This window comes from Rhizomicrobium electricum, from assembly GCF_011762045.1.
GTDB classification, from domain to species: Bacteria; Pseudomonadota; Alphaproteobacteria; order Micropepsales; family Micropepsaceae; genus Rhizomicrobium; species Rhizomicrobium electricum.
Window position 1 is genome coordinate 1 of record NZ_JAASQS010000011.1, and the last position, 113550, is coordinate 113550.

The 113550-nt window shown below is 62.9% G+C and carries 105 protein-coding genes and 1 tRNA gene (1 of these 106 only partly in view); 56 read left to right on the forward strand and 50 right to left on the reverse strand.

Annotation, left to right across the window (positions count from 1 at the left end; genetic code table 11):
* Both FHS84_RS19505 and FHS84_RS19510 read left to right on the forward strand, forming a co-directional pair.
* A partial coding sequence (locus tag FHS84_RS19505) for a DEAD/DEAH box helicase (RefSeq protein WP_208393982.1) occupies positions 1-1717 on the forward strand: 1717 nt, incomplete at its 5' end.
* The gene (locus FHS84_RS19510; protein ID WP_243851237.1) at positions 1714-2385 is read left to right on the forward strand and encodes a DUF2290 domain-containing protein; all 672 of its coding nucleotides are present in this window, start codon (positions 1714-1716) and stop codon (positions 2383-2385) included. The genes FHS84_RS19505 and FHS84_RS19510, both read left to right, overlap by 4 nt.
* 4 nt (positions 2386-2389) lie before the next feature.
* Here FHS84_RS19510 and FHS84_RS19515 read toward each other — a convergent pair whose 3' ends face one another.
* From FHS84_RS19515 to FHS84_RS22300, 3 genes are all read right to left on the reverse strand, one after another.
* A complete protein-coding gene (locus tag FHS84_RS19515; protein ID WP_166937222.1) occupies positions 2390-6382 on the reverse strand; it encodes a hypothetical protein in 3993 nt (1330 codons plus the stop codon).
* A 546-nt stretch (positions 6383-6928) separates the two neighbouring features.
* Positions 6929-7002 (reverse strand) — tRNA-Gly (locus FHS84_RS19520).
* Between the two features lie 189 nt (positions 7003-7191).
* The gene (locus FHS84_RS22300) at positions 7192-8415 is read right to left on the reverse strand and encodes a DUF2336 domain-containing protein (protein WP_166937223.1); all 1224 of its coding nucleotides are present in this window, start codon (positions 8413-8415) and stop codon (positions 7192-7194) included.
* A 348-nt stretch (positions 8416-8763) separates the two neighbouring features.
* On the opposite strand from FHS84_RS22300, the gene FHS84_RS19530 reads away from it, so the two are divergent.
* The 4 genes from FHS84_RS19530 to hpnJ all read left to right on the forward strand — a co-directional run bounded on the left by FHS84_RS19530 (position 8764) and on the right by hpnJ (position 13224).
* A complete protein-coding gene (locus FHS84_RS19530; protein ID WP_166937224.1) occupies positions 8764-9435 on the forward strand; it encodes a bifunctional 4-hydroxy-2-oxoglutarate aldolase/2-dehydro-3-deoxy-phosphogluconate aldolase in 672 nt (223 codons plus the stop codon).
* Positions 9436-9439: 4 nt separating this feature from the next.
* The gene (locus FHS84_RS19535) at positions 9440-10546 is read left to right on the forward strand and encodes a sugar kinase (protein WP_166937225.1); all 1107 of its coding nucleotides are present in this window, start codon (positions 9440-9442) and stop codon (positions 10544-10546) included.
* Positions 10547-10634: 88 nt separating this feature from the next.
* Entirely contained in the window at positions 10635-11774 is a 1140-nt protein-coding gene (hpnI, locus tag FHS84_RS19540; RefSeq protein WP_166937226.1) for a bacteriohopanetetrol glucosamine biosynthesis glycosyltransferase HpnI, read from the forward strand.
* Positions 11775-11796: 22 nt separating this feature from the next.
* Positions 11797-13224 carry a hopanoid biosynthesis associated radical SAM protein HpnJ gene (gene hpnJ / locus FHS84_RS19545; protein ID WP_166937227.1) on the forward strand — a complete coding sequence of 476 codons (1428 nt, stop codon included), beginning with the start codon at positions 11797-11799 and terminating at the stop codon, positions 13222-13224.
* Positions 13225-13502: 278 nt separating this feature from the next.
* Here the strand turns inward: hpnJ and FHS84_RS19550 are convergent, their stop codons facing one another.
* A complete protein-coding gene (locus FHS84_RS19550; RefSeq protein WP_166937228.1) occupies positions 13503-15464 on the reverse strand; it encodes an asparagine synthetase B family protein in 1962 nt (653 codons plus the stop codon).
* Positions 15465-15568: 104 nt separating this feature from the next.
* Here FHS84_RS19550 and FHS84_RS19555 point away from each other — a divergent pair, with 104 nt between their 5' ends.
* Together FHS84_RS19555 and hpnK are read left to right on the forward strand one after the other, a co-directional pair.
* Positions 15569-15721, forward strand: a complete 153-nt coding sequence (locus FHS84_RS19555; protein ID WP_166937229.1) for a hypothetical protein — start codon at positions 15569-15571, stop codon at positions 15719-15721.
* Between the two features lie 88 nt (positions 15722-15809).
* Positions 15810-16646 carry a hopanoid biosynthesis-associated protein HpnK gene (gene hpnK / locus FHS84_RS19560; protein ID WP_166937230.1) on the forward strand — a complete coding sequence of 279 codons (837 nt, stop codon included), beginning with the start codon at positions 15810-15812 and terminating at the stop codon, positions 16644-16646.
* A 5-nt stretch (positions 16647-16651) separates the two neighbouring features.
* Here hpnK and FHS84_RS19565 read toward each other — a convergent pair whose 3' ends face one another.
* Both FHS84_RS19565 and FHS84_RS19570 read right to left on the reverse strand, forming a co-directional pair.
* Positions 16652-17644 (reverse strand): DUF6976 family protein, encoded by a 993-nt coding sequence (locus FHS84_RS19565; protein ID WP_166937231.1) that lies wholly within the window; start codon positions 17642-17644, stop codon positions 16652-16654.
* A gap of 22 nt (positions 17645-17666) precedes the next feature.
* Positions 17667-17906, reverse strand: a complete 240-nt coding sequence (locus tag FHS84_RS19570; protein ID WP_166937232.1) for a hypothetical protein — start codon at positions 17904-17906, stop codon at positions 17667-17669.
* A gap of 262 nt (positions 17907-18168) precedes the next feature.
* On the opposite strand from FHS84_RS19570, the gene FHS84_RS19575 reads away from it, so the two are divergent.
* Together FHS84_RS19575 and FHS84_RS19580 are read left to right on the forward strand one after the other, a co-directional pair.
* On the forward strand, positions 18169-19233 hold the full coding sequence (locus FHS84_RS19575) for a pentapeptide repeat-containing protein (RefSeq protein WP_166937233.1): 1065 nt from the start codon (positions 18169-18171) through the stop codon (positions 19231-19233).
* Positions 19234-19499: 266 nt separating this feature from the next.
* Positions 19500-19679: a hypothetical protein gene (locus FHS84_RS19580; protein ID WP_166937234.1), complete on the forward strand. Its 180-nt coding sequence runs from the start codon at positions 19500-19502 to the stop codon at positions 19677-19679.
* A 45-nt stretch (positions 19680-19724) separates the two neighbouring features.
* Here the strand turns inward: FHS84_RS19580 and FHS84_RS19585 are convergent, their stop codons facing one another.
* The 3 genes from FHS84_RS19585 to FHS84_RS19595 form a co-directional block, all read right to left on the reverse strand.
* Complete coding sequence (locus tag FHS84_RS19585; protein ID WP_166937235.1) at positions 19725-20273, reverse strand: hypothetical protein; 549 nt, start codon at positions 20271-20273, stop codon at positions 19725-19727.
* Positions 20274-20455: 182 nt separating this feature from the next.
* Positions 20456-21127: a hypothetical protein gene (locus FHS84_RS19590; protein WP_166937236.1), complete on the reverse strand. Its 672-nt coding sequence runs from the start codon at positions 21125-21127 to the stop codon at positions 20456-20458.
* 257 nt (positions 21128-21384) lie between these two features.
* Positions 21385-21591, reverse strand: coding sequence for a hypothetical protein (locus FHS84_RS19595; protein ID WP_166937237.1), 207 nt, complete (start codon positions 21589-21591; stop codon positions 21385-21387).
* Between the two features lie 650 nt (positions 21592-22241).
* On the opposite strand from FHS84_RS19595, the gene FHS84_RS19600 reads away from it, so the two are divergent.
* On the forward strand, positions 22242-22472 hold the full coding sequence (locus FHS84_RS19600) for a hypothetical protein (RefSeq protein ID WP_166937238.1): 231 nt from the start codon (positions 22242-22244) through the stop codon (positions 22470-22472).
* A gap of 119 nt (positions 22473-22591) precedes the next feature.
* On the opposite strand, the gene FHS84_RS19605 is transcribed toward FHS84_RS19600, so the two are convergent.
* On the reverse strand, positions 22592-23014 hold the full coding sequence (locus FHS84_RS19605) for a hypothetical protein (protein ID WP_166937239.1): 423 nt from the start codon (positions 23012-23014) through the stop codon (positions 22592-22594).
* Between the two features lie 824 nt (positions 23015-23838).
* On the opposite strand from FHS84_RS19605, the gene FHS84_RS19610 reads away from it, so the two are divergent.
* From FHS84_RS19610 to FHS84_RS19645, 8 genes are all read left to right on the forward strand, one after another.
* Positions 23839-24726 carry a ferritin family protein gene (locus tag FHS84_RS19610; protein ID WP_208393983.1) on the forward strand — a complete coding sequence of 296 codons (888 nt, stop codon included), beginning with the start codon at positions 23839-23841 and terminating at the stop codon, positions 24724-24726.
* Between the two features lie 9 nt (positions 24727-24735).
* A complete protein-coding gene (locus FHS84_RS19615) occupies positions 24736-25716 on the forward strand; it encodes a lysylphosphatidylglycerol synthase domain-containing protein (RefSeq protein WP_166937240.1) in 981 nt (326 codons plus the stop codon).
* The gene (hpnA, locus tag FHS84_RS19620) at positions 25713-26711 is read left to right on the forward strand and encodes a hopanoid-associated sugar epimerase (protein ID WP_166937241.1); all 999 of its coding nucleotides are present in this window, start codon (positions 25713-25715) and stop codon (positions 26709-26711) included. Before FHS84_RS19615 ends, hpnA begins: the two co-directional genes overlap by 4 nt.
* Positions 26708-27829 carry a glycosyltransferase gene (locus FHS84_RS19625; RefSeq protein ID WP_166937242.1) on the forward strand — a complete coding sequence of 374 codons (1122 nt, stop codon included), beginning with the start codon at positions 26708-26710 and terminating at the stop codon, positions 27827-27829. Before hpnA ends, FHS84_RS19625 begins: the two co-directional genes overlap by 4 nt.
* The gene (gene hpnC / locus FHS84_RS19630; protein WP_166937243.1) at positions 27826-28683 is read left to right on the forward strand and encodes a squalene synthase HpnC; all 858 of its coding nucleotides are present in this window, start codon (positions 27826-27828) and stop codon (positions 28681-28683) included. Before FHS84_RS19625 ends, hpnC begins: the two co-directional genes overlap by 4 nt.
* Positions 28680-29522: a presqualene diphosphate synthase HpnD gene (hpnD, locus tag FHS84_RS19635; RefSeq protein ID WP_166937244.1), complete on the forward strand. Its 843-nt coding sequence runs from the start codon at positions 28680-28682 to the stop codon at positions 29520-29522. The genes hpnC and hpnD overlap by 4 nt, the downstream gene beginning before the upstream one ends.
* The gene (gene hpnE, locus FHS84_RS19640; protein WP_166937245.1) at positions 29519-30745 is read left to right on the forward strand and encodes a hydroxysqualene dehydroxylase HpnE; all 1227 of its coding nucleotides are present in this window, start codon (positions 29519-29521) and stop codon (positions 30743-30745) included. The genes hpnD and hpnE overlap by 4 nt, the downstream gene beginning before the upstream one ends.
* 83 nt (positions 30746-30828) lie before the next feature.
* Positions 30829-31521, forward strand: coding sequence for a phosphorylase family protein (locus tag FHS84_RS19645; protein WP_166937246.1), 693 nt, complete (start codon positions 30829-30831; stop codon positions 31519-31521).
* Here the strand turns inward: FHS84_RS19645 and hpnH are convergent.
* The gene (gene hpnH, locus FHS84_RS19650) at positions 31444-32592 is read right to left on the reverse strand and encodes an adenosyl-hopene transferase HpnH (RefSeq protein WP_166937247.1); all 1149 of its coding nucleotides are present in this window, start codon (positions 32590-32592) and stop codon (positions 31444-31446) included. The two genes, FHS84_RS19645 and hpnH, sit on opposite strands and share 78 nt — an antisense overlap.
* Positions 32593-32603: 11 nt before the next feature.
* Positions 32604-33530 carry a 4-hydroxy-3-methylbut-2-enyl diphosphate reductase gene (gene ispH, locus FHS84_RS19655; protein ID WP_166937248.1) on the reverse strand — a complete coding sequence of 309 codons (927 nt, stop codon included), beginning with the start codon at positions 33528-33530 and terminating at the stop codon, positions 32604-32606.
* A 218-nt stretch (positions 33531-33748) separates the two neighbouring features.
* On the opposite strand from ispH, the gene FHS84_RS19660 reads away from it, so the two are divergent.
* A complete protein-coding gene (locus tag FHS84_RS19660; RefSeq protein ID WP_166937249.1) occupies positions 33749-34636 on the forward strand; it encodes a polyprenyl synthetase family protein in 888 nt (295 codons plus the stop codon).
* A gap of 85 nt (positions 34637-34721) precedes the next feature.
* A complete protein-coding gene (locus tag FHS84_RS19665) occupies positions 34722-35327 on the forward strand; it encodes an ABC transporter substrate-binding protein (RefSeq protein WP_166937250.1) in 606 nt (201 codons plus the stop codon).
* A 57-nt stretch (positions 35328-35384) separates the two neighbouring features.
* Here the strand turns inward: FHS84_RS19665 and FHS84_RS19670 are convergent, their stop codons facing one another.
* Together FHS84_RS19670 and FHS84_RS19675 are read right to left on the reverse strand one after the other, a co-directional pair.
* Positions 35385-38054 (reverse strand): MMPL family transporter, encoded by a 2670-nt coding sequence (locus FHS84_RS19670; RefSeq protein WP_166937251.1) that lies wholly within the window; start codon positions 38052-38054, stop codon positions 35385-35387.
* 38 nt (positions 38055-38092) lie between these two features.
* Positions 38093-38929 carry an MlaA family lipoprotein gene (locus tag FHS84_RS19675; RefSeq protein ID WP_166937252.1) on the reverse strand — a complete coding sequence of 279 codons (837 nt, stop codon included), beginning with the start codon at positions 38927-38929 and terminating at the stop codon, positions 38093-38095.
* Between the two features lie 449 nt (positions 38930-39378).
* On the opposite strand from FHS84_RS19675, the gene FHS84_RS19680 reads away from it, so the two are divergent.
* The 3 genes from FHS84_RS19680 to FHS84_RS19690 all read left to right on the forward strand — a co-directional run bounded on the left by FHS84_RS19680 (position 39379) and on the right by FHS84_RS19690 (position 42790).
* A complete protein-coding gene (locus FHS84_RS19680) occupies positions 39379-40470 on the forward strand; it encodes a hypothetical protein (RefSeq protein WP_166937253.1) in 1092 nt (363 codons plus the stop codon).
* Positions 40471-40571: 101 nt separating this feature from the next.
* Positions 40572-42227 carry an energy-dependent translational throttle protein EttA gene (gene ettA, locus FHS84_RS19685; RefSeq protein ID WP_166937358.1) on the forward strand — a complete coding sequence of 552 codons (1656 nt, stop codon included), beginning with the start codon at positions 40572-40574 and terminating at the stop codon, positions 42225-42227.
* A 128-nt stretch (positions 42228-42355) separates the two neighbouring features.
* On the forward strand, positions 42356-42790 hold the full coding sequence (locus FHS84_RS19690) for an SRPBCC family protein (RefSeq protein WP_166937254.1): 435 nt from the start codon (positions 42356-42358) through the stop codon (positions 42788-42790).
* Between the two features lie 54 nt (positions 42791-42844).
* Here the strand turns inward: FHS84_RS19690 and FHS84_RS19695 are convergent, their stop codons facing one another.
* Together FHS84_RS19695 and FHS84_RS19700 are read right to left on the reverse strand one after the other, a co-directional pair.
* On the reverse strand, positions 42845-43474 hold the full coding sequence (locus FHS84_RS19695) for an MlaC/ttg2D family ABC transporter substrate-binding protein (protein WP_166937255.1): 630 nt from the start codon (positions 43472-43474) through the stop codon (positions 42845-42847).
* Positions 43475-43557: 83 nt separating this feature from the next.
* A complete protein-coding gene (locus FHS84_RS19700) occupies positions 43558-44184 on the reverse strand; it encodes an MlaA family lipoprotein (RefSeq protein ID WP_208393984.1) in 627 nt (208 codons plus the stop codon).
* A 205-nt stretch (positions 44185-44389) separates the two neighbouring features.
* Between FHS84_RS19700 and FHS84_RS19705 the strand changes: the two genes are divergently transcribed.
* Genes FHS84_RS19705 through FHS84_RS19720 form a run of 4 tightly spaced genes read left to right on the forward strand, consistent with a single transcriptional unit; the run spans position 44390 to position 50914 of the window.
* Positions 44390-45358: an ArsR/SmtB family transcription factor gene (locus tag FHS84_RS19705; RefSeq protein ID WP_166937257.1), complete on the forward strand. Its 969-nt coding sequence runs from the start codon at positions 44390-44392 to the stop codon at positions 45356-45358.
* Positions 45355-46233: a methylenetetrahydrofolate reductase [NAD(P)H] gene (gene metF, locus FHS84_RS19710; RefSeq protein WP_166937258.1), complete on the forward strand. Its 879-nt coding sequence runs from the start codon at positions 45355-45357 to the stop codon at positions 46231-46233. The genes FHS84_RS19705 and metF overlap by 4 nt, the downstream gene beginning before the upstream one ends.
* Entirely contained in the window at positions 46230-49919 is a 3690-nt protein-coding gene (gene metH, locus FHS84_RS19715; protein WP_166937259.1) for a methionine synthase, read from the forward strand. Before metF ends, metH begins: the two co-directional genes overlap by 4 nt.
* 50 nt (positions 49920-49969) lie before the next feature.
* Positions 49970-50914: a pepsin/retropepsin-like aspartic protease family protein gene (locus FHS84_RS19720; RefSeq protein ID WP_166937260.1), complete on the forward strand. Its 945-nt coding sequence runs from the start codon at positions 49970-49972 to the stop codon at positions 50912-50914.
* 9 nt (positions 50915-50923) lie between these two features.
* Here the strand turns inward: FHS84_RS19720 and FHS84_RS19725 are convergent, their stop codons facing one another.
* The 6 genes from FHS84_RS19725 to FHS84_RS19750 all read right to left on the reverse strand — a co-directional run bounded on the left by FHS84_RS19725 (position 50924) and on the right by FHS84_RS19750 (position 57725).
* Positions 50924-51550 carry a LysE family translocator gene (locus FHS84_RS19725; RefSeq protein WP_166937261.1) on the reverse strand — a complete coding sequence of 209 codons (627 nt, stop codon included), beginning with the start codon at positions 51548-51550 and terminating at the stop codon, positions 50924-50926.
* A gap of 4 nt (positions 51551-51554) precedes the next feature.
* Positions 51555-52067: a YbhB/YbcL family Raf kinase inhibitor-like protein gene (locus FHS84_RS19730; RefSeq protein ID WP_166937262.1), complete on the reverse strand. Its 513-nt coding sequence runs from the start codon at positions 52065-52067 to the stop codon at positions 51555-51557.
* A 313-nt stretch (positions 52068-52380) separates the two neighbouring features.
* Positions 52381-53529, reverse strand: coding sequence for a 2'-deoxycytidine 5'-triphosphate deaminase (locus FHS84_RS19735; protein ID WP_166937263.1), 1149 nt, complete (start codon positions 53527-53529; stop codon positions 52381-52383).
* Positions 53530-53600: 71 nt separating this feature from the next.
* Positions 53601-54485: a hypothetical protein gene (locus FHS84_RS19740; protein WP_166937264.1), complete on the reverse strand. Its 885-nt coding sequence runs from the start codon at positions 54483-54485 to the stop codon at positions 53601-53603.
* 47 nt (positions 54486-54532) lie between these two features.
* A complete protein-coding gene (locus FHS84_RS22305) occupies positions 54533-57301 on the reverse strand; it encodes a helicase C-terminal domain-containing protein (protein WP_208393985.1) in 2769 nt (922 codons plus the stop codon).
* 7 nt (positions 57302-57308) lie between these two features.
* The gene (locus tag FHS84_RS19750) at positions 57309-57725 is read right to left on the reverse strand and encodes a hypothetical protein (protein ID WP_166937265.1); all 417 of its coding nucleotides are present in this window, start codon (positions 57723-57725) and stop codon (positions 57309-57311) included.
* Between the two features lie 51 nt (positions 57726-57776).
* Between FHS84_RS19750 and FHS84_RS19755 the strand changes: the two genes are divergently transcribed.
* A complete protein-coding gene (locus FHS84_RS19755; protein ID WP_166937266.1) occupies positions 57777-59351 on the forward strand; it encodes a lysine--tRNA ligase in 1575 nt (524 codons plus the stop codon).
* A gap of 18 nt (positions 59352-59369) precedes the next feature.
* Here the strand turns inward: FHS84_RS19755 and FHS84_RS19760 are convergent, their stop codons facing one another.
* Positions 59370-59930, reverse strand: coding sequence for a hypothetical protein (locus tag FHS84_RS19760; protein WP_166937267.1), 561 nt, complete (start codon positions 59928-59930; stop codon positions 59370-59372).
* Positions 59931-60140: 210 nt separating this feature from the next.
* Between FHS84_RS19760 and FHS84_RS19765 the strand changes: the two genes are divergently transcribed.
* From FHS84_RS19765 to FHS84_RS19780, 4 genes are all read left to right on the forward strand, one after another.
* The gene (locus FHS84_RS19765) at positions 60141-60545 is read left to right on the forward strand and encodes a bacteriohemerythrin (protein ID WP_166937268.1); all 405 of its coding nucleotides are present in this window, start codon (positions 60141-60143) and stop codon (positions 60543-60545) included.
* Positions 60546-60628: 83 nt separating this feature from the next.
* Positions 60629-61915, forward strand: coding sequence for an NAD(P)/FAD-dependent oxidoreductase (locus FHS84_RS19770; protein WP_166937269.1), 1287 nt, complete (start codon positions 60629-60631; stop codon positions 61913-61915).
* A gap of 640 nt (positions 61916-62555) precedes the next feature.
* On the forward strand, positions 62556-63461 hold the full coding sequence (locus FHS84_RS19775) for a hypothetical protein (RefSeq protein ID WP_166937270.1): 906 nt from the start codon (positions 62556-62558) through the stop codon (positions 63459-63461).
* A gap of 270 nt (positions 63462-63731) precedes the next feature.
* Entirely contained in the window at positions 63732-64271 is a 540-nt protein-coding gene (locus tag FHS84_RS19780; RefSeq protein ID WP_166937271.1) for a hypothetical protein, read from the forward strand.
* A gap of 378 nt (positions 64272-64649) precedes the next feature.
* Here the strand turns inward: FHS84_RS19780 and FHS84_RS19785 are convergent, their stop codons facing one another.
* Positions 64650-65285 (reverse strand): S24 family peptidase, encoded by a 636-nt coding sequence (locus FHS84_RS19785; RefSeq protein WP_166937272.1) that lies wholly within the window; start codon positions 65283-65285, stop codon positions 64650-64652.
* 188 nt (positions 65286-65473) lie between these two features.
* Here FHS84_RS19785 and FHS84_RS19790 point away from each other — a divergent pair, with 188 nt between their 5' ends.
* From FHS84_RS19790 to FHS84_RS19805, 4 genes are all read left to right on the forward strand, one after another.
* Positions 65474-66535, forward strand: coding sequence for a quinone-dependent dihydroorotate dehydrogenase (locus FHS84_RS19790; protein WP_208393986.1), 1062 nt, complete (start codon positions 65474-65476; stop codon positions 66533-66535).
* Positions 66536-66680: 145 nt separating this feature from the next.
* Positions 66681-67079: a hypothetical protein gene (locus FHS84_RS19795; protein WP_166937273.1), complete on the forward strand. Its 399-nt coding sequence runs from the start codon at positions 66681-66683 to the stop codon at positions 67077-67079.
* 40 nt (positions 67080-67119) lie between these two features.
* Positions 67120-67512, forward strand: a complete 393-nt coding sequence (locus tag FHS84_RS19800) for a DoxX family protein (RefSeq protein WP_166937274.1) — start codon at positions 67120-67122, stop codon at positions 67510-67512.
* Between the two features lie 239 nt (positions 67513-67751).
* Positions 67752-68426: a TetR/AcrR family transcriptional regulator gene (locus tag FHS84_RS19805; protein WP_208393987.1), complete on the forward strand. Its 675-nt coding sequence runs from the start codon at positions 67752-67754 to the stop codon at positions 68424-68426.
* A gap of 217 nt (positions 68427-68643) precedes the next feature.
* On the opposite strand, the gene leuB is transcribed toward FHS84_RS19805, so the two are convergent.
* Both leuB and leuD read right to left on the reverse strand, forming a co-directional pair.
* Positions 68644-69750: a 3-isopropylmalate dehydrogenase gene (leuB, locus tag FHS84_RS19810; RefSeq protein ID WP_166937276.1), complete on the reverse strand. Its 1107-nt coding sequence runs from the start codon at positions 69748-69750 to the stop codon at positions 68644-68646.
* 94 nt (positions 69751-69844) lie between these two features.
* On the reverse strand, positions 69845-70450 hold the full coding sequence (leuD, locus tag FHS84_RS19815; RefSeq protein ID WP_166937277.1) for a 3-isopropylmalate dehydratase small subunit: 606 nt from the start codon (positions 70448-70450) through the stop codon (positions 69845-69847).
* A 185-nt stretch (positions 70451-70635) separates the two neighbouring features.
* Here leuD and FHS84_RS19820 point away from each other — a divergent pair, with 185 nt between their 5' ends.
* From FHS84_RS19820 to FHS84_RS19830, 3 genes are all read left to right on the forward strand, one after another.
* A complete protein-coding gene (locus FHS84_RS19820; RefSeq protein ID WP_208393988.1) occupies positions 70636-71652 on the forward strand; it encodes a glycoside hydrolase family 62 protein in 1017 nt (338 codons plus the stop codon).
* Between the two features lie 29 nt (positions 71653-71681).
* On the forward strand, positions 71682-72074 hold the full coding sequence (locus FHS84_RS19825; RefSeq protein WP_166937278.1) for a DUF3795 domain-containing protein: 393 nt from the start codon (positions 71682-71684) through the stop codon (positions 72072-72074).
* Between the two features lie 90 nt (positions 72075-72164).
* Positions 72165-72476 carry a hypothetical protein gene (locus tag FHS84_RS19830; protein ID WP_166937279.1) on the forward strand — a complete coding sequence of 104 codons (312 nt, stop codon included), beginning with the start codon at positions 72165-72167 and terminating at the stop codon, positions 72474-72476.
* A gap of 81 nt (positions 72477-72557) precedes the next feature.
* Here the strand turns inward: FHS84_RS19830 and FHS84_RS19835 are convergent, their stop codons facing one another.
* The 7 genes from FHS84_RS19835 to FHS84_RS19860 all read right to left on the reverse strand — a co-directional run bounded on the left by FHS84_RS19835 (position 72558) and on the right by FHS84_RS19860 (position 76952).
* Positions 72558-73268, reverse strand: coding sequence for a hypothetical protein (locus FHS84_RS19835; RefSeq protein WP_166937280.1), 711 nt, complete (start codon positions 73266-73268; stop codon positions 72558-72560).
* Between the two features lie 63 nt (positions 73269-73331).
* On the reverse strand, positions 73332-74171 hold the full coding sequence (locus tag FHS84_RS19840) for an ion channel (RefSeq protein ID WP_208393989.1): 840 nt from the start codon (positions 74169-74171) through the stop codon (positions 73332-73334).
* 34 nt (positions 74172-74205) lie between these two features.
* Positions 74206-74544, reverse strand: coding sequence for a gamma-butyrobetaine hydroxylase family protein (locus FHS84_RS19845; protein ID WP_166937282.1), 339 nt, complete (start codon positions 74542-74544; stop codon positions 74206-74208).
* A complete protein-coding gene (locus FHS84_RS21630) occupies positions 74541-74732 on the reverse strand; it encodes a Trm112 family protein (RefSeq protein ID WP_208393990.1) in 192 nt (63 codons plus the stop codon). The genes FHS84_RS19845 and FHS84_RS21630 overlap by 4 nt, the downstream gene beginning before the upstream one ends.
* 6 nt (positions 74733-74738) lie before the next feature.
* Positions 74739-75392 (reverse strand): LON peptidase substrate-binding domain-containing protein, encoded by a 654-nt coding sequence (locus tag FHS84_RS19850; RefSeq protein WP_208393991.1) that lies wholly within the window; start codon positions 75390-75392, stop codon positions 74739-74741.
* Between the two features lie 4 nt (positions 75393-75396).
* Positions 75397-76329, reverse strand: coding sequence for a thioredoxin family protein (locus FHS84_RS19855; RefSeq protein ID WP_166937283.1), 933 nt, complete (start codon positions 76327-76329; stop codon positions 75397-75399).
* 98 nt (positions 76330-76427) lie between these two features.
* Positions 76428-76952 (reverse strand): prolyl-tRNA synthetase associated domain-containing protein, encoded by a 525-nt coding sequence (locus FHS84_RS19860; protein WP_208393992.1) that lies wholly within the window; start codon positions 76950-76952, stop codon positions 76428-76430.
* A gap of 246 nt (positions 76953-77198) precedes the next feature.
* On the opposite strand from FHS84_RS19860, the gene FHS84_RS19865 reads away from it, so the two are divergent.
* Complete coding sequence (locus FHS84_RS19865; protein ID WP_166937284.1) at positions 77199-79403, forward strand: TonB-dependent receptor; 2205 nt, start codon at positions 77199-77201, stop codon at positions 79401-79403.
* Between the two features lie 137 nt (positions 79404-79540).
* Here FHS84_RS19865 and FHS84_RS19870 read toward each other — a convergent pair whose 3' ends face one another.
* On the reverse strand, positions 79541-79897 hold the full coding sequence (locus FHS84_RS19870) for a UrcA family protein (RefSeq protein ID WP_166937285.1): 357 nt from the start codon (positions 79895-79897) through the stop codon (positions 79541-79543).
* 343 nt (positions 79898-80240) lie between these two features.
* On the opposite strand from FHS84_RS19870, the gene FHS84_RS19875 reads away from it, so the two are divergent.
* Together FHS84_RS19875 and FHS84_RS19880 are read left to right on the forward strand one after the other, a co-directional pair.
* The gene (locus FHS84_RS19875; RefSeq protein WP_166937286.1) at positions 80241-80654 is read left to right on the forward strand and encodes a winged helix-turn-helix domain-containing protein; all 414 of its coding nucleotides are present in this window, start codon (positions 80241-80243) and stop codon (positions 80652-80654) included.
* 143 nt (positions 80655-80797) lie between these two features.
* Entirely contained in the window at positions 80798-82720 is a 1923-nt protein-coding gene (locus tag FHS84_RS19880) for a winged helix-turn-helix domain-containing protein (protein WP_166937287.1), read from the forward strand.
* 62 nt (positions 82721-82782) lie between these two features.
* Here FHS84_RS19880 and FHS84_RS19885 read toward each other — a convergent pair whose 3' ends face one another.
* Both FHS84_RS19885 and speE read right to left on the reverse strand, forming a co-directional pair.
* Complete coding sequence (locus tag FHS84_RS19885) at positions 82783-83145, reverse strand: UrcA family protein (protein WP_166937288.1); 363 nt, start codon at positions 83143-83145, stop codon at positions 82783-82785.
* A 185-nt stretch (positions 83146-83330) separates the two neighbouring features.
* Positions 83331-84188 carry a polyamine aminopropyltransferase gene (gene speE / locus FHS84_RS19890; RefSeq protein ID WP_166937289.1) on the reverse strand — a complete coding sequence of 286 codons (858 nt, stop codon included), beginning with the start codon at positions 84186-84188 and terminating at the stop codon, positions 83331-83333.
* Between the two features lie 504 nt (positions 84189-84692).
* On the opposite strand from speE, the gene speD reads away from it, so the two are divergent.
* The 7 genes from speD (at position 84693) to FHS84_RS19925 (ending at position 90688) form a co-directional block, all read left to right on the forward strand.
* A complete protein-coding gene (gene speD, locus FHS84_RS19895) occupies positions 84693-85169 on the forward strand; it encodes an adenosylmethionine decarboxylase (RefSeq protein ID WP_166937290.1) in 477 nt (158 codons plus the stop codon).
* Between the two features lie 138 nt (positions 85170-85307).
* Positions 85308-86636 carry a phytoene desaturase family protein gene (locus FHS84_RS19900; protein ID WP_166937291.1) on the forward strand — a complete coding sequence of 443 codons (1329 nt, stop codon included), beginning with the start codon at positions 85308-85310 and terminating at the stop codon, positions 86634-86636.
* Entirely contained in the window at positions 86633-88045 is a 1413-nt protein-coding gene (locus FHS84_RS19905; RefSeq protein WP_166937292.1) for a phytoene desaturase family protein, read from the forward strand. The genes FHS84_RS19900 and FHS84_RS19905 overlap by 4 nt, the downstream gene beginning before the upstream one ends.
* The gene (locus FHS84_RS19910) at positions 88042-89127 is read left to right on the forward strand and encodes an aminomethyl transferase family protein (RefSeq protein ID WP_166937293.1); all 1086 of its coding nucleotides are present in this window, start codon (positions 88042-88044) and stop codon (positions 89125-89127) included. Before FHS84_RS19905 ends, FHS84_RS19910 begins: the two co-directional genes overlap by 4 nt.
* 31 nt (positions 89128-89158) lie before the next feature.
* The gene (locus FHS84_RS19915) at positions 89159-89710 is read left to right on the forward strand and encodes an RNA polymerase sigma factor (RefSeq protein WP_166937294.1); all 552 of its coding nucleotides are present in this window, start codon (positions 89159-89161) and stop codon (positions 89708-89710) included.
* On the forward strand, positions 89710-90045 hold the full coding sequence (locus FHS84_RS19920) for a hypothetical protein (protein ID WP_166937295.1): 336 nt from the start codon (positions 89710-89712) through the stop codon (positions 90043-90045). The genes FHS84_RS19915 and FHS84_RS19920 overlap by 1 nt, the downstream gene beginning before the upstream one ends.
* Before the next feature lies 1 nt (position 90046).
* Positions 90047-90688, forward strand: coding sequence for a periplasmic heavy metal sensor (locus FHS84_RS19925; RefSeq protein WP_166937296.1), 642 nt, complete (start codon positions 90047-90049; stop codon positions 90686-90688).
* Here the strand turns inward: FHS84_RS19925 and FHS84_RS19930 are convergent.
* From FHS84_RS19930 to cobA, 7 genes are all read right to left on the reverse strand, one after another.
* Positions 90682-92214, reverse strand: coding sequence for a sensor histidine kinase (locus tag FHS84_RS19930; protein WP_166937297.1), 1533 nt, complete (start codon positions 92212-92214; stop codon positions 90682-90684). The genes FHS84_RS19925 and FHS84_RS19930 overlap by 7 nt on opposite strands.
* 131 nt (positions 92215-92345) lie before the next feature.
* Positions 92346-94616, reverse strand: a complete 2271-nt coding sequence (locus tag FHS84_RS19935) for an FG-GAP-like repeat-containing protein (RefSeq protein ID WP_166937298.1) — start codon at positions 94614-94616, stop codon at positions 92346-92348.
* A gap of 533 nt (positions 94617-95149) precedes the next feature.
* Complete coding sequence (pepN, locus tag FHS84_RS19940) at positions 95150-97765, reverse strand: aminopeptidase N (protein ID WP_166937299.1); 2616 nt, start codon at positions 97763-97765, stop codon at positions 95150-95152.
* Between the two features lie 184 nt (positions 97766-97949).
* Positions 97950-98462, reverse strand: coding sequence for a PAS domain-containing protein (locus tag FHS84_RS19945; protein WP_166937300.1), 513 nt, complete (start codon positions 98460-98462; stop codon positions 97950-97952).
* 21 nt (positions 98463-98483) lie between these two features.
* The gene (locus FHS84_RS19950) at positions 98484-99014 is read right to left on the reverse strand and encodes a hypothetical protein (RefSeq protein ID WP_166937301.1); all 531 of its coding nucleotides are present in this window, start codon (positions 99012-99014) and stop codon (positions 98484-98486) included.
* An 83-nt stretch (positions 99015-99097) separates the two neighbouring features.
* Positions 99098-99628 carry a PAS domain-containing protein gene (locus FHS84_RS19955; protein WP_166937302.1) on the reverse strand — a complete coding sequence of 177 codons (531 nt, stop codon included), beginning with the start codon at positions 99626-99628 and terminating at the stop codon, positions 99098-99100.
* A 68-nt stretch (positions 99629-99696) separates the two neighbouring features.
* Complete coding sequence (cobA, locus tag FHS84_RS19960) at positions 99697-100548, reverse strand: uroporphyrinogen-III C-methyltransferase (protein WP_166937303.1); 852 nt, start codon at positions 100546-100548, stop codon at positions 99697-99699.
* 146 nt (positions 100549-100694) lie between these two features.
* On the opposite strand from cobA, the gene FHS84_RS19965 reads away from it, so the two are divergent.
* Complete coding sequence (locus tag FHS84_RS19965; protein ID WP_166937304.1) at positions 100695-102188, forward strand: phosphomannomutase/phosphoglucomutase; 1494 nt, start codon at positions 100695-100697, stop codon at positions 102186-102188.
* A 269-nt stretch (positions 102189-102457) separates the two neighbouring features.
* On the opposite strand, the gene FHS84_RS19970 is transcribed toward FHS84_RS19965, so the two are convergent.
* From FHS84_RS19970 to FHS84_RS19985, 4 genes are all read right to left on the reverse strand, one after another.
* Positions 102458-103081: a hypothetical protein gene (locus FHS84_RS19970; protein WP_166937305.1), complete on the reverse strand. Its 624-nt coding sequence runs from the start codon at positions 103079-103081 to the stop codon at positions 102458-102460.
* Positions 103082-103132: 51 nt separating this feature from the next.
* Positions 103133-103600: a VOC family protein gene (locus tag FHS84_RS19975; protein ID WP_166937306.1), complete on the reverse strand. Its 468-nt coding sequence runs from the start codon at positions 103598-103600 to the stop codon at positions 103133-103135.
* A gap of 118 nt (positions 103601-103718) precedes the next feature.
* Positions 103719-104486 carry a tetratricopeptide repeat protein gene (locus FHS84_RS19980; RefSeq protein ID WP_166937307.1) on the reverse strand — a complete coding sequence of 256 codons (768 nt, stop codon included), beginning with the start codon at positions 104484-104486 and terminating at the stop codon, positions 103719-103721.
* Between the two features lie 71 nt (positions 104487-104557).
* The gene (locus FHS84_RS19985; RefSeq protein ID WP_166937308.1) at positions 104558-105982 is read right to left on the reverse strand and encodes an aminotransferase-like domain-containing protein; all 1425 of its coding nucleotides are present in this window, start codon (positions 105980-105982) and stop codon (positions 104558-104560) included.
* Between the two features lie 176 nt (positions 105983-106158).
* Here FHS84_RS19985 and FHS84_RS19990 point away from each other — a divergent pair, with 176 nt between their 5' ends.
* Together FHS84_RS19990 and FHS84_RS19995 are read left to right on the forward strand one after the other, a co-directional pair.
* On the forward strand, positions 106159-106542 hold the full coding sequence (locus FHS84_RS19990) for an OsmC family protein (RefSeq protein WP_166937309.1): 384 nt from the start codon (positions 106159-106161) through the stop codon (positions 106540-106542).
* The gene (locus FHS84_RS19995; RefSeq protein WP_166937310.1) at positions 106539-107726 is read left to right on the forward strand and encodes an MFS transporter; all 1188 of its coding nucleotides are present in this window, start codon (positions 106539-106541) and stop codon (positions 107724-107726) included. The genes FHS84_RS19990 and FHS84_RS19995 overlap by 4 nt, the downstream gene beginning before the upstream one ends.
* 3 nt (positions 107727-107729) lie before the next feature.
* Here the strand turns inward: FHS84_RS19995 and FHS84_RS20000 are convergent, their stop codons facing one another.
* Complete coding sequence (locus FHS84_RS20000) at positions 107730-108545, reverse strand: TSUP family transporter (protein WP_166937311.1); 816 nt, start codon at positions 108543-108545, stop codon at positions 107730-107732.
* A 135-nt stretch (positions 108546-108680) separates the two neighbouring features.
* On the opposite strand from FHS84_RS20000, the gene FHS84_RS20005 reads away from it, so the two are divergent.
* Positions 108681-109664, forward strand: coding sequence for a DUF6976 family protein (locus FHS84_RS20005; protein ID WP_166937312.1), 984 nt, complete (start codon positions 108681-108683; stop codon positions 109662-109664).
* A gap of 76 nt (positions 109665-109740) precedes the next feature.
* Here the strand turns inward: FHS84_RS20005 and FHS84_RS20010 are convergent, their stop codons facing one another.
* Positions 109741-111894 (reverse strand): TonB-dependent receptor, encoded by a 2154-nt coding sequence (locus FHS84_RS20010; protein ID WP_166937313.1) that lies wholly within the window; start codon positions 111892-111894, stop codon positions 109741-109743.
* 87 nt (positions 111895-111981) lie between these two features.
* Positions 111982-112464, reverse strand: a complete 483-nt coding sequence (locus FHS84_RS20015; protein ID WP_208393993.1) for a GNAT family N-acetyltransferase — start codon at positions 112462-112464, stop codon at positions 111982-111984.
* A 179-nt stretch (positions 112465-112643) separates the two neighbouring features.
* Between FHS84_RS20015 and FHS84_RS20020 the strand changes: the two genes are divergently transcribed.
* The gene (locus FHS84_RS20020; protein ID WP_166937315.1) at positions 112644-113225 is read left to right on the forward strand and encodes a hypothetical protein; all 582 of its coding nucleotides are present in this window, start codon (positions 112644-112646) and stop codon (positions 113223-113225) included.
* A 93-nt stretch (positions 113226-113318) separates the two neighbouring features.
* A protein-coding gene (locus tag FHS84_RS20025; protein WP_208393994.1) for an alpha/beta hydrolase crosses the window boundary here: on the forward strand, positions 113319-113550 show its start. 761 nt of this gene lie beyond the right edge of the window; 232 of the gene's 993 nt are visible here — the first part of the coding sequence; it begins with the start codon at positions 113319-113321; its stop codon lies beyond the right edge, outside the window.

The window sequence follows — 113550 nt, forward strand, 5'->3', positions numbered from 1 at the left end:
CGCGCGCGGGTCCCTCCGTGGCCTGTCGAACAGCACCTACAAGGGGGTCATTATTGGGCGCGTAACTGGGGTCACGGTTGGAAGCGATTTGACAATTAAGGAAAACTCCCGGGGCGCGGTTTTAAGGAGAATTGAGAGGGAGATCGCGAACCTAGATCAATGGCAAAACAGAGGGGCAATCGAATATGCTGATGGGCCTCAGCGCATCCGTGGTCTTGCGGGATCAGGCAAGACGGTAGTGTTGGCTTTGAAGGCCGCATATCTGCACGCGCGCCACCCCGATTGGAAAATCGCCGTTACATTTCAGTCGAGATCACTCTATCAGCAGTTTCGCGACCTTATCAGAAGGTTCACTTACGATCAGATTGAAGATGAGCCAGACTGGTCAAACTTGTTAGTCATGCATGCCTGGGGCAGCGCACGCGAGTTGGGCGTATACTCTACGGTCTGCCTCAAATATGGGGTTGCACCGAAGGACTGGAGGACCGCCGACGCACAGTATGGATCTCGTTCATTTGAAGGCGTGTGCGAGGAACTAAATGTAGTCATCAAGGAACAGGGTGGCGCGCGCGTTTTTGATGCAATCTTGATTGATGAGGCACAGGACTTCCCAACTGCGTTCTACAGGATGATTTATAGGGTTGTCCCCTCTCCGCATAGGATCATGTGGGCCTACGACGACTTGCAGAATCTCGGAAGCTACGAGATGCGGTCGGAAAGAGAACTCTTCGGGGATGACGAGCATGGGCACGCGCTGGTTACGCTTCGGAATGAGGCTGATCGCGCCAAAGAGGATATTGTGCTGCCCGTTTGCTACCGAAACACCCCCTGGGCTTTAGCGACCGCTCATGCTTTGGGGTTTGGCATCTATCGCGAAGCCGGACTAGCAAACATGTTTGAGGAGCCGTCGATCTGGCCGCGCATAGGTTACGAGAAGGTGAATGGTCGCTTGGAGCTGGGTTGCTCGGTCACTGTTCGACGCAGCAAGGAGTCCTACCCGTCGTATTTTGAGGATCTGGTTAAGCCTGACGATGCGATTGTGTGTGCGGTATTCGGGGATGCTGTTAGTCAATACGAGGCGCTCGCAGCGGAGATTAGTAGGAATCTGACAGAAGATGAGCTGGACGCCTCAGATATACTTGTGGTTCTTCCGAGCGCATATACGTCGAGGAAAGTTGGCGCAGCCGTAATGGCAGCTCTGAGCGGGAAGGGAATTGCTGCGCATTTGGCTGGGGTGACAACTAGCCGAGACGAGATGTTTCGACCAAACTCCGTCGCTGTGACACACATATTCCGGGCGAAGGGAAATGAAGCGCCCATGGTATATGTAATCAACTCGGAATATTGCTACTCCGGATTTGAACTTAGCCGCCGCCGCAACATATTATTCACAGCCATAACGCGCTCTCGGTGCTGGGTCCGGTTGTTCGGGGTGGGCGCTGATATGGAAGCGCTTTGCTCCGAGGTGAAGAAAGTATTCGCGCACAATTTTGAACTAGAGTTCACCTATCCTGACGATGAAGAAATCAAGCGGTTGGCGCACGCTCACAGGGATATGTCGGAAGGTGAGAGGCGTGAGTGGGAGAGCAAAATCGGAACAATGAAGGATGTAGTTCGCGCCGTGCTAGATGGCGAACTTCCATTTGATGCCCTGCCAAGGGATGTGAGGGAGGAATTACGGGCGCTCGGTACAAAGGGGGAAAAGAAGCTCAAATGAATGCAGAGTCGCTTTGCTCACGAGTAAGTTCATTTGGCTATTTTTTGCTCGAGAAGGGTTACGCCCAAAACGCAAATCCGCACAAGGTAATCAAAGGTCCTTCCCACCGAAAGGATGTAATTTGGGTGAGATCTAGTGTGTCAGGAAACCTAGTGAGCGCCTGTCCTGCACGTCTAGTAGATTATCTGGCACTCCTGAGAGCGGGGGATTTTTCGTTTGTACTGGATGATGGTTCCATCGTGCAGATTGCCTACATCTTCGATGGGGCGAGTGTGGTGAGGCACAGGTTATTGTATTACCCCTGCCCACTAGCTATCGCTCCGTTGGATATGATTGGCTACGAAGGAGGTTTGGCCGACTTCATTGAAGAAAACTTCTCGGAAAGACTCGACGAATACCTCTTGCTGCGATCTCCCATTCGGTTTGATTTTGATCCAGGAGATGCGCGCGATTATCATCCGGCTTCACATGTAACAGTAAATGATCCCTGTTGCCGTATTCCTGTGCGCTCCGCGATGGGGTATGCCATGTTTGTAAAGTTTGTATTGGAAAACTTCTATCCTGACATCTGGGGGGATTCCACAGTCAGAGAAGCCCTTTCGTTTGATGAGCACGAGTTGTGCTTGGCCGCGCACGACAAGGCGAGAGCCCATTTAACTTGGACTTAGCTTTCTAAGAGCTCTTTTTTGAAGGGCGCATATACACAAGAACTTCTTTGCAGATGGCCGTATTGCCAAGGTCTGCAATTAATGCGTCATCAACGGTCGCAAGTTGGGTGCCGAAAGCCCATTTAAGGGCGAGGTGGTTTTCTGGAAGCATCGCTGCGATATCGTTCGCTAAGGCCATGTCCCTATCTTTTAATACCCATACGGCCAGCAGAATAAGCGCGCGACGCTTTGTATTGGTTGCCAGTTCCTGAGTTGCAGCAAGGATTAAAGATGGCTCTCCCCGATAGGAGAGTAGTATCATCAGTGCAGCGGCTACGGGTTCGTAACGAGTAATGAGCAATCGAAGAGTAATCCGGGAAATTATTTCGTGATCGAGCATATCTGCTGCTTCCAACAGGCCATATGCTGCTGCTCGACGTATCAGTGCGCCTCCTCCCGGCTTAATAGCAAGCTCAAACAATCGCGTTTGGCATGGTTTCCCGCCAGTGTTCGCCAATAATCGAAAAATATCGCTGCGTAATGTGTTGTCGGATGTATCGATGCCGATTGTGAATAGTTCGTCCAAATCCCTCTCGACCAATGGCGCTAAACCCGCGAGAGCATCTACCGCGTCGCGCGCAATCGGAAGGTTAGTTGGCTCGTTGTAATATGACGAGGTGCTTGACCACCGATCTTTGGCAAGTTGCATCAATGTTGTTACATAGTCTTGGTGCGGTTTTGCCTTGATGAGTGTCACCAGAGCTTTCCGGACCGGACTGGCGCGGTCACGGGCCCTTACCAGTAATCCTGTCGGTAGCGGCGCTGGTATGCCTTCACCAATTGCGGTGATAGCGCGTGCTCTGACGTGAGCATACTGATGATTAGCGGCCGCCTCGATGTCATGCGTCATAGAATGCCGAATGGCAGCTTCGATTGCGCTCAGAGCTGTGTCTGGATCTGTAGTGTGCTGGAGCAACCAGCGTACGTCGTCCTGTACCTGCGAACAGGCTTGCGGGTTTAGCACAACACGGAGATGCCGAATTCGCTCGCTAGGGTCTGGAGCCGATGCAAGCATCTCCATTGTGGCTACTGAGACTTTAGGGACGTCCCCTTTTTCAACGCAAATTTCTGCGTTTGCTATTTCTATGAGAGCTTGCGGTAAAGTGGATATCGCCGCCTCGGCGGCTTCATTGTTTCTTCGGCCGTCGTAAAGCCGCTGTCGGTGCAATTCGCCCATTGCAGCAGCTATTTCAACCATACAGCCCACGTCGCCATTATTCACCAGCTCTTCGACTAAGATCGCGAGTCGATCTGGAGTATGCATGGCGGCGCAGGCTAGCGCTGTTATCTCGACATCCCGGTCTTGGGCGCTGGTAAGTATACAGTTGATAAGCGTCTCTAGAAAATGGTCATCCCAACACCTGAGGAGGACAAGCCACGCTCTGCTCTCGTTTTCAGTTCCAATTGCCGCGTTGAATGCGCTGGCGACCTCGTCTTTATCCAGAGAGCTCTCTTTCGCCTCTTCGGAAAGAAGGCCTAACCAATATAGCAACAGGTCTTTGCTATAGTTGTGTTCAACGAGAGAACGCCAACCTCTGACCGTCCGGACACGTGCTACGTAAGCCTTTAAGAACTCTTTCGCTGTGTAGCCATCGTCGTTGTCAGCTAAGTACTCGCCGTAATCCGGGCTGTACACTTCATTAATGAGGTCAAGGTGCAGTTCTGCCGCCTTGCGTTCTTCCTCCTCACTGGGTTGCAAGATATGAACCGCTGTGTCCACAATCGCTTCGAAGGCATCCAGATCATTAAGTGCGCCCGCCGCAATGACGTCGTCGGACGATACGACCCCGTAGTGGACAATTTCAGAAGCTGCATCGAGAAATGCCTGCGTTATGTCGGGCGCGAGCTTCTCGAGGTCGGCCACAAGAGAGACTGCGTAATGTGTTCGGTCTTGCGGAAGAACCTTACGAATGAAAGCCTCAATTAGCGGCTTCGTAGAAGGATCAGACCGTCGCGTTGTAAACCATTCGTCAGATCGGCTCGGGGGTGCCCAGTATAAAAGGCCTCCAAAGCTATTGTCCGGTCGATACGTAAGAAACCGAGCGATTTCGGCGCCGTTGCTGGCACTAGACCCGGCATCAGCGGCGAGCCGAAGATCGTCTTCGAAGCCGCCATTGTTCTCCGCGAGCCGTCGCTCCAGCCATGCATCAATCCTTGCCTGGGATTGAGAGTCAATTTTGATGCTGAACCTCTTGCCTGCCTTGGCGATTAGTCGGGCGGCAGCGCCGGCTCCCCATTCTTCGTCTGGTCCGTGTGGCGACACGAGGAGGTTTATTAGTGATTTGAGTATGCCGCGGGTCTCGACGCGATGGCGCGACAACGTCTTCTCTATCCCGGCTTCAACGCGAGGATGATAGTAAGTGATAATCCCATCATCACTTTGTCGCAAATTTCTGGCTGCAACAAAAAAGTCAACAAATGACGAAAGGGATAATTCAATTCCAGTGTCCCCATCCGATAAGCAGTCTTCAATTTCCCGGAGTGTGGACCTGCTGAACTTCTGGTTCGCAGTCATTAACGACCAAATCACTGCCGCCGCTTTTGCATCCTTTCGCTCCTCAATCTGCTCAATCACCGTGCGTTCAATTGAGTTCTCATGTGCTCGGCTGATTGCGTCCGCCACAAACTGCGCGGGGTTCTTGAGGCCGTCCCGCTCTTGCGTTCGGAGTGCATCAAAGAACTTCTGTATTTCTAGCGGGGTAGCAAGTGCGTCGAGAACCCTGTGCTCGGCCATCCGGGCGATTTCCTGGAGCTCTCGCGGCAACTCATCGATGCGTGATCTAAATAGACTGCTTCGTTGGTGAGGTCCGTAGTGTTCGGCCTCAAGTTTGACGATCCAGGGCTTCACGTCCTTTAGGGCCCCCGACGACATTGCCACGTCATATCGGGAGGTCGCAATTATCATCCGATCCGGTGAGGCATATCGGAAGAATTGAGCGAGCTGATCGTTCCAGGGTCTACTTCTTGGATCAAAATCAAAACGTCCCCACGGGTCTTCGATGTCGTACAAAACTGGACCCGGCGTAGTGTCGCCCCGCAACTGTTGGGGGCCCAAGCTGATCTTCACTCGCGCCAAGCCGGGAATTTCGTCGCGCAATTCTTCGTACAGCTTTGACGTCGCTAGTGTCTTACCTGTGCCTGACTGGCCAACGATGATTGCGGCGTTGCGAGAATTCATTCTGGCTCGAAGTTCACGCCAGTTGAGGGGGTGGACGTAGTGCTCCAGATCGCGAGAGCTTGCGACGTACCCGTCATGATCTCGAATGATGTTCTCAATATCGGCGCGGATCCAGCGGCCGCCACCCGCTCCACGGATGCGCGCTCGCGCCTCTTCGCGAAGCTTTTTTATGCACGATTGCAACCTCGAGTTCGGCACTCGGCAGCCCTCGATGAGATTGCGGCTAATATCATAGGCCAGCCGCTCGTCATCTTCGTTGCCGATTATTGCCAAGCGCCCGTCGCATCCTTCGGGAAGAATGTGAGCGATGGACTTGGGTATAGCTCCGTTGGCCGGCCAGACACCCGGCCGGCGCTTTCCAAGTGCTTTCACTTCTCCATTCAGGCCTGCACTGGTAACCAGCAGATATCGAACATCAGAATTTTCTAAACGTTTAGCCGCCGAAATGCGGCGCTCGCTACCATGCTCCAATAGAGATTTTATGGCCGCGGTCGTCCAGGCATCACCATCCCGACGCTTTGCCTGAACGACAAGGGTGTAGGTTGCCGAATCATGCAGTCGTATGCGGTTGACTATGCTGCCGGGCTCGTCCGCATCGAGTTCTGCTTCTATGTCTTCCTGAGATGCAGGTTCTAGTACAAGCTCATTCGTCATTCTCGTGACCAGCGCAAGTTCAAGCGCCAACCACACGGAAACGTCTATCTGGTAGTCATAACCAGCAAGCGACGTGGCTCCGGCACCGGACAATGCTCTAGCGTTTGACTGTTCGGACCCGCTCATAGTGCATTTTTTCCCGAATCATCGCGGTTGAGATTTTCGCGCGGCTGAAGCAATGGCGCGCTGTTCAACACTATCCACTGTACAACCCTTGATTATCCGATCCATGTACCAATCGGTCACGCAGGCGAACGTCGACGGCGCTGGGTGGTCGGCGGAAATAATCCGGCTTTGGGCATGATTAGTCGAAGTGGAGGAGATCGGCTGGGGGTGAGTTTTTAATCGAGCCAAGTAAATCGAGCAGTTTCATCGCTAACACGTTATCTGCAGGCCTCGGATGAGATATGGTCGGTGGGTCTTTGATGTATCGTGCGCGGTGACATTCGAATCACGGGTCGCACCATGCGAAACCAGAGCCACGGACGGATGGCAATTTAGCGGGGGCTTGGCTTATTTCGGTGCCGCGCCCGTCGCTTTCGGGGGACAGGCGAACCTGTCCTCGCTTCCATCGATTGCGAACACTGGACGCGGGCCTAGCTATGGGACCGAAATCGGAACAGAGCCTGTTAAATTCGCTGTTAAAAACCCGGTTCGTTCTCAGCTAAGTGCTGGAGCGGGCGAAGGGAATCGAACCCTCGTATGCAGCTTGGGAAGCTGCCGTTCTACCATTGAACTACGCCCGCGGGCAGGGCGGGCTTCTTAGCACGAGGTTCGGGCGGAACGAAACACCCCTTGGCACCGGAGTTGGGGATGGGCGCCGTCTTCGGCCGACTGCGGTGGTGTGGTCGATGGTGGTGGCAGTCGTCGACGGCCGGGTGGCCGGCGGGCCGTATCGGTGGCTCTGGTACTCCCGAACGACACGCGCGGGCGGCTCACGAAATCCCGAAATAGCCGAGGTGCCAGCGCATTTCGTCTTCGTCGAGCGGGAAGTCGATGCCGTGGCGGGCGGGGACGAGGTCCTTGCCGGAAAGACGCATCACCTGGGTCTGCAGCTTGAAGGCCACCCGCATGGAGAGGCCCGCGTGCCACACCAGCGCGATCGCGCCCTTGGCCGAGCGGCTGTCGAGCACCCGCCGCACCGTGAGTTCGTCGGTCTTGGCGAGCACGGAGAGGGCTTTGACCACGGTTTCTTTGCGGCATTCCTCCACCGCTTCGGCGACGAAGGCTTCGTTGAGAGTGCCGGCCTTGCGGGCGGCTTCGATCACGGCGGCTTCGGCGGCCGCTTCGGTGCTCCGGCGCTCCTCGAGCTTGGATTTGAGATGGGTGCGGGTCGCCTCGTCGAGACCGGAACGGGCCGCCAGCGTGTCGATCAGGGCGGTGCCGACGAACGTGGCCAGCCGCCGGATGGCGCTTTTGGACAGATCGGCGCGCACCACCAGCGGCGAATGCCACTCGGCCACTTCCGCCGCCTGGCTGATGATCCTGTCGAGGGTCTTGGTGCGGATCGCCGCATCGGTATTGGCGAGCAGGGCCGCCACCGCGTCGATGTCGAGGGTCGTCGCCACCGCATCGGATACGTCGCCCGACAGGTGCTTGCGCCGGGCCACCGCCGACAGGATGGCGGAGGCGCGTGTTGCCGCCACCAGTTCGATCAGATCGCGGTCGTCGAGCAGCGGCGAGAATTCGATCACCGGCAACGCCACCTTGGGATCGGCATCGTTGGCCAGGGCTTCGACCACCGTCTTGGGAACGCAGTCGTAGGCCTTGATCTCGTCGGCCAGGATGGCGCGGACTTCCGACACTTCGTCGCGCGCCAGTTTTTCGAGCGTGGCAAAGGTCAGGTCGCGAAGCTGTTTTTCTTCTTCGGCGAGCAGGCCGGGGAACAGCCGGCCGATCTTGCCGGCCAGCGCCTTGCGCACGTTCTTGTCGATGTCGTCGGCAAGCTGCCAGTTGGTTTCGGCGGGCGTCGCCGGATTGGCGGCCACCGCGCGGCGAGTGGCGGCGGCCCCGTTTTCGGCGAGATAATTGAGGACTTCCGGACCGGCATCGGTACGGGACGCCAAGACGTCTTGCGACTGGCGGGCGTGCTGCTCCAGCAGTTGCAGGGCTTCTGCCGCGGAAAGCGGCTGGGCGGACTTGGGGCGCGAGGGACTCACGGCTTCTCCGTTTCTCCTGGCGCCACTTTGGCTTAAGCGTGTTAAGCGGCCCTGAAGGAACGTGGTTGAATAAACCTTTCCGTACCGGCGACCGTCCGCCGCGTCGTTCCGGCGCGAGGGGTCTTGGAAAGCGGCCGGTATCGCGCTATAGACACCGGTGTCATTTGGCACCTGCAACGGCTTCCCCTTCTGCCGTGCCGGCCGCTTGACCCGAGCCGCAGAAGGGTATTGTTAGCGGTATCATTAATTTCGCCGGCCGCGGCTTCCCCGTCGGGAGGCGGGCTGTGCTACGCAACGGACGATTTCGGCCGCGGTTCGCCCCGACCGCGCGCACTAGGAGGAGAGAAGATGGCAAAGGACCGGCTGGCCGTACTATCGGCGATCATCGAGCAGGGTGTGATCCCTGTTTTCTATCATCCCGATGTCGAGCTGTGCATCAACGTGATCCAGGCTTGCGCCAACGGCGGAGCCAAGTGCATCGAGTTCACCAACCGCGGCGATTTCGCCTGGGAAGTCTTCAAGGACGTCACCAAGCACTTCAAGAAGGCCGACCCGTCGGTGATCATGGGCGTCGGCTCGATCATCGATGCCCCGACTGCGGCCCTTTATATCGCCAACGGCGCCAGCTTCGTGGTCGGCCCGCTCTTGAATGCGGAAGTCGCCAAGGTCTGCAACCGCCATTGCGTGCCTTATAGCCCCGGCTGCGGCTCGGCCTCGGAAGTCAACTACGCCCACGAGCTCGGCTGCGAGATCGTCAAAGTGTTCCCCGGCTCGTGCGTCGGCGGTCCGGAGTTCGTCAAGAACATTCTCGGGCCGTTGCCGTGGACCAAGCTGATGCCGACCGGCGGCGTCGATCCGACCGAAGAGTCGCTGACCAAGTGGTACAAGGCCGGCATCGTGGCCTCCGGTATCGGCTCCAAGCTGATCACCAAGGAACTGCTCGCCGCGAAAGACTTCGGCGCCATCGAGAAGAAGGTTGCCGAGACCATCGCCCTCATCAAGAAAATCCGTGGGAAATAAGCCAATGGCAGACGAAATCCTCAAAATCCGTCCCGCCTCCGAAGTGAAGTGGGATTGCGTGTCGCTCGGCGAAGTGATGCTGCGCCTCGACCCCGGCTTCGGCCGTATCCGCACCACCCGCCAGTTCGCGGTGTCGGAAGGCGGCGGCGAGTACAATGTGTGCCGCGCCATGCGCAAGTGCTGGAAGAAGCGCGCTTCCGTCGTGACGGCGTTGCCGGAGAACGATATCGGCTGGCTCGCCGAAGACCTCATCATGCAGGGCGGCGTCGACACCTCGCACATCATATGGCGCGAGTTCGACGGCATCGGCCGCAACACCCGCGTCGGCCTGAACTTCACGGAAAAGGGCTACGGCCCGCGTGCGGCGCTCGGCTGCAACGACCGCGGCAACTCGGCCGCGTCGCAGATCAAGCCGGGCGAAGTGAACTGGGACAAGCTGTTCGGCGAAGAGGGCGTGCGCTGGTTCCACACCGGCGGCATCTTCGCGGCGCTGGCTCCGAACACCTCGGAAGTGGTGATCGAAGCGGTGAAGGCGGCCCACAAGTACGGCACCATCGTCGCTTACGACCTCAACTACCGCGGCCAGCTGTGGAAGAGCCAGGGCGGCAAGGAAGGCGCGCGCAAGATCAATCGCGAGATCGCCAAGTATGTCGACGTGATGATCGGCAACGAGGAAGACTTCACGGCCTGCCTGGGCTTCGAAGTGGAAGGCCTCGACGAGCACATCTCCAAGATCGACCCGGCCAACTTCAAGAAGATGATCGCCACGGCGGTGAAGGAGTTCCCGAACTTCAAGGTCGCCGCGACGACGCTGCGCAACGCCAAGACCGCCTCGGTCAACGACTGGGGTGCGGTGATCTGGGCCGGCGGCAACTTCTACGAAGCGCCGATGCGCGAGAACCTGGAAATCTATGACCGCGTCGGCGGCGGCGACGGATTTGCGTCCGGCCTCGCTTACGGCTTCATGGAAGGCAAGGGCCCGCAGGCCGCCGTCGAGTACGGCGCCGCCCACGGCGCGCTCGCGATGTCGACCCCCGGCGACACTTCGATGGTCAACTTCAAGGAAGTCGAAGCCGTCATGAAGGGCAAAGGCGCCCGCGTCATCCGGTAAGTACTTCTGAACAAAAGATAATTGTCGGCGGAACCCGCGATTTCCAAGTCGCGGGTTTTGCTTTAGGAAGACCTCCATGGGGGCCTTCATGGGCGTCGTCGCAATTCTCGGCTGGATATTCGTGGCCCTCGGTTTGGCTGGGGCGGCGTATGCGCTCATGGCGGCTGGCTTCGCCCGGCGGTTCGCGGCGCGCGACGAGGGCGGCATCGAGAATTTTCCGGCGGTGTCGATCCTCAAGCCTTTGCATGGCGACGAGCCGGCGCTGGAAGCGAATCTGGAGACGTTCCTGGCGCAGGATTACCCGGCGCCGTGCCAATACGTGTTCGGCGTCCAGTCGCCCGACGATGCGGCCATCGCGGTGGTCGAGCGGTTGTTGAAGCGTCATCCCGCGGCCGATGCCGTGCTGGTGGTCGACAAGGCGCGTCACGGCACCAATCCGAAAATCGCCAATCTGATGAACATGCGCGGCGCCATCCGCCACGACGTGGTGATCCTTTCGGACAGCGACATCGCGGTCGAAGCGGGCTACCTGCGCCGTATCGCCGCCGCTCTGGCGCCCGAACGGGTGGGGGCGGTGACCTGTGTTTACACCGGCTGGGCGGCAGCGGGGCTGGTATCGCGGTTGTCGGCGATGGGCGTCAGCTATCATTTTTTGCCCAACGTCATGGCCGGGCTGGGCCTGAAAATGACCGCGCCGTGTTTCGGCTCGACCATCGCGCTCAAGGGCAAGGTGTTGCGCGAGATCGGCGGACTGGCCGCCTTTGCCGATCAACTTGCCGACGACAACGAGATCGGCCGGGCCGTCCGCGCCAAAGGCTACGAGGTCGCCATCCCGCCGTTCGCGGTGCGTCACGCCGCCACCGAGACCACAGGGTCCGAGTGGTTATCGCATGAGTTGCGCTGGATGCGGACCATTCGCACCGTCGATCCGGCCGGACATGCAGGATCTCTGGTGACGCACGCCATTCCCTTGGCATTCCTGGGGTTAATCCTCACCGGATGGGCGCCGGTCGCCTGGGGCGCACTCGCCACTACAATCCTTGCGCGCCTCGTGCTGAAATGGTGTATCGACACGGCGTTCGGGGAACCCGCAGGACCGTACTGGCTTATGCCGGTGCGGGATGTGTTAACCTTCTGTGTGTTCGTCACGTCGCTTTTCGGATCGGCCGTTGTCTGGCAGAAGGAGCGCCTTCGGGTCGGTGGCGACGGTGCGTTGTCCGGCCGCTGATGGCCAATCGATGAGGAAGTAGATGAAGTCGTTGTTCTTGCAGGCGCCCTCTTACGACGGTTACGACGGCGGGGCCGGTGCGCGCTATCAGATGAAGCGCGAGGTCAAGTCGTTCTGGTATCCGACCTGGCTGGCCCAGGCGGCCGCCATGGTGGAAGGCTCCAAGCTGATCGACGCCCCGCCGCACAAGCTGCATTGGAAGGACATCGAGGACGACGTGAAGAATCACGAGCTGATCGTGATCCACACGTCGACGCCGTCGTTCAAGTCCGACTGCAAGACCGCGCGGATGATCAAAGAGGTCAACCCGCACTGCAAGCTCGGCTTCATCGGCGCCAAGGTTTCGGTGCAGCCGACCGAAAGTCTCGAAGCCGAACCGGCGATCGATTTCGTCGCCCGCAACGAATACGAATTCACCATCCAGGAAATCGCCAACGGCGCCAAGTGGGACGGCCTTGCCGGCATTTCCTATCGCGATGCGTCGGGCTCGATCGTGCACAACGCCGAACGCGCCATCCTGACGGACATGGACAAGCTGCCGAGCGTGCTGCCGATCTACAAGCGCGACCTCAAGATCGAGAACTATTACGGCGGCTATCTCAAGCACCCGTACATGTCGTGGTACACCGGCCGCGGCTGCAAATCGCGCTGCACCTTCTGCCTGTGGCCGCAGACGATCTCCGGCCACAACTACCGCACCCATTCGATTCCGTACGTGCTCGACGAAGTGCGCTACATGAAGGAGAATTTCCCGCAGGTGCGCGAAATCTTCTTCGACGACGGCACCCTGACCGACAACCACGAGCGCGTCGAAGCCCTCGCCAAGGAACTTGGCAAGATGGGCGTGACCTGGTCGTGCAATGCCAAGGCCAACGTTCCGAGGCGGACGCTCGAGATCATGAAGGAGAACGGCCTTCGCATTCTCCTCGTCGGTTACGAGAGCGGCAACCAGCAGATCCTGCACAACATCAAGAAGGGCCTGCGCGTCGACGTGGCGCGTCAGTTCTCCAAGGACTGCCACGAACTCGGCATCCTGGTGCACGGCACCTTCATTCTCGGTCTGCCGGGCGAGACCAAGCAGACCATCCAGGAAACCTTGAACTTCGCCAAGGAAGTGAACCCGCGCACGCTGCAGGTGTCGCTGGCCGCGCCGTATCCCGGCACGTTCCTCTACAATCAGGCCAAGGAAAACGGCTGGTTCGCCTCCGACGTCGATCTTCTCACCGACGACGGCACCCAGATCGCGCCGCTGAACTACGACAATCTCAGCCACAGCGAGATTTTCGAAGCGGTGGAGTGGTTCTACAAGAAGTTCTACTTCCGCCCGTCGAAGATCGCCGAGATCGTCGGCGAGATGGTGACCAACCCCGAAATGTTCGGCCGCCGTCTGCGCGAAGGCGTCGAGTTCTTCGACTTCCTCAAGACCCGCGAGGACATGATCGTTTCGTAGAACGGGCAAAGCGGCGGGAGCCTGGTTGTTCGGACCCGGACGGATGACGCGGTGCTCGCCGCCGCACGTCGTTGACTGATTCTGACGAATCAGATTCTTCTATTGTAAGGCCGTAAGACAAACCCCGAGGACGTGATGCAGGACCAAGCTACTCCGAACTCAGCCATTGGTTCGCAGTCCGAACGGCGCGTGTGGCGCGCGCCGATTATGGTCGAATTCGACGTGTCCGAGACGCTAGGGACCGGCACGGGGCAACAGGAAGGCGACAGCAGCAACAGCTAGCAATCGCCCGCCCCGTTGCTGCGCGTCGCCTTGGCGACAAAGTGCGCCACCGAGATCGCGCGCAAAAGCTTCGTGCGGTAATTCCTGGTCGTCGTCGTGCCCGGCTTCGCGGGCAACGGCCTTTCAAGCAGGGATTTCACGCCTTCGCAGTCGATCAATCCGGCGACCCCCGGAGCGGCCAGCGCCATGGCGGCTTGCATCCGAAGCGTTGCGCCGCGATCGCCCTGCATCCGCGCGAACCAATCCGCGCCCTGATAGCCCCGGTGCTTCGCATTGACGGCCAGCGTCTCCTCAGGGATGCGGTCGGCGAACGCCTGCCGATACAGCCATTTCGTCTGGCCGTCGCGCAGATACATGTGCGACGGCATTTCCAACGTCAGTTCGACGAGCCGCCGGTCGCAGGTCGGATCGCGCCGGTCGACGCCGAATGCGCCCAATTCGCCCTTCAGGTTGGTCCCACGGTCGTGGCGGCGCAGGATGAAGGCGGCCAAAGCGCGATGGTTGCGCCAGGGGCGGTAGGTCGGATCGAAATCGAGATCTTTCAGGCGCGCGTTCAAGTCGGCGCCGGCGATCACATCCGGATGCAGCGCGGTCACTTCGGCGAGATCTTTTCTTTCCCGTCCGGCCAACGCGCGCAGCAGCGCGGCGGCGCGCGCCGGAAGCAGCGGCAGAAGGGTGAGGCCGCCGTAGACGCGCTGGGCCTGGTATCCCTCGCGGCGGAGCGCAGCGGCTTCCCGCCACCAGGCCGCCAGCCGGCCGGACGAGAAAAGTTCCGCTATCCGTTGGACGCCATCCTGGCTGATCGTGGCGTTGCCGCAGGACGCGCTCATCACGACACGGTGGCCGGCGTTCGAGGCTTTCCGGGCGATCTCGCGGACCCAGAGTGCGTTGCAAGGATTGAGAACCGGCCGCTCGCAATAAAAGAAATTGCGATCGAAGTCGTCGCCGATTTCGCGTCCGGCCGAGTCCACCAGCACGTGATCGACGTTGGGATAGCGTGCCGCCAGCAGCGCCGCGAGGGGGCCTTCATCAACGATACGCCCTTCGGGTTCGTCCAGCACCACGCCCTTCATCGGCACATGGGTATAGGCCGTCAGCCGCGCGCCCCGGCCGGCGAGAAGACGCGCGGCACTGGAAACCGCGGCTGCCGAATCCAATCCGCCGCTCAAATGGGCGGCAATCGATCCGATACTCCGTAGCCGATCCGCCACGGCGCGGTCGAAGGTCGCCCGGAAGGCCTCGACGGCGTCGTCGTCGCGCGCAAATCGGCTCTTGCGGTCGAGGCGCCACGTATACCAGTCGCGGGTTTCGATGCGGCCGTCGGCATGGGCGATCACCAGCGCGCCCGGCTCGACCCGGTTGATGCCGGCAAAATGGCTTCCCGGCCCACGCATCGGCGCCAAGGCTAGTTGATCGCGCAAGGTGTCGAGATCGGGCGCGATGGGCACGCCGGGCAGGGCGTGAATTCCTTTGGCCATCGAGGCGAACGCAAGCCGGTCGGAATCGGCGCGATAGAACAACGGCCGGTTGCCGAGAAAATCGCGCGCCAGGGTCAGCGTCCGCTCGCGCCCGTCCCACACCGCCAGCGCCCAATCGCCGATCAGTCTGTCGAGCGCGCCTTCGCCCCAGCGCTCCCATGCCGCCAATGCGAAATCGGCATCGGCCATGGTGCGCGCATTTTCGGCGGTCAAACCAAGGTCTGCCGTCAGTTCCATCCGATTATCGAGCCGCATGTCGGCAACGAGAACGAGGCGCCCATCGCGGCTGGCGACCGGCTGGCGGTCAAGCCGGTCTTCGGGCGTGAGAATGAAGAGATCGGTGCCAAGAACGAGATCGTCGCTGCTCCAAGACCCGCTGCGATCGGGTCCGTAGATCGCCAGCGAGCGGCTCATCCGCGCCGCGTCGGCCGTAATGTCCGGCCGTCCGTTGCGATGCCAGAGTCCGAAAATCGCCGTCATAACCCACGTCCCGTCGCTGTGGCGGATGCGCGTCGGTTGGTTGACAGCGTCACCGAATGCGCTGAATGTCGACGTACATCTGTACGGTTGTCAATGAGGCGATAATGTCCGATCAACCCGATCAAAAAAGCAACGTCAGCGATGCCGCTCCGGCGAAGAAGGCGTGGCACGCGCCGGTCTATGCTCCGTTGGCGGGCATCAGCGAGCAAACGTTGAACGGGGCCAATGCGGGCTCGGACGACCTCGAACAGTCTTGACGATCGGCTCCTGACGGCCGGAAATTCCGGTCCTTGCTCTCTGATCCGCTGAAGCCGTAAGACGGTCCGGCACGCGCCGGAGATCCGCATGAACGCGAAGGGTTTGATCGTCACCGCCGATGACTTCGGTGCCGCGCCGGAGGTCAACGAAGCGGTGATGCGCGCCCATGGCGAGGGTATCCTCACCTGCGCCTCGCTGATGGTGGCGGGGGCAGGGGCAGCGGATGCCGTCAAGCGTGCCAGGGAAACGCCCAGCCTCGGCGTCGGGCTGCACCTCGTCCTGGTCGAAGGCAAGCCGGTACTCCCGCCGCAGCGCATTCCCAATCTGGTCGGCGCCGACGGCAATTTCCGCACCGACATGGTCAAGGCCTCGTTCGGCATGGCGATGTTGCCGTGGGTGCGGCGCCAGCTCGCCGCCGAGATCGAAGCCCAGTTTGCCGCCTTTGCTGCGACCGGCCTTCCGCTCGATCACGTCAACGCCCACAAGCATTTCCATCTGCATCCGACCATCGGCCGCCTCGCGGTCAAGATCGGCAAGCGCTACGGCCTGACGGCGATGCGCGCGCCGATCGAGCCGCCGGAAATCATCCGCCGCATCGATCCCCATGCCACCGGCGGCGATATCGAACGCTTCGTCGGCGCGCGGCTGAAGGACCGGCTGTGGGTCAGCCGCATCTGGTCGCCCGATCAGGTGTTCGGATTGGCATGGTCCGGCGCGATGCACCGCGGCCGCGTCAAGGCGATCCTCGACAACCTGCCGGACGGCGTCAGCGAGATCTACTGCCACCCCGCTTTGTCGGCTTATCCCGGCTCGGCCCAGGGCTATCGCTACAGCGACGAACTCACCGCGCTCACGGCGCCGGAGGTGATCGAACGCACGCGCGGGCTGCGCCTCGGCCGCTTCGCCGATTTCGCCGGCGGTTGAAGGGTTCAGCCGATGTCGATGATCTTCAGGTACACCACCGTCTGATTGAGCAGCATGTAGGCGATTTCGCCGAAGGTGATGGGGCCGTCGAAGTTCCCGGTCATCTCGCCTTCGAGTTCCGCATACATGTAGTTGAGGATGCAGTTGCACGAGAAGACGAGCCCGTCGGCGCCGGTATTGCCGGCGTTTTCGAACGCCTCGACGTAATCGACGATGGGTTCGGCAAACCGGTAGGCGATGCCGGGAAACACCGGCGCATAGAAGCGGACGGTCCCGGTCGCATCGTCGACCGATTGGATCGAGACGTTGATATGGGCGCCGTTATAGTCGGCGATCAGCGGCAGCTTGGTGTCGATCGCGTTCTCGCGGATGTAGCGCGCCAGATTGGCGGGCTGGTCGGCGATCCGACAATCGCCGCTGACCGAAAATCCTTCCTGATCGAACACGATGGTGTCGCCGTTGCCCGGCCGGAACGGATTGATGATGTCGAGCACCGCCATTTTGCCGGGCTGCAACTCGACATGGAGCACCACCGCGTCGTCGGCGATGGCTTCGGGCGAACCCGCGAACACTTTCGGTTGCCGCTTACCGATATCGGCGACGTCGACGGCCGCGATCCAGCCGAGCAACGGGCTGTTGAAGACGCCCTCGTAGCTCTGCACTTCCTTGGCGAAACGGCGGTGCACGTCGCCGCCGCCCGGCACGATCAGTACCGAAAAACCGGAGGCGGGATAATCGGCGCCGATGCCGGCAAGCCCTTCCGCGGTGTAGCGCTTGATCGTCGCCGTGGTGGCGATGCCGGTGAGGTCGTGCACGAAGATGCGGTCGAGATTGGTCATGCCGCCGTCTTCGGTCATGAAGGAGACCGCCGTGCCGCCGATCCAGTTGCCCGCCGGAAGCTGCGTCAGCAGCGCTTCGTCTCCGGCCACCAGCAAGATGTTCCCGCTCGCGATCAGGGCGGTGACGTCTTTGACGGAATAGAGTCCGTTCTTTGCCATTTTGGGAGCCCTTTCGATGCGGTCAGCTGAAGATCGCGCGGAGGTCCTGCGCGGCGATCTTCTCGTTCTTCTTGAAGAAATCGTAGATCTCGTCGCCGAACTTCTGCACGGCGGCGGGCGAGCCGTCCTTGGCGACTTCCATTGCGATGCGGGTCATCATGATCTTCATGCCGAGGGCAGACCACGGCCGCTTGATTTTGCCCACGGCGACGGCGTTCCAGTTGGGGTGGGTTCTCGGCGGCAGTCCTGCAACCTCGGTCATGTGATTCTCCAGCGTGTCGTCTGGTTCGGTGCCGACGAGAACGGTATGGAGGGCAGGTAAAGAAACTGCGTATCTGTCGCAAGATTGTATGAGGCAACAACGAACAAAACCGGCGCTCGCCTCTCTCTGCGTAGTACTACCTATGCCCGTCGAACCGCCTCTCGCGGGCGAAGGTTTTGCGGGTCCGGGCCGCCCGTTTTCTCCTTAACGTGGAATTAGCCGCCGTTTTCTAGGATATCCTGGCTGCATTGGGATGACCTTCATGGCGTCTGCCGATCAAAAAAGTACTGCTCCTCAGCGGCTGTCGGTCGAGGAACTCGAGCGGGTTCTGTGGTCCCATTCGGCGTTCGTCTCGCGGGTGGCGGGCGGACGGCGGGCGCAGCTCAAATCCTGCGATCTGAAGGGCGCCAACCTGTCCAATCGCGTTCTGTCCGATGCCGATCTGTCCGGCTCGGTGTTGAGCGGTGCCGCCTTGCGCTTTACCGAATTCGTCGGCGCCAATCTCTACTGCTGCGACCTGCGCGGGGCCGATGCGAGCTACGCCAATTTCAGTCATGCCGATCTGCGCGGAGCGATCCTTACGGGCTGTAATCTCGCCCACGCCCGGCTGAACTGCGCCGATTGCCGTCCCGGCCGGATGCTGCAATCGGGCGAAAGCGGATTGCGCGACGTGATCGATCCGCATGTCGCCAGCGCCAGTTTCAGCCGCAGCCTGCTCAGCGACGTCGATTTCGAGAATGCCCATCTGGAAGGGGCGGATTTCTCCGGCGCTATCATCGAGGCGTCGCGGTTCAAGGGCGCCAGTCTCAAGAACGCGGTGTTTCAGGATGCGGTGCTGAGCGGCGTCGATCTTGCCGATCTGCCGGCTTCGGCGCTGAAGACCTGCATCGTGGCGCCGTCGGAACGTTCGGTGTCGGCGCGCGTGCACCAACTCGAAAAGCTCACGCTGCACCAGCATTGGATCGCCACCGACGGGCGCGAAGGCATTGCCGCCGTGTTCGACGGCGAGGATTTGCGCCCGCTCGCCGACGTGGTGCGCACCGCGAAGCTGACGGCGATCTCCGCCAAGGGCGCCATCGGCGTGGTGATGGATTTTTCCGGCTGCGAGCTTCAGGGCGCCAATTTGGAAAATGCCGATCTTCGCGGCGCCAGCTTCGAGAACGCCGATTTGCGCGGCGTACGCTTCCACAACGCCCGCCTCGATCATGCCCGCTTCAAGGGCGCCGACCTGCGCCCGCTCAAACTGCATTCGGGCGACTATCTCGCGTGCGATTTCACCGGCGCCGCCCTCGCCGAAGACCAGCTGGAAACCGCGATCCGGGCGTGATTTCGGTACACTGTCATCCCCGGCGAGCAACAGGCGCGAAGCGACTGTGCGAGGGAAGGGGACCCAGGTCGTCGCGGCAGCCACGCTGGAGGAGGAAAAGCAGATCTGTACCGTCTCTCGACGATCATTTTTGTAGGAAGCCCCTGGATTCCCTTCCCCTCCCAACCTTCGCTGCTCCGCGGCTGCGGCCGGTCGGCCGGGAATGACATGTTGGGATGCCGCCGCCGGGTGTAGAATGGCGGCGCCTTCAACCGTTGGAGGATGCCATGACATCCAAACCGGATTCGATGGAAGCGTTGAAGATCATGAGCGATTATCTCGCCGCCATCGAGAAGCACGAAGATCAGAGTGTCTATCTCCGCTGCGCCGCAATGTGTTCCGGCCTGTCGGCGGTGGTCTACGAACTCAGAGCCTTGCGCGAAACGGTGGCGGCGAAGACACCGTAGTATCCGCTTCCCCTTATTTCCTCTCTGACGGAACGCGCGCAATTATCACGGCGTGCGCGGCGGGATGATTTCGCCGTTGGGCATGCGCCGGCCGCCGGGCGGGACGGCCCCGCAATCGTCGGATAGGCGCGTCATCTCGTAGAGCGAGATCATCGCAAGAGAGGTGCCGGCCAGCGGCACGCGGAGCGTCACCTTGCGGCGGCCGTTCGGGTCGGTTTCGACGGCGATCTCGGTCGGATCCCGTCTGGCGCCGACGGTGCAGTGCGCAACGGCCGTGTATCCGTTTCGGCGCGTCACGACGTCGGCGAAGGTGCAATCGGTCGGCAACAGGTTCGCCGGATCCATTTCCTTGGCGCCGCCGTCCGGCACGCAGAGCTGAAACATCGGCATGGATTGCGCCAGACTTGCGTCGGCCAGCCGCTGCAGTTCTTGTTCCGGCAGATTGCCTGCGCCTTTGCCGAGAAACGCGCCGGCATTGGTGGCACCGCGGAATTCATAAAGACCGGGTTTGCTCGCCGGCAGCGACGGCAACGCGCCCGCAACCGCCGCTGCGGCCAGACCGGCTCCGATCAAACTCCATCGCGCAATTTTCATGGCTCCCCCCACCCACATGCCGGGCATGATAGCACGCCTTTGGGGGACTGGGTTCCGAGATGATTCCCGCGCCCCCCGGCATCTCCATCGTTTCTCCCTCGCGGAACAGAGCCGGTTGAACCCGCCGCCAATTGCAGTCATTCGTTGGAACGTTCACGCTGGGAAAAAGCAGCCCGAATTGGTCATACACCATCTCCATTCGCGCTGAAGTTCTCAGCGCGAAACAGCTGATATGCGGGAATCTCTCGAATTGGGACAAATGGGGGATTATAGGTTCCCACCTGCTTCAGACACGGCATGATGCCTTCAATACCGCGGCTGATGGGATTGGATGTCACTGCTAATGAACAGTCCAATATAGAAAAGCGGTCATCCGGCGTTTCTTCGGAAATTAGATTGGCGCTCGCTAGATTCTCTATATCTGAGATGTACGCCATTAGCGGCCACTGAAAAGATGGAAGTGAGTGTTCGCCTTTTAGTTGGAGAACAGATTGGAATCGGCGTTCATCAGTTGAACGATCAGCAGGTTTGAGAAAATCAAGCCAATCATATGGGAGGGTAAAACCCGGCTTATAACCAGGAACGAACCCAAGCAGTCCAACGAGCGCACTATTGCCCTCCCTCGTTATGAGGATTGCATCGCCCCAGCTCTTGCCAGTCCATCGAGACCCTTGCCCCAAACCGAGCGTGTCCACCCAAGTTGTTTCGAGCACTGTGGACGCAGCTCTTTTTCTACCGCTCACTGATACTTTAAGCGTTAAGCGGTATCGCAATGTGTGCTTGCCTGTAAAAACACCGCAGCCGGACAGGCTGGCAAGCGCTGCTGCAGACTCTATGAAATGCCGACGCTTCATTTCATCCCCCCAACAATAGTGTGATTGTCACCGGTATCCCGCTACGCTGTCCAGGCATCGGATCGTCAAAGTCCCTATTGGCTAATACTGCCCCACCTGCACTTTATCCGTTGTCTGGGGTTAGCGTCTTTCGAGACGGTCTCGGCTACGTCCGGGTTTGGCGCTAGGTCGCCGTCCGACCTACGTCCGGAAACGTCCCTGAACTCGCCGTTGAGAGAACTTCGCAAAGGCGCCAAAACCGGTCCTTGCGAAAAAATCTAATTGGATTTGCCAACAGGCATGTCGACCGCGACGGCATGCGTCTTTATCGGAACGAGAGCCAAGCCTACCAGCACGACCACTCCGACAACGACGGCCCATTTCAGGTTAGCTCGAAAAACCTTGCGGGCGACAACGCCGCACACCAGTGCGAGAAGGGCCGCAATTGCGAGGTCCATCGCGATATAGCTAATCATCTGGTTCATGTCGCAACCCTCCCATTCGCGAGTATGCCCGATAATACGACAGCATAAACGGGGATGGCGGAAATTGGCGCTAGGTCGCCGTCGGACCTACTTCTGTTTCTGACCCTAAACTCGCCGTTGAGAGATGGTCGCAGAAGCGCCAACACCGGACATCGTAGCCACCCCGGACTCCGATCCGCCGATGCTAATGTCCTAATAGGTTTCGTAGGGCGGGAGAGTCGATCACGAGGTCTTCCCCGAGTCTACGGCAGAACTCTGCATACTCTGTCGGGTTCTTTTTCCATTGGATCGCGGGAATGTCTATTGCAGTATAAAGTTCGCGATAATCGGGCATTAGTCGATAAACATTGATTTTTCTGGCTTTTTCGTCAACTTCGATCTCGTGGCTATAGTTCGCAATTTTGGCCACGGCCCGTCCTTTCAACAATGTCGCCCAGCCAGAGCATGGCAGCAACACGTCAACGCGTCGAGCACATGAAGGCCCATGTCTGAAAGTGGCGCGTTTCCGCCGTCGCCACGACGTCCGGAATCAGTTCAACTTCGGACCTAGGCCAACCGGCGACTTGGCGCCAGAAGTGGACATTCCAAGCCCGCCTTTTAAAACGGCAATGCGCAACATTCGGGGGGAGTAAATGGGCAGAGGTTGTGCTGTGGCGTTGTTCGGCTGGTTGGGTGTGGTTCTGCTTGCTCAGGGCTACCTCATCATCAACGTCGTCTCTGCCACGATAAAAGCTGACTTGCGCTTCGCTCTCTGGGGTGGCGGCGATGTACGCGGCCTGTTCAGTTTCGACGTCTTGTTTCTTGAGCTGATGTTGTTAGTCCCACTGGCTATCCTGCTGGTTCTATGGCGTGCGAGGCGTTCCCGAAATCGCGTCTCGTAATCTCCGTTTCTGGCGCGTTCCGGCCCAAACGGCTACTTCCGATCCCGGACCGATTCCAGACATTGGCCGGACGGCGGTTCGGCGCCAACTCCGGCCATTCCCGAAGCGTTCGTCGAAAGCTATTTGCGCGGTAGCTTGAAAGCGCGCGCCTCATCCAGGCACACGGCCAAGACTGCGACTTTGCCTTCAGTTCCTTCGGAGACCTGCGTCCCCGGTGGTCTTGGTGCGCGCAGCCGCTTTGCCACTTCCTTCGCTTTGCCAACCACTGCTTCCAGTGCCGCCGGATCGAGCGATACATATTCGATTGCAAGCCCGACGCTGGAGTCCAATTTGTCGAGTTCTCCGCCGCTAAAATACTCGTGCACGCATCGATAAAAGAGATAGTCGCGCCAAGCTTCGGTTGTGTTAGGTCCTTTCTTCGCGGTGGAAGCGCTCGCCGATTGCACGGACGGCAGTCCGCTCCCCACGCCGACGACAACACACAGAAACAGCCGAATAGCCAGTTTGGATTTCCCGGCTTTGAGCGCCGAACCATCGGGCATGCCCGCCCCTCCTATCAACTAGTGCCGTAGACTATCGCACGACCCAACGCCCCGGCGAATGACCGTTCATGGCGCGATTCCGCCGAAACGGCTAGGTCCGTTCCTAGACCGTTTCCAGACATAGCCTGGGCGGCGGGAAGGCGCCACAACTCGCCGTTCCTTCCGTGCGCCGCTTGGCTTACCTTCCAGAAGTTTTGGATCGAAGGCCAGCCGACATGCCCACTTTGGACTTAACCTCGCTGGCGCAAACAACTGTGATCGTTACCGCCGCCGATGCGTTTCTTGCGGAGGGGCACGCTGCAATCAGTCTCACCTTTTCCGACGGTACTTGTACTTAGTGTTTGAGTTCGCACCCAACATCAAACTCCAAGTCTTCAATTTCACGGGCTATGAGATTTGGACAATCCGGTTTGCAGATGGCCGCGTGCACTATTCCAACTACGCCTGAGGGCGGGTATGGGAGGTTTTGGCGCAAGTCGGTCCCAAAGCAATGTCCGCGGTCGTATCCGCTCCCGACCATCTTGAATCTGGCGAAAGTGCACCTACCTCTCTGGAGCTGTTTGACCGCACGGGAGAGGATCGACGAACGCGTCGCAATCGCGGCTGTAGTTTAGAACGATTCGATTTCGATTCGGGACGCCCGGCCGTTCGTGGGCGTTTTCTATCGCCGGAATCGCAAGGCAATTTTTGTGACGGTTTCGCGGCTTAGGCCCGAAATTCGGGAATTGAATTCACGTTTTTGCAGATCGCATTTGCGTCTTGGGGTTTGAGGGTTTTACGGCTGTAGTTTAGACTTATTCTGAAACATCAGCCGGAGCCCGCCTGTGACGCTTGCTTTGCCGAACCTCCGCTTTGACCCCATCGACGTGCCCGAGGGTCCGGTCCGGCTGGGCTCGCCGGAGCATCTCCGCCTGTTGTGCAAGACGCTGCTGGAGACCTTCAATCCCTACAAGCCGGCGGTGATCGACTGGCCCAAACTGGACGCCAAGACCCAGGACCTCATCACGTCGTTGCCGATCTGGGATATCGCGGTGCAGACCGAGAACCGCGCCGGCGTCTGGGTCGGGTCCTATGCCGACAAGGCCCGCGATCCGCTGCTGCGCCAAGCGGTCGAACTCAATGCCTTCGAGGAACGCCGCCACCGCCATGTGCTGGCCAATCTGGTCGAGGCCTACGGCATCGCGCTAAAACCCGAGCCGGCCTATCCGGCGCCCAGGGACCCGGAATGGGCGTTCGTTCAGGTCGGATTTTCCGAATGCATCGACAGCTTCTTCGCGTTCGGCCTGTTCGAAGCGGCCCGCCGCACCGGCTTCTTCCCGCCCGAACTGGTCGACACCTTCGAGCCGGTGATCGCCGAGGAGGGGCGCCACATCCTCTTTTTCGTCAACTGGCTCGCCTGGCATCGTCGCACCATGCCGGCGTGGCGCCGGCCCTGGTTCGAGCTGAAGGTGGCCGTGATCTGGGCCTATCTGATCCTGGAGCGGATCGGTATCGCCTCCAACATCGGCGAGGGCGACAAGCAATCGAATTTCACCGTTAACGGTGCCGACCAGCTCGGCGTCGACATCACCCCGGCCGCGCTGATGGACCTCTGCCTCGCCGAAAACGACCGCAGGCTGGGGGTTTACGACAACCGCCTGTTGCGGCCGACCCTGGTTCCGGCCATGGTGCGGCTGATCCGGCGCTTTCTGCCGGAGCCCCAAAAGCGCTAAGAACGCGGCATGAAAGTCTGGACTTGGGTTGCGCTGATCGTCGGGTTCGCCTTGGCGGTCTTCGTGGTGATGCACATCGGCGTGGCCGCGGTGTTCGGCGCCGTGGTCGGGGTGGGCTGGCTCGGCTTCATCGCGATCCTGCTCGCCGCCATGCCGATCATTGCGCTCTTGGCGCTGGCGTGGCGCTCGCTGCTCGGACCGGTGGTGCCGTTCTGGGTGCTGTTCGTCTCGCGCCAGCTGCGCGATTCCGCCACCGATCTGTTGCCCTTCACCCAGATCGGCGGCTGGGTGATCGGTGCCCGTGCCGGCATTCTCGCCGGCATTCCGCCGATCCGGGCCTATTCCTCGTCGGTGGTCGATCTCACCTGCGAGACCATGGCGCAGATCGCCTTCACCATCATCGGCCTGTTGATCGGCTTCACCAAGCTGCAGGCCTCGGCGGAGATGGCGGGTTATGTCGATGCGCTGATCCTCGGCACCGCCTTGCTGGTGCCCGGCGTGATCGCCTTCGTGGTGCTGCAGCGCAAAGGTACCAAGCTCGCCGCCAAGATGGCCGCGCATTTCCTGCCCAAGGCGGTGGCGCATACGGAGCAATTCACCGCCGAGATCGAAGCGCTCTATCAACAGCCGAAGAAGCTGGCGCTGTCTTCGACGTTTCATCTCTTGGCTTGGCTGGCGACGGCCGTCTGGGTGTGGGTGATCTTCCGCTTGTGCGGCGCCGACATCTCGCTGATGGATGCCATCGCCATCGAATGCATCTTGTCGGCGCTGCGCTCGGCGGCGGTGTTCGTTCCGGCCGCGGTCGGCATTCAGGAAGCGGGCTACGCCGCGCTGGCGCCGGTGTTCGGCGTCGGTCCGGAGATCGGGCTGGCGGTGTCGCTCTTGAAGCGCGCGCGCGACGTGGTGCTCGGCATTCCGGTGCTGCTAATCTGGCAGGCGGTCGAAGGCAAGCGCGCGTTCGGCGGCGGCAACGGGACGGAAGCGGCATGAGCGGCGATCTTGTTTTCGTTACTGGCGCATCCGGTTTCGTCGGCTCGGCCGTGGCGCGACGGCTGCAACAGAAGGGTTTTCGTCTTCGTCTGGCCGTGCGCGCTTCATCGCGCCGCGACAATCTCGAAGGCCTCGACGCCGATGTCGTCGTTGCCGACATCAAGGACCGCGCCGCACTGGAAAAAGCGATGGCGGGTTGCCGCTATCTCTTCCATGTCGCCGCCGATTACCGGCTGTGGGCCAAAGATCCGGAAGAGATCGTCCGCAACAATCGTGACGGCACGCTGGCGCCGATGCAGGCCGCATTGGCCGCAGGCGTCGAGCGCATCGTCTATACGTCGTCGGTCGCCACCTTGAAGGCGCGCACCGATGGCGTCGCCGTCGACGAGACTTGCCGCCATACCGAACAAAGCGCCATCGGTGCCTACAAGCGTTCGAAAGTCGTCGCCGAGCGCGTGGTCGAGAAAATGGTGGCGGAGGAGGGGCTTCCTGCGGTGATCGTCAGTCCGTCGACACCGATCGGGCCGCGCGACATCAAGCCGACGCCGACGGGCCGCATCATCGTCGAAGCGGCGACCGGCAAGATTCCGGCCTTCGTCGATACCGGGCTCAATCTGGTCCATGTCGATGACGTCGCCGAAGGTCATCTCCTCGCGCTGGAAAAGGGCCGCATCGGCGAGACCTACATTCTCGGCGGCGAAGACGTTGCGCTGCGCCGGATGCTGGTGGTGATCGCGGATCTCGCCGGCCGTAAGCCGCCGACGGTCAATCTTCCGCGTACGCCGCTTTATCCGATCGCCTGGATCGCCGAAGCAATCGCCCGCGTCACCGGCAATGAACCGTTCGTCACCGCCGATGCGCTGACCATGGCCAAGTATCACATGTTCTTTTCCTCGGCGAAGGCGAAGGCCGAACTCGGCTACACGGCGCGCCCCTATCGCGAAGCCTTGGCCGATGCTTTCGCCTGGTTCAAGGCGGCCGGGTATCTGAAATGATCGCCGCTGCCGTCAGTTTCGTGGCACTGGCGATCTGGCTGGTGCTGGTGTTCGGCCGCGGTTGGTTCTGGCGTATGCGGGAGCGCGATACCGACGTGCCCCCCGCACCAGCGAATTGGCCCTCGGTCGTTGCCGTGGTTCCGGCGCGCAACGAAGCGGCGGGCATTGCCGCCTCGGTGCAAAGCCTGATCGCGCAGGATTATCCGGGACCGTTCCGCATCATCGTGGTCGACGATCAGAGCGAAGACGATACTGCCGCCATCGTGCGCGGGCTCGGCAGCGACCGCGTCACGGTGCTCGACGGCGCCGCCCATCCCGCCGGCTGGACCGGAAAACTGTTCGCTGTGCACCAGGGCGTGGCGGAAGCCGCCGCGGCGGATTATCTCTGGCTGACCGATGCCGACATTTCGCACACTTCCGACAATTTGAGAGCTTTGGTGGCGCGGGCCGAAGCCGGTCGCTTTGTCCTCACCTCGCTGATGGCGCGGCTCGCTTGCGAGAGCTTTGCCGAAAGGCTGCTCGTCCCCGCCTTCGTATTTTTCTTCGACCTGCTGTACCCGTTCGCCTGGGTCAACGATCCCAAAGCCAAGACGGCAGCGGCGGCAGGCGGCTGCATGCTGGTCCGGCGCGAGGCCCTGGAGGCCGCGGGCGGCATCGCGGCTATCCGTGGTGAGATCATCGACGATTGCGCCCTGGGGCGTGCCCTGAAGGCCCACGGACCGATCTGGCTGGGGTTGACCGACCGTTCGGTTTCGATCCGGCCGTATCCGCGCATCGCCGACATCCGCGCCATGGTCGCCCGCTCGGCCTATACCCAGCTCGGCTATTCGCCGCTGGCGCTGATTGGAACCGTTCTCGGCATGCTGCTGCTCTACGTTGTACCCGTGGCCGGGCTGGCGATCGGGGGTATCAGCGCGGTATTTGGGTCCTTGACCTGGGCCTTGATGACGGTGTGTTTTCAGCCGATCCTCAAGTTCTACCGGCGTTCGCCGTTCTGGGGCTTGGCATTGCCGTTGATCGGCGTTTTCTATGCCGCATTCACCCTCGATTCGGCGGTACAACACTGGCAAGGACGCGGTGGATTGTGGAAGGGACGCGCACAGGCGATCACAAAATGAGCAACGCTGGGACATTGAAATCGGGCAAAGGCCATAACGACGAGAATTTTCCCGTCGCGTCCTTCGTCATTGCCGCGCGCCATCGCCCGGCGATTCTGGCGTTCTACAATTTCGTTCGTATCGCCGACGACGTGGCCGACAACGCCATTGCTCCGGCCGAAGAGAAGTTGCGGATTCTGGAAGAAATGCGCCTGACGTTGATGGGCGCCTCGGATGCCTCGCCGGAAGGCGTCAAGCTGCGCCGGGTGCTCGAGGAGCGCCGCCTCAGCACCGATCACGCTGCCGATCTTCTCGAGGCTTTCCGCCGCGATGTCGTCAAGCTGCGATATGCCGACTGGGACGAGCTGATCGACTATTGCCGTTATTCCGCGATGCCGGTTGGCCGCTATGTGCTCGACGTGCACGGCGAGGATCGCGCAGTGTGGCCGCTGAACGATGCCTTGTGCGCGGCGTTGCAGGTCATCAACCACTTGCAGGATTGCGGCAAGGATTTTCGCCAGATCAACCGGGTCTATCTGCCGGAAGACCTGTTGCGGAAACACGGCGCGACGGTCGAGATGCTGGGTGAGGCCCAGGCGCGTCCGGCACTGAAAGCGGTGCTGAACGACGTGGCGGGGCGCAATGCCGATCTGCTCGCCACATCGGCGGCGTTCTCCGGCAAGATCCGCGATCCGCGCCTGGCGCTCGAAGTCGGCCTGATCCAGCGCTTCGCCGAAGACCTCAACATCCGCCTGTTCACCGCCGATCCGTTGCGGGACCGCGTGCATCATAGGAAATCCGAGCTGATCCCGCTCGCCATCTCCGCCTTCGGGCGTTTCGCCGTCTCCCGTATCGCCCGCAAGAGTTCGCCATGAACGCCGTTTCTTCTTCGCCCGAAATCGAAGCGGTGCGCCGCAAGGCCGCCGGTTCGTCGTTCTATTCCGCCATGAAGGTGCTGCCGAAAGCGCGGCGCGAAGGCATGTATGCCATTTATGCGTTCTGCCGCGCCGTGGACGACATCGCCGATGACGGCGAGGGTACGCGCGAGGAACGCCTCGCCGAACTTGAGGATTGGCGCGACGATCTGAAAGCGCTCTACACCGGCGCCCACGCGCCGCGCGTCGCCTTCCTCAAGGAGGTGGTCGAGAGCTTTCGGCCGCGGCTCGCCGATTTCCTCGCCGTGATCGACGGCATGGCGATGGACCTCGAAGGCGATATCGTGGCGCCGAATCTCGACGTGCTCGATCTTTATTGCGACCGCGTCGCCAGTGCCGTCGGACGGCTGTCGATCAAGGTGTTCGGCATGGACGAGGAGCCGGGTTTCGCGCTCGCTTTCCATCTCGGTCGCGCCTTGCAGCTCACCAACATCCTGCGCGATCTCGACGAGGATGCCGAAGTCGGACGGCTTTATCTGCCGCGCGACTATCTCGGCACCATCGGCCCGGTCGATCCGCGCGAAGCGCTGGCGAAACCCACGATCGACGATGCCTGCCGCAAAGTCGCGGTGCTGGCGCACAAGCATTACCGCGAAGCCGATGCCATCATGGCGGCCCGGCCGGCGGGCGATTTGCGGGCGCCTCGCTTGATGGGCGCGGTCTATGCCGAAATCCTCAAGCGAATGGAAGCGCAAGGCTGGGCGCCGCCACGCCAGCGCGTGAAGGTACCGAAAATTCTGCTCGGCTGGCTCGCGTTGCGCTACGGGATCGTCGCATGAGAACGATCGTCGTCGGGGCGGGATTGTCGGGACTGGCGGCCGCGGTGACGCGGGCCGTCGCAGGCGACGATGTCGTGGTCTACGAAGCCGCAGGTCACGCCGGCGGACGCTGCCGTTCCTATGTCGACGCGACGCTCGATTGCGTCATCGACAACGGCAATCATCTCGTCCTGTCGGGCAATCCGGCAGTGCAGTCTTTTCTCAAGACCATCGGTTCGCCCGACGCGCTGACCGGCCCCGAAACGGCGGAATTCGATTTCGTCGATCTTCAAAGCGGCGAGCGCTGGACGCTCAAACCCAACGAAGGCCCGCTGCCGTGGTGGATTTTTGCCCGCGACCGCCGCGTGCCCGGCACGACGCCGCTCGATTACCTTAAGCTCGGCGGATTGCTGGCAGCCGGTCCTGCGGCGACGGTGGCCGATCTGGTTCCCACCGATGGACCGTTGTGGACGAAGATGATGGGGCCGGTGCTGCTCGCCGTGCTCAACACCGATCCGAAACAGGGCTCGGCCAAGCTCACGGCAGCGGTGCTGAAGGAAACCATGGCCAAAGGCGGACGCGCCTATCGTCCGCGCATCGCCCATCCCAATCTCGGCGCCGCCTTCATCGAACCGGCCTTGCGCAAGCTGACCGAACTGCATGCCCTGGTTCATTTCGGCCAGCGCCTGCGCCGGATCGTGTTCGGCGAGGGCAAGGTGATCGCGCTGGAATTTCCCGAGAACACGGTGCCGGTCGGGCCGACGGATCGCGTCGTCTTGGCAGTGCCGCCGTGGGTGGCTCAGGACCTCATACCCGGACTGTCGGCCCCCACCGAGTTCCGCGCCATCGTCAACGCCCATTTCAAGGTTGTTCCGCCTGCGGATGCTCCCAAGATGCTGGGCGTGGTCGGCGGTACGGCGGAGTGGATCTTCGCCTTCGAAGATCGCGTGTCGGTGACCGTCTCGGGCGCCGACTGGTTGGCGGATCGCGATCGTGAGGATCTCGCCCGCACGCTGTGGGATGATGTCGCCAGGGCGCTGAACCTGCCGCCGGTGTTTCCGGTGTGGCAGATCGTCAAGGAGAAGCGTGCCACCTTTGCCGCGACGCCGGAGCAGGATGCGCTGCGTCCGCCGGCCAAGACCCAGTGGCAAAACCTGAGGCTCGCCGGCGATTGGACCCAGACCGGACTGCCGGCCACGATCGAAGGGGCGCTGCGCTCCGGCGTCACGGCCGCTGCGCTCTGATTTCCGGTGTGGTCCGGGGTTTCCAGGATTGCTCCGTGCCGGAAAGCGGGACATTTTGGGGCGTTGCGTCGAGTCGTGGGAAGATGAGCGCCAAAGTCGTTGCCGTCGTCGGATTGGCCAAGGAGGCCCGCATCGCCAAGCGGTTCGGGCTGGTGCCGGTGATCGGCGCGTGCAACTCCAAGCTTCTGAAGCGGCGGCTGAAGGCGTTGGGCCCCGATGTGGTCGGTGTCGTCAGCATGGGGCTGGCCGGAGCACTGGCGCCCATTCCGCGCGTCGGCGATCCCCTGATCGGCACGCACGTGGTCACGGCCCGCGAGCATTACGCCTGCGATCCCGGTTGGTCCAAGATCCTGCGCACCAAGCTGCCGGAAGCGTTATCGGTGGTGATCGCGGGCGTCGACGAGCCGGCCATGCACATGAGCGCCAAGAAAGAATTGTTCCGTGACACCGGCGCCCATGCCGTCGACATGGAATCCCACATTGCGGCGCGCTTCGCCCACGAACGTGGGATTCCCTTCGTCGTGCTCCGGGTGATCTCGGACGACTGCCATCGCACGCTGCCGCCGGCCGCGCTCGAACGGCTGAGCCTCAAAGGCAAACCGCGGATGTTCGCGATCCTGAGATCGCTGTGGCGCGAGCCCGATCAGCTCGGCGAGCTGTTGCGCACCGGGCGTGAAGCGGGCTCCGCGTTCAAGGCGCTAGTCCGCGCTTGCCGTGTCCTCGGCCCCAGCCTTGGTTGTCCGTATCTCGGCCAGCTTCGTCTCGACGTGCCGTGAGAACACGAATTCCGCCGGCCGCTGCTTGGAGAGGTCGATCTCCGGCGCGAACGGGCCTTCGGTCTTGATCCCGCGCAGCGCCAGCGGCAGGAGCTTATAGGGCTTCCTGACGGAGTCGGAGACGGCGGTGCCTTCGTAGCCGCAATGCACCATGCAGTTGGCGCACTTCTCGTAGTTGCCGACGCCGTACTTTTCCCACTCGGTGTCTTCCATCAGTTCCTTGAAGGTCTTCACATAGCCTTCGCCGAGCAGATAGCAGGGCTTCTGCCAGCCGAATACGGTCCGGCAGGGCATCGACCACGGCGAGCACTCGTAGGTCTGGTTGCCGGCAAGGAAGTCGAGGAACAGTTCGGACTGCGTGAACTCCCACTTCTTGCCACCGTTGCCGCGCTTGAAGATCTCGCGGAACAGCGTCTTGGTGCGTTCGCGGTTGAGGAAGTGCTCCTGGTCGGCGGCGCGTTCGTAGGCGTAGCCGGGCGAAATGGTGATGCCGTCGCAGCCGATCGCCATCATCTCGTCGAAGAATTTCGCGGTGCGCTCGGGATCGGCGTCGTTGAACAGGGTGCAATTGATCTGGGTGCGGAAGCCCTTTTCCTTGGCGAGCTTCAGCGCGGCGACGGCCTTGTCGTAGGTGCCGGTCAGGCACACCGACTTGTCGTGCATCAGCTTGTCGCCGTCGAGGTGGATCGACCAAGTGAAGTTTTCGTGCGGCTCGTACTGGTCGATCTTCTTGGCCAGCAAGAGCGCGTTGGTGCACAGGATGACGAACTTCTGGCGCTCGATGTAGCCTTTGACGATCTGCGGCATCTCGCGATGGAGCAGCGGTTCGCCGCCGGCGATGGAGACGCACGGCGCGCCGCATTCGTCGATCGCCTGCATGCAGTCCTCAAAGCTGAGGCGCTGGTTCAGGATCTCGTCGGGATAATCGATCTTGCCGCAGCCGGCGCAGGCGAGATTGCAGCGGAACAAGGGTTCCAGCATCAGCACCAGCGGATAGCGGGCGCGGCCGGAAAGATGCTGCTTCAGAACATAGGCCCCGATACGGGCCGCTTGCTTGGCGGGAATACCCAACGAACTTCTCCTTACGCACGCAATTCCGGCGGCAGCCGGAATTCGATGTGTTCCTTTTTGCCGTCCATCTGCTCGACCGTGGTGTCGGGATTGATGGCGCGCAACGCGTCGATGACATGCTCGACCAGTTTTTCCGGGGCGGAGGCGCCGGCGGTAATGCCGATCGTGCCCTTGCCCTTGATCCATTCCGGATCGAGCTCGCCGCCGTCGTTGATGAGATAGCTGGGCTTGCCCGCTTCCTTGCCGATTTCGCACAGCCGGTTCGAGTTGGACGAATTTTTCGCCCCCACGACGAGAATGACGTCCGCAACGCGGCAAAGTTCCCGCACCGCCTGCTGGCGATTCTGGGTGGCGTAGCAGATGTCGGTGGTCTCGGGCCCGACGATATCGTTGAATTTGCGCTTCAGGGCGGCGATCACGCCGCGGGTGTCGTCGATCGATAACGTCGTCTGGGTGACATAGGCGACCGGGGTGTCGTTCGGAATGGTCAGGGCCTCGACGTCGGCCTCGGACTGCACCAGATGCACCGGCGCACCGACCTGGCCCATGGTGCCTTCGACTTCCGGGTGGCCGGCATGGCCGATCAGGACCAGCGTGCGGCCGGCGCCGACATAGCGCTTACCCTGGCTGTGGACCTTGGACACCAGCGGGCAGGTAGCATCGAGAATCGGCAGCTGCCGCGCTTCGGCGTCCTTGACGACCGCCTGCGGTACGCCGTGGGCGGAGAAAATGGTCACGGCGCCGTTCGGCACCTCATCGAGCTCCTCGACGAACCGCGCGCCTTTGCTCTTCAGAGTCTCGACCACGTATTTGTTGTGCACGATCTCGTGGCGCACATAGACGGGCTCGCCGAACTTCTCGAGGGCACGTTCGACGATATCAATCGCCCGCACGACCCCTGCGCAGAAGCCGCGCGGCTGAGCAAGAACGACACGCATGGAAGCTGAGACTCCTTGTGAGGACGGCCATCGTCTAGCACGCTAAATCCCTAGTTGGAAAAGGGAAATTCGCACCAGCCCGTCAAGGGGCAGTTTCCCGAAACTGTGCTCTTTACGCAATCATTTTATTGCGGCCGTCCTCGTTCTTGCCGGGACAGTTGCGCCTTTGCCGGATTGCGCTAGAGAGAGGGCAGGGCAGGTGGGGAAAGGATAACATCATGAACACCCTGGGCGGAGCCTTGGATAAAGCTGCCAAGGCAACCGAAAACACTCTGGAACGCGTCCTGCCGCAACCTCACGGCCTGCACAGCCGGATCCACGAAGCCATGCGCTATGCTACCTTTGCGGGCGGCAAGCGGCTTCGCCCGTTTCTGGTGATCGAATGCGCCGGTCTGTTCGGCGTCGAGGCGGCCCGAGCCAGCCGGACGGCGGCGGCTATCGAGGTGCTGCACACCTATTCGCTGGTCCACGACGACCTGCCGGCCATGGACAATGACGACCTGCGGCGCGGCCGTCCCACCACCCATAAGGCTTTCGACGAGGCCACGGCCATTCTGACCGGCGACGGGCTCCTGACCATCGCCTTCGAGATTCTCAGCCATCCCGAGACCCATCCGTCGGCCGAGGTTCGGGTCAAGCTGATCGCGCGGCTGGCCGAGGCGGCGGGCTGCAACGGCATGATCGGCGGTCAGATGATCGACATGGTGGCGGCGACCCGCAGCTTCGATGCCGAAGAGATCAAGCTGCTCCAGCGGCTCAAGACCGGCCAGCTTTTCGAATTTTCCTGCGAAGCAGGCGCAATCCTGGCGGAAGCGGGGCCGGAGCATCAGGACCGGCTGCGTGCGTTTGCCCGCGACATGGGGCTGGTGTTCCAGATCACCGACGACCTGCTCGACGTCACCTCGACGGCGGAAAAGACTGGCAAGGCGGTCGGCAAGGACCAGGAGCACGGCAAGGCGACGCTGGTGTCCATTTATGGAATCGAGGGGGCCCGCGCCGAAGCGAAGAAGATCTCGGACCGTGCGGTTGCATCGCTGGAACCTTACGGCGAGCGCGCGGCGGCGCTGCGGGACCTGTTGCCGTTCCTCCTCACGCGCGAAAGCTGAACCAAGGTTAACCCAAAATTCCGCCATCAAGCGAGCCGAGACTGCTAGGTTGATGGAACGGGGCAGTGTTTTACGAGGTCTAGAGATGATGAAAGGTTGGTTCCGGGCTGCTGCGATGACGACGGCGCTGCTCACGGCGGGCGTGGTCGCCCATGCCGAGGATGCGGCGGTCGCGCCGGTGCAGTCGTTCTATGACGGGCTGTTGTCGACCATGAAGCAGGGCAAGTCGCTCGGCATCAAGGGCCGCTTCGAGAAGCTCAAGCCGGTGATCGAAGCCTCGTTCGATATGCCCGGCATGACCCGGCTTTCGGTCGGTCCGGCGTGGAACACCATGTCGGATGCCGATCATGCGGCGCTCACCAAGGCGCTGACGCGCTACACGGTGGCGAGCTACGCCTCCAATTTCAAAAGCTTCGACGGCGAGAAATTCGTGGTCGAACCGGCCGCCAAAGACCGCAACGCCGACAAGGTGGTATTCTCGAAGCTTATCGCCGGGAACGAAACCATTCCGTTCAACTACCTGATGCGTAAGAATGGCGCCTCTTGGAAGGTGATCGACATCTATCTCAACGGCTTCGTCAGCCAGATGGCCAAGCAGCGTTCCGATTTCTCCTCGACGGTGACGGCGGGCGGCGCCGCGGCGCTGGAAAAGAAGATCAATACGCTTGCCGACGGGATGATGAAGGACTGAGCTTCGTTATTACCGGATACGAAAAAGCCCGCGTCGCCGCGGGCTTTTTTATTGGCTTCACTTGCCGTCCGCTTTCTGCGGCGGCGGGCCCAGCAGGGCGGGCAGGAAGAAGAGGGTGGTGAACAGCACCCAGCCGAGCGAGATCATCAAGAGGATGCCCATGCTCGCCGTGCCGGGATGGCTGGAGAGGATCAGCGAACCGAAGCCCGATGCCGTCGTCAGGGCGCTGAACAGCACCGCACGGGTCAGGCTCGACTGCAGCAGGTTCTGCGCTCCGGCCCGCCACGCCACCACAAAGTAGATGTTGAACGCCACGCCGATGCCGAACAGAAGCGGCAGGGCGATGATGTTGGCGAAGTTGAGCTGCAGCCCGATGATGCGGCAGGTGGCAAGCGTCAGCACCAGGGTCAGCACCAGCGGGATGATGGTCATCATGATGTCGCGATGCCGCCGCAGCACGAAGGCCAAGAGGATCGAGATCGCGATAAACGACCAGATGCCGGCCTGGACGAAGGCGCGCACGATGGTTTGACCGGACTCCTCGATGGTGATCGGCGTGCCGGTCGCATTCGGCGCCACCGCCATCACCGCTTTGGAGAAGCGCTTCATCGACTTGTTGTCGTGTGCAGAGGAATGCGGCGAGACCTGGATGCGGGCGGTACCGTCCTTGGCGACCCATTCGGCGACCAGCGCCGGCGGCATCGAGTGGATGTCGACGGGTTCGGCCTGCAGCGCGGCGCGCAGCTGACTGAGAAGATCGTTGAGACCGGGGATCAGCGCTTCCGTCGCGGCCTGACGCTTGGCGGCAGGAGCATCGGCGAGAACGTCGAGGGCTTTGGCCAGCCGGATTGCGTCGGAGCGCGCTTCCTTGTCGGCGGCGGTTTCCTTGCCGTCGGCCGGTTTGGCGGTGGCTTCGTGCAGCGACTTGGCGGCGGCCTTGAGGCTGACCACGATTTCCGCGTCGGTCGGCGGCGGCTTGACCTCGAACGGATTGACCGTCGAATCGAGCAACATCGCCGTGTCCTGGATGATCGCCAGTTTCTTCGGCTGATCCTGCGGGATGAAAGTCGACAGCGTCAGCGCCATGCCGACCAGCGGCTCGCGGTGATTGGCTTTGGCTTCGGCCGCGTCGGCGGCGACGATCTTGTCCGCCAGCTTGTCGGCGGCAGCGAGATTGGGCGCCAGGACGTCGATGGTATTGGGCGAAGTGTCGGGGTCCTTGAACAGGTCGTTCAAAGTCGACATCGACTCCACTTTGGGGCTGCGCAGATCGAGCGGGTTGGCGTCGAACTGCGGCGGGAAGGCGATTTGCGCCGCCACGGCGACGACACCGATCGCGGCGCCCCAGGCGAGAACTTTGCGGCGGTTTTCGCGCAGGAACTTGTCGGCTGGCGCAAAGGCCGTGAAGCCGACACGTTCGGCTTCGCCCGCCGGCTTCACCAGCTTGATCAATGCCGGCAGGAAGGTGAGGGCCAGCACGAAGGCCACCACCATGCCGGTGCCGGCAATGACGCCGAGCTCGGCCACGCCGACATAATCGGTCGGGATGAAGGAGAAGAAGCCTGCCGCCGTCGCCGATGCCGCCAGCGCCAGCGGAATGCCGACGCCGCGTCCGGCACAGTTGAGGGCCTTGTCGAGATCGCCGACCGCATGCCGCTCGGCGCGGTAGCGCACCGCGAACTGGATGGCGAAATCGACGCCGAGGCCGACGAACAGTGCGATGAAGGCGATCGAGATGATGTTGAAGATGCCGACGAACAGAAGGCCCAGCGCCGTCGTCGCCGCCAGTCCGACGCCGAGGGTCAGAAGGATGCAGACGATGATGCGGGCCGAATGCACCGCCAGCCACAGGCAGAAGGTGATGGCGAGGAACATCGCAAGGCCCATCAGCGGGCCGTTTTCCGAGAGGCTTGCGAATTCCTCGTCCGCCAGCGGTACCGGACCGGTGAGGCGTACGGTGACGCCGCGATCGGGCGTCAGATGCAGGGCCTTGGCGGCCGCGCGGATTGCATTCTCCGCCGTCTCGCCCGGCATCAGGCTGGAATAGTCGAGCTTGGGTTGAACCTCGATGAAGGTGCGGGTGCGGGCGAACGAGCATTCCTTGTTGCTGGCATCGCCGGCCGCAAACATCGACTGCCACGACAGGTAATCCGGCTTGCCGGCGTTGGTCCGGTCGAGCGTGTCGGCGAAGGCGTTCATCGGCGCGTCGATGTCGGCGAGCTTGGCTTGGCCGCTGTTGACGCCCAGCATCATGGTCGACAGCGAAGCCATCACGCCGCGCAAGGATGGATCGGCTGCCAGCGAGCCGAGGAAGGGCTGCGCCTGAACCAGCTTGCCCATTGCGTCCTGCACGCAATGCTCGGGCAGAAACAACAAGCCGTTCTTTTCGAAATAAGCGCCGCCGTCGGGCCGGTGGACAGCCGGGAACATCTTCGGATCGGCGCTGAGCTTGGCGGCCAGCGCATTGGCGGCCGAATTGGAACGGTCGGCCGCGTTCGAATCGATGACGACCAGGATCAGGTTATTGCGCTGAGGAAAGAGCTTGTCGAAACGCGCCATGGTCTTCTGCCACGGCAGATCGGGTGAGATCAGCGAGCCCGAGTCCGAATTCATGGCGAAGTTGCCGGCCGTATAGGCCATGGAACCCGCCGCCACGACGAGGCCCGCCACCACCACGGCGCGGGCATGCTTGGTGCAATAGGAAACGATACGTCCGACGATCGACATCGCTGACTTTCGACAAAATGATTCGACGGACTAGGCTTCTACTGCCTCGGGGCGTCCGGCGCGAGGGGGGCAGGGGCCGGCGGAGGCGGTGCTGCCGTCGGTTTGTCGCCCGGTGTGGGATTGTCGTCGTCGTCCAACACAGGTGATTCGCCGGGAGCTTCCGGCGGCCGCGCGCCCGGCCGCGGCTCGTTGGTGATGGCGGCATCGCGGCGCAACGCGTAGAGCCGGCGCATGGCGGCGTAATAGTCGATGCTGGTACGTTCGACTTCGTGCAGGGCGCTGACCGCCCGCGACCGCTGATCCACTGCTTTGATCGCGGTCTGGCCGAGGCCGACATAGTACTTGCCGCTGTAGCGCACGTACGAGAACGGGTTGAAATAGTGGTCGATCAGGAGTTTGCCGCCGACATCGCGAGCCGTCGTCGAACCCATCAGCGGCAGGACGAAATAGGGTCCGCCGGGCACGCCCCAGACGCCGAGGGTCTGGCCGAAATCCTCGTCGCGGCCGATGCAGCCCATGTCCGTTGCCGGGTCCGTGAAGCCGAGAATGCCGATCGTGGAGTTCACGCCGAGCCGGCAGATCGCATACCCGGCATAGGTCACTTCGCCTTGCAGGAGGTCGTTGGCCATACTGACCGGCAGGCTCAGATTGGACATGAAATTGTGCACGCCAGTGCGCACCGAGTCGGGCAGGGCATGTTTATAGTAACTCGCAGCCGGCAGCGCCGCGTGTTTGTCGAGGGAATGGTTGAAGTCGAAAATCTCGCGATTGACCGGCTCCAAAGGGTCGTAAACGCCATCGTGCGTGGCGCCTGCGCAGCCGCCCAGCAGGACGGCAAGTACAAGTATCGACCCAAACTTCGGTAACGTAGCCACCAAGACCCCCAGATAGAATCAGGTTACCGAGAGTCGCGTTCAGTTTCCATGCGCCTAACCCTGCAGTTCTGGAAAAAGATCCCTTTTTCCTCAACAAAGCCAGCGGCCTGCTGCGCGACTGATTATTCATCAAAGCCCTGTTCCGGATGGGAACACAACTGTGAGAGTTGGTGCTGGGGCGTTAACCATTATTCAGTTGAGGTGGCAGGGCTGTTAACGATTATGCGTTGCAGAAACTGCCGGCCCTGCTGCTGGCATCTGCCTCAAAAGCGAGCGCGTATGCGGGCGGTGTTAACTATATCTAGATTAATAATGGTCCTCGGCCGCTGCAAAAGAGTCGCCGCTTGTTGCCGCGAAGTCACGGAAAAACCAAGGAAACCTTTGAGATTGGAAGGATCGATCTGCTAAATTTAGGCAGTTTCGTGGGAGAGCAATCGGTACGCCGTGCCATGAGGGGTTTTTGGTTAAACCGCGGGCTGCTTGCCGCGGGCGTCGTCGTCGGATTGGCGACCGCCTCCGCGTCGTTGGCGGCTGAAACGTCGGGCATCTCCGTTCAGACGGCGAGGCTAGCCGGGACGTTTGATCTTCCGGTTGTGCTGCCCGATGCCGTGGCGCCCCCGAATGTGCTGCGCAATCCGATCGAAGAAATCACCGCCGTCTACGCCTTCGACGACATGATGGCGCTCGAGACCAGCTACAACGCCGACGTCACCCGCATGCTCGATCGCTTTGTGCCGGGCACGGATGCCTTCGACGGTCTGTTCTATTCCTCGGCGGCGCTGGGATCGCCTTACGCCGGTTTGTCGAGCGGCGGCGATTACATTGGTCTTAGGGGCAAGCTCTCCGAAGGCCTGACACTCTCGTTCGGTCGCGCGTCCTCGTCGCCGGGGCTCAATCGTTTCCTGCTCAACCGGAGCAATGCTTATGCCGGGCTCGGCGGCCGTCTGCCGTTCGATACCCGCTACACCAATTCGGTGCTCGCCGCGATGACGTGGGATTTCGCGCGCTGGGGCGGCATCAATTTGACGGCCTCGCAGACGGATGAGCGCGGCGGCGTGCTCGGGATAGTCAACTCGTCGCTTGGCGGGCGCACCTCCGCTTTGGGCGTGACGGCCCATGTCAATTTCGGCGGCGGCTGGGTGACCACGGCGAGCTACTCGGAAGGCCTCACGCAACTCGCGCTGCGTCCTGGCGCGATCGGCTCCAACACGACGTTCCGCACCGAGGCGTTTGGCGTGGCGGTTGCCAAGCACGGCCTGTTCAAGAAAAACGATGCCCTCGGCGTCGCGTTCGCGCAGCCGGCTCCCAATTTCGGCACGCCGCTGACCACCGTCGACAAGCCGGCGGAATTGCAGTTCTTCGGCCACGACAAGCTGATGTCGTCGATGGCCCAGGAAACCGACATCGAGCTTGGCTACAAGACGTCGTTCTTCGGGGATTCGGTGGCGCTGCAGACCAACGCCTCCTACCAGATGAATTACGGCGGCATCATGGGCCGGGATTCGGTCTCGCTCCTGTCCAAGGCCAAAATCAAATTTTGATTTAGGCGGTCGGTCGCCGTAACGCGCGCGCGGTTGCTTGCGCCGTGCCGCTTCTGTACAACGCGCCCGATCCCAACGCCCCAACCATAAAGGAACTGCCGATGGCCGGCCCGCAATTCGTCTTCTACATGAAGGGCATGTCCAAGACCTACCCCGGCGGGAAACAGGTCCTGAAGGACATCTGGCTGTCGTTCTATCCCGGCGCCAAGATCGGCATTGTTGGTATCAACGGCTCTGGCAAGTCGACCCTGATGAAGATCATGGCGGGGATCGACAAGGAGTTCACCGGCGAAGCCTGGGCGGCGGACGGCGTGCGCGTCGGTTACCTGCCGCAGGAACCGCAGCTCGACGCGTCGCTCGACGTGCGCGGCAATGTGATGCTCGGCGTCGCGGCCAAGAAGGCGCTGGTCGACCGCTACAACGAGATCGCCGCCAACTACACCGACGAGACCGCCGACGAAATGTCCCGCCTGCAGGACGAGATCGAAGCCAAGGGGCTGTGGGACCTCGACAGCCAGGTCGATCAGGCGATGGACTCGCTTGGTTGCCCGGACGGCGAGTCCGACGTGGCCAAGCTCTCGGGCGGCGAGAAGCGCCGTGTGGCGCTCTGCCGTCTGTTGCTCGATGCGCCCGACATTCTCCTCCTCGACGAACCGACCAACCATCTCGACGCCGAAACGGTCGGCTGGCTGGAACGCACGTTGCGCGAATATGCCGGCTGCGTGATCCTCGTCACCCACGACCGCTACTTCCTCGACAACGTTACGGGGTGGATTCTCGAACTCGATCGCGGCAAGGGCATTCCGCACGAAGGCAACTACACCAAGTACCTGATCGAGCAGGAAGAGCGCTTCACCAAAGAGAGCCAGGAAGAGCAGGCGCTGCAAAAGACCATCGCGCGCGAACGCGAATGGATTCAGCAAGGCGCCAAAGCGCGTCAGGCCAAGTCCAAGGCGCGTATCAATTCGTATGAGGAACTGGTGGCTCGTTCCAACGAGCAGCGCACCGGTCCGGCTCAGATCATCATTCCGGTGGCCGAACGCCTCGGCAGCCTGGTGATCGAGGCCGAAGGGCTGTCGAAAGCCTATGACGACCGCCTGTTGTTCGAAAACCTCGAATTCAAGCTGCCGCCGGGCGGCATCGTTGGCGTCATCGGCCCCAACGGTGCCGGCAAGACGACATTGTTCCGCATGCTGACGGGTCAGGAAACGCCCGACAGCGGCACCCTGAAAGTCGGCCCGACGGTGCATATCGGTTATGTCGACCAGAGCCGCGACAGCCTCGATGCCAACAAGACGGTGTGGGAGGAAATCTCCGGCGGCCTCGATGTGATCGAGCTCGGCAAGCGCACGATGAACAGCCGCGCCTATTGCGGCGCCTTCAACTTCAAGGGCGGCGACCAGCAGAAGAAGGTCGGCCAGCTTTCCGGCGGCGAGCGCAACCGCGTTCATCTCGCCAAGATGCTGAAGTCCGGCGCCAACCTGCTCCTCCTCGACGAACCGACCAACGATCTCGACGTCGAGACCCTGCGCGCGCTCGAAATGGCGCTCGAAGAGTTCGCGGGCTGCGCCATGATCATCAGCCATGACCGCTGGTTCCTCGACCGCATCGCCACCCACATGCTGGCGTTCGAAGGCGACAGCCACGTCGAATGGTTCGAAGGCAACTTCCAGGACTACGAAGCCGACAAGAAGCGCCGCCTCGGCATGGACGCCGACCAGCCGCATAAGATCAAATACAAGCGGTTCGCGCGGTAATACTTTTTCGATACTCAGATAGAAACGGCCCGGTTTTCCGGGCCGTTTTGTTTTTCCGTTCTGCGGCTCGCTTGGAACCGGAGCTCTTTTCCACCGTTGGCACTTTGGCTGGCACAGCGGAGAGCCTCATGGACCGCAGTTTCGAATTCGCTCCTACCTTCGAACTCACGCTTGCCCGCGCCATCCCCGCGCCGCCGGCCACCGTGTTCGATGCATGGCTCGATCCCAAGAAGCCGGGCGGACCGTGGTTCGGGGTCAAGGCGCTGGTGCTCGATCCTGTGCCCGGCGGTTTGTTTTATCATGCCGTCACGTTCGAAGGGCGCGAGTGGGCCCATTACGGGCGCTTCCTGGTGATTGATCGTCCGAAAAAGATCGAACACACCTGGGTTTCGGCCGCGACGCGCGGACTTGAATCTGTGCTGACGCTGACGTTTGCGGCGGAAGGCGAGGGTACGCTCCTCACCCTTCACCACGCCGGTCTGCCCGACGACGCGATGGGGCGGCGCCACGAAGAAGGGTGGCGTCTCGGCCTCGATGGGCTGCACGACGACTATCAGCTCTAAACAAAAACGGCCCGGATTGCTCCGGGCCGTTTCGGTATTCGATCGGGTCGAAACTTAGTGCTGCTGCGCCGCCTTCTGCTTGAGCATGGCGACCAGCGCCTTCACGTCGCCGTTCTTCTGGCCGAGGTAGGAGGTGAAGTCGTTGCGCTCGAGTTCGCGGATCCACACGCCTTCGACCGAGAAGTCGACCACCAGCATGCGGCCGTTGACCGTCTGCACACGGAAGTTCACTTCGAACGGCTTGGCGCTCGGCTTCTTGGGATCGACCGTCACGGTCTTGACCATGATGTCGTTGGCGCCGAGCTGGTTCGAGCCGGTCACCTTCAGGCTCTGGCCGGAGTATTTGGCGAAATAGGACTGGTAGACCGACATCGCGTAGTCCTTGAACGCGGCGTCGAACGCAGTCAGGTCTTCGGGGCTGGCCGAACGGCGGTACTGGCCGAGCGTATAGCGGCCGATGGACTGGATGTCGGTGAGGCCGAGCAGGAAGTTCTGGAACTCGGTCTTCTTCTGCTCTTTCGAGCTTGCCGTGTTGTTCAGGATGCCCATGGCCTTCTGAACGTTGTCGGCGATGAACTGCTCGGCCGGGCTCGCCGCTTCGGCGCGTCCCATCGAAAGGCCGAGGCTCAGCACCAGCGCCGCCACGAAACTGAACGAAGTCGCAAAGAATTTAAGTCTCATCATACCGCGCATCCGAATATCCTTTGCCCGTAATCCGTGAGGAGAGGTAATGCTCGCTCGCCTGTATGGCAAGTTCGTGGCGCAATTTACTCGTCGTTCGAGGGCATTCCGTTACGGATTTGATACGCCCGGTTCTGCCGGTAGAGACTGCGCACCGTGGCATAGAAGTCGAGCGAGTTGCGTTCGATGCCGTCGAGCGTCTCCAGGCCGCGTGAGCGGGTGTCGACGATGTTCAGATACATGCGGACGCCTTCCCACATCACGTGCCGCTTGAATTTGATGTAAGTGACCGGATCGAAAGCGACATCCGCCCCGCGTCCGACGGCATCGCGCGGGTTGGACGGACCGAGCAGCGGCAGCATGAGGTAGGGCCCGTCGCCGACGCCCCAGACCGCCAGGGTCTGGCCGAAATCCTCGTCGTGCGACTCGATCCCGAAACGGGTGGCGACGTCGAACAGCCCGCCGAGGCCGAGGGTCGAATTGATCAGAAAGCGGCCGGTCATGGTGCCGGCGCGGCCCGGCTCGGCCTGCAGCAGGTCGTTGGCCACCACCACCGGAGCGTGCAGGTTGTCGAGCGTGCTGCGCACCGAGTCCCGCACCTCTTCCGGCACATAGGTCTGGTAACGCTGGGCGGTCGGCTTGAGGAACGTCCGGTCGATACTGAGATTGAAATCGAATATCGCCCGGTTGGTGGCTTCATAAGGATCGTTCACCCCGGCGGGGTCCGCCGGCGTGGCACAGCCGCCAAGGAGCACCCCCGCAGCAACGAGAAAAGCCAATATGCGCATAATGTTAGCGGTACCGCCCAGGACTGGGCACCGCCCCCCGAAGACGCTATTGGTCCCAGGTTTTGCGGCCCTTGCACAGGCGGTCAAACGAAGCATATAAAGATATGTTTATATGTGGTAGGACCTGTTCATGGACTGGCTTGTCGCGATGCTGCGTGCCGCCGGCGACCCGACGCGGTTGCGCCTGCTCCTGTTGCTGCGCCAGGCAGAGCTGACGGTTTCCGAGCTGATCGAGATCATCGGCCAGAGCCAGCCGCGGGTCAGCCGCCACCTCAAGCTCTTGTGCAGCGCCGGACTGATCGCCCGCTTTAAGGAAGGCAGCTGGGTGTTCTATCGCGCCACCGACGAGGGCAAGGGTGCCGCCCTGGGTGCCGCCTTGGCCGATCTGTTGCCGGGCCCGCCGGAAGCCGACCTGAAGCGCCTTGCCGCCGTGCGCGAGAAGCGGGCCGCAGAGGCCGCCGCGTATTTCAAGGCCAATGCCTCCGAATGGGGCCGCATCCGTTCGCTTCATGCGCCCGAGCGCGAAGTGGAGGAGGCGATTCTGCGCCATCTGACCGCCGCGCCCATCGAGCAATTGCTCGATGCCGGCACCGGCACCGGGCGGATGCTGGAACTGCTGGCCCCGCACGCCAAGCGCGCGGTCGGCATCGATACCAGCCCGGAGATGCTAGCCATCGCGCGCGACAGGCTTTTGCGCGGCACGCTGCCGAACTGCCAGGTGCGCCTCGGCGACACTTATCGCCTGCCGTTCGATGCCGGCGGAGCGGCTGGCGGCTTCGACGTCGTGCTCTTTCATCAGGTTCTTCACTATCTCGACGATCCGGCCGCCGCCGTGGCCGAAGGGGCGCGGGTGCTGAAGCGCGGCGGACGTCTGTTGATCGCCGATTTTGCGCCCCACAGCCTCGAATTCCTGCGCGACGACTACGCCCACCGCCGCCTCGGCTTCTCCGACAGAGAAGTGCAAGGCTGGTTTGCGCAAGCCGGCTTGAAGCTGACGGCAGCCGAAGCCATCGCGCCGCACACCGATTCCAAGGAACAACTCATCGTGCAGATCTGGCTCGGACAAAGCCCCGCGGCCACATTGGGAGTGGCGGCATGAGCCTGAAGGACATTTTCTCCACCGAACGGCCGATCAGCGTGTCGTTCGAGTTCTCGCCGCCCAAGACGGCCGAGATGGAAGAGCAACTCTGGACCTGCATCAAGCGCCTGGAGCCGCTCGGGCCGTCGTTCGTTTCGGTCACATACGGCGCCGGCGGGTCGACCCGCGACCGCACGCACGCCACCGTCAAGCGCATGGTGCAGGAGACCAAATTAAAGCCCGCCGCGCATCTGACCTGCGTCGGCTCGCCGAAAGCCGAAATCGACGCCATCGTGCGCCAGTATTGGGACGCCGGCGTGCGCCATATCGTTGCCTTGCGCGGCGACATGCCGGGTATGGCGCAACCCTACCAGCCGCATCCCGAAGGTTATGCGTCGACGCCCGACCTTATCCGCGGCATCCGCGCCATCGGCGATTTCCAGGTCAGCGTGTCGTGCTATCCCGAGAAGCATCCGGAATCGCCGTCGCTGGAACACGATCTCGATCTTCTGAAAAAGAAGGTCGATGCCGGTGCCGACCGCGCCATCACGCAGTTCTGCTTTTCCGCCGAAACGCTGGCGCGCTTTCGCGACCGCGCCGACCGCTGGGGCATTTCGGTGCCGATCGTGCCGGGCCTGATGCCGACCACCAATTTCAAGGGCATCCGCAACATGTCGGCGCGCTGCGGCGCGCAAGTTCCGTCGTGGTTGGCTGCGCTCTATGAAGGTCTCGACAAGGATCTCGAAAGCCGCCGCATCGTCGCCTCGGCGGTGCTGGCCGAACAGGTCAGCGAATTGCACGCCTACGGCTTCGAGCAGTTCCACTTCTACACCTTGAACCAAGCCGACCTCACCTATGCCACCTGCCGCATTCTCGGCGTAAAGGACACCTTATGAGCTTCGATCGTTCCGCTCGTATCCGCTGGCTGAAGGAAGAGGCGCAGCGCCGTGTGTTGTTGCTCGACGGCTCCTGGGGCGTGATGATCCAGGGCTACGGCCTCAAGGAAGACGACTTCCGGGGTACGCGTTTCACCGCCCACAATCACGATCTCAAGGGCAACAACGATCTTCTCACCCTGACGCGGCCCGACGTGGTGCGCGAAATCGGTCACGCCTATCTCGATGCCGGCGCCGACATCATCGAGACCAATACCTTCAATTCCACCGCGCCGGCGCAAGGCGATTACGGCCTGTCGCACTGCGTGCGCGAACTCAACCGCGAAGGCGCCCGTCTGGCGCGCGCGATCTGCGACGAGCGCACCACGGCCGACCGGCCGCGTCTGGTCGCCGGCGTGCTCGGCCCCACCAATCGCACCGCGTCGATTTCGCCCGACGTCAACGATCCGGCCTATCGCAACATCACCTTTGACGATCTTGCCGAGACCTATCGCGATGCCGCGCACGGACTGATCGAAGGCGGCGCCGATCTGTTGATGATCGAAACCATTTTCGACACCTTGAACGCCAAAGCGGCGATTTTCGCCATCGAACAGGCCTTCGAGGACTTGGGCGAACGCCTGCCGGTCTGGATCTCCGGCACCATCACCGACCGTTCCGGCCGCACGCTGACCGGTCAGACCACCGAAGCCTTCTGGCATTCGGTGCGGCACGCCAATCCGTTTGCCATCGGCCTCAACTGTGCCCTCGGCGCTGCCGAGATGCGCCAGTACGTCGCCGAAATCGCGGCCGTCGCCGATACGCTGGTGTCGGCGCACCCGAATGCCGGTCTGCCCAACGAATTCGGCGGTTACGACGACACGCCGCAGCAGATGGCCGAGAAGATCGGCGAGTTTGCGCGCTCCGGTCTCGTCAACATCGTCGGCGGCTGCTGCGGCACCACGCCCAAGCACATCGCCGCCTTCGCCGAAGCGATCAAGGGCGTCAAGCCGCGTGCCATTCCGGAAAAGCCGAAGTACTTGCGCCTCTCCGGCCTCGAGCCGTTCACCGTCACGCCGCAGAGCAATTTCGTCAACATCGGCGAGCGCACCAACGTCACCGGTTCGGCCAAGTTCAAGAAGCTGATCGTCGGCGGCGATTACGATGCCGCGCTCGATGTCGCCCGTCAGCAGGTGGAAGCCGGCGCTCAGGTCATCGACATCAACATGGACGAGGGCCTGCTCGATTCCGAAGCGGCGATGACGCGCTTCCTCAATCTTATCGCCGGCGAGCCCGACATCGCCAAGGTGCCGGTGATGGTCGACTCCTCGAAATGGAGTGTGATCGAAGCGGGCCTGAAGTGCGTTCAGGGTAAAGGCATCGTCAATTCGATTTCGCTGAAAGAAGGCGAAGAGGCTTTCATTGCGCATGCCAAACAGGTCCGCCGCTTCGGCGCCGCCGTAGTGGTAATGGCGTTCGACGAAAAGGGCCAAGCCGACACCGAAGAGCGCAAGGTTTCGATCTGCAAGCGCGCCTACGACATCCTGGTCAACAAGGTTGGCCTGCCGCCGGAAGACATCATCTTCGATCCCAACATCTTCGCGGTCGCGACCGGCATCGAAGAACACAACAATTACGCCGTCGATTTCATCCAGGCGACGGCGCGCATCCGCAAGGAATTGCCGCACGCCCACATCTCGGGCGGCGTCTCCAACATCTCGTTCTCGTTCCGCGGCAACGAACCGGTGCGCCAAGCGATGCATTCCGCGTTCCTGTTCCACGCCATCAAGGCGGGCATGGACATGGGCATCGTCAATGCCGGCCAGCTCACGGTTTATCAGAACATCCCGACCGCGTTGCGCGAGGCGGTGGAAGACGTGCTGCTCAATCGCCGGGCCGATGCCACAGAACGTCTGCTCGATGCCGCCAAGCAGTACAAAGGCGGCGCCGCGGTGGAACAGACGCAGGATGCCGAGTGGCGCTCGCTGCCGGTCGAAGAACGCCTGACGCATGCGCTGGTGCACGGCATCGATGCTTATGTGGTCGAGGACACCGAGGAATGCCGCCAGCGTGCCGCGCGGCCGCTCGACGTCATCGAAGGTCCGCTGATGGCCGGCATGAACGTCGTCGGCGATCTGTTCGGCTCGGGCAAGATGTTCCTGCCGCAAGTGGTCAAGTCCGCCCGCGTGATGAAGAAGGCGGTCGCCTATCTGCTGCCGTACATGGACGCCGAGCAGGAGAAGAACCAGACCAAGGAGCCGGCCGGGCGCATCATCATGGCGACGGTGAAAGGCGACGTGCACGACATCGGCAAGAACATCGTCGGCGTCGTGCTGCAATGCAACGGCTACGAGGTGATCGACCTCGGCGTCATGACCCCGGCACAGAAGATCCTCGATGAAGCCAAGGCGCGCAAGGCCAACATCATCGGCCTTTCCGGCCTGATCACGCCGTCGCTCGACGAGATGTGCCATGTCGCGGCCGAGATGGAGCGCCAGGGCTTCGACATTCCGCTGATGATCGGCGGTGCTACCACGTCCCGCGTCCATACCGCCGTCAAGATCGATCCCAATTACCGCCGCGGTCAGACGGTCTATGTCGCCGATGCCAGCCGCGCCGTGGGTGTGGCCTCCAGCCTGTTGTCGAAGAACGGCGCCGCTTACGCGGCCGGCATTCGTCGGGAGTACGAAGACGTCGCGCGCGCCCACGCCGCCGGCCACGCGCCCAAGGAGCGTGTGGCGATTGCCGATGCGCGCGCCAACCGCTTTGCGCCCGATTGGAAGTCCTACACGCCGCCCAAGCCGTCGTTCCTTGGTCTCAAGACCTTTGCCGATTACGATCTGGGCGAACTCGCTGCCGTCATCGACTGGACGCCGTTCTTCCAGGCCTGGGAGCTCAAGGGCCGCTATCCGCTGATCCTGGACGATCCCAAGTCCGGTGCTACGGCGCGCAGCCTTTTTAACGACGCGCAAAAAATGTTGACCCGGATCGTCGCCGAGAAATGGCTCACCGCCAACGCCGCGATCGGCTTCTTCCCGGCCAACCAGATCGGCGACGACATCGCCGTGTATGCGGACGAAACCCGCTCCACGACAGTGGCGACGCTGCACACCATCCGCCAGCAGATGGCGCGCGAAGCAGGCCGCCCCAATCTGGCGCTCGCCGATTTCGTCGCGCCGGTCGGCACGCCGGACTATATCGGCGGCTTCGTAGTCACCGCGGGCCACGGTGAGGCGGAGCGCATCAAGGCGTTCGAAGCCGCGCACGACGACTATTCCGCGATCCTGCTGCGGGCCCTGGCCGATCGCTTGGCCGAAGCCTTTGCCGAACGCCTGCACGCCCGCGTGCGCCGCGAGTTCTGGGGCTACGCGGCCGACGAAATCCTCTCGAACGAGGATCTCATCGCCGAGAAGTATCGCGGCATCCGCCCGGCGCCCGGTTATCCCGCCCAGCCCGATCACACCGAGAAGGCCACGCTGTTCCGCCTGATCGAAGGCGAAGCGCGTACCGGCGTGAAGCTCACCGAGAGCTTCGCGATGTGGCCGGGCTCGGCGGTGTCGGGTCTCTATTTCTCGCATCCCGACGTGCGCTATTTCGGCGTCGGCAAGATCGAGAAGGATCAGGTCGAAGACTATGCCACGCGCAAGGGCTGGAGCCTCGCCGAAGCCGAACGCTGGCTGGCGCCGAATTTGAACTACCGGCCCTGATTGAACGGATTTCGATGCAGGATTAGTCTTCCGCGAAACGGGGGGCAATCATGGATCGACTTTCGCGCGCGCGTGCGTTTTCGCGGCGGACTTTTCTCGGCACCGGTGTGGCCGCCGTCGCGGCTGGGCCCGCCTTGGCGGAAGAGGAATGCAAGCTGCTGCGGCTTGCCATCCTCGACATGATACCCTTCGGCGGGTTGGTCGTCGTCGAGTGCGCCATCGAGGACCGCAAGCTCCACATGCTGGTGGACACCGGCGGATGGCTGACCTGTTTCACCGAGGCCATTGCGGCCGAGCTGAAATTGCCGGTCGATCTGCGTCCCGAGGAAGGGATCGTCATGTACGGCGGCCTGCCGTTGCGCCGTTTCGTGAACATCGCCGGTTTTCGCATCGGACGTATGCGGGCGCCGCCGCTGCCTTATCCGCTGATGCCGCCGGGCCATTTGCCGGAAGGCGTTGACGGTCTGCTGGCGCCGGACTTTCTTGCCAACTTCGATCTCGATTTCGATTTCGGCGGCAAGAAGCTCAGCCTGTTTTCCAAGAACCATTGCGACGGCAAGGCCGGATACTGGGCGGCATCGCCGATCGAGCCCATCGACATCCTGCGTGATGACGACGGCGCACACATCTGGACCCACGTCAATGTCGACGGCGAGGACCTCAAGGCTTTGATCGATACCGGGGCGTCCTCCACGGTGATGAGCATGGACACCGCGCGCTACAAGTTCGGCATCCGCAGGGACGATCCGCGGCTGTCCGACGACACCCGCTACGAAAAACTGAAGGACACGAAGCGGTTTCCCTTCAAGCAGATGACGTTCGGCAACGTCAGGGTGGATAATCCCGACATCGTGCTGGTGCCCGACAATGTCGCTCAGATGGGACCGAACGGGCCGTCGCTGATCCTCGGTTTGTCGGTGATGCACCACCTGCACATGTACATCGCCTATCGCGAGAAGAAGCTCTACGTTACCGGAGCGGACGAGAAGGCCTGACGAACCGGTTCAGCGCCGCTCGCTCCAGGCCAGCCGCACGGCAAGGCCCAGCATCACGCTGGCGCTGATCCAGCCCATGATGCGGCCGACGATCGGATTGGCTTTCAGCTTTTCCGACAGCTTGCCGCCGCCGAAAGCGACGATCGCATTCACCGTGGTGCCGGAAATCGAGAAGCAGGTGCCGAGGATCATGATCTGCAGCCACACCGGCCCGATGGTGGGGTTCACGAACTGCGGCAGGAAGGCGATGAAGAAGATCGCCACCTTGGGATTGAAGATGTTGGTGACGAAGCCCTGCCGGAATGCGGTTCTGACGCCCTCTTCGGCGCTCATCTCGGAGAGTTTCGGCGGATTGCGGATCATGCCGACAGCGATCCAGACGAGATAGGCCGCACCGGCATAGCGCACCACGTCGTAAGCGAGCGGAAACGCCGCGAACAGCGCCGCCAGTCCGAACGCGGCGAGCGTCATGTGAAACACGATGGTGGCGATGCCGATGCCGAGCGCCGCCGCCACGCCGGCGCGGGTGCCGCGATGGGTCGCCTGCGCCAGCACGAAGGTCATGTCGGGGCCGGGCGTGACGTTGAGCGCCAAGGCGCCTGCCATGAAGATCAGGAAGGTGTCGAGATGGGGCATCGCGTTACGGATGCCCGAATTTCACGGTGAAGCTTGCCGACGCCAGCGCATTGTTGCGGATCGCTGCGTCAACCTTGGTCATGCTGTCGCTCGCGCCGAGTCCGAGCTTGTCGATCTTCAGGGCATAGACCGTGAAGACATAGCGATGTGGCTTGCCGGGCGGCGGAGCAGGGCCGCCGTAACCGGGCGGACCGAAATCGGTCACCGATTGGATAGAACCGGGTGGCATGCCGAAGGCGCTGGCATTTTCGGGCAGGCCGGCCGTGCCGGCAGGAATGTCGAACGCCAGCCAATGCCACCAGCCGCCGGGGCGCGGAGCGTCAGGGCTCGGCGCATCGGGATCGTGACAGGTGACGGCGAAACTCTTGGTACCGGCCGGCGCGCCGCTCCAGGCGAGTGCGGGCGAGCGGTTCTGGCCGTGATAGCCCATGCCGTTGAAGACGTGCACCATCGGCACGGTGCTGCCGTCGGGCAGCGTGGGTGAGGTAAGTTTGAACGGGGCTGCTGATGCGCTCATCGTTGCCACCATCATCAATCCGGAGAGCGCTAGGATAATGCGTGTAACCATGCGCGGGGTTCCGGGGGTTCGAACGCGATACTAGCGCGGGCGTGGAACCCTGGAAACTCATGAGGCGGCCGGCGCGTTCCCGCGCCGTAGCCGCCTCATGCTGCCCCCTTCAATGCGGACCCTCCGCGGAGCTCTTGCCCCTTCGTCGTCATCCGCGGCGGGACGAATAAGTCCAAACTCGCGTCGCTTTCGCAACGGGCCGCGCCGTCTCACCTGTCGGGTTTGCGACCGCTTGTGGATTCGGGGCAACAATTTGCGAAGGTTAATCGGTGAAGTGTTTAGAAAGCTTCAAACCTTGGCGCTGGTAATGTGAGCCGATACCTTCGCCGTAGGCTTCCACCGGAACTTCGGTGAGCCGCTCGAAGACCAATCGTCCGATGATCTGGCCGTGTTCCAGGATGAAGGGAACTTCGTGGCTGCGCACTTCCAGGACGGCACGCGCCGATGGCGGCCGGCCCTGGGTGTAGCCGAAACCGGGATCGAAAAAGCCCGCGTAATGGACGCGGAACTCGCCGACCAGCGGATTGAACGGCACCATTTCGGCCGCGTATTCGGGCGGAATGGCGACCGCTTCCCGTGATGCGAGAATGTAGAATTCGTCGGGATCGAGCACGATGTTGCCCGACTTCGAGGGCTCGATCGGATCCCAGAACTCGCGCGGATCGAGCACGCCGCGCCGGTCGATATCGATGATGTTGGTATGATGCTTGGCGCGCCAGCCGATCTGGGGGCCGCTATCCGTGCCGATCAGATCGACCGACAGGCCCAGTCCGTCTTCGATATTCGGTTCGCAATCGACCAGCGGACTTTCCGCATGCAAACGGCGCAATTGCGTATCGGTGAACTGCGGATTACCGCGCCGCACGCGCAGCTGGTTCAGCCGCGAGCCTTTGCGCACCAGCACCGGGAACGTGCGTGGGCTGATTTCGGCGTACAGCGGGCCTTTATAGCCGGTCTCGACGCGATCGAAGCTCTGCGCCCGGTCGGTGATGAGACGGGTGAAGACATCGAGCCGCCCGGTCGAACTTTTCGGATTGGCAATGCCGGAAACGCGGAACGAGAAGTCGGCGCTTTCGAGCAGCGGCACGACATAGACGCAGCCGGTTTCCAGCACCGCGCCGTTGGAGATGTCGATCTCGTGCAGCACCGCATTGCTGAGCTTTTCCTGCACCGTGGCGTTGGGGCCGGGCAGGAAGCTCGCGCGCATCCGCCACGCGACCGGGCCGAGACGTAGGTCGATGCTGGCCGGTTGGATCTGGGCGTCGTCGAACTCTTCCGTAGCGACCACTTCGCGCCGGGCGCGAATGAGGCGCTTCAGGACGTGACCGGGCAGGATGCCGGTGGAATGCTTGCCATAGCTCTCTGGCTCATCGGCGGCGAACAGGGTTTCGTCGGGATTTTCGGTGGTCATGGGGCCGGAAACTAGCCTGCCGTCCCCCCTCCGTCATCCTCGGGAATCGAGAAACCCACGGCTTTTCGCGCTTATTCGGTGCCGTAACGCCGAATCGCGGTCAAAACACCGGCAGAATCGAACAGACAGCCGAGCATCCGGCCTTTGCCTTCGGGCGCGTCGAACATCAGCACAAAGCGGCCGTCGGGATTGTGGTTCTCGGTGATCGGCTTGCCGAACTTCTTGCGGACCTCGTCGGCGGTGGACTTACCCGCCGTGAAACCGTAGTCGGCCGAAGCGTCGTCGGCGAGACGGCGCATGCCGCCGGGGGCCGCAACCGGTTTGGGCGGTTCGGTGACGGTGCCGGGGAGACAGACGCCCTTGGCATCGATAGCGGCGCAGAGCTTCACTTGTTCGCTGAGGTATTTGTTGGCGTTGCCCTGGCGGGCCATCATGGCCTTGACGGCTTCGAGCTGATCGCCGCTGAATTCGATGACGCCGCCGACGCGGTTCTTATCTGCCGGGCGGCGGATCTCGTATTGCACGACATAGAACGCCTTGGTGCCCGCGATCGCTTTCAGGAAGATGTCGATATCCTTGTCGGTGCCTTTCTGGTGGGAGCAGTAAAGCTGGGCATAGGCGACCGCAAAGCCGTTATCGATACGCTCCACCGGGCCGTTGGCGCGCAAGCTCTCGCACTGTCCGCGGACACGCTGGAACATGCCTTTGACGAAATCGGCAGGCGTCATCTGGCCTTTGAAGAAATGCTGCTCGGTCAGGATGTCCTTGATGTCGTCTTCAGTCTGATCGGCCGGAATCCACTCGCGCATCAGCATCAGCGCATTGGATTTGTCGGTGATGTTTTTCCACGGCGTCGCCGCCGGATAGGGCGGCACCAGCAGCGTTTCGTCGGTCGTTTCGGCGTTCGCGCAAACTGCTACGGCGGCGAAAAGAGCCGCCACGATCATCCGGTTCATGCTGTCCAGCCGCCCCTATGTCCGCGCTAGCATCGCACTTTGCCGGGTCAGGCGGAAGGAGGAAGCAGGCCGGTGCCCAGAAAGCCACGGATTTCGCGGACGGCTTCGGCGAGACCGCAACGCAGAACCGGCGTTTCCGGCGGAAAAGCGGCCAAGAGGCGCGATGGCGTTGCCGATTCCAGGATGACGAAACAGCCCTTGTCGTTCTGACCCCGGATCAGCCGTCCGAACGCCTGCTTTAACCGTAAGCGGGTCAGAAGATCGTCGTAACTCCTGCCGAAGCGCGCCCGCCGCGCTTTGTGCAGGATGGTCGGCTTCGGCCACGGCACTTTGTCGAACACGACAAGACGCAGCGAGCGCCCCGGCACATCGACGCCGTCGCGCAACGCATCGGTGCCCAGGAGGCACGAGTTCTCTTCCGAGCGGAACAAGTCCACCAGCGCGCCGGTGTCGAGCCGGTCGACATGCTGCGCATACAAAGTGAGACCCGCTTCGGCGAGCGGCCCGGCGATCTTGGTTTCGACGGACTTCAGTGCCCGCACTGCCGTGAACAGCCCGAGCGCGCCGCCGCCCGCCGCCAGGAAGAGTTCGCGGAACGCCGCCGCCATCTGGTCGGGATTGCGCCGCTCGACGTCGCGCACGATGAACACGCGCGATTGCTCCGCGTAAGCGAAGGGCGAACCGAAACTCGCGCGCCGCGCCGGTTCGGGCAGATGGGCTGCGCCGGTGCGGACTTCGGCGGATTGCCAATCGTCTTCGTTGCCGGCGTCGCGCAGCGTCGCCGAGGTGACCAATGCGCCATGCGCGCGCGCCAGTACTTCGTTGGTGAGCGGCACGGTGGGATCGACCCAGCGCCGTTCGAGACCGATGTCGGTGCCGCGGCCGTCTTCGCGGGTGATCTCGAACCAGTCGACGAAATCGTCGTTGATCTCGCCGGTTTCGAGCGCTTCGAGCATGCTCATCCAGGCGGGCAATATGATCCTGCCGCGCCATTCGAGGCCGCGCGCTGCCGCATCGATCCGCGCCCGCTGATAAGGTTCCAGCTCGCTCGATTTGTCGTCGAGATGCTGGCGCAGCGCCTTGGCGAGCCGCATCAACGGCACCGCCAGACGCTTCAAGCCTTTGCCTAATTGCTGCGCCGCTTCGATCATCTCGTCGGTAAGCGGCATGGTCTCGCATTCGAGCGAATAGAACTGGTCGCGATCTTCGCAGCGGGCGCGGACGTGCTGATAGACGGCAGCGAGAAACACTTCGCCCGGCCCATGTGGCGATCCGAGGCGCGAGGTCCAGCCTTCGCCCGCCAGGACGCTGGCCGCCGCCACGGCTTCTTCCAGTGCGCGGCGCGCGTCTTCATTGTCTTCGACCAGATCCTTCAGTCGTTCTTCCAGCCCGCGCGAGCGCGACCGCGTGCGTCCTTCGGGACCGCGCACCCAGCGGCGCATGTCGGCCATTTCGGTGCCGGAGACCGCCGCGGCGAATCCGGAATCGGCGGCATCGAACAGATGATGACCTTCGTCGAAGACATAGCGTGTGCGCCGCTCGCCGCCATTGTCGGTGGTTTCGTCGGTCCCCAGCCAATCCTGGGCCGCATTGGCGATGACGAGGGCATGGTTGGCGACGACGATCTGAGCATTCTTGGCCCGCCGCACGATCTTTTCGATGAAGCAGACGCGGTAATGCGGACAGGCGGCGTAGATGCACTCGCCGCGCCGGTCGGTGATTTCGCGCAGCGGCAGATAGGCGGCGAGGAATGCCGGAAAGCCGCTGCCGGAAATGTCGCCGTCGGCGGTCGCCGCCACCCAGCGCGAAATCAGCGCCAGCGCGATGGTGCGATGGCTTGGTGCCAGCGCCTGCCGCTTCACCGCCTCTTCGAAGTTCAACAGGCAGAGATAATTCTCGCGTCCCTTGCGGGCAACGACCTTGTCTTCGCGTTCGGCGGGATCGGGGTAAAGCCGCGAACACTCCGCCACGATCTGGCGCTGCAGATTGCGGGTATAGGTCGAGATCCACAGGCCCGGCCCGTTTTTCTCCGCCCATAAACTCGCGGGCGCCAGATACCCGAGCGTCTTGCCGATGCCGGTGCCCGCTTCCACCAGTGCCACCCGCGGCGCTCCGGCGCGTTCGCGCGGGCTGAAGGCGAATGCGGCGGCGTCGGTATAGGCGCGCTGCTCGGGGCGCTCCTCGCCGGTGTTGCCGACCAGCGATGCCAGCCGCGCGCGCGCTTCTTCCGGCGTCACCGGCAGGGACGACGGCTTGCCCGGCGCCGGGGCGTCTTCCCATTCCGATAGCGTGCGCCAGACTTCGAACCCGGCAAGCGGGGCGCGCTGCAATTCGCTCGGCTCGATGATGTCGAGGATCGGTCCGGCCCAGCGCCATCCCGCTTTGGCCATGGTCTGGCAGAGCGGACGCAATACAGACAGCGTTTTGGCGGGGAGGGTGGGCAGTTCTTCCAGCAGCAGCCGCGCGGATTCTCGCAACGCGCCGGCTCCGGTCTGATCCGCCACCGCTACACCCAGCACCTGCGCGATCCCGAGCGCACTCGGCACGCAGGGGGTACCCGGCCGCACGAAGGCGAACAGCTCCAGCACGTCGTAGCAGAGCCGCGACGGCGCCGCTTTCAACCGCCCGGCGACAAAGGCGGCATTGGCGACGAGGACATTGCCGTCGGCGAGCAGGGCGGCGGCTTCGGCGGCGCCGATAGGACGCAACCGGCCGTGGTCGCCGCCGTCAACAACCGCGCCCGTACCGGCGGGCACGAGCGCCGGCAGCGCCAGGAGAAGCGAAAGGTCGGGCGGGTTGATTCTGGGATCGTTCACGCCGCGACTATGCGACGGAATCCACCATGGATGCTACCAGGTTTGGAAACCGTGCGGCGAGTGCCAGGCGGAAGCGCTCGTATTCCAGCATCACCATCTGGGCGTCATTGCGCAGCGCCTCGGCGCTGTCGGCGCGATAGGCGGCGTCGGCCAGTTTGCGGGCGGCCGCGGCCACGCGGCGAAATCCCAGCCCCTCGGCTTCCCGGCCGATCTCGAGGGCGGCGCGCACCGCTTCCTGCCAATAGGCACAGGTCATCGCCTCTTCGAGCCGCTGGCACAAGGCATCCGAGTTTTCGAGATAGAGGGCGAGCACCGCCTTCAATTCGTCCCCGAAATCCGCTTCCAAACGCGTGAAAACGGCGTCGTCTGCGGCGCCGGGGGCGTCGGATTCGGTCAGAAACTCGGCGGCGGACGTTGACGACATGGCCCCTCCAGCCTAGCTTCCCCGCCTTTCCAAACAGTTTAGGAACTCGGTATGTCCTTATCGGAAATTGCGCTGAAAGCCCATGCTTGGCCGTTCGAGGAGGCGCGCAAACTACTTACCCGCGGCGTGAAAGGCCGCGAAGTGATCTTCGAGACCGGTTACGGCCCGTCCGGATTGCCGCACATCGGCACCTTCGGCGAAGTCGCCCGCACCACCTGGGTCCGCCGCGCGTTCCAGTTGATGAGCGACCTGCCCACGCGTCTGGTCGCGTTTTCCGACGACATGGACGGCCTGCGGAAGGTTCCCGACAACGTTCCCAACCAGGAGATGCTGCAGCAGCATCTCGGCAAGTCGCTGACGTCGATCCCCGATCCGTTCGGCACCCACGACAGTTTCGGCGCCCACAACAATGCGCGCCTCAAGGCGTTCCTCGACCGCTTCGGGTTCGAGTACGAATTCCTGTCCTCGACCGACTGCTACAAGTCCGGCCGCTTCGACGAGGCGCTGCTGACGGTGCTGCGCAATTTCGAAAAGGTGCGCGACATCGTTCTGCCGACGCTGGGGGCCGAGCGCCGCGCCTCCTATTCGCCGTTCCTTCCCGTTTCCGAGAAGACCGGCGTGGTGCTGCAGGTGCCGACGCTCGAAACCAATATCGAGGCGGGCACCATCGTCTACGAAGAAGACGGCAAGAAGGTCGAGACCCCGGTCACCGGCGGCCACGTCAAGCTGCAATGGAAGGCCGACTGGGCGATGCGCTGGCTGGCGCTCGGCGTCGATTACGAAATGGCGGGCAAGGACCTGATCTCCTCGGTCGAACTGTCGTCCAAAATCGTGCGTGCGCTCGGCGGCAGGCCGCCGGAAGGCTTCAACTACGAGCTTTTCCTCGACGACCAGGGGCAGAAGATTTCGAAGTCGAAGGGCAACGGCCTGTCGGTCGAGGAATGGCTAACCTACGGCAGCGAAGAGAGCCTGGCCCTCTTCATGTATCAGAAGCCGCGCGCCGCCAAGAAAATGTATTTCGACGTCATCCCGCGTGCGGTCGACGATTACGTCGCGTTCCTCGATGCCTATCGGAACAAGGAAACCGAGGACGCCCAGCACCTCGAGAATCCGGTCTATCACATCCACGGCGGCAAGATTCCGGCCGAGACCTATCCGGTTTCGTTTGCGTTGCTGCTCAATCTCGTCAGCGCCTCGAACGCGCACAATCGCGAGGTGCTGTGGGGCTTCATCCGCGCTTATGCGCCGGACGCTTCGCCGGAGAAAAATCCCGGCCTCGACAAGCTCGTCGGCTATGCCGTGCGCTATTACGAAGACTTCGTCAAACCGGCGAAGAAGTTCCGCGCCCCCACCGATAAGGAACGCGCCGCCCTCGAAGAGTTGGCCAAGACGCTGCGCGCTTTCGGCGACGAGCACGATGCCGAAAAGGTCCAGTTCGAGATTTTCGAGATCGGCAAGCGCCACGCGTTCGAGCCGTTGCGCGACTGGTTCAAGGCGATCTACGAGGTCTGCCTCGGCCAATCCCAAGGTCCGCGTTTCGGCTCCTTCGCCGCGCTGTTCGGCTGCGTCGAAACCGCGAACCTGATCGAGCGCGCACTCAAGGGCGAGTTCACCAAGGCCGATTGACGGCGCCGGAGCGCGCCTTCACCCGAAATCGTTGCCGCGGTACTGGAACACCCGCGGTTCGAATTCGTGCGCCTTGAGCCGCTTGAGGTCCTGTTCCAGCAGCGTCTTCACCTGCGCGCGCGAGGTGTTGGCGGCCTCGAACATCTGACGCGTATTGAGCGTCACGGAAGCGCCCTTGAAGCCCGGCGGCCCGGAGATGCCGAGATAAAGCGGCACGCGGCCGCCGACGCCGGTGCGCACGAAATCGATGAACCAGTCCTGGCGCACGGTCTTCAGCGGATTGCCGATCAGGATCAGGCTGATCGCGGTTTCGCCGTCGATCTCTTCCACTTCCACGAACACGCCGGAGCGGTCGGGCCGCCAATTGTCGTCGAGGATCGGAAACTGCCGCCAGCCGCAGTGAAAACTGCGGCAGACCTGCGGCCGGGCTTCGTAGATGCTGCAGCCGCCTTGGCAATGGCGGCACAGGACCCCGGCCGCTTTCTGGATTTCGGGTTTGTCGATCGCCATCACGCTGCAACAGGCGGTGCATGCGCCGCACTCGCGTCCCGGTACCAGATCGAGATCGGTAATGCTCATGGTGCACGCCTTTTGATCAGTCGTCTGATGAAAGCTTGTGCTTCCGACAAAATAGGCATCGCGACCGGATAAAGATCATGCGCAACACAACCCACGTGGCTTAGCGCAGGCGAGGGCCTGCGGCAATAGTTCCGCTGTCTGCTTCGTGGCGTTAAGTCTTGCGCAAGCAGGGCTCCGCTCAAATCGGCGCAGCATTCAGGGGGTTCATAGATGGCGTTGTTTACCTGGAAAGACGAATACAGCACCGGAGTTGTGCAGTTCGACAACGAACACAAGCGGCTGATCGCGCTGATCAACGAATTGCATACCGCGATGATGGAGAGCCGCAGCCAGGACGTGGTGCAGGACGTTCTGAAAAAGCTGGTGCAATACACCCAGATCCATTTCAAGCATGAAGAAGACGTCTTTGCCCGCACGGGTTATCCCGATGCCGCGCAGCACAAGATCCAGCATAAGAAGCTGGTCGAACAAGTGATGGCGTTCAACACCGGTCGCGAGAAGAACGCGTGCCTGTCCATCGACGTTTTGAAATTCCTCAAGCAGTGGCTCCTGGAGCACATCGAGAAGAACGACAAAGCCTACGGCGGCTTCTTGAACAGCAAAGGAATTGTCTGAGAACCACTCGTAGGCGGGACTGATGGGTTTGCTGTATCCGTCGGATGCCCATACACTGGCCGGTAGCAGGCCAGGGGGCATCCATGACGCGCAGCGGGGGCACGCCGCATAAGGTGGTGGTGATCGGCGCCGGTTTTGCCGGTTTGCAGTTCATCCACGATCTCCGGCATCCGAGCGCCGCCATCACGCTGGTCGACCGCCGCAATCATCATCTCTTTCAGCCGCTGCTCTATCAGGTTGCGACGACGGTGCTGGCGACCTCCGAAATCGCCTGGCCGGTCCGCCATCTCTTCCGCGACCGTAGCGATGTCGAAACGCTGCTCGGCGAAGTGGCTGGGATCGACCGCGCGCAGCGGCGCGTGCTGCTGAAAGACGGCGGTGCGCTTGCGTTCGATACGCTGGTCGTGGCGACGGGAACGCGCCACGCTTATTTCGGCCACGACGATTGGGAGGCGTTCGCGCCGGGTCTCAAGACTCTGGAAGACGCGACCACCATCCGCCGCCGGGTGCTGCTCGCCTTCGAGCAGGCCGAACGCGAATCCGATCCCGAGCGCCGCGAGGCGTTGCTGACCTTCGCCATCATCGGCGCCGGCCCGACGGGCGTCGAACTCGCCGGCATGATCGCGGAACTGGCGCACTACACGTTGCCGCGCGAATTCCGCCGCATCGACACGCGCCGCGCCCGCATCCTTCTGATCGAAGGCGGACCGCGGGTGCTGCCGGTGTTCAGTACGCCGCTGTCGGCTTATGCCGAAGCGTCGTTGAAAGAACTCGGCGTCGAGGTCTCGACCAGCAGCCGGGTGACGGATTGCGGGCCGGACGGCGTTCGCATCGGCGACACCGCCATCGCCTGCCGCACCATCATCTGGGCCGCGGGCGTCGAGGCTTCTCCGGCCGCCAAATGGCTGGATGCCGAGGCCGACCGCGCCGGCCGCGTGATCGTGCGCCCCGATCTGACGCTGCCCGGCGACGCCGCGATTTTCGTCGTCGGCGATACCGCGGCGGTGATGCAGGACGGCAAGCCGGTGCCCGGTCTCGCGCCCGCCGCCAAGCAGCAAGGCGCCTACGCGGCCAAAGTGGTTCGCCGCCGCCTCGACGGCAAAACGGCGCCGCCGCCGTTCCGCTATTGGCATCAGGGCAGTCTCGCCACTATCGGCAAGCACGCCGCGATCATCGAATACGGCCGCTTCAACTTCCGCGGCTGGATGGCGTGGTGGCTGTGGGGCATCGCCCACATCTACTTCTTGATCGGCACGCGCTCGCGCTTCGCCGTGGCGTGGAGCTGGCTGTGGAATTATCTCACCGGCATCCACAGCGCCCGCCTGATCACCCAGCGCGAAGTGATCAAGGAAGTAATCAAGGAGACATAAGAACCTCTGTCATCCCGGACGCGCCCATGCCGGCAGTTCCGTTTGGCACTTGGGCGCGATCCGGGAACCACTTCAGCGCAAGTCAGATTTCCGAGTAGGTCCCGGATCGCGCCAACCTGCCAGAAATCAAAATCTCCGTGGCGCGTCCGGGATGACAGTGGGTGAAAACCTGAATTCAAATCGCCAAAATCGGGGTTAAGTGGCGATCGTGCCACGACAATCGCCTTGCTGCTTGGCGCCACGAAATAGCCCGTTTGGAGAGCGGAGAAGGGCGGGCGTCCTGAATCGAAATCGAATGGCTCTAAACTTTGGACGCGCATCGCGGCGCGCCAACGCAAGAACCGTAAGCACCGCGTCCAGAATCGAAATCGAATCGTTCCAAACTCCGTGCAAACGCAACTGCGTTGCAGTCTATCCAGCGCGGTCAAACACCTGTTGTTGAGGTAGGTGCGAACGGCGCCGTTTCAAGATGTGGAATGTCGGATTTTCTCGAAGGGCGAGCTTGGGTGTTTATCCGGTCGTTCGAGCTAGGGGGAAGATGCGCCATTACCGGTCATAGGTAATCCGGCCTATTATGCTTGAAGTACCGGGCGCAAGACCGTTTGAGAGGCGTGATCACTACACTGCTAGGAATGGGGGGATGATGCGCTGGGGTATTGTATTTGCTGTTGGGCTCGCAGTCGCATTGGGAGCGTGGATCGCTGTTCAATACAATTGGGTTCCGCCTTTCGTGGCCGTGTGGGACGCCCGCGCTCTCCAGGAGTTCAGGCTGGCAGCGGGAGCAATCGCAATAATTAGCGGGGCCGGCATTAGTAGTCAGACGCCCTGGCAACGCCTGCCGCGGTGGCTGCGATTCGTTCCGGTAAATGTCGGTGTTTTTGTTCCGCTCCTCATGTTTCTTGGAACAGCAGATCTATCGCCTGCTGTGCCATTCGCCGATGCGACAGGGATTTTGTTGGTGTACGCCGGTTTCGGGGTTGGCATGGCGGCTGTCATAGGCGTGTCCTCGGGCTTTGGGAAACCCTCGCCGGAAGAAGATACTGCGGTGCAACGATCGCCAAAAAAAGTGACGCGGTACTTGTTCTTAGCACTAGTTGCGACTTGTGTTATTGGCGCAGTCGTTCTTCTGACGCCTCGCGCGAGAGACGACATCAAGCTTGAGCCATTCGAGACATTGAAACACGCTGATACTCAATTGACTGTGGGCGTGAGCAAGGGGGCTTGGCAGGACGATGCATTTGGAGTGATCAGAATTGTTGACCAAGGCAAGACGAATAGCATGGTATTGGAAGCGTCCGAATGGAACTCCCTTGTCGTGGCGTGCAACAAGGCGAAACCGACGCCATCCGCGGCGTGGACCCTTGCCGCTGTCGTAGCCGACACAACGCCGTCGGACCCAGCTCGTATGGAGCTTTGGGCTGGTCCCAGTGTACGTTTGATCATCAAGTCTCCGCATGGCCCAACGGTCAGGTTTCAACTCGCGCCGAACGAGTTTGAGCAATTCGGACTGTCGCTGACGCGGGTTCAGCAGAAAGTACACAGCTGACGCCCCGCCATTGCGATTGGCGACGGCTCGCGTCGCCGGGAATGGCAACTATCGGCGCATCTCGGAAGTAGCCGGGGCGCTGGCAATGTCCGGGTTCGGGTGGAGTGTTGCCGTCCGCGTCATCTGCGAATGGAAACGGCAAGTTTGGAGCGGACTCCGCACCTTCGAGCTGCTTCCGAGATGCGCCAGAACCTGCCGCTCCTCATTGCCACTTGAGCGCAGCGCGTTGTTCGCTCTCGGTGTATGCTAACCTCATTAAGGGAGGGGGGTATGACGAAGCTTCTGTTGCGGTGCGCTTCGGTTGCGGTCGCCATCGGAATGGTTTGTGTTCTTTCCACAGTCCAGGGGGCCACACCTAAAGGAAACGGAGGGGCGACAGTTGCGAAAAGTGCCATTGACGACGATGTCGTGATCGCCAAGGCATTTTTGACGGCCCTCCTGTCTAGAGACGAGCGCACCCTTCGCTCCTTTGGTGCGGCTTTTTTCGAAGGCGGCAAATTGGATAAGGAAACGAACGATTTCCTGTACAAGGCTGATCCGAAACACAAGAAGCGTTCAATCGCCCAAATCGCCGCCGATGGAGACTTGGAGATCGTTCTTGTCCGTCAAAGAGCAGGCATCGTGACCGTCATCTATGTTCCGAAGCAGTACCGGGCCGGTGCCATGAAAATGTCCTTCCTTGAACAGGAATGGATGAACAAGTATTTCGCCTGCGAATTCGACACGACAAAGCCTCACTGGGTGCTTCACTACAACTTCTGCTTCTCTGAGACGGATGGTCCCTACCCGGCTGAGGGCGGCGGCGGATAGGGTTCGCGAACGGCGACTTTTGGCGGATTGTGTTGAAAAACTATTTTGGGCCCGTTTTTGCGCAACTTCGATTCAGCGCATGCGGTTAATACGCATCATAGATTCAATCATGATGCAGCGCCGATTCTGGAATTGCGTTACAGCCGTCCGCGAACGAGTTTTTCAACACAATCGGCGCATATATGACTTTCCTTGGCTGCCGGTAAATGTCCGCGTTCTGGCGTTGCGCGGACGTCGCCGTCTACAAATTATCTGGCATTCCGCCGAGCAAGCGTCAGCGCAGCGACCGGGTGGGCGCGTAGACGGATTCGGTGCTGACGGGCTTGCTCGGCGCGACGCTCGCAAGCTCGCACTGCACGCCGGGGATGACAGCCGAGTTTACTGGCTCGCCCAAATGATCCGATGGATGAAGGCGATTTCGCTTAAGGCGAAGCTGCGGTCCTCGTAGGCCGGGTTGAGCGATTTGAGGTCGATGCGCTGGGCGGTGAGGCGCGAGAGTTGTTTGGCCAGCACTTCGCCGGCCAGCGTCTTCACCACCACGCGGTCGCCGCGGCGCGGTGGAGCGGCGGGGGAGACGATGATGCGGTCGCCGTCGCGATAGACCGGCAGCATGGAATCGCCGGTCACCTCGAGCGCATAGGCGCGTTCGTCGCCGACATCGGGGAACGGGATTTCGTCCCAGCCGCTTCCGGCCGGAAAGCCGGCGTCGTCGAAGAAGCCGCGGCTGCCGGCCTGGGCCATGCCGACCAGCGGCACCAGCCGCATCGGGCCGCGATTGCCGATTTCGCCGCCGACCAGGGCGACGAACTCGTCGAGGCTGGCGCCGGTGGCGGCCAGGATCTTCGAGATGCTCTCGGTCGAAGGCCAGCGCAGCTTGCCGTTCGGCATGCCGCGTTTGGATTTGTTGAAGGTGGTGGGATCGAGCCCCGCCTGCTTGGCCAGCCCCGATGCGGACAGCTTGTTCTTCGCCGCCAGCGCGTCGATGGCATTCCAGATTTGTTTGTGCGTCAGCATGCGAAATCCCTTGGACAGTTCCTAGATGGGCCAAAACGCAGCTTGCGCAAGAGCGCGGCCGTGGTCGATTAAGCAAAGTCGGCGAACGCCGGCCACCGGTATAAGAAGTTCGTCCCTCTGTTGGTTAATCTTCCTATACACGGTCGCTTAATAGGAATTACCACTTTACGGCGCAAGGAGTCCAGGGGATGTCCATCATCGATTGGGGAATGGATATTGCTGTTGCCGCCATACGCCTCCTGCCGCCGGAACCGGCGCATCACCTAACGGTCGAACTGATGGCGCGGTTCGGGTTTTTCCTGCCCGGACCGGCCAAGGACGATCCCCGCCTCAAGGTGTCGGTGCTGGGGCTCGATTTCCCCAATCCGCTGGGGGTGGCGGCCGGCTTCGACAAGGACTGCCGGGCTTACAAAGGTATGCTCAAGCTGGGTCTGGGCCATGTCGAGAGCGGCACCGTGACTCCGCTGCCCCAGCCGGGCAATCCGCAGCCGCGCATGTACCGCCTGCCCGAGGACGGGGCGATCATCAACCGGATGGGCTTCAACAATCGGGGCATCGACGCCGCCGCGGCGCGTCTGGCCCGCCGCAAGGCCGGACGCGGGATCGTCGCCATCAATATCGGCGCCAACAAAACCTCGACCGACCGCATCGCCGACTACCGCAAGGGTTTCGAGAAACTGGCGCCGCTCGCCGATTTCGTCGTCGCCAATGTGTCCTCGCCCAACACGCCCGGCCTGCGCGGCCTGCAGGGCAAGGACGAGCTGACCGCCCTCCTGGCGACCCTGGTGGAGGCGCGCGGCGCCGCAAAGAAGCCGATCCTCTTGAAGATCGCGCCCGATCTCGACGCCCACGCGCTCGACGACATCGCGGCCGTGGTACTGGCCAGCGGTATCGACGGCATGGTCGTCACCAACACCACCGTCGACCGTCCGGCGACGCTGAAAAGCCGTTACGCGGCCGAGAGCGGCGGATTGTCGGGCAAGCCGCTGATGGAGCCGTCGACGCGCGTGCTCGCCGAGGTGCGCCGGCGGGTGGGCAAAAAGCTGGTGCTGATCGGGGTCGGCGGCGTCACCACCGGCGAGGACGCCTATCGCAAGATCCGCGCTGGCGCGAGCCTGGTGCAGCTCTACACGGCGATGGTTTACCAAGGCGGCAGCCTGGTCCCCAAGATCAAGCGCGATCTCCTCAAATGCCTCGAACGCGACGGCTTCGCCTCGGTTGCCGAGGCGGTCGGCAAGGACGTCGATTAAGCCGGCGCCCAATCGTTCGGCGCATTGCCGTTTCGCTGGGCATGCCCGGTCGTTCCGGCGCGCGAAAATCCCCGAAACCAGGGCTTTTCCTGCGGAATAGTTCGTGCAGGACGACTCCCGGAAAACGTCGCGGGGGATGACGGCGATGGGGTGGGGTGCAGTGTGGCAGGCGGCGTGGACCCAGTTCGGCGCCGAGCCGGTCGAGGTCCGGCTGCTCATCCTGGTGGCGGCGGCGTTCTTCGCGCTAATGATCCTGATCGGTCTCAGCCACGCCTTCCGTCCCGCAGCCCCCAAGGTCCTCGCACCTCTCAACGTTGCCGAGCCGCCGCCGCTCGCTCGCGCCTTAACCACACCGCCGTCGCTGGAGCCGGCATCGAAGCCGCTGCCGCAACCGTTCCGCCTGCGGATGCTCGCGCTGCGTGCAGCGCAAAAGTCGGCGGCGCGTACGATCAACCGCCAGCGTCCGCCGCGCCCGCGAATCCGCCGCGCCGCAAGACCGGCCGAAATCGACGCGCCCACTTCGCCGCTGCCTCCGCGCCCCTGAAAATCTGCTATAGTCCTTGCCCTCTGGGGTGGGGGTTATCATGGCGGAAGATTTCGGCCGGCTGCTGCTGCGTCTTGGCGTTGGCGGCTTGATGCTGTTTCACGGCGTGCACACGCTGCTCAATGGGCTTGATCCGGTGAAGACGATGCTCGAGGCGCACAAGCTCCCCGACGTGCTCGCCTACGTGGTCTATTTCGGCGAGATCGTCGGGCCGCTGCTGGTGATCGTCGGGCTGTTTGCGCGGGTCGGCGCGTTCCTGATTGCGGTCGAACTGGCGGCGCTGGTGGCTCTGGGCGGCGTGGCCCAGATGATCGCGATCACGCCCGACGGCGGCTACGCGCTCGAGGTCGAAGCGCTCTATCTGGCGGGCGCTCTGGCGATCCTTTTGCTCGGTCCCGGCAAGCTCGCGATCGCCAAAGGCCGCTACCAGTAGGGGATTCGGAAAAATTTTTTCGCACCCGCGATGGCTGTATGCGCCCGAATTGCACTTGAGAATGATAGCTATGTGCTTTTCAACAAAGCAAGAATTGGCCTGAGAGGCCGATATTTCCCGACGTTTTGCTGCCGGAAAGTTCCCTCCAAACCTGCCGCCGCGGAAATTGACGAGGAGTCGTCACAGGTTAAAGTGCGACATTATGGACAGGAGGGACCGGTCCGATGGATAGCGCACCGATGAGAAATGATCTGCCCCGTGCCGCCGCTGCCGGCAAGCGAGAGCAGACCAAGGTTTTGAATCGCCAACTCATTTTGAATGCCGCCCGGCAGGTTTTCGCCGAGCTCGGCTATGGCGCCGCCACTGTGCGCGACATTATCCGGGCGACGCCGCTGGCGTCGGGAACTTTCTATAATTACTTCAAGTCGAAAGAAGAGGTCTATCAGGCCATTCGCGACGAAGTCGCACTCGCGATCCGCCCGCGCCTGCATGACGAACGGATGAAAGCTTCCACAGTGGAGGAGTTCATCTCCTGCACCTTCCGCACCTTCTTCGAATATGTCGCCGACGACCGGATGAACTTCCGTACCATCCGCCACGCGGCCGACAACACGCGCGTCCGCATGGACACGCCCGAAGTGATCGCCGGTTTCGAGGAGTTGCGCGAAGACATCGAGCGCGCCATTTCCAAGAATCTGTTCCCGCCGGTCGATCCCGATCTGTTGATGGCCGCGATCGTCGGCGTCGCCTTCGAGGTCTCCGAGCGCATGCTGAAGACCTCTCCGCACGATCCCAAGGCCGCCGCCGACTTCGCCACCGCGCTGTTCCTCGGCGGCGTGCGCGCGCTGCCCGAGATGCAGCATCACGAGGAAAGCGGCGAGAGCAACGGCGAACTCAAATCGGATGCGGCGTAGGCCGTCTTTCCTCCCCCGCGGAGCACAGCTCTCGAACTCACGCAACAGTGAGATAGCGGGGGAGGTGGATCGACGCGTAGCGGCGAGACGGAGGGGGCAGACGACGGCGGGTTCGCATTCCCCCCACCGTCGCTTTCAGCGACACCTCCCCCGCTATTTCGAAACCGTATGGCTCGTAGTGCGAAGCACCGCGGGGGAGGAAAGACGCAGTAGCGCGTTATCCGTTCAGCTTATCCAGCGCCTTGAGGATCGCGTCGGTCATGCCTTTGGTGCCGACCTTGGTCATGCCGGGCTGCATGATGTCGCCGGTGCGATAGCCTTCGGCCAGCACACGTTCCACCGCCTTGTCGATCAGCACCGCGTCGTCGACGCGGCCGAACGTGTATTTGAGGCACATGCCGAACGAGAGGATGGTCGCGATCGGATTGGCGAGGTCCTTGCCGGCGATGTCGGGCGCCGAGCCGTGGATCGGTTCGTAGAAGCCCGGCAGACGGCCGTCGGGCAGCCGCGCCCCCAGCGACGCCGACGGCAGCATGCCGATCGAGCCGGTGAGCTGGGCCGCTTCGTCCGACAGGATATCGCCGAACAGGTTGTCGGTGAGGATGACGTCGAGGGTCTTCGGCGCCCGCACCAGCTGCATGGCGCAGTTGTCGGCGAGGACGTCGACCAGTTCGACATCGGAAAACTCGGCCGCATGCACGCGATGCACCGTCTCGCGCCACAGCACGCCGGTCACCATCACGTTCGACTTCTCGACCGAGGCGACCTTGTTGCCGCGCAGCCGGGCGAGTTCGAAGGCGACGCGCGCGATCCGCTCGATTTCGTGGGCATAATAGATTTGCGTGTCGACGGCGCGCTTTTCGCCGGTCGAAAGCGTTACGAGTTCCTTCGGTTGGCCGAAATAGACGCCGCCGGTGAGTTCGCGCACGATCAGGATATCGAGGCCCGCCACGATTTCCGGCTTCAGCGTCGAGGCATCCTTCAGCGCATCGAAGCACAGGGCCGGGCGAAGGTTCGCGAACAGCTTCATGTCGCCGCGCAGGCGCAAGAGGCCGCGTTCCGGCTTCTTGTCGAACGGCAGCTTGTCCCATTGCGGACCGCCGACGGCGCCGAACAGCACCGCATCCGAGGCCAGGGCCTTCGCCATCATCGCATCGGTGGCGGGCTCGCCGTACGTCTCGTAGGAAATGCCGCCGACCAGGTCCTCTTCCGTCGTGTAGTCGAAGCCGCGGTTCTTGCCGAACCAGCCGAGCACGCGCTTCTGCGCGTCCATGATTTCGGGGCCGATGCCGTCGCCGGGCAGGATGAGAAGCTTATAGGTCATGTTTTATCCCCGTTTGGGAAAAGGAATTTGCACGCGGAGACGCGGAGGCAATGGCGGCACGGTATCTCCGCGCCTCCGCGTCTCCGCGTGAAACCTAGATCCACGGCGCCGAGAGTTTGCGCGCGTCTTCGTAGGAGGAAATCTTCTTTTCCTGGTGCAGCGTGAGGCCGATATCGTCCCAGCCGTTGAGCAGGCACTGGCGGCGGAAGGGATCGACGTCGAACTTGATCATGCCGCCGTCGGGGCCGGTGATTTCCTGCTTCTCGAGGTCCACCGCCACGATCGAATTGGCGCCGCGCGAGGCGTCGTCCAAGAGCTTGTCGATCTCGGCTTGCGGCAGGGCGATCGGCAGAATGCCGTTCTTGAAACAGTTGTTGTAGAAGATGTCGGCAAACGAGGGCGCGATCACGCAGCGGATGCCGAAATCGAGCAGCGCCCAGGGCGCGTGCTCTCTGGACGAGCCGCAGCCGAAGTTGGCGCCTGCAATGAGGATCTTCGCGTTCCGGTAGGCCGGCTTGTTGAGCACGAAGTCCGGATTTTCGCTGCCGTCGGGCAGGGTCCGCATCTCGTGGAACAGCGCTTTGCCGAGGCCGGTGCGCTTGATGGTCTTCAGGAATTGCTTGGGGATGATCATGTCGGTGTCGACGTTGATCATCGGCAGGGGCGCGGCGACGCCCGAGAGGGTTTTGAAAGCTTCCATGGCGGCCGCGTTTTAGCGGTTCGGCCGAAGCTCTACAAGTCAAACATAACAAGCATTTGGCTGGAAACGACACAAACGTGCGCCGGAATGGCGGGAAGGGCCAGCGCGGTTGTGCCCTATGGTTCCGCAGGCACGGGCCAGTAAGGTCTTTCTAGAATTGTCAGACAAGAGAATGGGATACCCCGATGGCCAGCCAATGGATGAGAATGTTGCCGGTTGCTGCCGTGCTGGCGCTCGTATCGAGCGCCGCCTGTGCCGAGGATGCCGCGTTCCGGTGGACGTCGTCGGAGCCGGTGATGCTGCCGTCCGCCGACGGCACCTATTCCGTTAAGGATCCCTCCGTGGTGTTCGCCAGCGGCCGCTACCATGTCTTCTTCACCACCGCCGACGCCAAAGGCTGGCACATCGCCACCAAGAGCTTTACCGATTGGTCGAAGGCGAACGAAGCGTCGATTACCCTGCTCGACCGTTCCGGAGTCGGCCCCGGTTATCGCGCCGCGCCGCAGGTCTACTACTTCGCACCGCAAAAGCTGTGGTACCTGATCTTCCAGGGCGGCGATCCGTTCTATTCGACGACTGCGAACATCGACGACCCATTGTCGTGGAGTGCGCCCAAGCCGTTCTTCACGGCGACGCCGGAGGTGATCAAGGCCCACCACGGCGGCTGGCTCGATTTCTGGAATATTTGCGACGACAAAAAGTGCTACCTGTTCCACACCGGCGACGACGGCCTGTTCTACCGGTCGGAAACCGCGATCGACCGTTTTCCCAACGACTTCGGCAACACCACCGTCGTGATGGAAGAAGATCGTGCCGATCTGTTCGAAGCGAGCATGACGTACAAGATCGCCGGCACCGGTCACTACATCACCATGATTGAGGCGATGGGTCCGAAAGGGCGGTATTTCCGCGCCTGGACGGCCGACCGTCTCGACGGCGACTGGAAGCTTCTGACCAACGATTTCGCCGGCGCCGGCAATGTCGCGTTCGACGGCAAGCCGTGGTCCGAAGGCGTTTCGCATGGCGAGTTGATCCGCACCGGCATCGATCAGACCATGACGGTCGATTTCTGCAAGCCGCTGCAGTTTCTCTATCAGGGCTTGCCGCCCGGTTCCGGCGGCGATTATATCAAGCTGCCGTATCGCCTCGGTCTTCTCACCGCAACGACGCAGCCTCACTTGGGCGGTTGTGGCAAGAAGTAGCGTCGATGGCGGGCCGCGGAGGCATTGCCATGCCCGTATTCAAGACCACCGATATCGCGCCTTGTGGCCTCAACTGCGGCCGGTGTCACGGCCGGTTTCGCAAGGGCAATCCGTGTCCCGGTTGCCGGTCCAAGACGGCTGCGGCGGCCCACCTCGCTCTGTGCTCGATGCGCAACTGCACCAAGCGCAAACAGGTGCTGTGCGGCGGCTGCGGCGCATTTCCCTGTGCCCGGCTAAAAAACATCGACAAGCGCTACCGCACCAAATACGCCACCCAGCCGATCGACAATCTTCTCTTCATCAAGGCGAACGGCCTCAGGCGCTTCGTCGCCAAGGAAGAAGCCGAGCACGTCAGGGGCGGTTGCATCCGCTGCATGCACGGCGGCAAGTTTTTTCCGATCCCGCCGCGCCGCAAGGTGTGACTGGCCCCGCCGGCTATTGGCCCTGGACGGGATAGCGCCTTTTCGGGGGGCGGTACGCTATGCTGGTTTGCGGACGAAAGGACTTGCGGCATGACCAAAGATGAATTGAGCGCCTGGGCTGAGGCGAACGGCTGGCAAATGTCGGGCGAACATCTCAGCCTGATGAAGCCGCGCGCGTTCGACACACCGATCGTCCGCCTGGTGTTGAAGGCCACGGTGGCGAGCCTGGAAATCAGGAAGCCGAACGGGAAGTGGGAAAAAGTCGCCGGCGCGAGCTATTCCAAGATCGTCCCCGATCCTACCAGCGGCGTTCCCGGAGGCCTCGGCCTCGACACCATCAACGGCCTTTCAAGCCTGATGGCCGACAACAAAGACCGCCTCGTGTTCGCGAAGTTCAAGTGAAACCTTACTGATACGTCGTTCCGTCCGGCCCACCCGCGCCACTCGGTCCAATCAACAGCGGACACCCCCTAAGAAGCCTGTTCACCTCGCTGGTTTCACTTTGCGCAGCACTGCGATGGGGTGCTTGCGGTCCGTCGCGCAGCCAGCACGAGTATCGTCGCAAACGGCATTGTAGAGAAACAGTTGGTTGGCGCGGCGGGCGAAGCCATAGATTTTCCAGGCGTCAGGCTTGGAAGCATCGCGGTCAACGAACTCATCGCCATCCTCGAACACCATGTCGGTGTAGATTTCATAGTGGAATGTCCGGTCGGAAAAGCGCGCTTTGCCGTCGCGGTCGAACATGTAGGTTCGTCCCCGTGAATCCGCATACGCACCGACAAGCAGTTTTTCCATCAGGAAGGTCTGTTCATCGCCGATATAGCGATAATCCAGCACCGGTCCATCTCCGTCCTTGAAACGGAACCGAACCGTATCTAGTGGGATTAGCGTCTTCTTATGGAATTCGGCCACGTCGACTTGGATCGAGGGCTTCTGGACATTGAACACAGCCTCGTCGCCTTCATGCCAGTTGTAGCCGAGAGATAGTACCAATCCACGGCCGTCGCGAGAAACCCGAATAGCCTGCGGTGCCGATCCGCGCCACGCCTGATATGCCTTGTGATGTGATTTGGTCTTCTCCAGCACCGTGAGATAGATCTCGCTCAGGTAATCGCCATCACGCGGGACTATGTCACCGGCCTTTGCTGCGACGAATACCAGCGCCACTGCCAATGCCAGCGAAATCGACTTCATTGCGGCCCCCTCTTCGCCATGATCGGTCCGTGATCATACTGCCACTGCGGACGGGCGGAAACCTTACTGATCCGTCGACAGGTCCGGCACGGCGTTGTGGAACCGCGTCAGGTCGACCACGCGCCGGCCTTTGGCATTGAACGACAGGATATCGACGAAGCGGTGCCGCCACAGGATCTGGTGCGGCTTGTAGGAATGGCGGGCGAAGATCGTATCGGCGAGCGTTTCGTCGGTGCCCGACAACAGAACGATCAACTCGGCCTGCATGGCGCTGAGGCTTTCGGGCGTCTGATTGTGGAACGGGCTTTCCTCGTCGACCTTGTGCATCACGGTCCAGGAGAGTGCGAACAAGGGCGAGCGCGGGCGCATCAGTTTCAGTTCGCAGAAGCGGCGCATGACGAGGCCTTCGCGCGTCGTCTGCTGAAAGGCGAAATTGACCGTGATGTTGGCATCGAGGATCTGGTTGCCGCGCTGGTTGGCGGCGCGGAACATCAGCGTCGGGGCGCCGTCGAAATCGGTGATGACGGCGATGCGGCTGAACAACACTCGCGCATAGGGGCGCGAAAAACGCGAGAACACCACGCCGGTGATGACCGCGAGGTTCAGGATGCCGAAGAACGCCTCGGCCACCACGACGATGTTGGCGTAGATGCTTTTCGGGACCATCACGCTGTAGTTGATCGAGCCGATGGTCTGGACGCTGAACAGGAAGGCGTCCCAGAAATTGCCCGGCCGCGCATGCTCGATGCCGTTGGGATCGGCCATGTAGGCGAACGCGAACACGACGTTGATCGAGAAGAAGAACAGCGCCACGCCGAGGAAGAACACGCTCCACGGCACCGTCAGGATGAAATGATAGAAGTCGGTCCAGCGCGACAAATCCTGGCCGATGATGACGGCCATGCGCCGCCGCCGCGACCGGATCCGGGGTGCACGCTTAGACATCGCGCCCGTGCGCAATGAGATAGGCCAGCCAGCGCGAATCCAGTTCGCGGCCGAGTTCGTTGAGATAGTCCCAGGCGTAAAGGCCGGTATCGTGGCCGTCGTCGAACACGATCCGCACCGCGTAATTGCCCACCGGCTCGATCGCAGCGATCGTCACGTTCTGTTTGCCTTCGACGGTCTTCTTTTCCTCCGGCCGGTGACCTTGCACTTCGGCGCTGGGGGATTCGACGCGCAGATATTCGGCCGGCAGGGCGAAGCGGTCGCCGCCGTCGAACGTCACCGTCAGCGTGCGCTTGTCGGGCGAAAGCCGGATTTCGGTCGGCCACGTCATCGTTTGGTTCGTTCCTCTTCCGAAAGCTCGCGCGCTTCGTCGGGCCGCATGATCGGGATGCCGCTGCGGATGGGATAGGCGAGGCCCGCCGCCTTGCTGACGAGTTCCTGCCGTTCGCGGTCGTAGACCAGCGTCGTCTTGGTGATCGGGCAGACCAGCACGTCGAGGAGTTTCGGATCGGGTTCCATGCGGGTTCAGTTGAGCGACACCGGCCCTTGCGGTCCGGCATTGGCCATTTCCAGAAGCGCGATCAGGGTGTCGACGCGTTCGGGCCAGCTTGGCGCTTCGAGCAGCGCCTGCTTTTCCGCCGGCTCGAACGGGCACAGCATGGCGAGCGCGTTGATGAGGGTTTCCGGCGGTGCGCTCATCACGCTTTTCCAGTCGGCCTTGAGATCGCGGCGGGAGAGATAATCCTTCAAGGCGACCAGCAGCCGGTCGCGCGGGAAATCGGCCTCGTCCGGTTCGGTCAGGTCGTCGGCATAGGGCGTGAAGTCGGGGATGATGCGCCGGTAGGGCGTGTCGGTCTTCAGCTCCTCGGCCACCCGGAAGCGGCAGATGCCGGTGAGGGTGATGAGATAGCGCCCGTCCTCGCTCTCGCGGAAGCCGGTGATCCGCCCGATGCAGCCGATGGCCGCCAGCGTCGGCTTCAACGCCTGTTCCTCGTTCTGGGTCGGCTGGATCATCGCGATCAGCCGGTCGCCCGCCAGCGCCGCATCGACCAGCGCCAGGTAGCGCGGCTCGAACACGTTGAGCGGCAACTGTCCGCGCGGCAAGAGCAGGACACCCGACAGCGGAAAGACGTTCAGGATTGTCGGCAGATCGTCGAGCGTGTTGTAGGTCCCAGCCATGGCGTCACGAGAATAAGATGGACGACAGCTTGCGCCTTGCGGCGATGGTGCGGTCGTCGGTTGGCCCCATTGCGTCGAACAACGTCACCAGTTGCTTGCGCGCCGCTTCCTCGTTCCATTTGCGGTCGCGGCGGACGATATCGAGGAGCTGTTCGATCGCCCCGTCGCGGTCGCCGGCGCCTTCCAGCGCCAAAGCGAGATCATAACGCGCCTGATGATCGTTGGGATTGGCGGCGAGCTTGGCTTCGAGTTCGCCAGTCTTGCCGACGGCGGCCGCCGCCGTCTCGCGCAGCGTAAGCTCGGCCGTCACCGCCCGCACCGCCTCGTCGTTGGCGTGCTCGGGGCTGACGAGGGCCAGCGTCTGCTTGGTGCGCTCGATATCGCCGCCCTTCAGGTAGCAGCGGGCGAGGCCCGCCACCGCTTTGGGATTGCCCGGTTCGTCCTGCAGCACATGGGCATAGGCCTGCGCCGCCTGGCCGATATCGCCGGCCTCGAAGGCCTGATCGGCGATGGTGAGCACTTCGGCCGCATGGTCGTGGCCGCCGGCGCCGCCCGCCAGGCCTTGGACGAACTTCTTGATCTGCGCTTCGGGCAGCACTTCGGCGAAGCCGTCGACCGGCTGTCCGTTCTGGAAGACATAGACGGTCGGAATCGCCTGAATCCGGAGCTGCCGGGCGATCTCGATATTCTCGTCGACATTGACCTTCACCAGCTTGACGGCGCCGTTGGCCGCCGCAACGGCCGCTTCCAGGTGCTTGTCCTGTTCTTTGCTCTGGGGCGAGCGCGGCGACCAGAAATCGACGATGACCGGCACCTCGCGGCTGGCTTCCAGCACGTCGGCGGCGAAGGTGGCGATCGAGGCTTCCTTAATGTAGGGGCTGGCCGAGCCGTCCTTGCCGTCTTGCTTGGGAGTGCCGCCGGAACCGAATAAGACCATGGTCAAGAACCCTGAATTGCTCCCCCCAACATGGGCTTTGGGCGCCGGAAAGAAAAGGGGGCATGCGGACGGTCCGGCCGCCGCCGCGGACCGGTAATTTATCCCGTTTTTTCTGGGATTTGGGCGATCACGGGGGTGTGGCCGGTCGCCTTGACGAAGCGGACGAGATCGGCCGGAGTGATCGACGTGGTGCGGTCGTTGCGCATGGGGTGGAAGTTGAGCGGCGTCTCCTCCAGCATCGCCGCATCGAGCACGGCCGTAACGCGATGGGCGGTGTCGTTCATCAGGGCGAACGGCGTCACCGATCCCGGTGTGATGCCGAGCGTGGCCTGAAGCAGCTCCGCCGATCCGAACGAGAAGCGCGGGGCATCGAGCTGCTTGGCCAGCGCCGGCAGATCGACTCGGAGATGCGAGCGCACCACCGCCAGCCAGAGGCCGCCCTTCTTGTCCTTGAGAAAGAGATTCTTGGTGTGGCAGCCGGTGAGGCGTTCATAGATGCCGGCCGATTCTTCCACCGTGAAAACCGGCGCGTGTTCGATCGTGCTCCAGGTGATTCCGATCTCGCCGAGCAAATTGTACACCGCGGCTTCGCGCATTTCGGGAACGGGAAGACCTGACGTCATGAACGTGCCTAAAGTGTCATCATTCCGCTGCGTTTTGCGTCAGTTTGCATCCCGCAATCAACCGTATTGTTCCAGAATCGTAGTGGTGCGGCCACAGCAGGATTCAAAGCGTCGGCGCGCGCTCGCCGTCAATTGACACTTTCGCAACGGTCCCCCTATCTCCGCCCCAGATCGTGGCCGCATTGGAATCGCTGGAATCGCCGGCAGCCGGACACGATTGGCATGCGACGGGGTGACATGGGTAAAATGACCCACTTCAAACAGTATTCTTCTTATCTTCTTTTGTCGGCGGCCTTTGCCGGCGCGGCGTTCGCGCAGCAGGTCGAATCCGTTACCGTGACGGCGCAGCGGCACGCCGAAGACATCCAAGACGTTCCGATGTCGGTGGCGACGCTCGATACGACGCACGTCGAAGCGATCTTCCAGTCCGGTCAGGACATCAAGGCGATCGCCAACCACATTCCGAACGTCTACGCCGAATCCTCCAACGGCCGAGTCGCCCCGCGCTTCTATATCCGCGGCCTCGGCAACACCGATTTCGATCTGGCGGCATCGCAGCCGGTTTCCATCATCATGGACGACATCGTGATGGAGAACGTGATCCTCAAGTCGTCCCCGATCTACGACGTCGGCGACGTCGAAGTCTCGCGCGGACCGCAGGGCACGCTGTTCGGCCGCAACACCACCGCGGGCATCATCAAGCTCACGTCCGCCAAGCCGACCCAGGAATTCCAGTCGCGCTTTGCGGCGTCCTACGGCCAGTACAACACCGCCTCCATCGAAATGGGTGCGGGCGGCGGTCTCACCGACACGCTGTCGGCGCGCATCTCCGGTTTGTGGCAGCACCGCGACAACTACATCGACAACGCGCATCTCGGCATCAAGGACGCGATGGGCGGCTACGACGAAAAGGCGGCCCGCCTGCAATTGCTGTGGAAGCCCGTCGACAAACTGAGCGTGCTCTTGAACGGCCATTTCCGTTCGCTCGACGGCACCGCCGCGATCTTCCGCGCCAACATCACGACCAAGGGCTCGAACAAGCTCAACGCCAACTACCAGCACGACAAGGTGTGGTTCGACGAAGGCGCCAACAATCCGCAGAAGTACAACAGCATCGGCACTAGCGCCGAAATCAGCTACGACTTCGGCCCGGTCGTGCTGACCTCGATCACCGGCTACGAATACACCCACGGCTACAGCCGCGGCGACATCGACGGCGGTTACGGTGCCGTCTACAACCCGCCTTACGGTCCGGGCTTCATTCCGTTCAATTCGCAGTCCCAGGACGGTCTCGATTACCTGCATCAGTACACGCAGGAAATTCATCTGGCGTCGGCGACCGGCGGAGCGTGGTTCTGGCAGGTCGGCGGCTTCTGGTTCGATACCGATTACCAGGACACGACGTATCCCTATTACGTCGGACCGACGTCGGTGCGGCAGACCAACATCTCCTATGCGCTGTTCGGCCAGACGAGCTATCAGATCACCGACAAGCTGAAGGTGACCGGCGGCTTGCGCTGGACGGCCGATACCAAGGGGATGACGGCCCACGGCGCGTTGATGGCGCCGATCACCGATCCGGTCCGCAAGAGCGGTTCGAATCTCAGTTGGGACCTTTCGGCCGACTACGCCCTCACCGACAATGTGAAAGCCTATGCGCGTGTCGCGACGGGCTTCCGGGCGCCTTCGATCCAGGGGCGCAATCTGGCGTTCGGCAACGGCTATTCCTCGGCGCGGTCGGAGACGATCGAGTCGTATGAAGCCGGGCTCAAGACCGAGCTCTTCAACAAGAGCCTGCGCCTGAACTTCGACGGCTTCACGTACTACATCCGTCATATGCAGTTCTCGGCGATCGGCGGCGGCAGCAACTCGGTGCTGCTGGTCAATGCCCGCGCCGGTCAGGCCTATGGCCTCGAAGCGGATGCGGAATGGGCCGCCACCGACAATCTGACCTTCACCGGTGGCGCCAGCTGGACGCATACCGAGATCAAGGACCCGACTCTCGGCATTGCCCCGTGCGGCGCTCAGGCGGGCATGTCGGCCGCCAGCCTCAACTGCACGGTGCTCAATCCCTACAATCCGGTCACGGGTATCGCTTCGATCAACGGCAATCCGTTCCCGCAGGCGCCGGATTATCAGCTGTCGCTGACGGCCCGGTACGGCTATCCGCTGTCGAACGGCGGCGAGTTGTTCGCCTACACCGACTGGTGGCTGCAGGGCTACACCAACTTCTTCCTCTACAAGTCGAAGGAGTTCCACACCAACGGCAACTACGAAGGCGGCTTGAAGCTCGGGTATGTCTTCCCCGACAAGCGGTTCCAGGTGGCGGCCTATGCCCGCAACATCACCAACACGCCGAACCTTCAGGGTGCGATCGACTTCAACAACCTGACCGGCTTCGTTTCCGATCCGCGCGTGGTCGGCATCGAAATCTCGGCGCACGTCGAATAGCGCGCGCGCTTTCTTTCTTGTGAATGTGAAAACGGGCGGGCTCTTGCGAGTCCGCCCGTAAGTTTATGTGGGCTCAGGAGCGCAACCGGCGGAAGCGTGATGCGATTGTCCGCCTGGGCTGCGCGGCCGGAAATGAATTACTTCCGGGCGAGGCGCAGATACGGCGCTTCGGCGCTGGAATAGATCTTCTGAACCATCGGAATTTGGAGCGACTTCATCGCCGTGTCGACGGCGTTGGCGCGGCAGGTGTTGAACTCCCGCACGGCCAGATCGGGTGCGACCGAGTAGACGGAATAGAACGACGGCGAGTAGCCGCAAGCCTCCGCGGCGGCATGTTCGACGCGTCCGAGCAGTTGGTGTGCACCGCCTTCGGTCGAGAGGTCGAGATCGGAAAAGGCGACCTTCACGTCCTTGCGGATCATGTTCGGGTCGGCATGGGCGGCCGCGCCCAGCAGGGCGGCGGCGGTGAGGGTGATGCCCACAATCTTCAGCATGGTGTTGTTCTCCTTTTGGCGGCCGGAAAATCCGGTCCGGGTTTGGGCGGTCCAACGCGGATCGCTCGCCTATAGGACAGCGCTGTCAGCATCCGATCCGAAAGGACTTCGGCCCGATCTGTTGCCGATCAAACCTGTCCCAATGCCGATCTTTTTGCACTGCAACATAAATTGCTGCCGGTTTGGCCATGTTGACGCCAAAGTCCTAGGCAAAATGCACATAATCAGTCGTTTACAGAATTGTGCAGTAGCGAAAGTATAGTCGCCTGGTCCTGGGAGGACGCGTCGAGTCGAAGGCTGAAGAGCGGGGCAAATCCCCGCGCGGGAGCTTTGGATGCGTGCCATGTCGGACCAAATCGTTCTGGCCAAAGAGCCGGATTTCCGCCTCGGCGGACTGCAAGTCTGTCCCGCCCGCCGCCAGATCGTCGGCGGGGCGGCGTGCGAAACGCTGCAGCCGCGGGTGATGCAGGTTCTGGTGGCGCTGGCGGGCCGGCGCGGCGATGTCGTCTCGCGCGACGAGTTGATGGCGCGCTGTTGGGGCGGCTTTGCCGTCAGCGACGATTCCATTCATCGCTGCATCGCGAGGCTGCGCCGGGTTTCCGAAAGTCACGGCGGCTTTGCGCTCGAGACCGTGCCGCGCGTCGGTTACCGGCTGGTCGAAGTCGCGCTGCCGGCGCCGCGCGTTTGGAAAACCGCCGCCATCGCCGGCGCCGCCGGTCTGACGCTGATCGCGGCCGGCTTGGTGTACTGGCTGTAACCCTTGCCGCAATGCTGCCTTGCTGCTGGGAGCGAGACGCATGTTGCGCGCAAAGGTGTGATGTTGCGCGCGGTTGCTGCGCGCTCCCATTCACGCGAGACTCGCGGCCGGGATGAAAACGGCCGTCGGGGCCGGGAGCCGTTATGGATATCCAGACCGCCACCGCAAAGGTGCGGATCGATCTCAGCCGCGAACCGGCGTTCGCCTTGGGTGCGGTGGAGGTCAATCCGGCGACGCGCGAAGTTGCGCTCGGCGTCCAACGTGAGATTCTCGAACCGCGCGTGATGCAGGTGCTGGTGGCGCTGGCGGTTCGTCGCGGCGAGATCGTCACGCGCGACGATCTCATCGATCAGTGCTGGGATGGGCGCGCCGTCGGCGACGATGCCATCAACCGCTGTACCGGGCGCTTGCGGCGGCTGGCGGACGCGTTCGGCGGTTTCGAACTCGAGACCATCGCCCGCGTCGGCTATCGCTTGAACGTGTTGGGCGAAGCTGCAGCTCCGGCCCAGCCGCGCCGCAAAGGAAGCCGCAAATCGATCTGGCTCGCGCTTGCTGCCGCTCTTGTGATCGCTGCGGGTGCCGCGGTGTGGCTGTTGGCGACGCCGGTCAAGGAACTGGTGGTGCGGGCGCCGCTGCGGCGCGTGGTGGCGGTGCTGCCGTTCACGCCGCTGTCCTCCGATCGCGAAACACAGTTGTTCGGCGATCAGGTTGCCACCACCATTGCCGAAACGCTGAGCGGGTCCGGCGGGCCGATCGTGCCGCCGTCGCTCAGTTTCCAATACCGCGGCGCCGCCAAGGCAAAGGCCGCCCGCGAATTGCGCGCCATGTATGTGATCGACGGCGAAGTGGTGCGGCGCGACGGCCGCGTCCGGGTCAGCGTCCGTCTCGACGATGCCGCCCATGGCCTCACCGTGTTCGCGCGAACCTTCGACAGTCCCGCGGATCGCGCCGCCGACATGCCCGATTGCGTGGCCGCTTACATCGCATCGGTGACCTGGGGTTCCGACATAACCCATTGGAGCGACAAGAACGCGCCGGCGATGCTGCGGATCTTCGAGTTGCAGAAGCGCGGCGACGTGTTTGCCGCCTATCAGGCCGCGCGGGAGCTGGCGGCCGCCAATCCCGACGATGCCGTGGTGCAGCGCATCTTCGCATGGGATGCGATCAATCTCGTGTTCGCCAGCCGCGGTGCGCGCAAACTGCAATACGTCAACGAAGCGCGTGACGCCGCCGGACGTGCGATCCGGCTCAGGCCCGACATGGGCGACAGCTATCCCGTGCTCGCGGCCGCGACGCCGCATTTCTCCTGGGCCGAGCGCGAGGCGCACATCCGCAAAGGATTGGCGATCACACCGGGCTCCTATCTCGGCGAATTCCTCACCTGGATCCTGAACGATGCCGGCCGTTTCCGCGACGCCGAGGTCAGCGCCCGGTCCACCTACGAACGCTTTGCCTTCAACATCAATTCGCACGACCGCCGGATCGGCGGGTTGCTCGGATCGGGCGATGCGACCGGGGCGCTGGCACTGCTGCCGCAAGCCCGCCGCCTGTGGCCCGATTCTCAGGTGTTCCGCGATCTCACGCTCGAAGCGGCGGCGTTCCAGAGCGGCGACCGTCAGGGACGCCAAGCACTCGCAGCGGTGCTCGCCGAATTGCCGCCGGCACGGGCGGAACGCTGGCGCGGCATTGTCGCGGCGCTCGACAGCCGCCGTCCGGCCGACATCGCGGCCGTGGCGCGCGATTGCGTGAGGCCCGGCGACGACTGGTGGAGTTGTATGGTTGCGCTCAGCATGCTCGGCCGCCAGGACGATGCCTTCCGTATCGCCGGCGAAGCCTATCCCGATCAGCGTCCGGCGCCGGGCGAGAGCCTGGTGCACAAATGGCTCGCCAATCCGGAGCTGCCGTCGACCCGCTATCTGTTCATTCCGGCAACCGCCGCGATGCGGGCCGATCCGCGCTTTGCCGCGGTGGTCGAGCGGGTAGGGCTGTTGCAGTACTGGCGCACCCGTCCGCCGGATTTCTGTTCCACCGAGCGGGCGCCGGTCTGCAAGAGGCTGTCGCCATAAAAAATGCGGGCGGAGCCAAGCTCCACCCGCAAGGAATGCCACCTGTTGGGGACGTCAATCACTCAACGGTTGGCAATCTGGTTCGGCTGATGCGCGGCGGATTGGGCGAACAGCCTCGTCACCACCGGTGCCTTGAGCGCCAGGACCGCGTTGTTGATCGCGGCGGCACGGCAGTCGTGGAAATCGGCTTTGAGGAAGGTTTCGAGGCCGGGACGGTTGCCGCGCAGCGACGGACGGCGTCCGCAGGCGTTCTCGGCCGCCGCTTCCAGGCGCTTCAGCAGCGTGCGGGCGTCGGCTTCGCGGCCGAGGTCGAGATCGTCGTAGCGGACCACGGCATCGCCGCGCAGTTGCGCCGGCGGCTGGGCGGGAGCGGCTCCGGTCAGAGCGACGGCGGCGACGGCGGTGAAAAGAAGGGTACGGAACATAGGGGCTTCCTTTGGTTCGGGGTGACCCCGCCAAGAAGCCCGATGGCAGTCCGATCCGACACGGCCTGGAGCCGATAACGTCCGGCCGGAAAACCGATGAACGCCGATGACGGCCGGTTTGCCAACAAAAAGCCCGACGAACTGTCCGTCCGCCGGGCGTTTCTGCAAAGTCGTGGAGGTGTGTCTTACGGCACCAGCCGCGCGATCCACTCCGGCAGCGCAAAAGCGGCGGCGTGGATGGCGGGATTGTAATAGTCGGTCTTGAGTTTGAGCCGCTTGTAGGCGCGCGCCGCCTTCTTGATCCCGGCGGGCGTGCCGAGACGGGCGCCTTTGCCGGCCCACGACAAGGCCATAAAGCCGCCGATGTAGGTCGGCACCACCGTCAGATAGAGGCCCGACTTCGGGAAGTGGGCCTGAAGCTCCTTGAGCGCGTCGGTGATCTCTTCCGGCTGGTAGAACGGCACGCCGGTCTGGAACGTGGCGAAACCGCCGGGCTTCAACGCGCGTTTGATACGGTCATAGAAGGTCTCGCCGAACAGCGCCTTGCCGGGGCCGATCGGGTCGGGGCGATCGCCGACGATCAGGTCGAAGCGGTTCTTGGCTTCCGGGCGGGCGAGATATTCGAAGGCGTCGGCGACGACCACCTTCATGCGGCGGTCGCGGAAGGCCTTGGCGTTGATGTCGGCGAAGTGCTTCTTGCACAGCTCGATCACGCGCCCGTCGATGTCGACCAGGACGACTTCTTTGACCGACTTATGCTTAAGAGCCTCGTCGGCGATGGAGAGGTCGCCGCCGCCGACGATCATCACCCGCTCCACTTTGCCGTGTTCCAGCATCGGCAGATGGGTCAGCATTTCCGCGTAGGCGGATTCGTCGCGCGTCGTGATCTGAACCACGCCGTCGAGGGTCATGACGCGGCCGTTCGCAATCGTGTCGAAGATCTTAATGCGCTGATATTGGCTCTTTTCGTCGGCCAGCGGCTTGCCTTTCAGCTCCATCGTCTGGGCGTAGCCCCGGTGCAGGCGTTCCTTGATGCTGGCCATGATTTCCTCCGAAACAGGAGCGCTTTCGGGAAAAGTGGTGCCCGGTTTTCCGTCCGAAAGCGCGATAACACTAGTGGGCGGGGGCTTTTAGGTCCCAGTGGCCACGGGTGCAAGCGGCGTTGCTCGCCTTGGTCAGACGCGCAACGTACCAACCGCGGCTTCAGCGGCGCTCGCCCAAGCACACTCGCCCAAGCACGCTGGCCCAAGCGCGCTCGCCCAAGTGCGCTCGAATGCCTGTGGACGAAAGCCCGCCGTCTTTTCGCCGCCATTGTGACAGGCTTCGACTCGCCTGCACGCGCCAACCCCTTTGGGCCCGCGGCACTTTTTTTCCCCCAGGGGTCATAAATTTCTTGCGTCGGGGGGGGACCCTCCTATATTTCGCGCGTTCTCTTCGGAGGACAGAGCGGCACGACGGCCTTCCGTCGGGCCGCTTTCTTCTTGAGGCGCTCACCGTCGCGAGGCGGGGGGCACAGGTGTCAACGCTCTGAGAGGGTAGGTGCCAGAATGGCTCGACTCGAACTCGTAGCGGCGATCAAAGAAGCAAAAGCGCCTCGCGCTCGCGCTTCGGCGAAGACCGTTCCGGTTCCTATTCCCCCTGGGGATGAGGACCGCAAGGACCACTTCATCACGCGTAACGGACTGACCTATGCGGGAAGTCACCTGATAATTGATCTATGGGACGCCGAGGGTCTCGACGACCGTGATCGGATTGAAACGGCGCTGATCGATGCAGTGAAGGCTGCGGGGGCAACCCTGCTGCACATTCACCTGCATACGTTCTGCGACGGCGGCGGCATTTCTGGTGTTGCCGTTCTCGCGGAAAGCCATATCAGCGTTCATACTTGGCCCGAACGGGGCTATGCGGCTTTCGATGTCTTCATGTGTGGAGACGCCGAACCTCGCAAAGCACTGGCGGTGTTCAAGGCGGCGTTCAATCCAGGCCGTCTGGTGATCGGTGAACATAAGCGCGGCGTGCTGTAATCAGCCTCAAAGCGCGAGTTTCATATACGGGCGGAGTCGGGCAACCGGTTCCGCCCTTATTTTTTGCATCCACCGACGGTTAACTGTGTTCTCGACGGCGCTCTGCCATAATGGGGCCGGATCGGCGGGAATCCTTCGTTGCGATACGACGTCTGCATCATCGGAGCGGGAGCGGAAGGGCTGGCATGTGCCGCCACGCTCGCTCAGCGCGGCCGCCATGTGCTCGTCGTCGAGCGCTTGGCCGAGCCGGGCGGACGCTGCGTGACGCGGGCGTTCGCGCCCGGATTTTCCGCATCGCCGTTCGCCGACGAACTGCCGGCGATCCCGCCCGCGATCTTCCGCGATCTCGAACTGGCCCGTCGCGGCGCAATTCTGACGCCGGCGGCGGCAACGAGCGGCACCGTCGCGGCGACGCGCGAGGCGGTGATCGCCCGCGTGCTGGCCGACGCCGCCAAGCCGCGGCCGCTGTTCGGGTTCCCGCGGAGGCGGCAGGCGCCGTGGCCGGGCGAGGAACTGGCGACGCGCGGCGGCATCGAATGCGGCGGTGAAGGCCTCGGCGATCCCGATCGCGGCGCGCTGGCGCTGCTGGCCGGTTCGCCCGGCGGTCTGCCGCGCGGCGGCTTGGGCACGCTCGGCAGCGCCTTGCGGCGTGCGGCAGAGGAATCGGGCGCCGAACTCGTTTGCGGCGTCGAAGCGACCGACATCCGCCGCCGTCACGGCCGCGCGGTGGCCGTCCGCCTCTCCGACGGGCGCGAGATTGCCGCCGCCGCCATCGTCTCCACGCTCGATCTCAAACGCACCTTTCTGACGCTGTTTGCCTGGAACGAGCTGCCGCGGCCGCTGGTCGACCGCATCGCCGCCTTCCGTGCCGCGCCCGGCACTGCGCGCCTGCTGCTGGCGCTCGAAGCGCCGCCCGCGGTCAAGGACCCCGAGATTTTGCGCCGCCCGATCCCGATTGCGGCGAATTACGGCGAAGCGGTGCGCGCTTGGGCCGGCGGCATGATTCCGGATCGCCCGCCCGCCGTATTGCGCCTGGTCTCGGCGGTCGATCCGTTCCTCGCGCCGGACGGCGCCGCGGTTCTGACCGTGACGCTCAGCGCCATTCCGCGCGAGCCGTTCGACGGCCCGTGGAACGGCGACAAGCGCATCGTATTGCAGGCGCGGGCGCTGAAGCTGGTCGAAGAAGTATTTCCCGGCACGTTCGAACGCATCACCACCGCCGCGCTGATCGTTCCGCCCGATATCGAGAGCGAACTCGGCTGCACCGAAGGCGATCTCTACGGCGGTGCGCTGTCGCCGAGCCAGATGCTGTCGTTCCGTCCGTTCCCCGAATGCGCCGGTACGCGTACGCCGGTGAAAGGACTTTATCTCGCCGGATCTTCGTCGGCGCTCGGGCCGCTGGCGACTTGCGCCTCGGGCGTGGCCGCCGCCATCGCCGTCATGACCGATTTGCGGAGAGGCGCATGAGCGAGGTGCTCGTCATCGGCGCCGGTGTGAACGGGCTCGTCGCCGCCACCTATCTCGCGCGGGCGGGCGCGGCGGTGACGGTGCTCGAAGCCGGCGACATCGCGGGCGGGGTTTGTGCCAATCGCGTGCCGGTCGGCAATTATGCCGTTCCCGCCGGTCCGCACGCGTTTTCGGCGCTCGATCCGCGCGTGCTCAAGGATCTCGAGCTGACCAAACGCCTCGTTTTCGTCCATCGCGATCTGCCGCTCACGTTTTTGCGCGACGGCGAGGCGCTCGCGTTTCCGCGCGACGTGCACGAAACCGAGCGCGCCCTGGCGCGGCAGAGCGCCAAGGATGCCGCGCATTATCCCGTCTTCCGCCGCAGCCATTTCGGCTTCGCGCGGGCGATGCGCTCGTTGTGGTGGGAAGACGGCGCGGTGACCGGCGAAGAGACCTACGCGCGCTTGCGCCGTTTGCAGGTGACCTCGGCCTTGGCGCTGATCGACGAGAATTTCGAATCCGAAAGCGCGCGCGCCGCGTTCGCCTTCGATGCGCTGGCGACCAATCCCTCGGCGCCGGGCAGTGCGCTGGTGCTGGCGTGGGCGGCGGCGCAGGAGATGTGCGGCCTGCAAGGCGCCGTGGCGGTTCCGCTCGGCGGTCCCGCGATTCTGGTCGATGCGCTGGTAGCGGCGGCGACCGCGGCCGGTGTCGACATCCGCTTCAATGCCGAAGTGGCCCGTCTCGATCTCGCCGGCGAAGCGATCCGCGGCGCCGTGCTGACCTCGGGCGAGACGGTCGAAGGGCGCACCGTCCTGTCGTGCCTCAGCCGCAAGAAGACGCTGCTCGAATTTTTGCCGCCGGGCGCCGCCGGTTTTGCCGCCGCGCGTAAATACGCCACCGTCGCCGAAGTCGGCGAGGCCAAGCTGGTGCTGGCGTTGAAGGCGTGTCCGGCGCCGCTGGCGCATCCCGCCCGCTACGGCATCGGCGAGAGACTGGAGAATGTCGTTCTCAGTTATGCCGAAGCGCGGGCCGGGCGGATTCCCTCTGATCTGTATCTCGAAGCCGTCGTGATCGAACCCGGCGAGCCGCCGGAAATTCTTCTCTCGATCCGCATCCGCCCGGTTCCGGTGGCACCGGCCGAGGGCTGGAAATCCGCCGCGGCGGAACTGGTGCCCGCGGTGGTGCGGATGCTCGAACGCCAAGTGCCGGGCGTTGCCGCCGCGATCACCGCTTTCGGTTTCGTGCCGCCGGCGCCGCGCGATGCCTTGTGCCTTGCCGATCTCGTCGAGCCGTGGCGGACACGGATCGCGACGCCGGTGCGCGGGCTTTATCTCTGCGGCGCCGCCGCCGAGCCGGTGCCGTGCGTGTCGGGACGCGCCGGCCGCATCGCCGCGGCGATGATCGCGGCAGAGTGGGAGCGCACGCCATGACGCTCGACGCCTCGCCGTTCCATGCCCGCGCGGTGGAAGCCAATCGCCTCAACGCTTGGGAAAATCGCGGCCGCTTCACGCTCGCCGCCCATTACGGCAGCGTCGCCGAGGAAGCTATCGCCGCGCGTTTGGGCGCCGTTCTTGGCGACGTGTCGTGGCACTGGCGGGTGGAACTCTCCGGCGATCAGGCGCCCGCGCTGGTCTCGCGCTTGTTCACCCGCGATGCGGCGGCGCTCGGGATCGGCGCGGCCATGGAGGTGTTGTGGCTCAACGATGCCGGCGCGGTGCGCGGCCAGGGCACGGTGATCCGGCTCGAACGCACGCGCTTCCTGCTCGTCTCCGCCGCCGACGATATCGATTGGATCGACGCCGCTGCCCGGCTTTACCGCGTTCGCGTCGAGGATCGCACCCGGATGGAAGGCGCGCTGGCGCTGATCGGCCCGGCTGCGGAGAAAATTCTCAAAGCCGCCGGGCTTGAGGTTGGGCTGTCGCCGCTTTCGCTGCGCCGTCTTGATTGGCGCGGCCTGCCGGTATCGCTCGCCCGGCTCGGCCTCGGCGTGACGATCGGCTGTAGTGCCGACGATGCGCCGGTCGTCTGGGACCGGCTGTTCGCCGCCGGGCGTCCGTTTGCGTTGATGCCGGCCGGGCAGGCCGCGCTCGACATTCTCGAGATCGAAAGCGGCATCGTGCATCCGCTGCGCGATTACACGCCCGCCCACGAAGGCTTCGCCGCCGTTCCGACACCGCAGGCGCTGGGCCTGAGTGCGCTGGTGGATCGGGCACATCTGTTCAACGGCCGCGCCGGCGTTCTGGCCGCCGGACCCGTTACAGCGTTGGCCGGTTTCCTGGTCGAAGGCGAGCCGCCGCCTCCCGGCACGCCCGTTCAGAACGGCACCGAGACGGTCGGCCGGACGCTGGGCAGCCGCTTTTCTCCCGCTATGCAGCAGGTGATCGCCATGGCGGCCTTGCCCGATCCCGCGCCCGAAGGCCCGTTTACCATCGGGGGCAGCATTTGCCGTCCGGTTGAATTACCCTTCCTGCCGAATCCGGCCGCGACGGAACCCGAAGGCTCCGCCGTTTAGGTCTTGATGAGGGCGGCAGTGGAACCCGGAAATGGTGGTTGATCCGGACACCGATCTTGTCGTCCGCGTGGGGCGGGGCGACCGGACGGCGGCACAAGCTTTGATGGCGCGTCACCTGCCGGGAATGCTGGCTTTGGCGCGGCGGATGCTGTCCGGCCAGGCCGAGGCCGAGGATTGCGTCCAGGAAGCCTTTCTCAAGGTCTGGACCCACGCCGCCCGCTGGCAGCCGGGCAAGGCCAAATTCGAGACCTGGTTGTACCGGGTGACGCTGAACCAGTGCTACGACCGGCTGCGCAAGAAGCCGACGGAACCGCTGGAAGCGGCGGCCGATGTACCCGATGGCGGCGACAGCCCGGATCGGGGCCTGGAAGTTGCGGCCTTGGAAACCGAGGTTTCGGCGGCGCTGGCGGATCTGCCCGAGCGCCAGCGGGCGGCGATCCTGCTGTGTCATTACCAGGAGCGCGGCAACATTGAAGCGGCGGAGATCCTCGGGATCAGCGTTGAAGCATTGGAGTCCCTGTTGGCCCGTGGGCGACGGACCCTCAGGACCAAACTCTCGCATTTGCGGGACGGAGCGGTGTGATGAGCGAGAACGATCGGAACGACGCGCAGTTCGCGCGCGACATCTTCAGGGCTTTGCCGACGACGGCGGTACCCGCCGGGCTCGAGGCGCGCATTCTCGCGGATTTCGACCGGCTGGCGGTTCGCCGCCCCGGCTGGCTCGGGCGGTTCGGCGAGCGGTTGTGGCCGGGCGCACCGGCGTGGCAGCCCGCCTCGATCCTGGCGCTGTCGCTGGCTGTCGGCTTGATGGCCGGTGTCTTCGTGCCGTCCCCGACGGCGTACAGCACGACCTCGGATCAGGTGGTGACGGCCGCGCTTGATTCCGCGCCGGTCATGGATTTCGACAAGGACCCGTAAGATGAGCGCAATCCCTCCGCCCGAACGGTCGCATTGGAACGTGGCGCTGATCGTTTCGATCTGCGTCAATCTCCTGCTCGCCGGCGTCATTGCCATGGCGGTGTTTCGTTTCGCCTTCCATCCGCCGGCTCCGATGATGGGCGGCTTTAGCGGCAGGCCGGGGCACATGGAGCGCCAGCAGATCCGGCTCCTCCTGGCACCGCGCGGGTTGATGCATGTGGTGCCCGAAAAGCAGGATGCCATCCGGGCCGCGTTGCAGCCGCATCGTGCGCACATGGATGCGCTGCGGGCGGAAACCTCGGCGGCGCGCCGCGAGGTGCTGTCTCTCTATGCTGCGCCCACGCTCGACAAAGCCGCGCTCGATAAGGCCTTCGCCCGCATGCTCAAGGCCGACGCCGCGATGGAAGCGGAGCTGGTGAAGATGTCGTCCGACGTCAGCCTGTTGCTCACCGCCGACGAGCGCAAGAAGGTGATCGAATGGCAGTCGCAGGGTCACGGATTTCCCGGCCGCGATTGGCACGGTCACGACGGCGGTCCGCGCGATGACGGTCGCCGTGGCGACGATCACCGTGACGGCCCGCCTTCCGACGGCCCGTCCTCCAATGGCCCGTCTTCCAACGGCCCGTCTTCCAACGGTCAGTGATCCTGCGCTTTGGGCAGTCTGAGTTCGGCCGACGTGCCGTGACCTTGCTCGCTTTCGAGCCGCAAGGCGCCGCCCATGCGCCGCGCCAGCGCCACCACGATGGCGAGCCCCAATCCGGTGCCGGTCGAAACGCCGGCCCGCTGGAAGCGGCGGAACGCCTTTCCGGCGGCCGCCCGTTCGCTGTCGGAAAATCCGCTGCCGCTGTCGGCGACCGCGACCGCGATGGCGCCCGCATCTTCGCTGATGGTGACCGTGATCCGTCCGCCGTCCGGCGTGTAGGTGAGGGCGTTGGACAATAGATTGGTCAAGATCCGGCGCACCGCCATCGGATCGGCGAACACCGGCGAAGCGTCCGACGGCAACAGGTTGAGCGTGATTTGGCGCGAGAAGGCGCGGCCGGCGCTTTCGTCGACGCAGGATTCCACCACGTCGACCAGATCGAAGCGCTCGGGCTTCAGCGGATAGCGCCCGGCTTCGATATCGGCGAATTCGAGGATGTCGCCGACCTTGGTGTGCAGGGCGCGTCCGGCCATGCCGATGTCGTGCGCGTACTCGATATACTTCTTGTGCCCTACCGGTCCGTAGAAGCCGCGCTCGATCACTTCGGCGAAACCGATCACGGCGTTGAGCGGCGTCCGCAGTTCGTGGCTCATATGGGCGATGAATTCGCTCTTGGAGCGCTGGCTTTCGATCGCCGCCCGCTCGGCATTGGCGAGCCGCACCAACAGGCGCGCTTCGGCCGGCCGTGTCGAGCGCAGGTTGCGGATCGCTTCCGACGCCTTGGCGCGGCGCTCGAACTCGCGCACGAACACGGCGGCGAGCCAGGCGCCGACCAAAGCCGGTCCCAGGATCACGAACACATACAGCGGCAGGGTTCCATACCAGGCGTTGAGCGCGTCCGGATTTTCGCGCGGCACCAGCACCTTCAGCGGCCACGCCGGCACCGCCGCCGCAATGGTCCCGCCGTTGATCGGCGCGCCCGCGATGGTCGCGCCGCTGGCGGAGGCGATTTCGAGATGGTTCAGCACGCCCGGCGGCACCAGCGGATGAAAGCGGACGGCGATGATGTCGATGCCTTGGCGGAACACCACGGTGGCCGAGCCGCGTCCGCCGATCACCACCGGTTGATCGACCGCAAGCCCGGCAATCCCGCTCATGGCGATCGGTTCGCCGATGGCGGCCGAAACTTTGCCCAAGGCATCCGAGACCGTGATCGCGGAAACATCGGGCGGCAGCGTGAAAATCTCGCCGGTGGCGAACTGACGGCCGATCTTGCGCTGGCGGGATAGCGTCTCGCTCACCATCGCGGCGACGTCGTGGGCCCGCTTGGCTTCGAAGAACGCGGCCTGCCGGTTGGCGTTGGCGGTTTCGAGCCGGAATTGCAGCAATCCGGCCGCGGCGAAGCTGCCTGAGATCACGACCACGCAGAGAATGACGGTGAGGCGGATATGGCGCGTCGACACGCTTGCGACTTTCGCCAGGGTGGTGGCGAAGATCGGCCGTATCGCGATGGTATGCCCCGCCATGAATCCCGTGTCCTGCGCGGTCCGGTGATTCGCGCTGGGGCGATTATGAGAATCGCTTGAGTCGGTGTGAAGAGGCGCGGGCGACTCAGGTTTCCCCGAGCCGCCCGCGCGCCCCACAAAAAGGACTTGGATTACCCGGCGACCGCGTGCCAGCCGGTGCCCGGATTGACCGAAAGGACGCTGTTCGACAGCACCGACGTGCCGCTCATCGTCATGGTCTGGTACTGGCCGTTCGAGGTGCTGCGGAACAGGATGTCGCTGAAGCCGTCGCCGTTGTAGTCGGCCACGCCGCACGCATTCCACGTCGAGCCGAGATTCTTCGAGACGTTGCCGCTCGAGGCCAGGACGGTCGAGCCGTCCATGAACCACACCGCCGCCTGACCGGTGGAGGTGTTCTGCAACAGGATGTCGGACTTGCCGTCGCCGTTGAAGTCGCCGGTGGTGATCGCCTTCATGCTGCTGCCCGGATTGGACGACAGTACCGTGTCGGACGTGACCGTGTTGCCGTCCATCTGCCAGATTTCGAGTGCGCCGGTGGAGGAGTTCTGCCACAGGATGTCGGCTTTGCCGTCGGCGTTGAAATCGCCGGTGGAAATCACCTTGAAGCCGGTCGGGGCCGCGGTCGCGACCGGTCCCACCGAGGTCACGGTGCCGCCGTTCATCTGCCAGACCTGCAGCGCGCTGCCGTTCTGCAGGATGAGATCGCTGCGGCCGTCGCCGCTGACGTCGCCGGTGGCGACCACTTGCCAGTTCACGTCGGGATTGGAGACCGATGCGGTCGCGGTCTTGGTGGTGCCGCTCATGGTCCAGATCTGGATCGCGCCGGTCACCACGTTCTGCCACATCAGATCGCTCATGCCGTCGCCGTTGAAATCGCCGGTGCGGATGTTGGTGAAGTTGGAATTGGGCGCGGTGAAGTTGGCCGCGGCGATGCGGGTGGTGCCGTTCATGGTCCACACCTGCGCCGAGGTGTTGCCGTTGATGGCGAGCAGGATGTCGCCCTTGCCGTCGGCGTTGAAGTCGCGCTGGACGAGTTTGGCGGTCGAGGCCGGCGGGGGCGTCGTGACCGGCGGCGGTGTCGTGACCGGCGGCGGGGATGTGACGACGGGCGCCGAACTGACGGTGTAGGTCTTGTCGGAGAATTTGAGGGTTTCGATGCCCGACAACAGATCGGTGCCGGTGCCGCTGCCGCTGACGCTCAAGCTGCCGTCGGCATTGTAGGTCAGCGTGTAGGCGGAGAAGCTGCCGGAATAGATCACCGTATCGTTGCCGCCGTTGCCGGTGAGGATGTCGTTGCCGCTGCCGCCGGTGAAGGTGTCGTTGCCGGAGCCGCCGATCACCGTGTCGCCGTCGTTGTTGCAGATGACGGTCGTTGCGCCGTTTCCGGACACCAGCCGGTCGATCTTGGTGTCATAGGCGATGGCGATGTTGTGCGTCATGCCGGTGGTCGACGAGTAGGTGCCGGGATTGAGGTTGATGTACGCGGTCTGCGAGAAGCCGGAAATGTCGAGCGTGTTGCCCGTGCCCTTGTCCCACAGCGTGATGACCGGGGTCTTGTTCACGGTGAAGTCGAAATACTGCTTGATCGAGGCGTCGACGTTGCAGTTGAAGCCGAAGGTCTGACCGCCGGAGAGCGGCGTCGTGGTGGCCACGCCGTAAAGCCGCTGGATCGCCAGGATGTCGAGCGGCATCCAGGTGGTGGGATAATGGCCCGCCCAGTTGGTGCCGGAGACCGGATCCTGCGAGGAGTAGGTGCCCGCGGTGCCGGGATTGATGTACGACATCAGCGAGTACTGGCGGTTGTCGTAGGCGCTGTATTGCTGCGAATAGGTGTTGACCGAGCCGTTGTACGCTCCGGCGTGGCCGAGGCCGAGGGCATGGCCTTCCTCGTGCAGCAGCGTTTCGACGCCGTAACCGCCGTAGCTCGAGAGCCCGCCGCTGATCGAGAAGCAGGCCTGGTGGGTGTCGAGCGAAATCGGCGAGGAGGTGATGGTGCCGAGCGTCGTGCCGCCCACTTTGTCGGCGCCGCTGGTGGCGTTGTAGATCGTGTAGGTGTAGGCGCCGCCGTCGCTGCCGCGCCGGAAGGTGATCTTGGCTTTGGTGGAGTCGGTGGTCTGAACGAAGCTGATGTTGGCGACCGCGGCCCACAGCGCCAGACCGCTGGAGAGTTGGAACTGCTCGCTGGCGGACCACTTCGAACCGGGATCGAAGTAGTAGGTGACCGTGCCGCCGGAGGTGCCCGCGGTATTGGCGCCGAACTTTGCGGCCTTCACGTAGGCAGTGTTGTACGTCGGCGGCGTATTTCCATTCCAACCCCAGTAGGAATACTGGGTCAACGTCCCGTCGGCTTTCACGCCGCTGATGAATGCGACTTCGTCTTGCTGGGTTGGAGTGGTAGGCATCGGTTCGCCTCGTTCGGTTGCGTGTGGAAGTGTTGGTTGTTTTTCGCTTCCAAATTATTGAAGCGCCACGCGACCGCGCGTCGTTCGTACTATCCCCTAATGCCACGTAAGCCCGTGCAAAAAAGCGTGTGTTTCCAAGCGAAAACACGCTTGTCTGCAACGCTTCCGATTTCAGGATTGTTTGTTCTGCCGCAATCGTGAGGCGTCTCGCCGCAGTAATCGGCTGTGATAAAAGCCCTGATAATTAAGGCGAAATGTATGAACTACGTAGGTGTTTTCGAGGAGTTCGAAAGTTCGTATGCAGACTTTCGAAGGGTTCGAATTTCGGTCCGCTTTTGGTCACAGATGATGAGGATTTTATCGACCTGTCATTCCCGTTAGGGCAGGCACGGCGCGGCGGCGCGAATGCGGAAAAATAAACCGCGCGAAGCTGTGCTGCGCGCGGTGTTCGTAATCCGGAAATTTTTGCTGCCGATATCGAGGCCTCTTCCAGCCACGGCACTCGCGCCATGGCTGGAAGATAGCGATGGCTTCTAGGCCAGCATCTTCGACACGACTTCGAACATGTTCGACGACAGGCCCGGCGTCTTCAGGGTCGCTTCCAGTTCGGCGCGCATCAGCGCCTGGCGGGCGGGATCAAAGCGGCGCCAGGTCTCGAAGGCGCCGGCCATGCGCGCGGCGACCATCGCATTGACGCCGTCGAGCTGGCGGATGACGTCGCCGACCAGCGTGTAGCCAGAGCCGTCGGCGGCATGGAAGCGGAGCTGGTTGCCCGAGAAGGCGCCGATCAGCGCCCGCACGCGGTTCGGATTCTTGAGGTCGTAGTGCGAATCCTTCATCAGCGCCTTGACCCGCTCCACCGTATCGGCGCGCGGGCTCGTCGCCTGCAATCCGAACCACTTGTCGAGCACCAGCGCGTTCTTGGCGAAGCGGTCGTGGAAATGCGCAAACGCCTTGTCGGCTTCGGGCGAAGTCATGCGCGCCAGCGCCGCCAGTCCGGCCACCATGTCGGTCATGTTGGTCGCGGTGCGGTAATGGCGCGCCGCCAGATCCGCCGCGGCACCGTCGTCGGCCGCCGTGAGGAAGCGCAAGGCCGCATTGCGCAAGGCCCGTTTACCGGCCGATGCCGCATCGGGCGAGAACGCCGCGGTGTCGGAGAGTTTGCCGTAAAGCGCGTCGAAGGCGCCGCGATGGGCCGCGGCGACGGCGCGGATCAGCGCCACGCGGGCGGCATGGATGGCGTCGGGATCGACCACGTCCATCGCCATGGCGATTTCGCTTTCGAGCGGCAGCGACAGCATATTGGCGGCGAACGCCATATCGTCGAGTGCACGCTCGAGCACCGGTCCGATGGCCGCGACATAGAGCGGATCGGGCGCGGCGCCCTTCATCATCGCCAGTATCGCGGTGCGCGCGGCGGTCTGTCCGGCTTCCCAGCGATTGAAGCTGTCGGGATCGTGCGCCATCAGATGGGTGCGATCCGCGGCGCTCTGCTCGATCCGGAACTCGGCCGGTGCCGAGAAGCGCCGTCCCATCGACACCAGCGGTTCTTCTTCGACACCGGTGAAGACGAAGGTCTGCTGCGGCGCCGTCAGTTCGAGCACGCGCTCCTCCGGGCCCGGCGCGTTGTCGCCTTCGAGCGTCAAGGGCAGGGCGCGGCCCGACTTGCCCACCATTCCCAGCCGCACCGGAATGTGCATCGGCAGCTTTTCCGGCTGGCCCGGCGTCGGCTTCAGCGCTTGGGCGAGCGTCAGCGCATAGGTCTTCTTGGCGGCATCGTAGTGTCCGCTCGCGGTGATGGTCGGCGTGCCCGCCTGCCGGTACCACAGACGGAATTGCGCCAGATCGCGCCCCGTCGCGTCTTCGAAGCACTTGACCCAGTCTTCCACCGTGGCGGCCTGGCCGTCGTGGCGGCTGAAGTAGAGATCGGTCGCCTTGCGATAGGCTTCGTCGCCGACCAGCGTCTTCAGCATGCCGATGACCTCGGCGCCTTTTTCGTAGATGGTCGAGGTGTAGAAGTTGTCGATGGTGATGTAGCTCTGCGGCTGCACCGGGTGCGCCAAGGGGCCGGCGTCTTCCTGGAACTGCCTGAGGCGCAGCGCGCGCACGTCCTCGATGCGTTTCACCGCCTTCGAACGCATGTCGGCGGAGAAGCCCTGGTCGCGGAACACCGTGAAGCCTTCCTTGAGCGAGAGCTGGAACCAGTCGCGGCAGGTGATGCGGTCGCCCGACCAGTTGTGGAAGTATTCGTGTGCCACCACGCCTTCGATGCGGGCGTAATCGTCGTCGGTTGCGGTTTCCGGCGAAGCCAGAAGCACGCGGTCGTTGAAGATGTTGAGGCCCTTGTTCTCCATGGCGCCGAAATTGAACGCCGACACCGCCACGATCATGAAGATGTCGAGATCGTATTCGCGTCCGTAGGCCTCTTCGTCCCACTTCATGGCGCGCTTCAGCGAATCCATCGCATAGGTGGCGCGCGGCTCGTTGCCGTGTTCGACGAAGATCTTGAGATCGACGGTGCGGCCCGACATGGTGACGATCGAATCTTCCAGAACGCCGAGATCGCCGGCAACCAGGGCAAACAGATAGCTCGGCTTGGGGAACGGATCGTTCCACACCGCGAAATGCTTGCCGTTCGCCAGATCGCCTTTCTCCATCAGATTGCCGTTGGAGAGCAGCACCGGATAGAGCTTTTTGTCGGCTTCGATGCGGGTGGTGTAGACCGCAAGCACGTCGGGGCGGTCGAAGAAATAGGTGATACGGCGGAAGCCCTCGGCTTCGCACTGGGTGCAGAACAGGCCCTTGGCGGTATAGAGCCCCGACAGCAGCGTGTTGTCGGCCGGCGCGATTTCCGTCACCACGTCGAGAATGAATTTGTCCGGCACGTCCGGGATGGTCAGCAGTTCCGGCTCCAGCGTGTACTGGTCCGGCTTCAGGGGGTGGCCGTCGATCGCCACCGACACCAGTTTCAGCGCTTCGCCGTTGAGCACCAGCGGCGCGCCGGCGGCACCGGTCCGCACCATGCGCATCCTGGCCGCGACTCTGGTCGCCTGCGGGTCCAGGAAGAAGTCGAGGGCGACTTCCGGCACGCGGAAATCGGGGGCGCGGTAGTCCTTGAGATGAATGGCGTGAGGTTCGTCGGTGCGCATGCGAAATGTCCGTTCCGAAAGCGCTTTTTGGGAAAGCGCGTGAAGACAAAAATCTGCGGCACGGTATAGATCGCTTGGCCAGACGTGGGAACCGGTTTTCGCGAGGGGGCAGGCGCGCGCGGGCGGCCGGGCGCAGCCTCGTTCCGGCGCTAATCTCCCGCTGACGTTACGGTTTTTGCGCGACTCAACCCAGCGGCTGCGAGACGTAGGACGAGAAGGTCAGCACGTAGTCGACGGTCGCGTCATCGGCGCCGAGCGGCAGCAGCAGGTTTTCGCAATGGGTGAAGTTCACGCGGGTCACGTCGCGGCCGACCTTGCCGCGCCGGGCGAGCGGCTCGCCGGTATCGGCGACTTGTCTCAGGAACGGGATCACGAACGCGCCGAAACCGGGCTCGTCGTAAACGAGGTCGGACAGCCGCCGGTTCTGCAACGGCACGCCGTAGCTCATGACGATGGTGTCGCCGACGATGCGATAAACGAAATCGTCGCCGTCGACCTTGATGAGGGACACATAGCGCAGCAGCGTGGCGATTTCGCGCGGCCGGATGTCTTCGCGCGCCGGAAAGCGGCGGCCGCCGCATTTGCTCTTCCAGTACTCGTAGCCCAGACGCAACGGCTCGCTTTCGAGACTGCTGAAAGCGATGTCATGGAAAACGGAACTCTCTGGAATGCATCTCGTGAAAGACTGCAGCGACATCTCCGCCCCCATGTCCGCGTCTCAGCTTCCGGTTTCTATGCGCGTCAGCACGTCTTGAGCGTCGTGCGCGAATTCGGCTACTTCGGTCGGCATGTCTTCGCCCGATTTGCGTGCCCAGCCGACCAGTGCCGTTGCGATGCGTTCGAGCGCGGGCGCTGCGGCGATCAGCCGGGCCTGCCGCTCGACGCGGCTCGGATTGAGATCGTATTCGGCGCCCGGCACGCGCCAGCCGCCCCAGTCCTGTTCGCCGGTGACGACCACCGGATAGGTGCCCGGCACCGGATGGCGCGAGCAGTCTTCGGTCGGCTGCCACTTGTTGCGAGCGCGGATGACGCGCCAGCGTTCGCTCTGCGACTGCAGCTTTTCCGGAATGGGTTCTTCCTGCTGCAGTTCTTCGGCGACGAAATCGCGCCCGAGTCCGCAGTCGTAGACGACACGGATCGGCTCATCGAGGCCTTTGGTCCAGTGCGGCACGACACGTTCGACGAGAGCCCATGTGCCCACGGGCTTCACGTAGACGCGCTGATTCTTGTGGAACTGGGCCTTGGCCATTCCATCTCTCCGTTCGGGCGCCGGATTGTAAGCGCTTGCCCTTTAATTGCGGGTTAATCTCTGCGGCGGAGGTGCGGCGCTTTTCACGCGGCAGCCGCAGGGCGTGTGCCCTCGCCGTGACAGCAGAAGGCGACGAGATGATTGACCTTTTCGTGTCCCAGCGGCAGCAGCACAACTTCGGAATGCCGGAATACGACGGCGGTGGAGTCGCGGCCTTCGACCGCGCGCCAGGCCCGCGGTTCGCCGGTGTCGACCACCCGGCGGAAGATCTCGAAACAGCGTTCGATGAATTCGGGGGCTTCGTAGGCGATGTCGCTGAAGCGGCGGTTCTGGATACGCACGTTGAACGCCTGCACCATCACGTCGCCGACGATGCGGTGTTCGAAATCGGCACCGCCGTCGATCACTTTGAGCAGCGACATGTAGGCGAGCAGCTCCGCTATATCCCGCGGATTGAGATCTTCGCGGGCCGGAAAAGGCCGGTCGCCGCGCGCTTTGCGCCACCACCGCACACCCGCCCGGAGCGGTTCGGCGTGGAGATCGTTGGGATCGATCCATTCGTAGGTGGCGTTCGGCGGCAGCGGCGACGAGATGTCGTCCAGCGTCTGCAGCATCGCAATTCCCCGCAACTAAGCGGACGCGACTATGCCGCAGGCTTGTTAATTGGATGTAAAAGGAAGCCTCAGCCGGCCCGGTCCAATGGTATGGGCTGCGGTGGTGAAGGTATGCCCGCGAGCCAGTTCATGCCGTCGCGCAAATCGACATTTTTACCGATCACCAGGATCGCCGGCATGACCGCGGTCACCTCGCCCAGTCGTCCGAGGGTTGTCGTCTGGACGGATTGGTCGGGCAGGGAGGCTCGGCTGACCACGGCCGCAGGTTCGTCGGCGTTGCGCCCGGCGGCGATCAGTTTTTCCGCAATCACCCCGGCGTGCTTGGTCGCCATGTAAAGCACCAGCGTCGGCGAGCCGTGCGCGATGGCATTCCAATCGAACTCCGGCAGTTTGCCGTCGGCGCCATGACCGGTCAGGAAGGTTACCGCGTGTCCCGTGTCGCGATGGGTCAACGGAATGCCCGCATACGCGAGCCCGCCGATCCCTGCCGTCACGCCCGGCACGATGCGGAACGGCACGCCGGCGGCGGCGAGGTCGAGGGCTTCTTCGGCGCCGCGTCCGAACACCAGGGGATCGCCGCCTTTGAGCCGCAGCACGCGCTTGTGCTTGTGGGCGAGAGCGACCAGCGTGCGCGATATCTCGGTCTGCTTGCAGGAGCGCATTCCGGCGCGTTTGCCGGCGAACACCAGTTCCGCGCCCGGCCGCGCCAGCTTGAGCAGGTCCTCATTGGCGAGGGCGTCGTACAAAATCACGTCCGCTGCGCTTACGGCATGAAGTCCGAGCGCTGTGATCAATCCGGGATCGCCGGGACCGGCGCCTGCGAGCCAGACCCAGCCGGGTTCGAAGGCGGGTAGCCCAAGGGCCGCGGCCAGTTTCTCGATCGCCGCGCGTTCGGCCGCATTGGTGAGGTCGGACGTCATTCATCAATCCCGAAATGTAAAATACATTGTACCACCTTTATGCGCGGTAAAATAGAGGTCTTTCATGGGAATGTCGCGACTTGGCGTTCAATTCAAGGCCGCATTGCGTTAGACAACGGACCGCCACCTTGGAAACCAATAATCCCATGCTGAAACCCCGTACCGACCTGAAGCCCAACACCTTCGAGAACGAGATTTATCCGCTGATCACCCCCAACGGCTTCCGCGAGTACGATGCCCGCTGGCTGTTCGGCAAAGAGATCAATCTCTTGGGCGTGCAGGCCCTCGGCCTCGGCCTCGGCACCTATTACCAGCAGGAAGGCGTCAAGCGCGTGGTCACCGGCCACGACTACCGCTCCTACGAGCTTTCCATCAAAAACGCGCTCTGCCTCGGCCTGATGCAGGCGGGCTGCGAAGTCGTCGACATCGGTCTGGTGCTGACGCCGTGCGCCTACTACGCGCAGTTCGCGCTCGATTGCCCGGCCGTCGCGGTGGTCACCGCCAGCCACAACGAGAACGGCTGGACCGGCGTCAAGATGGGCTGCCAGAAGCCGCTCACTTTCGGACCCGACGAGATCAACCGGCTGAAGGACATCGTCCTCAACAACAAGGGCGAGGAACGTCCCGGCGGCAGCTACACCTTCGTCGAGAATTTCATCGAGACCTATCTCGAAGCCGTCACCAAGGGCCACAAGCTGTCGCGTCCGATCAAAGTGGTGGTGGCGACCGGCAACGGCACGGCCGGTCTGTTCGCGCCGGAAGCGCTGCGCCGCATCGGTGCCGATGTGATCGAGGTCGACACGTCGCTCGATTACAACTTCCCGAATTACAACCCCAACCCCGAAGACCTGCACATGCTGCATGCCATGTCGGACGCCGTGAAGAAGTACGGCGCCGAGCTGTGCGTCGGCGTCGATGCCGACGGCGACCGTTGCGGCGTGGTCGACGACAAGGGCGAGGAGATCTTCGCCGATAAGGTCGGCGTGCTGCTGGCGCGCGATCTCTCGGCCAAGGTGAAGAACGCGCAGTTCGTCGTCGACGTGAAGTCGACCGCGATCTACACCATCGACCCGATCCTGAAGGCCAACGGCGTCAAGACCGATTACTGGAAGACCGGCCACTCCTACATCAAGCGCCGTACCGCCGAGCTGGGTGCCACCGCCGGCTTCGAAAAGAGCGGCCACTATTTCTTCAATCCGCCCTACGGCCACGGCTATGACGACGGCGTCCTCGCCGCCATCGCGGTGCTCGAAATGCTCGATCACGCCGGCGGCAAGAAGCTGTCAGACCTCGAAGCGACCCTGCCCAAGACGTGGTCGTCGCCGACCATGGGCCCGTACTGCGCCGACGATGCCAAGTACAATGTCGTCGCCGCGATCACCAAGGAATACGAGGACCTCAAGGCCAAGGGCGGCAAGATCCTCGGCCAGGCCATCGCCTCGATCGTGACGGTCAACGGCGTGCGCGTGACGCTGGAAGACGGCACTTGGTGCCTGGTGCGCGCTTCGTCGAACAAGCCGTCGCTGGTGGTGGTGGTCGAAAGCCCGACGTCGGACGAAGCCATGCACGCGATCTTCAAGGACCTCGACGCCCGCCTGTCGAAGCACCCCGAAGTCGGCGAGTACGACCAGAAGATCTAGTTTCTGCCCCCGCGGGCGCCTCCGTTTTCTGCCCCCACGGGCACAAGATAGTCGACGCCGCACATGGACCGTGGGGGAAGTGATCCGAAGGATCGAAGGGGGCTTACATACAAAAAAGGGGGCGGTTCATCCGCCCCCTTTTGCTTTTGAGTGCACATTATCTTCGCGGACTCGCAGCAAAGCCGGACGGAGGAGGCACTCCGCTCCCATTTGTCTGTCGTGGCTCGCAGTGGCGGGCATGACACCAAACCTGATGGCTATAGCTGAGGTCAGGTTTGGTGGTGCAGATAGTAGTTCGCACCAACCATGGCGATGGCATAAAGGAACGGAAGAAAGACCGAGAGCACGCGGCTCATCCGCGTATCGGACTCGGTCAGGAGTTTGATGTAATAGGCCACTACCAGCGGCCAGAGGACGATGTTAATCAGTGTAAAGATAATCGCGGCGGCATAGTCCCCTTTGTCGCAACGGGATTCATTGCATGCCGTGAAAACAACGCGCCCGAACGCCATCCCCAGTACGATGCCGACCGTCAGATAATCGCGCAGTGCCGCTGGAATGACGATCGACCAATGAAAGGCCCATTTGAGGAACGCCACGATGGTTTCGTCCAGAACGAGACGGACCACCGGTACGACTGTTTGGTTCCACGCCAGGATCAGCGCCTGGAAAATCCCGGACCAGTCGATATGGATATAGTGGCCACAGAATATCAGCAGCGAGCACGCCCCCAGAATCGAGGCGATCTGCTGATACGCGAACCAACCCAGACTGAAGCCGTGTTGTTTTTCGTCGCTTGCCATCGCATTGCCCCCCGCAATCGCATGGCAAAATGCCTCGTACACCGGGCCGCAGCGATGTGGCGCAATGGCACGAGTGATGTTCAATTGCATTCCAGTGAGCCATGGTAGCCCACCACTTTGTTCCGGCCTACGGCTTTGGTCTTACTGCCAATCCCGCGCCTCGATCTTCAGTCCGGTCGCTTTTTCCGCTTCTTCGCGGCCGACCTGCCGCACGAACTGCGCGAACGTCCAGATATGGCCTTCGGGATCGCGGGCCCGGTAGGTGCGGTCGCCGTAAAACTGCTCCTGCGGCTCTTGCAGGATGACGGCGCCCGCCGCGCGCGCCGTTTCGCAATGTGCCTCGATGCCGTCAGCCACGCGGACATGGAGGTTGGTCGTGTTCCTGCCGCCGGTCTTGCCGGGCGCCGCGAAATCCTGGTTCCACGGTGCCCCGACATAGAGGAGCCCGTCGCTGTATCGCATCTCGGAATGCACGAGCGTGCCGTCCGCATCCGTGATCCGCATCACGGTCTCGAAGCCGAACGCCTTTTCCAGCCAGTCGAGCGCGGCGCGCGGATTTTCGTAGAATACGGAGGCGGTGAACGCAGGACGGCGGAACGGGTCTTCCATGGCGTCTGATCCTCTGCCGGCTCGGCAAAGCTTTGCCGGAGGAACGGCGAAGATCAACGCCACAGACTGTGTGGACTTGCGGTCCACACCGTTCGCGCTGCAGGACGCGGTTCGCAGTTCAGGGCACCATGCCGAGTTCGCGGAAACGGTCGCCGTGTTCCACTATGTTGAGCGATTGCCGCAGATCTTCGGCGTCGACCTTCGTGCTGCCGAGCCGGACTTCTGCGAGGCGGCAGACATAGGCGCCGGTGATCCCGATGAACGCCTTTTCCTTCACCAGATCGCAGTCGGATTTCACGTCGGCGAATTTGCCTTGCCGGTATTCGATGGTCAGCCAGCCGGCATAAGCGTCCTCCGCGGACTTGTCGGCATCGATGGCTTTCTGGCAGTCCGATAAGGCGCTGGCGTAATCGTCGTCGTAGAGCGCATGCGCCAGACAGCGCTGGCCCTGGTATTTCGGCAGCGGTTCGAGCGAGGCCATCTGGTCGTAATCGTTCAGCGCATCGTCGTAGCGTTTGGCGGCGATATAGGCCTTGGCGCGGTTGCGGCGGGTGTAGTTGCCCAGTTGCCGGACTTCGCGCAGATCGGGCAGTTCCTTTATCTTGCGCAAGGCCTCGGAGAACATGCTGATCGCCTTGTCCAACTCATTGAGGTGCATGTACTGCACGCCCATATTGTTGAACGCATCGTTGCGGACATTGGGCGGAATGTAGTCCATGCGCAGCACGGCGCGGCAGGCCTCGATGATTTCTTCCGGCTCGAGCGGCCCCACCTTCTGCAATTGCAGGCAACGATCCCAGATTTCCTCTTCGGTACGCGCCGAAGCCGGCATGGCGACGGCCGCCGTCAGCGCCAAAGCGGCAATACCGCACGCGATGATTTTCATAGTGCCCCCCGTCGAGCGCATCGCGCCCGTCGGAACCGCTTATAGCACATTCCGGGCTGGGCGGGGGTGTCCTACTTCGCCAGTTTCCCCAGCCTGGCGATCGCCGCTTCGACGCGGTTCGACCAGAAGGCGGCATTGACCCGGATGCAGTTGCGATATTGATCGCCGAGTGTGAACATCGCGCCGGGGGCCACCGCGATGCCTTCCTTCAGCGCCCGTTCGTGCAGCGCCAGTCCGTCGGTGCCGGCCGGCATTTCGATCCACAGCACCGATCCGCCTTCGGGCCGCGTGACATGCGTGCCTTTCGGGAAATGGCGGCCGATGGCGGCCCGCATCTGTTCGACTTGGCGCACATAGGCTTTGCGCAGCGTCCGCAGATGGCGGTCGTAGCCGCCGTTGGTGAGGAACTCGGCGAGCGCAAGCTGCGTCGGCGACGGCGCGGCGACGCTGAAGCAGGCTTTCAGGGCTTCGATCTTCGCCTGGAAGCGGCCGGGAACGATCCAGCCGACGCGATAGCCCGGCGCCAGCGTCTTGGAAAACGACGAGCACAGCAGCACCAGGCCTTTTTTGTCGAATGCCTTGCAGGTGAAGGGCCGTTGCGGCGCGTAGCCGAGATCGCCGTAGACGTCGTCCTCGATCAGCGGAATGTCGTGGCGCGCCAACAGCTCGACCAGCGCGCGCTTGCGGTTGTCCGGCATCACGCCGCCGAGCGGATTGTTGAAGGTGGCCAGGATCAGGCAGGCGCGCACCGGCGTCTGGCGCAAAGCATAGGCGAGCACGTCGACGTTGAGGCCGTCGCGCGGCGAAGACGGGATTTCCAGCACCTTCAGCCCCATGCCCTGAATGGACGCGAGATAGGTGTGATAGACCGGCGAGCCGATCGCCACGGTGTCGCCGGCGCGGCAGGTGGCTTGCAGCGCCAGGGTGACGCCTTCGACGCCGCCCGAGGTCACGATGATGTCTTTGGGCGAAAAGGTGCAGCCGCTTTCCGGCGACCGCCGCGCGATCTGCGTCCGCAGCCGCTCGAAACCGGCGGGCGGCGAATAGGAAACGCTTTCGTGCGGAAACAGCCGCATCTGGGCGGCCATGATCCGGTTGAGTTTGGCGATCGGCAGCAGCGCGGGATTGGGCGCGCCGCCGCTGAGCTGCACCGGACACGGGCGGGCGAGATTGCGCCGGATACGCCAGATCCGCGGGCCGAACTCGACCGTCTTGGCCGCCAGTTCGTCGTCGTAAGGGCGTGCTTCCGGTTCGGGCGGGCGGCTGCGGACGTAATAGCCCGATTGCGGCCGTGCTTCGACCAGACCGGCGTTCTCCAGCCGCGCATAAGCGCCCATGACGGTATTGATGCTGACGCGCAGATTTGTGCTCAGTGTACGGATCGATGGAATGCGTTCGCCGGGACGGTAGGCGCCTTGTTCGATCTGGCGCCCGATCCGTTCGGCGATTTCCTCATACAGCAGAGGCTCGGAATCGGTTTTGCCGGCATGGTCCATCGCGGCAGCAGTCTAGCGCGGCATCTGGGTGGATGACAGATGCAGTTTTCGCACAAACCCATGGGTACAGTTTCGGCGCGGCCCGACTGTCGCCATGCGGAAAATGCCCCTTTGCGTCTACAGCGCGCCGTCCGCTCCCCCTAGACAGAGGCCGAAACCAAACGGGAAACACACCCATGTACACGGCTATCGTCGAGAACAACGGTTCGCAGCAGTACCGGGCAACATCGCGCGGCTACGAGTTCGTGATGGGGCAGAGCGGCGCCAATCCCATCGAGACTTTGCTGGCGGGGCTCTGCGCCTGCGTTTCTCATCATGTCCGCGACCGGCTGATCGAGAAGAAGATCGCGTTCTCGAAGTTCGCGGTCAAAGCCGACGCCGAACTGGTGGCGGACGGACTTTCGATCGCCCGCATCGTTCTTGCCATCGAGGTGCGCGGCGCTGTCGTGACGGCGGCGCAAGGCGACGACCTTATCGAGCAGTCGCGGCAGTGCCCGCTCTACGGCACCCTGGTCAAAGGGACGGTGATCGAAATCGGCTGCAAGTCGGTCTCTCCATGAACACCGCGGTTGTCCGGGCGAACATGGCCTCGTTCGCACTCGCCTATCTGCTGTCGGCCTTCGGCTACGAATTCCTCGCTTTCGTTCTGACCGTGCGGGTCTACGAATTGACGGGGCACGCGGCCGATGTCGGGGTGTTCATGGCGGTCTCGTTCCTGCCGCGCGTATTCTCGCCCTTTTACGGCTCGCTGACCGACCGCTACCGGCGCAACCGATTGTTCTGCGGCGCCTGCCTTGCCACGGCTCTGTTGACGCCGCTGTTGGCAGGGCAGGCGACCCTCGCGGGCCTCTATGCGGTGTGGTTCGCCGTTTCGGTGCTGGCGATGGTTATCCTCAACCTGCGTTCCACGGTGCTGACGCTGGTGATGAGCGAGCGCTATCGTCCGCATGTCAACGGTCTGGTGCTGGTGTTCCTGAATGCCGCGCGTTTGGCGGCGCCGGTGATCGGCGGCATAGCGGCGGCGCTATGGTCCTCGTCCGGCGTGCTGTCGCTATGCGCCGTGGTCTATGTTGGCGCCGCCGCTGCGGCCCTGTCGCTCCGGCTGGAGAACGTTCGCCGTCCCGCGACGGCTCTGTCGGGCATCGTTGCCGATCTCGGCCGAGGGATAAGGGCTATCTGGCGCGATGGCGATCTGATGGCGTTGGTGTCGGTGTCCTGCGTGTGGCGCCTGTGTTTCGGATTCCAGAACGGTCTCCTGGTAATCTATGTCGTGCAGGGGCTGGGCAAGGACGGTATCGCTTTCGGCATCATGACCTCGGCGATGGCGGCCGGCAGCATCGTGGGCTGCATTCTGGGATCGTTTCTCGGCCACAGTTTTGCGCCCAATCCCGTCATGAAGATCGGCATGGCGGCGAATTTCGTCCTGACCGGTGCGCTCGGGGTGATTGCGTCCTATCCGCTGGCGCTCGCCTGCGTGGTCGGCGCGAACGCTGCGCTCTACGCCGCCGCGGTCGCCGTCCATGTGGCGCGCGACCGGGTAATCCCGGCCGATTGCCGCGGCCGCATTCTCGGCTGCAACACGTTGATCTCTGCCATCCCGGCGCTGATATCCATGCTCGCCGGCGGCTGGCTGGCCGACGTGATCGGCATTCGGATGCTGTTTGCCGGCGCCGGTGTGGTTGCGCTGATGGGATTGACCGCCTTTACGCTGTCGCCGCTGGCGCGCCGTCCGGCTCCGGCTTGAGGGTCATCCCGCCACGCTCCATACCATCCGCACCACCGAGAACACCACGAACGCGGCGAACAGCACGCGCAGCTTCCTGGCCTCGAGCATGTCGGCATAATGGGCGGCGATCAGGTTGGTGCCGAATGCCACCGGCGCGACGACGCCGAAGGCGAGCAGGTTGATATAGCCATAGGAATATTGCGGCAGTCCGTGCACGTTCCATCCGCTCGCGAGCGCAACGACGGCACCGGTGGCTGTGATGACCACGGCGATTTCGGCGGCGAGACCGGCAGCCTGTTTGCGGGCCATGCCCCATTGCATCAGAGCGGGGGTGGTCAGCGCGGCGCCGGATAGTCCGGTCAGGGCCGGCAGGAGTCCGCAGACGAACGCCGTCGCGCCGCCGGCGACGCCGCGCGGGCCGGGGCCGGTGCGCTCGTCCCAGCGCACGAAGGTCAGCACCACGGCGAGCAGCGCCGCTCCGGCGAAGACCGCGATCTGCCAGGCGCCCGGTCCGGCTGCCGCCAGGATCGCCGCTGCGGCTGCGACGCCTGCGACCATTGTGCCCAACAGGCCGCGCGTTCCGGCCCGTTCGAATTTCTGCGCCGCCAGGGTGCTCAGGGTCAGGGGCAGCAGCGAGAGGAAGGAAGTTCCGATGGCCAGCGGTATGGCCCGCTCGGGCGTCAGTCCGGCCGAGCGTGCGACCAGGAATAGAGCCGAGACCAGGATCAACCCGGCGCCGCGTCCGAGCACGCCGCTGAACAGTCCGGCCGCCGCCCCCGCCATCAGCAGACCCAGCCCCAATGTGCCCAGATCGTTGCCGCCGCTGAAGAATTCCATGCCGCCTCCCAAAAAAAGAGCAGTTGAACGCTCAAAATTTCGGCATGGCAAGCGACGGTTAGGGATTTTGGTGTTTGACTTGTCCCCACGCTTGTTTGCCGAGCCGGGGGTGCCGCGGCAATGGGAGGCCGCGCTTTGAACGAATTACTAACGACCGATGAGGCAAATGCCCTGATTGCCCGCGGCTGCGTGCTCCATATCGCCGGCGACGAGCAGGCGATGCGGCGGCTCAAGCGCGGCAACTGGATCGGCGGCACCACGCCGTACATGCTGACCCACGACGGCGGCATGGTCGAGCGCGACAAGGTGTTCGTCACCGAACTGCCGGTGCCGCCCGATGCCGCGTCTACCGAGTTTGTCGATATCGGACACATCCCGGCGATTTCGGTGGATGCGCCGCGGTTCGGCTTCACCCTCGTCATCATGCCGGCGATGAGCGAGGTCCACAGCATCTACAGTCTCACCTCGGCGAACATACCGGGCATCCGCGACATTCCGCTGATGGGATGGGTGTCGGGCGTCCATGCCGACCAGCGCGATAAGGCGAAGGCCAAGGTGTTCGACGGCATCACCGGCGAGGTCGCCGACGACCGCATCGTGGTGATGCGGGCCCGTCTGCCGTTCAGCAAGGAAGCCAAGGTCGACATCGTCAATCTGGTCATGCCGGGCACCGGCGATACCTTCGTGTTCGATGCGCCGAGTTTTTCGGTGCGCGAATGCGAGATCAACGGCAAGCGCGAGGACCTCTACGAATACGCCGTGCGCAACCGGATCGGCGTCCACCAGCCGCTGGTGACGGAAATGAACGGCGAGCCGATTTGCGTCTCGCTGCGCGGCGTCGATGCCGAAACCCGTTCGGTGCAGTTTTTCGCCCCCGTGATGCGCGGCCGCGTCTATCGGCTCGGCGATGCGGTGACCGGCTATCGCGACCGCTTGATCCGCACCATCAAGGAGCGCGCGCTGCACCCGGTGCTGGCGTTCAACTGCTTCCACAATTATGCGTTCGGCGGGCTGATGGCGCCGTCGCCGTATCCCTTGCCGGGCCCGGTGGTGTTCGGCGAGCTGGCGCACGTCCTGATGAACCAGACGCTGGTGTGCCTGTCGATCCGGAACAAGTAAACTTTAGCTGTCGCGCTTTCGGACGGAAAACCGGTTCCCGCCGAATACGCTGGCGCTATCGGCTCCTGAAAGCGCTCTAGTTCCGCCACGACAGTTCGAGGCCGAAACTGCGTCCTTTGGCGAGCGGCGAGAAGGTCGGGCGCGCGCCGCCGGAATAGCCGAACGCCGCTGTGGCCGGCAGGGTGGTATCGCCGCCCCAGGTCGCGACATTGGTGAGGTTGCGTCCGTAGAGTGCCGCGCCGAAGCCGCCTGACGCCGGCGTATACGCGATCCGGAAATCGAACAAATCGGTCGCGGCCAGCCGTCCGAGATTGCTGTCGTTGTAGTAGGAGCCGTCGCGATGGCGGTATCCGGCGCGGCTTGCGAGTTCGCCGCCCAGCAGCGGCATCGTATAGGTGACATCGATCCCGGCGCTGACCGGCGCCAGCCGCGGAATGCGCATCCGCCGGTCGGCATCGCTGACGGCGAGATCGCCGTTCAGGTCCTCCACCACTTTGGCATAGGAGCCGTTGACGTAGGCCGCATTCGCCGACACCGCGAGGCGCTCGGTGAGATCGACGCGCGCCTCGGCTTCGCCGCCGTAGAGATCGGCGGTTCCCGCATTCAGCACCAGTTGCTGCACGCCCGCGATCGGATCGGCGAGATTGGTTTCGCGCTGCATATTGCCGACATGATTGTGGAACAGCGCGGCGGAAAGCTGCCCGCCCGTGAAATGCCGCTTGAGGCCGAGTTCGAAGGTGCTGACGGTTTCCGGCTCGTAGGTGCGCGGTTTCAGGCCGAGCGAGGAGGTGCGGAAATTGGCGCCGCCGCTGCGAAATCCGCGCGACCAGGTGGCATAGACGTCGGTGTCGGGATCGGGTGTCCATTGCACGCCGAGGCGCGGCGACAGATCGGTCCACGACTGCAGGAACGGCGAATCCGAAAACGCCAGCGTCTTCGCATCGATGCTGCCGCCTTCGACGCCTTCGCCCGGCACCACCACCGCTCCGTCGAGATCGTCGGCGGCGCGGCGCACCCGCGAAATGCGCGAATGCTTGTGCTCGTAGGTGAAGCGCAGTCCGGCATCGAGTTCCAGCGTGTCGCCGAGGCGCCAGTTCGTATCGGTGAATCCGGCCCAGGACTGGAAATAGCCTTGCCCGCCGCCGGTGCGCCGGAACGTCGGCGAGAAGTTGCGCTCGTCGATATAGGTCAGGGATTCGTCGAAATAGGAGGCACCCACGACGAATGACGCCGGTCCGAATTCGCCGGCATAACGCAGCTCGCCGTTGTGCTGCTGTTCGATATTGAGGATGCGGGTGTGGAAGACGAAGTGCGGCGTGGAATCGATATCGGCCGCCCACGGCACCGTCACCGAACGCCAGCCCGCGAGCCCGGTCAGCGTGCCGCCGCCGATCCGCCACGTCGCATCGAGCGAGGCCTCGGTCCAGTCGGTGGCGGCGCGGCCGCGATTGTCGATGGAAAAATCGAAGCTGCCGCGCGCGAACACGGCGTGGTTCTGGCCCGCCGGGCCGTCGCCGTTGTCCTGGCCGTGCTCGGCCCGGAGGATGGCTTCGAACGACGGTGTCGGCGTGAAACGCAAGCTGGCACGCACGCCGTAGCGCGAGTCCGCGCCGAATTTCGAGCCGTCGTAGCGGTTGGTGAACCAGCCGTCGTCGCGTTCCGCCATCACTGCGATGCGCCCCGACAGGATCGACGGCACGATCGGTCCGGACACCGCCGCTTTCAGGGTCGTATCGGGGCCGGATTCGACCGTCACGGTGCCATAGGCCTCGAACGCGTCGCCGGGCTGGCGCGTGCGGATCAGAACGGCGCCGCCGGTCACGTTGTGACCGTAGAGGGTTCCCTGCGGCCCGCGCAGAACTTCCACCGCGGCGACATCGAACAGTGCCGTCAGCGTGCCCGCATTCATGCCGACATAGAGCCCGTCGCGGAACACGCCGACCGCGGGATCGACCGAAGCAATCGAGGAATTCACGCCGATGCCGCGGATGGTGATGTTGGCGATGCCGCGTGCGGTGCCGAGATCGTCGATCGCCACCGACGCCATGGTGCCCGACAGATCCGTCAGATTGGCGACATTACGCGAGGCGAGGCCGGCCGCATCCGCAACGTCGAGCGCGACGGGCAGATTGGCGTCGGGGCCGCGTTTGGAGGCGGTGACCAGCACTTCTTCGCTGGCCGCGTGCGCGCTCGTCAGCATCAAGGCGGCGATTGTTGCACCACGTATCATTTCGGCGTCCCCGTCTGGCGCGGCGCTCTTACCCCGCCGTTTCCGGCTTGGCGAGACACCGGGACGCGAAATCCGAAAATGTCACTGTCAAGGGCGCGTCAGCACCACGCTGGTTTCGACCTGCCGGTCCGAGACGGTCCAGAATTCGTGCAGCAACCGTACGGTTTCGTCACGTCCGGTCAGCTTGAAGCCGTGCCGTTCGTAGAACCGGATCGCCCACGTCGCATCGGCCCAGGTGCCGACCAGAATGGTGCCGGGGCATTGTCCGATCAGGAACTGGAGCAGCGCCGAGCCGATGCCTTTGCCTTGCAGCGCCGGCGGCACATAAGCGTGGCGAATCAGCGGTTGGCCGCGCACGATCTGCAGTCCCATCACGCCGGCGAGCTTGCCGTGTTCTTCCCATCCCGAGAACACGACGCCGCGCGCGATGTCGGCGGCCAGCGCGTCGCGCGTCATGTAGGGGTCGTGGAAGCAGTCGGGCGGAATCACGCCGCGGTATTTCTCCGCCGCCGCGTTGATGATGGCGCAGATCTCGGCCTGTTCGCCGTCGCGGCATGATCGGATGGTCACTTCAGCCTCCTCAACAGGATGTTCGCGAGATAAGTGTGGCGGCACCGTCCCGCAAGTGGGTGCGACCGGAATGCGCTTGTACATCGCCTTACCATTCCTTCCCGGTTTGCGACGTTTTTCGGACAATTCGGCCCCCGAAACCGGCTAGGGTCACGCGGAATTGTTCGCGAGGGTTTGAGATGTCTGGTTTCGGCGCCTGTTGCAGAACGGCCGCTTTGGTCGTGCTGACCGTCCCCGGCTTGGCGCAAAACTACAGCGCCGTGCAGAAGTGGGAAGGGTTCTATCCCACCAAGTACGCCAACACCGCACCGCTGCCCGCCGGTCAGACCTTCTGGGACGATCCGGTCGTCAAGACGGCGCTGGCGGCGACGCTTCCTGCCGAACAGTTCAGCCAGCTCAAGACCTGCTGGGGCGCGCACTGCACCGAGGATCGCATCCAGCTTTACGACAATATGATTGCCGTCCATGTCTGCAAGCAGGACAGCCGCGACCGGCGGGCGTGTCAGCAATGGGCGGCGTATGTGTTCCTCGAACTCGACAGCGGCCGCACCGGCGTGTGCTGGAACATGATGGTGCCCGGCGATTTCGATCCGGAGCCCGCAAGCCTGTGGTACTGGCACGCTCCCTCGGGCAAGTCCGGCTCGGCGGCGGTGGATGTCTGCACCAGCGCCAGCGCCTATCAGCACGCGGAAGATCAGAAGAACGGCAAGCCGGTCGGCAACAAGACGCAAGGGCTGGTCGCGCCGAAAATCGCCCGCTGAGCCGCTTCCTGCACTTAAATTGCCCAACTCCCAATTGCTTGAGCGGCCGTGATCTTGGCGCTACACCGTTGCGGGGAAGCGGCGGAGGCGGTCATGAAGCGACGGACGGTTCTGGGATTGGGAGCGGCCGCCTTGGCCACGATGGCTGCGCGCGCCGGGACCGCGGCGTCCGACGGCTCGCTCACGGCCGATCCGGCCGAGATCATTCCGCTGTGGCCCGCCACACCGCCGGGCGGCGAGGCCGTGCATCTCACCACCCGCATCGTCGAACGCTCGACCGAGCTGAATGTCCGGCGCGATCGTTATGCCGACAATGTCGGCAAGC

Excerpts from the sequence above, each read along its gene's own strand:
- FHS84_RS19510 (WP_243851237.1), top strand. The coding sequence starts at position 1,714 with ATGAATGCAGAGTCGCTTTGCTCACGAGTAAGTTCATTTGGCTATTTT.
- FHS84_RS19515 (WP_166937222.1), bottom strand. The coding sequence starts at position 6,382 with ATGAGCGGGTCCGAACAGTCAAACGCTAGAGCATTGTCCGGTGCCGGA.
- FHS84_RS19530 (WP_166937224.1), top strand. The coding sequence starts at position 8,764 with ATGGCAAAGGACCGGCTGGCCGTACTATCGGCGATCATCGAGCAGGGT.
- FHS84_RS19535 (WP_166937225.1), top strand. The coding sequence starts at position 9,440 with ATGGCAGACGAAATCCTCAAAATCCGTCCCGCCTCCGAAGTGAAGTGG.
- hpnI (WP_166937226.1), top strand. The coding sequence starts at position 10,635 with ATGGGCGTCGTCGCAATTCTCGGCTGGATATTCGTGGCCCTCGGTTTG.
- hpnJ (WP_166937227.1), top strand. The coding sequence starts at position 11,797 with ATGAAGTCGTTGTTCTTGCAGGCGCCCTCTTACGACGGTTACGACGGC.
- FHS84_RS19550 (WP_166937228.1), bottom strand. The coding sequence starts at position 15,464 with ATGACGGCGATTTTCGGACTCTGGCATCGCAACGGACGGCCGGACATT.
- FHS84_RS19555 (WP_166937229.1), top strand. The coding sequence starts at position 15,569 with ATGTCCGATCAACCCGATCAAAAAAGCAACGTCAGCGATGCCGCTCCG.
- hpnK (WP_166937230.1), top strand. The coding sequence starts at position 15,810 with ATGAACGCGAAGGGTTTGATCGTCACCGCCGATGACTTCGGTGCCGCG.
- FHS84_RS19565 (WP_166937231.1), bottom strand. The coding sequence starts at position 17,644 with ATGGCAAAGAACGGACTCTATTCCGTCAAAGACGTCACCGCCCTGATC.
- FHS84_RS19570 (WP_166937232.1), bottom strand. The coding sequence starts at position 17,906 with ATGACCGAGGTTGCAGGACTGCCGCCGAGAACCCACCCCAACTGGAAC.
- FHS84_RS19575 (WP_166937233.1), top strand. The coding sequence starts at position 18,169 with ATGGCGTCTGCCGATCAAAAAAGTACTGCTCCTCAGCGGCTGTCGGTC.
- FHS84_RS19580 (WP_166937234.1), top strand. The coding sequence starts at position 19,500 with ATGACATCCAAACCGGATTCGATGGAAGCGTTGAAGATCATGAGCGAT.
- FHS84_RS19585 (WP_166937235.1), bottom strand. The coding sequence starts at position 20,273 with ATGAAAATTGCGCGATGGAGTTTGATCGGAGCCGGTCTGGCCGCAGCG.
- FHS84_RS19590 (WP_166937236.1), bottom strand. The coding sequence starts at position 21,127 with ATGAAGCGTCGGCATTTCATAGAGTCTGCAGCAGCGCTTGCCAGCCTG.
- FHS84_RS19595 (WP_166937237.1), bottom strand. The coding sequence starts at position 21,591 with ATGAACCAGATGATTAGCTATATCGCGATGGACCTCGCAATTGCGGCC.
- FHS84_RS19605 (WP_166937239.1), bottom strand. The coding sequence starts at position 23,014 with ATGCCCGATGGTTCGGCGCTCAAAGCCGGGAAATCCAAACTGGCTATT.
- FHS84_RS19615 (WP_166937240.1), top strand. The coding sequence starts at position 24,736 with ATGAAAGTCTGGACTTGGGTTGCGCTGATCGTCGGGTTCGCCTTGGCG.
- hpnA (WP_166937241.1), top strand. The coding sequence starts at position 25,713 with ATGAGCGGCGATCTTGTTTTCGTTACTGGCGCATCCGGTTTCGTCGGC.
- FHS84_RS19625 (WP_166937242.1), top strand. The coding sequence starts at position 26,708 with ATGATCGCCGCTGCCGTCAGTTTCGTGGCACTGGCGATCTGGCTGGTG.
- hpnC (WP_166937243.1), top strand. The coding sequence starts at position 27,826 with ATGAGCAACGCTGGGACATTGAAATCGGGCAAAGGCCATAACGACGAG.
- hpnD (WP_166937244.1), top strand. The coding sequence starts at position 28,680 with ATGAACGCCGTTTCTTCTTCGCCCGAAATCGAAGCGGTGCGCCGCAAG.
- hpnE (WP_166937245.1), top strand. The coding sequence starts at position 29,519 with ATGAGAACGATCGTCGTCGGGGCGGGATTGTCGGGACTGGCGGCCGCG.
- FHS84_RS19645 (WP_166937246.1), top strand. The coding sequence starts at position 30,829 with ATGAGCGCCAAAGTCGTTGCCGTCGTCGGATTGGCCAAGGAGGCCCGC.
- ispH (WP_166937248.1), bottom strand. The coding sequence starts at position 33,530 with ATGCGTGTCGTTCTTGCTCAGCCGCGCGGCTTCTGCGCAGGGGTCGTG.
- FHS84_RS19660 (WP_166937249.1), top strand. The coding sequence starts at position 33,749 with ATGAACACCCTGGGCGGAGCCTTGGATAAAGCTGCCAAGGCAACCGAA.
- FHS84_RS19665 (WP_166937250.1), top strand. The coding sequence starts at position 34,722 with ATGATGAAAGGTTGGTTCCGGGCTGCTGCGATGACGACGGCGCTGCTC.
- FHS84_RS19670 (WP_166937251.1), bottom strand. The coding sequence starts at position 38,054 with ATGTCGATCGTCGGACGTATCGTTTCCTATTGCACCAAGCATGCCCGC.
- FHS84_RS19680 (WP_166937253.1), top strand. The coding sequence starts at position 39,379 with ATGAGGGGTTTTTGGTTAAACCGCGGGCTGCTTGCCGCGGGCGTCGTC.
- ettA (WP_166937358.1), top strand. The coding sequence starts at position 40,572 with ATGGCCGGCCCGCAATTCGTCTTCTACATGAAGGGCATGTCCAAGACC.
- FHS84_RS19690 (WP_166937254.1), top strand. The coding sequence starts at position 42,356 with ATGGACCGCAGTTTCGAATTCGCTCCTACCTTCGAACTCACGCTTGCC.
- FHS84_RS19695 (WP_166937255.1), bottom strand. The coding sequence starts at position 43,474 with ATGATGAGACTTAAATTCTTTGCGACTTCGTTCAGTTTCGTGGCGGCG.
- FHS84_RS19705 (WP_166937257.1), top strand. The coding sequence starts at position 44,390 with ATGGACTGGCTTGTCGCGATGCTGCGTGCCGCCGGCGACCCGACGCGG.
- metF (WP_166937258.1), top strand. The coding sequence starts at position 45,355 with ATGAGCCTGAAGGACATTTTCTCCACCGAACGGCCGATCAGCGTGTCG.
- metH (WP_166937259.1), top strand. The coding sequence starts at position 46,230 with ATGAGCTTCGATCGTTCCGCTCGTATCCGCTGGCTGAAGGAAGAGGCG.
- FHS84_RS19720 (WP_166937260.1), top strand. The coding sequence starts at position 49,970 with ATGGATCGACTTTCGCGCGCGCGTGCGTTTTCGCGGCGGACTTTTCTC.
- FHS84_RS19725 (WP_166937261.1), bottom strand. The coding sequence starts at position 51,550 with ATGCCCCATCTCGACACCTTCCTGATCTTCATGGCAGGCGCCTTGGCG.
- FHS84_RS19730 (WP_166937262.1), bottom strand. The coding sequence starts at position 52,067 with ATGAGCGCATCAGCAGCCCCGTTCAAACTTACCTCACCCACGCTGCCC.
- FHS84_RS19735 (WP_166937263.1), bottom strand. The coding sequence starts at position 53,529 with ATGACCACCGAAAATCCCGACGAAACCCTGTTCGCCGCCGATGAGCCA.
- FHS84_RS19740 (WP_166937264.1), bottom strand. The coding sequence starts at position 54,485 with ATGAACCGGATGATCGTGGCGGCTCTTTTCGCCGCCGTAGCAGTTTGC.
- FHS84_RS19750 (WP_166937265.1), bottom strand. The coding sequence starts at position 57,725 with ATGTCGTCAACGTCCGCCGCCGAGTTTCTGACCGAATCCGACGCCCCC.
- FHS84_RS19755 (WP_166937266.1), top strand. The coding sequence starts at position 57,777 with ATGTCCTTATCGGAAATTGCGCTGAAAGCCCATGCTTGGCCGTTCGAG.
- FHS84_RS19760 (WP_166937267.1), bottom strand. The coding sequence starts at position 59,930 with ATGAGCATTACCGATCTCGATCTGGTACCGGGACGCGAGTGCGGCGCA.
- FHS84_RS19765 (WP_166937268.1), top strand. The coding sequence starts at position 60,141 with ATGGCGTTGTTTACCTGGAAAGACGAATACAGCACCGGAGTTGTGCAG.
- FHS84_RS19770 (WP_166937269.1), top strand. The coding sequence starts at position 60,629 with ATGACGCGCAGCGGGGGCACGCCGCATAAGGTGGTGGTGATCGGCGCC.
- FHS84_RS19775 (WP_166937270.1), top strand. The coding sequence starts at position 62,556 with ATGATGCGCTGGGGTATTGTATTTGCTGTTGGGCTCGCAGTCGCATTG.
- FHS84_RS19780 (WP_166937271.1), top strand. The coding sequence starts at position 63,732 with ATGACGAAGCTTCTGTTGCGGTGCGCTTCGGTTGCGGTCGCCATCGGA.
- FHS84_RS19785 (WP_166937272.1), bottom strand. The coding sequence starts at position 65,285 with ATGCTGACGCACAAACAAATCTGGAATGCCATCGACGCGCTGGCGGCG.
- FHS84_RS19790 (WP_208393986.1), top strand. The coding sequence starts at position 65,474 with ATGTCCATCATCGATTGGGGAATGGATATTGCTGTTGCCGCCATACGC.
- FHS84_RS19795 (WP_166937273.1), top strand. The coding sequence starts at position 66,681 with ATGGGGTGGGGTGCAGTGTGGCAGGCGGCGTGGACCCAGTTCGGCGCC.
- FHS84_RS19800 (WP_166937274.1), top strand. The coding sequence starts at position 67,120 with ATGGCGGAAGATTTCGGCCGGCTGCTGCTGCGTCTTGGCGTTGGCGGC.
- FHS84_RS19805 (WP_208393987.1), top strand. The coding sequence starts at position 67,752 with ATGAGAAATGATCTGCCCCGTGCCGCCGCTGCCGGCAAGCGAGAGCAG.
- leuB (WP_166937276.1), bottom strand. The coding sequence starts at position 69,750 with ATGACCTATAAGCTTCTCATCCTGCCCGGCGACGGCATCGGCCCCGAA.
- leuD (WP_166937277.1), bottom strand. The coding sequence starts at position 70,450 with ATGGAAGCTTTCAAAACCCTCTCGGGCGTCGCCGCGCCCCTGCCGATG.
- FHS84_RS19820 (WP_208393988.1), top strand. The coding sequence starts at position 70,636 with ATGGCCAGCCAATGGATGAGAATGTTGCCGGTTGCTGCCGTGCTGGCG.
- FHS84_RS19825 (WP_166937278.1), top strand. The coding sequence starts at position 71,682 with ATGCCCGTATTCAAGACCACCGATATCGCGCCTTGTGGCCTCAACTGC.
- FHS84_RS19830 (WP_166937279.1), top strand. The coding sequence starts at position 72,165 with ATGACCAAAGATGAATTGAGCGCCTGGGCTGAGGCGAACGGCTGGCAA.
- FHS84_RS19835 (WP_166937280.1), bottom strand. The coding sequence starts at position 73,268 with ATGAAGTCGATTTCGCTGGCATTGGCAGTGGCGCTGGTATTCGTCGCA.
- FHS84_RS19840 (WP_208393989.1), bottom strand. The coding sequence starts at position 74,171 with ATGGCCGTCATCATCGGCCAGGATTTGTCGCGCTGGACCGACTTCTAT.
- FHS84_RS19845 (WP_166937282.1), bottom strand. The coding sequence starts at position 74,544 with ATGACGTGGCCGACCGAAATCCGGCTTTCGCCCGACAAGCGCACGCTG.
- FHS84_RS21630 (WP_208393990.1), bottom strand. The coding sequence starts at position 74,732 with ATGGAACCCGATCCGAAACTCCTCGACGTGCTGGTCTGCCCGATCACC.
- FHS84_RS19850 (WP_208393991.1), bottom strand. The coding sequence starts at position 75,392 with ATGGCTGGGACCTACAACACGCTCGACGATCTGCCGACAATCCTGAAC.
- FHS84_RS19855 (WP_166937283.1), bottom strand. The coding sequence starts at position 76,329 with ATGGTCTTATTCGGTTCCGGCGGCACTCCCAAGCAAGACGGCAAGGAC.
- FHS84_RS19860 (WP_208393992.1), bottom strand. The coding sequence starts at position 76,952 with ATGACGTCAGGTCTTCCCGTTCCCGAAATGCGCGAAGCCGCGGTGTAC.
- FHS84_RS19865 (WP_166937284.1), top strand. The coding sequence starts at position 77,199 with ATGACCCACTTCAAACAGTATTCTTCTTATCTTCTTTTGTCGGCGGCC.
- FHS84_RS19870 (WP_166937285.1), bottom strand. The coding sequence starts at position 79,897 with ATGCTGAAGATTGTGGGCATCACCCTCACCGCCGCCGCCCTGCTGGGC.
- FHS84_RS19875 (WP_166937286.1), top strand. The coding sequence starts at position 80,241 with ATGTCGGACCAAATCGTTCTGGCCAAAGAGCCGGATTTCCGCCTCGGC.
- FHS84_RS19880 (WP_166937287.1), top strand. The coding sequence starts at position 80,798 with ATGGATATCCAGACCGCCACCGCAAAGGTGCGGATCGATCTCAGCCGC.
- FHS84_RS19885 (WP_166937288.1), bottom strand. The coding sequence starts at position 83,145 with ATGTTCCGTACCCTTCTTTTCACCGCCGTCGCCGCCGTCGCTCTGACC.
- speE (WP_166937289.1), bottom strand. The coding sequence starts at position 84,188 with ATGGCCAGCATCAAGGAACGCCTGCACCGGGGCTACGCCCAGACGATG.
- speD (WP_166937290.1), top strand. The coding sequence starts at position 84,693 with ATGGCTCGACTCGAACTCGTAGCGGCGATCAAAGAAGCAAAAGCGCCT.
- FHS84_RS19905 (WP_166937292.1), top strand. The coding sequence starts at position 86,633 with ATGAGCGAGGTGCTCGTCATCGGCGCCGGTGTGAACGGGCTCGTCGCC.
- FHS84_RS19910 (WP_166937293.1), top strand. The coding sequence starts at position 88,042 with ATGACGCTCGACGCCTCGCCGTTCCATGCCCGCGCGGTGGAAGCCAAT.
- FHS84_RS19915 (WP_166937294.1), top strand. The coding sequence starts at position 89,159 with ATGGTGGTTGATCCGGACACCGATCTTGTCGTCCGCGTGGGGCGGGGC.
- FHS84_RS19920 (WP_166937295.1), top strand. The coding sequence starts at position 89,710 with ATGAGCGAGAACGATCGGAACGACGCGCAGTTCGCGCGCGACATCTTC.
- FHS84_RS19925 (WP_166937296.1), top strand. The coding sequence starts at position 90,047 with ATGAGCGCAATCCCTCCGCCCGAACGGTCGCATTGGAACGTGGCGCTG.
- FHS84_RS19930 (WP_166937297.1), bottom strand. The coding sequence starts at position 92,214 with ATGGCGGGGCATACCATCGCGATACGGCCGATCTTCGCCACCACCCTG.
- FHS84_RS19935 (WP_166937298.1), bottom strand. The coding sequence starts at position 94,616 with ATGCCTACCACTCCAACCCAGCAAGACGAAGTCGCATTCATCAGCGGC.
- pepN (WP_166937299.1), bottom strand. The coding sequence starts at position 97,765 with ATGCGCACCGACGAACCTCACGCCATTCATCTCAAGGACTACCGCGCC.
- FHS84_RS19945 (WP_166937300.1), bottom strand. The coding sequence starts at position 98,462 with ATGTCGCTGCAGTCTTTCACGAGATGCATTCCAGAGAGTTCCGTTTTC.
- FHS84_RS19950 (WP_166937301.1), bottom strand. The coding sequence starts at position 99,014 with ATGGCCAAGGCCCAGTTCCACAAGAATCAGCGCGTCTACGTGAAGCCC.
- FHS84_RS19955 (WP_166937302.1), bottom strand. The coding sequence starts at position 99,628 with ATGCTGCAGACGCTGGACGACATCTCGTCGCCGCTGCCGCCGAACGCC.
- cobA (WP_166937303.1), bottom strand. The coding sequence starts at position 100,548 with ATGACGTCCGACCTCACCAATGCGGCCGAACGCGCGGCGATCGAGAAA.
- FHS84_RS19965 (WP_166937304.1), top strand. The coding sequence starts at position 100,695 with ATGCTGAAACCCCGTACCGACCTGAAGCCCAACACCTTCGAGAACGAG.
- FHS84_RS19970 (WP_166937305.1), bottom strand. The coding sequence starts at position 103,081 with ATGCAATTGAACATCACTCGTGCCATTGCGCCACATCGCTGCGGCCCG.
- FHS84_RS19975 (WP_166937306.1), bottom strand. The coding sequence starts at position 103,600 with ATGGAAGACCCGTTCCGCCGTCCTGCGTTCACCGCCTCCGTATTCTAC.
- FHS84_RS19980 (WP_166937307.1), bottom strand. The coding sequence starts at position 104,486 with ATGAAAATCATCGCGTGCGGTATTGCCGCTTTGGCGCTGACGGCGGCC.
- FHS84_RS19985 (WP_166937308.1), bottom strand. The coding sequence starts at position 105,982 with ATGGACCATGCCGGCAAAACCGATTCCGAGCCTCTGCTGTATGAGGAA.
- FHS84_RS19990 (WP_166937309.1), top strand. The coding sequence starts at position 106,159 with ATGTACACGGCTATCGTCGAGAACAACGGTTCGCAGCAGTACCGGGCA.
- FHS84_RS19995 (WP_166937310.1), top strand. The coding sequence starts at position 106,539 with ATGAACACCGCGGTTGTCCGGGCGAACATGGCCTCGTTCGCACTCGCC.
- FHS84_RS20000 (WP_166937311.1), bottom strand. The coding sequence starts at position 108,545 with ATGGAATTCTTCAGCGGCGGCAACGATCTGGGCACATTGGGGCTGGGT.
- FHS84_RS20010 (WP_166937313.1), bottom strand. The coding sequence starts at position 111,894 with ATGATACGTGGTGCAACAATCGCCGCCTTGATGCTGACGAGCGCGCAC.
- FHS84_RS20020 (WP_166937315.1), top strand. The coding sequence starts at position 112,644 with ATGTCTGGTTTCGGCGCCTGTTGCAGAACGGCCGCTTTGGTCGTGCTG.